The sequence below is a fragment of the Curtobacterium sp. MCBD17_019 genome, from assembly GCF_003234555.1.
In the GTDB taxonomy this organism is placed as follows: Bacteria; Actinomycetota; Actinomycetes; order Actinomycetales; family Microbacteriaceae; genus Curtobacterium.
Map to the genome: position 1 here is coordinate 1 of NZ_QKTT01000014.1, position 105,164 is coordinate 105,164.

Below are 105,164 nucleotides of genomic sequence, written 5' to 3' on the forward strand. Positions count from 1 at the left end.
GAGAGGGAAACGCCCGGTCACATTCCGAACCCGGAAGCTAAGCCTCTCAGCGCCGATGGTACTGCAAGGGGGACCTTGTGGGAGAGTAGGACACCGCCGGACTCAACGTCAGGGAAGCCCCTGATCACTCGCTCGAGGAGCGTGCTGATCAGGGGCTTTTCGTCGTCTCCGGTCGGTGTCGACGGGCGTGACGGTAGGATCGGGGCGTCATGACAGCGCCATTCACCACCGCCTCCGGCTCCGACGTCCGAGTTCGTTTCTGCCCGTCACCGACCGGGACGCCCCACGTCGGACTGATCCGGACGGCCCTGTTCAACTGGGCCTACGCACGGCACACCGGCGGGACCTTCGTGTTCCGGATCGAGGACACCGACGCGGCCCGCGACAGCGAAGAGAGCTACGAGCAGATCCTCGACGCGCTCCGCTGGCTGCGGTTGGACTGGGACGAGGGCATCGACGTCGGCGGTCCGCACGGCCCCTACCGGCAGTCCGAGCGGTCGGACATCTACGTGGACGTCATCGAGCGGCTCAAGGCCGAGGGGCTCGTCTACGAGTCGTTCGTGACCCCGGAGGAGATGGAAGCCCGGAACCTCGCGAACGGCCGTGATCCGAAGCAGGGGTACGACAACTTCGAGCGCGACCTCACCGAGGCCGAGCGTGCGGGGTACCGGGCCGAGGGTCGGCAGCCGGCGTTCCGTCTCCGGGTCCCGGACCGCGATCTCGGGTTCGCTGATCTCGTCCGGGGCGACATCACGTTCCCCGCCGGATCGTTCTCGGACTTCGTCGTAGTCCGGCCGAACGGCAAGCCGTTGTACACGTTCGTGAACCCGGTCGACGACGCGCTCATGGGGATCACGCACGTGCTCCGCGGCGAGGACCTGCTCTCGTCGACGCCACGGCAGATCGCGCTGTACGAGGCCCTGGTGCAGATCGGCGTGACCTCGTTCGTGCCGCGGTTCGGGCATCTGCCCTACGTGATGGGCGAGGGCAACAAGAAGCTGTCCAAGCGCGACCCGGAGTCGAACCTGTTCCACCACCGGGCGAACGGGTTCATCCCCGAGGGGCTGGTGAACTACCTCGCGCTGCTCGGCTGGTCGCTGCGGGCGGACCAGGACGTGTTCTCCCTCGACGAGATGGTGGCGGCGTTCGACGTCGTGGACGTCAACCCGAACCCGGCGCGGTTCGACCCCAAGAAGGCCGAGTCGATCAACGGCGATCACATCCGACTCCTCGCCGTCGACGACTTCACGGATCGTCTGGTGCCGTACCTCGACGGCGTGCTGAGCGACCCGGTGACGGTGGACGAGCGGTCCGTGCTGCAGCGCGCGGCGCCGCTCGTGCAGGAACGCATGAACGTCCTGAGTGATGCGCGGGGGATGCTCGGTTTCCTCTTCGTCGCGGACGACGACCTCGCGATGGAGGACGACGCGGTCGCCACCCTGAAGGAGGACGCGCGGACGGTGCTCGACGCCTCCATCGACGCCCTCGAAGCGATCGAGGACTTCCGAGCGGAGCCCATCGAGTCGGCGCTCCGCGCTGCGCTCATCGACGGGCTCGGCCTGAAGCCCCGGGTCGCCTTCGGTCCGCTGCGGGTCGCGGTCTCCGGGCGACGGGTGAGTCCGCCGCTGTTCGAGTCGATGGAGATCCTGGGAAAGCCGTCGACGCTCACCCGGCTCCGCCGGCTCCGCGACCGGTGACGGACCCATCCGGGGCGGGAGCGGTGCCTCGGGGCAGCGCCCCTGCGGCGCCGCACAGTCCCGACGTGCCCCCCGCGGACGACTACGACGTCGTCGTGATCGGGGCCGGCCCTGCCGGGCTCAGCGCCGCGCTCAACCTCGTGCGCGCGCGCAGGCGGGTGCTGCTCCTGGACGCCAACCGCCCGCGGAACGCGGCGACGCTGCGGTCGCACGGGTTCCTCACCCGTGACGGCGTCTCGCCCCTCGAGCTCCGGAAGCTCGGCCGCGAGGAGGTCGAGGCCTACCCCGAGGCGACGGTCACGCAGGCGGTGGTGGATGACGTCCACGCGGACGCTGGCGGCTGGGTGGTCTCGGGCGCCTGGCGGGGAACGCCCGTCGCGGCGCGCGGTGCGGCCGTCGTCGTGGCGACGGGACTCCGCGAGAGCTTCCCGAGCCTCCCGAGCCTCCGTGCGTTCTACGGGACGAGCGTGCACAGCTGCGTGGAGTGCGACGCGTACGAGAAGGCCGGGCAGCCGCTGGCGTTGATCGGGGAGACCGACGACCTGGCGGAGCGCGCGCTCGTGCTGGCGGCGTGGACGGATGACCTCGTCGTGTTCACGAACGGCGTGGGCCGTCTGTCGGAGGACGACCGCGCTCGCCTCCATGCCGCCGGGGTGGCTGTGGAGGACCGGGCGATCGCCGACCTCGAGGGCGGACGTGATGGACTGACGGGCGTCCGGCTCGTCGACGGCGTCGTGGTCCCGCGTGTCGCCGGCTTCGTGCGACCCCGGTGGCACGTCGATCTCGACTTCCTCGACACGCGGCTGGACCACGACGAGGACGGGTTCGTCGTGGTCGACCGGCACGGCCGGACGGGTGTCCCGGGACTGTACGCCGTGGGCGACGTCACCCCGCCCGGCCCCGAGCAGCTCATCGTCGCGGCTGGTGCCGGCGCCGTGACGGCCGCTGCCGTCCATCGTGACCTCGTCCGTGGTCTTCGGCCTGCTCGGGATGCTGTACAGTAGACACTCGGTTCCGAACACCACGGAACCATGGTCCGAGGCTGCCTCGTGACCATTGGGGTATGGTGTAATTGGCAACACGGCTGATTCTGGTTCAGTTGTTCTTGGTTCGAGTCCAGGTACCCCAGCAGCGAGCAGGCCCCCGAGCGATCGGGGGCCTGCTGCTTTTCCGGGGAACAGTCGCGAGCGCCCGGCGGGCGTGCCGGCCCGTCGACGGCACGATCTCCTGGGGCGAGCGCGAGGGACGGTGCCGCCACCGTCCCTCCCGCGCCGGGCGTCGCGCGCGGCCGTTCCGGTCAGCGGTACGTCGCACCCTGTCCGTAGAGGCTCTGCGTGAGTGCTGACACGTACGCGCTGTCGTCACCGTCGGGCAGGTCGTACGTCATGAACACGCCGTAGTGCTCCGCCTCGGTCCGTCGTGCGAGCGCCTGCGCGGTCGCGATCGGGGTGCTCTGGATGTCGACGGCGGCGGGGGAGAGCCGCGACTTCGGGAGGCCGGGTGTCGCCGGGGCGCTGTAGGTGCCGTAGTAGGGGTTCCAGGCGTAGTCGAGCTTCGAGCCGATGCGCGGGCTCGAAGCGTCGAGGCTGGTCGATGCCGGGCCGATGTCGTAGAACGAGAGCAGCTTGTGCGGCAGGTCTGCCCGGAGCGCCGAGATGAGCCAGCCGATCGACTGCCCGTTGGGCTGTGGCGTGCCGTTCACGCCGTAGTCCGAGTACTCGTCGTCGAGGTCGATGCCGTCGAGGCGGTACTTCGTGACGACGTCGCGGACCTGCCGTGCGAAGTCCGCGGCGGCGGCGGGTGTGGAGAAGTTCGCGATGCCGGCGCCCTGGTGGTTGCCGAGGATGGACAGCTCGACCTTGATCCCCTTCGCCTGGAGGGGCCGGATCTGCGTGGCGGCCTGGTCGAGCGTCGCCTGGACGTTGGCGTTGAGCGACAGCTGCGCCTTCGTGCCGTCGTCGTCGATGTTCGCGGCGAAGATGATCCCGATGTCGAACGCGTTCGCCCCGTCGGCGAGCGTGTAGCGGCCGACGTTCGCGAGCTGGTCGTTGTTGACCTCGACGTACGCGACGCTGGTCGGGCCGTGCTTGACGGCGTGGTGCTGCTGATGTCCGTGGTCCGGACGGCCTGCCGTCGCCGCGTTCGCAGCGGACGGTGCGAGCGGCACGGCCGCAAGCGTGATGGCGGCCGCGGCCCCGATGCACCATCGCCTGGTGCTCCTGGGGGTGACGGTCCCGCGGGTCCCGGTGGTGGTGGTGGTGGTCCTGCGCATGGCACTCCTCGTCGAGTGGGGTGGGTGGCGGTGTTCTTCGCCGTGGACCGAGCGTGGATGACTGAAGCGCTTCAGTCAACCCCGCACCAGCCTCGTCCTCGGAGTCGGGCCGGCGTCCAGCGGGTTGATAACGATGTGGTGTCGCGACGCCCCGAGCGGGTGCGCGCCTCCCCCTTCCGGGGGTACCGTCCCGAACCAGCGGGCAATGAGGCCTGCTCAGGCGTGTCGCCTGCGATCTCAACGAGGAGACGACAGTGGACAGGACACGAGGGAAGCTGCGCATCGTCTGTGCGGCCGGCGTCGCGGTGATCGGACTGACGTTGGCAGGGTGTTCGAGCGGCGGTTCCGGCTCGGGTTCGGGTGGCGGCGACGCGACCTCGGGCCAGACCAGCCGCGGGCCGATCACGTACGTGCAGGGCAAGGACAACTCGAACGTCGTCCGCCCGCTCATCGCCAAGTGGAATGCCGCGCACCCGGACGAGAAGGTGACGTTCAAGGAGCAGTCCGACCAGGCCGACCAGCAGCACGACGACCTGGTGCAGCACTTCCAGGCGAAGGACTCGGGGTACGACGTCGTCGACGTCGACGTCGTGTGGACGGCCGAGTTCGCGGCGAAGGGCTGGCTGACGCCGCTCACGGGGAAGATGCGGATCGACACCTCGAAGCTGCTCGCACCGACCGTGAAGACGGCGACGTACAACAACACGCTGTACGCCGCACCGCAGACGTCGGACGGCGCGCTCCTGTACTACCGCAAGGACCTCGTGACGACGCCGCCGACGACGTGGTCGGCCATGATGCAGGACTGCTCGATCGCCGAGCGGGCCGGGATCGGGTGCTACGCGGGTCAGTTCGCCAAGTACGAGGGCCTCACGGTGAACACCTCCGAGGCGATCAACGGTGCCGGTGGATCGGTGCTCGCGAAGGACGGTTCGACACCGACGCTCGACACCGCGAAGGCCCGGGCAGGCCTGCAGAACCTCGTCACCGCGTTCAAGGACGGCGACATCCCCGCGGAGGCGATCACGTACCAGGAGGAACAGGGACGCCAGGCGTTCGAGTCCGGCAAGCTGCTGTTCCTGCGCAACTGGCCGTACGTGTACAACCTCGCGAAGACCGATGGTTCGTCGACGGTCAAGGACACGTTCGGGATCGCGCCGATCCCGGGCGCCGACGGCATCGGATCGTCGACGCTCGGTGGTCACAACGCCGCGATCAGCGTGTACTCGAAGCACAAGGCGACCGCGCATGACTTCCTCGAGTTCCTCGAGTCGAACGAGACCCAGAAGTTCTTCGCGACGCAGGGGTCCCTCGCGCCCGTCGTCGGGAGCCTCTACACGGATCCGGCCCTGACGTCGAAGCTGCCGTACCTGCCCACGCTGCTCACCTCGATCAAGAGCGCCGAACCCCGTCCGGTGACGCCGTACTACCCCGCCGTCACGAAGGCGATCCAGGACAACGCGTACGCCGCGCTCAAGGGCTCGAAGTCGGTGCAGCAGGCACTCAAGGACATGCAGGCCGCGGTCAAGTCGGCGTCGAACTCGAACTGACCCTCCAGGTCCTCCCGACCGACGGACGGGAGGCGCGGTGACGGAGCCGCGTCGCCCCTCCCGTCCGTTCCGTCCGGAGACCGGTACGAAGCGACACCAGGCGAGGAGGCCACCGTGTCAGCAGCAACAGAGATCCCGGCCGCGATCCCGGCCCCGTCGGGCATGGAACCACGACGTCGGGGACGGAGCGGTCTCAACGCCGCGCACGGCCGGTGGGCCGTCTGGCTCATCGGCCCGACCCTGCTCCTGCTCGCGATCGTCATCGGGTACCCGGTGGTGAGCGCGATCGTGCAGTCGTTCCAGAACGACGCCGGCCTGGACAAGGCGACCGGGATGTTCGTCAGCGGCGGCTTCGCCGGTGTCGCCAACTACGTGCACTGGCTCGGACAGCGGTGCGGCACCGGTGGGAGCGCGGTCGCGTGTCCGCCCGGCAGCCTCGGCGCGACGTTCTGGACGTCGTTCGGCAACACGTTCTTCTTCACCGCGGTGACGGTCGTCTTCGAGACCGTGATCGGGGTGTGGATGGCGATCATCATGAACCGACCGTTCACCGGGCGGGCGCTGGTCCGGGCCGCGGTGCTCGTTCCGTGGGCGATCCCGACCGCCGTGACGGCCAAGCTCTGGTACTTCATCTTCGACGTCAACGGCGTTCTCAACCAGGTACTCGGGACCCACGTGCTCTGGACGAGTGGGGAGTGGTCGTCGCGGTTCGCGATCGTCATCGCCGACACGTGGAAGACGACCCCGTTCATGGCGCTGCTCATCCTCGCGGGCCTGCAGCTCATCCCCGAGGAGGTCTACGAGGCCGGCAAGGTGGACGGTGCCACGACGGTCCAGCGGTTCCTCCACATCACGCTGCCCCTCGTCCGCCCGGCCCTCATGGTGGCCGTGCTGTTCCGGGTGCTCGACGCGCTGCGCCTGTACGACCTCCCGGCGATCCTCACGGGCGGCGGCGGGGGATCGGGGAACGCCACCACGACGCTCTCGATCCTCGTCGTCGAGCAGATCCGACAGGGGTTCAACTCCGCGTCGGCCCTGTCGACGATCACGTTCCTCGTGATCTTCGCCGTGGCGTTCCTGTTCGTCCGGTTCCTCGGTGCGAACGTCGTGCAGACGCAGGCCGTGCAGCAGAAGGGTGAACTCCGATGACCATCGCAGCGCCTCGGGCCCGCGCCGCCGTCCGCGATCGCGACACGACCACCTCGACCATCCGGGTCGAGCGGCACCGAGGTCCTGCGATCCGGACGGGCATCAGCGCCGCCGTGATCGTCATCTGGTGCCTCCTGCCCTTCTACTGGATGGTCGTCACGTCGTTCCGCGACGTCGGCTTCACGTTCGACGCGACGCCGTGGCCCACCCACGTGACGCTGGAGAACTACCGGACGGCGTTCTCCACCGGACTCGGCAACCACCTGGGACGTGCCCTCGGCAACAGCCTCGTCATCGGTGGGACCGTGACGGTGATCGCGTTGCTCGTCGGGACGAGTGCCGGCTACGCGTTGGCCCGACTCGAGTTCCGCGGCAAGTCGGTGATCGCCGGCGCGATCCTGGCCGCGTCCATGTTCCCCGGCGTGGCGCTCATCTCGCCCCTGTTCCAGCTGTTCACGGACCTCGGTTGGATGGGCACCTACCAGGCCCTGATCCTGCCGAGCATCTCGTTCGTGCTGCCGCTGACGGTCTACACGCTCACCTCGTTCTTCCGCGAGATGCCGTGGGACCTCGAGGAGGCTGCGCGGATCGACGGCTGCACGCGGATCCAGGCGTTCCGACGGGTCATCCTGCCGCTCGCCGCTCCCGCGGTCTTCACGACGGCGATCCTGGCGTTCATCTCGTCGTGGAACGAGTACCTCATCTCGAGTCAGCTCTCGAGCGACCGGACACAGCCGGTGACGGTAGCGATCGCGAGCTTCGCCGGCAGCCAGCCCCACCAGGAGCCGTACACGGCGGTCATGGCCGCGGGCACGATCGTCACGATCCCGCTCGTGATCCTCGTGCTCGTCTTCCAGCGTCGGATCGTCGCCGGTCTGACGGCCGGTGGCGTCAAGGGCTGATCGTGGCGCGCATGCGGCCGCCGCGGCCCACGGACACGACCGACACGTTGATCGGGTTCAGTGGGTTCTTCGGCGCGGTCCTCCTCGTCGTGACGATCACGTGCGAGCTCACCGGGCGGTCCGCGCTCGGATGGGCGCTCGCGTTGCTCGTCGTCGTCGCGCTCGTCGCGGCTCTGCTGCATCGGCGCGCGGCGCTCGTCCGCCGGACCGGCGGGCACGACGGACGGGAGGCCTCCCATGACGTCGGCGGGAGCGGCTGACGGATCGCGACCGCGCGCGGTCAGGACCCGAGGGTGCCGCCGGGCCGGTGCGGTGCCTCCCGGCTGACCGCACCCCGCGCAGCGAGCGCCGCGTCGAGCGCCAACGCGTCCCAGGGTGCGTGGCGCTCGGCGTCGTTGTCGAAGTAGACGAACGTGTCCCGCCCGGCGAGGAGGTGTTCCTCGACCCGGTGCGCCCACTGCCCGGTCGCGTGCTCGTCGTAGCCGCTGTGGTAGACCTCTGGAGTGCCGTGCAGGCGCAGGTACGCGAAGTCGGTCGTCGGCTCGTCGAAGCGGGGCCAGGCCGTACCGGCGTCGCTGTCCACCAATGCCACCCGGTGCCGGCGGAGCACCGCGAGGTGGTCCGGCGTCACGGCGGCGGGGGTGCGGACCTCGAGCGCGTGACGGATGACCCGCTCGCCCGGCGTGCCGTCCCCGGATCGCCCGTCACCGTCGCCGTCGGAACCGGGCACGCTGTCCGACGCGCGCACCTTCGCGTCGTGGTCGTCGGCGAGCGCCCGTGCGGCGTCGAAGGTCGTGGGCAGCTGGTCGAGGAAGGCGTCGAGGACGTCGGGGGTGGGGGCGAAGGCCGCGGGGAGCTGCCAGAGGATGGGCCCGAGCCGGTCCTCGAGCTCGAGGACGCCCGACGCCATGAAGTTCGCGAGCGCCGTGTGCACGTTCCGCAGGTGCAGCATGTGGGTGAGGTAGCGCCCGCCCTTCACGGCGAAGACGAAACCGTCGGGGACGGCGTGCCGCCACGCCTGGTACCGCTCGGGGCGCTGCAGCGAGTAGAACGAGCCGTTGAGCTCCACGGTCGGGAACCGATCGCCGACGTACTCGAGCCAGCGGCGCTTGGCGAGGCGCTGCGGGTAGAAGTCGCCCCGCCAGCCGTCGTACTGCCACCCGGAGAGCCCGACGCGGGCGAGGGCGCCCGTCGGAGGGGCCCCGGCGGACCGGGCGAGCGCGCGACGGTCGGTGCCCCCGATGGACTCGGCGCGGTCGTCGGGGTCGGGGTCGGGCATCGCCCCACGGTATGCCCCGGCATCGGGCCGACACACCGACGGCCCCTCGTTTTGCGTCGTGACCCGGACCTGTGTCATACTCTTCTGGTTGCCGGAACGGCCCCATCGTATAGTGGCCTAGTACGCCGCCCTCTCACGGCGGTAACGCGGGTTCGAATCCCGCTGGGGTCACGCGCACAGTGACTGCAGGACCAGCACGGCAGCCGCATGGAATCCCTCGCCCGCGGGCGGGGGATTCCGTCGTTCCGGCTTGGTACGCTCCAGGGGTCTCCGACCCGGCAGTGGGGCCTGCCGGACCCGAACCTCGCCGACCGGCCGGTCGAGCGACGACGGTCCCTGTCTCCGATCGCGCGTCCTCGACGCGTCCAGCAGATGGGAGCACCATGACCAACCCGTCCGGCGGACCGAGCGCCGCCCCCGCGTCGAGCGGTGACGGCCTGCCGTCCGACCCTGACGTCGAGGTCGACGACACCGCGAGCGGTGCGCCGACCCGTCCGCCGCATCTCCGCTGGCCCTCCATCGGCCTCGTGGCGCTCGGCGGAGCGGTCGGGACGGCTGCGCGAACGCTGATCACCTCGGCCCTGCCGTCCGGTCCCGCCTCGTGGCCGGTCCTCGGCATCAACGTCCTCGGCGCGTTCTGCCTCGGGCTCCTGCTCGAGGCGTTGACGCGCCGCGGTTCCGACGAGGGGCGCCGCCGATCCCTACGGCTCCTGTTCGGGACGGGCGTGCTCGGGGGCTTCACGACCTACAGCACGCTCGCGGTCGACGCGGCCACGCTGCTCCGGACCGGCCACGCTGGCACCGCGGTGGGGTACGGCCTCCTCTCGGTCGTCGCGGGGCTCGTCGCGGTCGTCGTGGGTCTGGTGGTCGCGGCGGTGACGCGCCCCGACGCCGGGGGAGCGCGTCGGTGAGCACGGTCGAACTCGTGCTCGTCGCGGTCGGCGGTGGCGTCGGCGCCGTGCTCCGCTTCGTCCTCGACGGCGCCGTCAGAGCGCACTGGCCGCGCTCCCTTCCCCTCGGGACGATCGTCATCAACGTGAGCGGATCGCTCGTCCTCGGGTACGTCACCGGACTCGGAACGGCCGGGCTGCTCCCGAGCCTGGTCGTCGCGACGCTCGGGACGGGCATGATGGGCGGGTACACGACGTTCTCGACGGCGAGTGTCGAGACGGTCCAGCTCGTGCGTGCCGGTCATCCGTGGCTCGCGCTGCTGAACGGGATCGGCATGCTCGTCGTCTCGGTCGGCGCCGCAGCGCTCGGCCTCCTCCTCGGAAGGAACACATGACCTCGGAACGCCCCGGTGAACTCGTCCTCGTCCGCCACGGAGAGACCGCGTGGTCGAAGAGCGGCCAGCACACCGGTAGGACGGACATCCCCCTGACGGAGAACGGCATCGAACAGGCGAAGCGCGCGGGGCGGTTCCTCGCCGATCGCGACTTCGCCCTCGCGCTGTCGAGCCCGCTCGAGCGAGCGCGCGAGACCGCGCGGCTCGTCGGCGTCGACGCCGAGCCGGACGAGGACCTGTTCGAGTGGGACTACGGCGCGTACGAGGGACTGACCACGCCGCAGATCAAGGTGCAGCGGCACGGGCCCTGGGACCTCTGGACCGACGGCGTCCCCGCCGGCGACACCCCTGGTGAGAACGCCGCCGAGGTCCGGGTCCGGGCCGAACGGGTGCTCGACCGGGCGCGACCGGTGCTCGCCGAGGGGCAGGACGCGATCTTCGTCGCGCACGGGCACGTGCTCCGCGCGATCGGTGCGGCCTGGATCCGACTCGCGCCGCAGGACGGCGCAGTCCTCGCGCTCTCGACCGCCTCGGTCAGCGTGCTCGGCTACGAACACGGCCGCCCGGTGATCGACCACTGGAACGTCCAGCCGGGATAGGCCCGACGGCCGGGAGGGCCGGGGCGGCCCGTCCCTCCCGGCCGTCGAACCGTCGGCCCCGGTGCCGGGAGTTCCGCGCTGTCGTTCCCCGGCCCTCCCAGCCGTCGGACGGCTCCCGGCCGTCAGACGGTGCGGATCGCGCTCGTCGCACCGAGGGGCCGGCCACGGCGACGCTCGACGGCGCGCCCGGCCAGGAGCAGGAGGACGCTCACGGCCGCCCCGAGCGCGGTCTGCACGATCCGCTCGACCGCGAGACGCTCGGGTGCCTCGGGGAGGCTGAGCCACGAGACGGCGAGGGCGAGCGGCGTGAGGAACAGCAGGCAGACCGCGTAGTTCCGCGCGACGAAGATCTCGGCCCAGAACTGGCCGAGCACCGCGATGAGGACGATCCACCAGTCCGTCGGGTGCAGGAGCAGGACGCCGACGGCGACCACGGTGCCGCCGATGGTGCCGACCACGCGCTGCACAGCGCGCTGGATCGTGTGCCGCTGCCGGAGCGCGGGGAGCGTCGACACGACCGCCACCACGGCCCAGTACGGGTGTCCCAGCCCCGTCGCCTCGCCGACCGCGCCGGCGACGAGCGCGCCGACCAGGTTGAGGCCGACGGTCTCCCACAGGGCGGGACTCCGCAGCACGGCGAAGGACCGGCGTCGTGGCTCGACGAAGGGTCGGAACAGGTGGCGCATCGACTCGCCCCACACGGCCCGGGCGAGGAACCCGCCCATCGACACCACCCAGGCGAACGCCACGGCGCCGAGGACGATCCCGACCACGCCCGGCAGCTGGGCCGGGGTCACCGGTACGAGCGAGCAGACGACGAACGCGAACACGGGGAAGATGGGCTGCGCGGGGATCGCCTGGAGGACCGAGAGCGTGCCGACGGCCACCACGAGGACGACCGCGAGTCCGACCGCCTCGGCCCAGAGCGGCGCCCCGGTCATGCTCATCGCGACGCCGGCGAGCATGCACGCGGCCTGCAGCAGGCCCGCGGTGGTGACGGTGACGACGCGTCGTCCGTAGGGCTCCCGCGCGCCCGGGATCGCGGCGAACCCGGCGAAGAGCGCGAAGGCGGCGTAGCCCGACAGACCGGAACCGATGAGCACGGCGAGCGGGACCCCGCCGGCCACGGCGGCCCGTGCCGCTCCCTCGATGTTGATCGTGCGGGCGGAGTGGGGCGGTCGTTCGGTCGTCGTCATGTCCTGTCCATCATCCCACCGGGCGTGCTGGGGGAGGACGCCCGGACGACGCGCGAGACGGAGAAGAACGACAGGTGTCGTCCTGCTGGTATACCAATCCGCGCCAGCATGCGGATCGGACCGGGAATGGACGCTCGAGGCCCGTGGTTGCGGGCATCCACGGGCCTCGGAGGGCCCGGACGCGAGCGTAGACTCGCTGGACCCGGCGCCCGCCGGGCCCGCGACACGCGGGAGGCGCACCTCGCTCGGGGTGCGCGGACGAACCGGTCGCCGTCCGACAGGACAGGCGACCACACGCATGGGAGGCACGAGGTCATGGGCAGGACGCTCGCCGAGAAGGTGTGGGACGACCACGTCGTGGTCAAGGGCGAGGACGGCACCCCCGACCTCCTCTACATCGACCTCCACCTCGTGCACGAGGTCACGAGTCCACAGGCGTTCGACGGCCTCCGCCAGGCCGGGAGGCCCGTCCGCCGCCCCGACCTCACCATCGCCACCGAGGACCACAACACGCCGACGCTCGCGATCGACCGTCCGATCGCCGACCCGACGAGCCGGACGCAGATCGAGACCCTGCGGCGCAACTGCGCGGAGTTCGGCGTCCGGCTGCACCCGCTCGGGGACGCCGAGCAGGGGATCGTGCACGTCGTCGGACCGCAGCTCGGCCTCACCATGCCCGGCATCACCGTCGTGTGCGGCGACTCGCACACCTCGACCCACGGCGCGTTCGGGGCCATGGCGTTCGGGATCGGCACGAGCGAGGTCGAGCACGTGCTCGCCACGCAGACGCTGCCGCTCAAGCCCTTCAAGACCATGGCGATCACCGTCGAGGGGACGCTGCGCCCCGGTGTCACGGCGAAGGACGTCATCCTCGCCGTGATCGCGCAGATCGGCACCGGCGGTGGTCAGGGCTACGTCCTCGAGTACCGCGGCAGCGCGATCCGGGCGCTCTCGATGGAAGGCCGGATGACGATCTGCAACATGTCGATCGAAGCCGGTGCACGCGCCGGGATGGTCGCACCCGACCAGACGACCTACGACTACCTCCGCGGACGGGCGCACGCCCCGAGCGGGCAGGACTGGGACGACGCCGTCGCCTACTGGGACACGCTGGCGACGGACGACGACGCCGTGTTCGACGCCGAGGTGTTCATCGACGCCGACGAGCTCGAGCCGTTCGTGACGTGGGGGACGAACCCCGGTCAGGGCGTCTCGCTGTCGGCGACCGTGCCCTCGCCGGCCGACTTCGCCGACGCCAACGCCCGTGCGGGCGCCGAACGGGCGCTCGAGTACATGGACCTCACCCCCGGCACCCCGATGAAGGCGATCCCCGTCGACGCGGTGTTCATGGGCTCCTGCACGAACTCGCGCATCGAGGACCTCCGCGCGTTCGCCTCGATCGTCCGCGGTCGGACCAAGGCCGAGGGCGTCCGGGTCATGGTGGTGCCCGGGTCCGCGCGGGTCCGCCTCGAGGCCGAGGCCGAGGGGCTCGACCAGGTGTTCCTCGACTTCGGCGCGGAGTGGCGGTTCGCCGGCTGCTCGATGTGTCTCGGCATGAACCCCGACCAGCTCGCCCCCGGCGAGCGATGTGCGTCCACGTCGAACCGCAACTTCGAGGGGCGCCAGGGCAAGGGCGGCCGGACACACCTCGTGTCACCGCTCGTCGCCGCGGCCACCGCCGTCCGGGGCACGCTGTCGAGCCCGTGGGACCTCGAGGAGGACGACGCGCGGCGTGCCGTGGACGAGGTCACGCCGGTCGGTGTCGCCGCTGGCCGCACGACCGTCGCCGACGCCGATGCAGGCGTCGCGCAGCCCGAGGAGGAACACTGATGGACAAGCTCTCGGTCGTGACCGGCGTGGCGGCACCGCTGCGTCGGGCGAACGTCGACACCGACCAGATCATCCCGGCCGTCTACCTCAAGCGGGTGACGAAGACGGGCTTCGAGGACGCCCTGTTCGCCGCCTGGCGGCAGGATCCCGAGTTCGTCATCAACCGTCCCGAGTACCAGGGTGCGTCCGTGCTCGTCGCCGGTCCGGACTTCGGCACGGGGTCGAGCCGGGAGCACGCGGTGTGGGCGCTCCGGGACTTCGGGTTCCGGGTGGTCGTCTCGCCGCGGTTCGCGGACATCTTCCGCGGCAACGCCGGCAAACAGGGGCTGCTGACCGCCGTGGTCACCGAGTCCGACGTCGAGCGGATCTGGGCGGCGATCGATGCCGCGCCCGGAGTCGAGGCGACGGTCGACCTCGTCGCGCAGCGCGTGTCGGTGGGTGATGTGGACGTCCCGTTCGAGATCGACGCATACACTCGATGGCGGTTGATGGAAGGGCTCGACGACATCGGGCTCACCCTCCGCGACGAACCGTCGATCACGGAGTTCGAATCCCGCCGCGCCTCGTGGCGGCCCGAGACATTGCCGGTGAAGTAAGTGAACTCTCTCGTACAGGACGCAGCGGCTGCAGGCGCTCGCGTCGGTCTCAAGTCGGACGAGATCGTCATCCGCGGCGGCAAGCCGCTCGTGGGACGCATCGAGGTCCGCGGCGCGAAGAACCTCGCGACCAAGGCGATGGTGGCCGCGCTGCTGGGCGACACACCCTCGATCCTCCGCGACGTGCCGGACATCAGCGACGTCAAGGTCGTCCGGGGCCTGCTCGAGGTGCACGGCGTCCGGATCAGCGATCCTGCCCGTGGCGAGCTCATCCTCGACCCGTCGAACGTCGAGAGCGCGCACTTCGCCGAGATCGACGCCCACGCCGGGTCGAGCCGCATCCCGATCCTGTTCTGCGGTCCGCTGCTCCACAAGCTCGGCGAGGCGTTCATCCCCGACCTCGGCGGTTGCCGCATCGGCGACCGCCCGATCGACTTCCACCTCGACGCGCTCCGCGCGATGGGCGCCGTCGTGGACAAGCAGGTCGCCGGCATCCACCTCGAGGCGCCGAACGGTCTCAAGGGCGCGAACATCGAACTGCCGTACCCGAGCGTCGGCGCGACCGAGCAGGTGCTCCTCAGCGCCGTGCTGGCCGAGGGTGTCACCGAGCTGCGGAACGCCGCGATCGAGCCCGAGATCATGGACCTCATCGCGATCCTGCAGAAGATGGGCGCCGTCGTCTCCGTCGAGCCGAACCGGACGATCTTCATCGAGGGCGTCGAGAAGCTGCGCGGGTACACGCACCGGGCGATCAACGACCGCAACGAGGCCGCCAGCTGGGCCGCCGCCGCACTCGCCACGAACGGTGACATCTTCGTCGAGGGTGCCAAGCAGCAGGACCTCATGACCTTCCTCAACGTCTTCCGCAAGGTGGGCGGCGGGTTCGACATCCAGGAGGACGGCATCCGCTTCTACCGCGAGGTCGAGGTGCTCAAGCCCGTCGTCATCGAGACCGACGTCCACCCCGGCTTCATGACCGACTGGCAGCAGCCGCTCGTCGTGGCACTGACGCAGGCCGAGGGCCGCAGCGTGGTGCACGAGACCGTGTACGAGAACCGGTTCGGGTTCACGGACGCGCTCAACGAGATGGGTGCGGACATCGTCGTGCACAAAGAGGGACTGCCCGGCCACGACCGTCGAGTCGCTCGTCGTCCCTTCGAGCAGGCCGCGGTGATCACCGGACCCACGCCGCTGCACGGCGCGAACGTGCGCGTGCCCGACCTCCGGGGCGGGTTCAGCCACCTCATCGCCGCGCTCACCGCCAGCGGTGAGTCGCACATCACGAACGTCGGCATCATCAGCCGTGGGTACGAGCACTTCATCCCGAAGCTCCGCAAGCTCGGCGCGGACTTCGACTTTGCCGGGTGAGGGCGCGGTGCCGGACAACGGCACGGGGTCGACGAGCGGGCAGCAGGGCGGCGGGCGCGAGGTCGTCACCGCTGGCCTGCCCACCCCGGGACGGCGGTTCCACCGGGGCGACCTGAACGGTGCGTTCCGGGTCGTCGCGTCGATCGTCATCCCGATGATCCGGGTCGCTGCGCGGTTCCGGTGGCACGGGAGCACGCGGCTGCCGGCCGAGGGTCCGTTCATCGTCGCGCCGAACCACTACACGAACATCGACCCGCTCGTCGTCGGCACGGTCGTGTGGCTGCACCGTCGACTCCCGCAGTACCTCGCGAAGGCCTCGCTGTTCCGGGTCCCGGTGCTCGGGTACTTCATGCGCGGCATGGGCAACGTCCCCGTCGAGCGCTCCGGACGGACCCGCGGCAGCGACCCGCTCACCGGTGGTCGTGCCCTCGTGGCGGGCGGCGGCGGTCTCATCGTCTACCCCGAGGGCACGCTCACGCGCGACCCGGACCTCTGGCCCATGCGCGGGAAGACCGGCGCGGTCCGACTCGCGCTCGAGAACGACGTCCCGCTCATCCCCATGGCCCACTGGGGCACCCAGCGCATCATGCCGCGGTACGGGCGCACGCTCCGGCTCTTCCCGCCGTCGCGCGTGGACGTCGCGATCGGCGAGCCGCTCGACCTCTCCGCGTACCGGGGACGTCCGCTCGACCAGCACCTGTTGCAGCAGGCGACCGCCGAGCTCATGCAGGCGATCACCGCGCTCGTCGAGGAGCTGCGCGGCGAGCGTGCACCCGCCGAGCGGTGGGACCCGGCAGCGAACAACCAGAAGGAGACCGGCCGCTTTGCCTGACGCGCCCGACCATCCAGGCCGCGGCGCGGTCGACACCGCCGCCATCAACGTCGTCCTCCGTCGCGCCGAGTCGCGACGGGTCGCCGTGCTGGGCGCGGGGAGCTGGGGCACCACGTTCGCCAAGGTGCTCGCGGAGGGCGGGGCCGACGTCGTGCTCTGGGCGCGTCGACCCGAGGTCGCGCGCGAGATCACCGAGACGAAGCGGAACTCCGACTACCTGCCCGGCATCAACCTCCCGCGCACGCTGACCGCCTCGGACCACCTCGACCGCGTGCTCGACGGCGCCGAGCAGGTCTACGTGTCGGTGCCCAGTCAGAGCCTGCGCGCGAACCTCGAGGCGGTCCGGACACTGCTGCCCGTCGAGGCGCCCGTCGTGAGCCTCATGAAGGGCGTCGAGAAGGGCACGGGCCTCCGGATGAGCGAGGTCCTCCAGCAGGGCCTCGACGTCGATCCGGATCGGATCGCGGTGGCGTCCGGCCCGAACCTCGCACTCGAGATCGCACGACGACAGCCGACGGCGGCCGTCGTGTCGTCGACGAGCACCGACACCGCGACCGCCGTCGCGGCGACCGCCACGAACCCGTACTTCCGGTCGTTCATCAACACCGACGTCATCGGCACCGAGTTCGGCGGCGTGCTCAAGAACCTCATCGCGGTGGCCATCGGCATCGTCGACGGTGTCGGCTACGGCGAGAACACGAAGGCGTCGATCATCACCCGCGGCCTCGCGGAGATGACCGGGTTCGCGGTCGCCAACGGTGCGCGCCCCGAGACGCTCGCCGGTCTCGCCGGGCTCGGCGACCTCATCGCGACGTGCCAGTCACCCCTGTCGCGGAACAACACCGCGGGCCGACTGCTCGGCCAGGGCTACCGATACGACGAGGTCGTCCGGCAGATGAACCAGACCGCCGAGGGTCTGGCGTCGGTCGCTCCGATCCTGGCGCTCGCCGCCGACCACGGCGTCGACATGCCCATCGTCAGCCAGGTGGGCGAGGTGCTCGCCGGTAGGCTCGACCCGCGGAACATCGCGCCGCACCTGACCGAGACCGACGAACCCCAGGGCGAGTGATCCCATGACGCAGACGACCGCCATCGACGCCCGGCCGGCCGGAGCCGGGGCTCGGACCCGTGTCGTGGTCCTGTTCGGCGGCCGCTCGAGCGAGCACGCGATCAGCTGCGTGACCGCGGGCGGGATCATGGCCGCGATGGACCGCTCGCTGTTCGACGTCGTGCCGGTCGGCATCACCCGTGCGGGCGCGTTCACGTTGCAGTCGGACGACCCGGGCGCTTGGGCCCTGCGCGGCTCCGACCTCCCCTCGGTCCCGGACAACGGCACCCGCGTGCGCTGGCCGGACTCGGTCGACTCCCGCGCCCTCGCGGTGGTGCAGGCCGACGGATCCATCACCTCGCTCGGCGACGTCGACGTCGTGTTCCCGATCCTCCACGGCCCCTTCGGCGAGGACGGCACGGTCCAGGGCCTCCTCGAGTTGGTGGGGCTGCCCTACGTGGGCGACGGCGTCCTCGCGAGCGCGGTCGGCATGGACAAGCACCTGTCGAAGGTCGTGCTCGAGCACGCCGGTCTCCGGGTGGCGCCCTGGACGACGGTCCTCCGCCGTGAATGGGACGCCGACGAGGCCGACGTCCTCGAGCGAGCGGCCGCGCACGGGTGGCCGCTGTTCGTGAAGCCCGCGCGTGCCGGGTCGAGCATGGGGGTCTCGCGGGTCGACGAGCCGGGGCAGCTCCCGGCGGCGTTCGCGACCGCGTTCGAGCACGACAGCAAGGTCATCGTCGAGCCACGCATCGTCGGGCGCGAGATCGAGGTCGCGGTGCTCGAGGGTCGCGATGGCACCCCGCGCACGAGCCTCCCGGGCGAGATCGTCGTCGACGAAGCGGGGTTCTACGACTTCGAGGCGAAGTACCTCGGCGGCGACGAGCAGCTCCGGTGTCCCGCCCCGCTGTCCCAGGACGAGACCGACGAGGTCCGTTCCATCGCCGCCCGCGCCTTCGAGGCGATCGCCGGTTCGGGCCTCGCACGGGTCGACTGCTTCCTCACGGACGACGGGTTCGTCGTCAACGAGGTGAACACCATGCCCGGGTTCACCCCGTTCTCGATGTACCCCCGATGCTGGGCCGCGTCCGGGCTGCCCTACCCGGACCTCGTCCGCGAACTCGTCGAGCTCGGGGCGGTCGCCGTCCGCTGACCGGTCGTGGCGGTCAGCCCGCCGGGGTGGCGCTCGCCGACGGCGTGGCGGGCGCGGAGGGCGTTGCCACGTCCGAGGGGTCGAGGCACGCGTGGCCGTCCTTCGGCAGGGTCGACACGGCATCCCCGATGTCCTGCAGCACGTCGCTCGTCGCCGCCGTCGGATCGAGCGCGACCTGCACGGCGGGCGAGCGTCCGAACGTCGTGTAGACGATGGAGTCCTTCCGGGCGTCCCGGATCCAGTCGACCGATCCGAGGGTGAAGCACGGCAGGTCGGACACGGTCGGCACGGGCACGCCGCAGTGCAGGACCACGGCTGCCGGGGTGCCCCAGACGGCCGTGGACTGCGCGTTCGTGGCTCGGATCGCGAGCTTCGACTCGACGGTGGTCGGCAGGCGCACCTGGACCGCGGCGCAGGCCGCGGAGTTCGCCGCCGGCGCCGGTGTCAGCGTGACGGCGTCAGCACAGCCCTCGAGGGCCGCGACGAGGCCGACCGCCAGGGCGATCGCCCCGAGTGCCCGGGGGAGTCGGCGCGAGGAGTGCATCGCCATCAGGCTACCCGAGCGGGCGGTACGGTCGGAGAGTGCACGACAGCGACGACACGGTGGGCAGCGTCGGCGAGCTCAGCGTGCTCGCTCGGATCACCCGTCGGCTCCCGTCCGCCGCATCCGCCCTGCTCGGCCCGGGCGACGACTGCGCGGTCGTCGCCGCGCCGGACGGACGCTTCGTCGTGACGACCGACATGATGGTGCACGGCCCGGACTTCCGGTGGGCGTGGTCCTCGCCGACGGACGTCGGTTGGAAGGCGGCCGCGACGAACCTGTCCGACGTCGCCGCGATGGGGGCGCGCCCGACCGCGTTGCTCGTGGCGTTGGCCGTGCCGCCGCAGACCCCGGTGGGCGTGCTCGAGGCCATCGCCGACGGGTTCGCGGCGGCGTGTGCCACCCTCGCCCCGGGCTGCGGCGTGGTCGGCGGCGACCTGTCGACGTCGGCGACCGCGACGGTGACGGTCACGGCGTTCGGGGACCTGGAGGGCCGGGCGCCGGTGCTCCGGTCGGGCGCACGAGCGGGTGACCAGGTCGCGGTCGCGGGTGAACTCGGCGTCGCGGCCCGGGGACTCGCGCGGCTGTTCGCGGAGGGGGTCGACGACCGCGGCGAACCGGACGCCGAACGGACCGCGGCGTTCCTGGCGGCCTCGCCCGGGGGGACGGACCCGGGCGTCGAGCGGCAGCGTCGCCCCCGTCCGCCGGTCGCCGCGGGGGTCCTCGCCGCCCAGGCCGGGGCGACCGCGATGCTCGACCTGTCCGACGGGCTGGCGATCGACGCCGGTCGCGTGGCCCGGGCCAGCGGTGTCACGATCGACCTCGACCCGTCGGTGGTCCCGGAGGGGCCGGCCCTGCACGGCGGTGAGGACCACGGACTGTTCGCGACGTTCCCACGCGGGTCGGGCCTCCCGGCCGGGTTCCGGCGGATCGGGACGGTCGTGTCGGCGTCCGGTGCGCCGGGCGTGACGCGCGGGGGCGTCCCGGTGTCGACGCAGGGGTGGGACCCGTACGTGGGCTGGGACGGCGCCGTCGGCTGACGCCAGGACGAGCGCGGTGGGTGCCGGGGTCAGTCCGTGATGTCGGGCGCGGCCTCCCACGCGACGGTGTCGCCGTACGTGCGCTTGCTCCAGGCCTGGAGGCCGTCGGGCCAGGTCGGCTGTGGCGACCTGGTGCTGCGTTCCACGACCACGAGCGCCTCCGGCCCGAGCCGGGGGACGAGGGCCGCGAGCACGGCCTGGATCTCGTCCTCGTTCACCTCGTACGGCGGGTCGATGAACACCAGGTCGAAGCGGCGACCGGTGGATCGGAGGTACCCGAGCGCGGACTGTGCGTGGACGTCGATGTGGGTGGCGCCGCCGGTCCGCCGCTGGACCGACCGGGCGTTCTCGCGGCAGGCGGCTGCCGCGGGTGCTGCGCGGTCGACGAGCACGACCTCGACCGCGCCGCGCGACGCCGCCTCGAGGCCCAGAGCGCCCGTGCCGGCGTAGAGGTCGAGCACCGCCGCGCCGGCGACGAGTCCCCGCGCGTCGAGCGAGGAGAACAGGGCCTCGCGCACACGGTCGCTCGTGGGTCGCGTGCCGGCCCGCGGCACGCGCAGCGTCGTGGAGCCAGCGGCCCCCGCGATGATCCGGGTCACGCACGACACCGTATCGGCACCAGCGGACGTCGTGCACGGCCGGGAGGCCCGGTGCATGTCGGCGGGAGCGACTACCGTTGCGACGTGGTCACCGCCAGTCCCGCGTCCGCGTCGTCCCCGGCAGTCACCCCGGACCCGCTCGACGCACGGTTGAGTGGGGTGCTCGGTGGCCGCACCGCGACGGCCTTCGAGAAGGCGTTCGGCATCCGCACGGTGGGCGACCTGCTCGCGCACGCCCCGCGGCGGTACGCCGAGCGGGGCGCGCTGACGGCCCTCGACGAGCTCGCGGTGGGGGAGTCCGTGACCATCGTGGCCGAGGTCGTCGACGTCCGTGAACGGACGATGCGGCAGCGGCGCGGGTCCATCCTCGAGGCACGCATCGGCGACGGCAACGGCATCCTCACACTCACGTTCTTCAACCAGGGCTGGCGCGCGAAGGACCTCGTCGCGGGCGCACGCGGCATCTTCGCGGGCAAGGTGTCCGACTACCGGGGCGCACGGCAGCTCGCGCACCCCGACTACGAGCTGTTCGACGCCGACGATCCGCGGGCCACGGCCGACGCCGACGGCGAGCAGGCGATGCGCTGGTCGCGACAGCCGATCCCGATCTACCCGGCGACCTCGACGCTGTCGTCGTGGCAGATCGCCAAGGCCGTCGGGGTCGTGCTCGACACGTTGCCCGAGCTCGAGGACCCGGTGCCGTCGTCGGTGCGCGCCCGACTGGGCTTGCTCGGGCACCGGCGCGCGCTCGAGCTCCTGCACCGCCCCGAGCGGACCGCCGACTGGAAGGCCGCGCAGGACGCGCTCCGGTACCGCGAGGCCTTCGTGCTGCAGACCGCGCTCGTCCGACGGCGCCTGGCCGCACGGGCGACCGCGTCGACGCCGCGGGTCGCGGCGCCGGGTGGCGTGCTCGAGCGCTTCGACCGGCACCTCCCCTTCACGCTGACGGACGACCAGACGGCCGTCGGCGCGGAGATCGCCGCCGACCTGGCCGAGCACCACCCCATGCACCGGCTCGTACAGGGCGAGGTCGGATCCGGCAAGACCCTCGTGGCGATCCGCGCGATGCTCACGGTGGCGGAGTCCGGCGGCCAGTCGGCGCTCATCGCACCGACGGAGGTCCTGGCGGCGCAGCACCTCCGCTCGATCGTGCGGTTCCTCGGACCGGACCTCGCCGCCGAGCTCCGGCCGGTGATCGTCACCGGTTCCCAGTCCTCCCGGGAGCGGCAGCGGGCGCTCCTCGCGGCGGCGAGCGGCGGGTCACGGCTCGTCGTCGGCACGCACGCGCTCCTCGGCGATCGGGTCGACTTCGCCGAGCTCGGCCTGGTCGTCGTCGACGAGCAGCACCGGTTCGGCGTCGAACAGCGCGAGGCCCTGCGCACCAAGGGCAGGACCCCGCCGCACGTGCTCGTCCTCACCGCGACCCCGATCCCGCGCACCGTCGCCATGACCGTCTTCGGCGACCTCGACGTGTCGACGATCCAGGGGCTGCCCTCGGGTCGGGCCGGCGTCGAGACCCACACCGTCGCCCTCGCGGACCACCCGGGTTGGGAGCACCGGATCTGGACCCGGATGGCCGAGGAACTGGCGTCCGGGCGGCAGGCGTTCGTCGTGTGCCCGGCCATCGAGGACGGCTCGGTCGAGGAGGGCGAGGAAGCCGGTGACGACGCGGTCCAGGCCGACGCGGGCGCGACGGGTCCCACTCGTCGTCCCCCTGCCACCGTCGTCGGGACGGCGGAGCGGATCCGCGCGATGCCGGAGCTGCGGGACCGGCGGATCGCGGTCCTCCACGGTCGGATGCCCAACGAGGACAAGGACGCCACCATGACCGCGTTCGCCGCCGGGGACGTCGACGTGCTCGTCGCGACGACCGTGATCGAGGTCGGCGTCGACGTCCCGAACGCCTCGATGATGGCGGTCCTCGACGCCGACCGGTTCGGGGTGTCCCAGCTGCACCAGCTCCGTGGGCGCATCGGGCGTGGCGGTCACCCGGGCGTCTGTCTGCTCGTGACGAGCGCCGAGGACGGCACACCGGCGCGCGAGCGCGTGGACGCGGTGGCCGGCTCGGACGACGGGTTCGAGCTCGCACGCGTCGACCTCGAACTCCGACGTGAGGGCGACGTGCTCGGTGAGCGACAGTCGGGCGGCCGGTCGTCGCTCACGCTCCTGCGGGTCGTGCGGGACGCCGACGTCATCGTCGACGCCCGGGGTGAGGCGGAGCGGTTGTTGACGGCGGACCCGACGCTCGAGCACCACGCCGTGCTCCGGGCCGCGCTCGACCGGCGCCTCGACGAGACCGACGCGGCGTTCCTCGGCAAGAACTGACACGGCGGCGTCGGTAGGGTCGGTCCATGCCCCAGATCGCCGTCGTCCCCGGCTCGTTCGACCCCGTCACCGTCGGGCACCTCGACGTGATCCAGCGTGCCGCCACGATCTTCGACGAGGTCCACGTCCTCGTCGTGCACAACCCGGACAAGACGAGCAGCCTCTTCGACGCCGCGGAACGGGTCCGGCTCATCGACGCCGCGCTCGACGAGGCCGGGTTGCACGACGGCGTCCGGGTGGAGTCGTGGTCCTCCGGTCTGCTCGTGGACTACTGCCGAGAGGTCGGTGCGCGCGTGATCGTCAAGGGGGTGCGGTCGAGCGCGGACGTCGCGTACGAGACACCGATGGCGGCCGTGAACCGCGACCTCGCGGGTGTCGAGACCGTGTTCGTCGTCCCCGAGCCCGGTCGCTCGCACGTGTCGAGTTCGCTCGTCCGGCAGGTCGCGTCGCTCGGTGGGGACGTCTCGCCCTACGTGCCGCGGGTCGTGGTGGAGGCCCTGGCCCACTGACCCGGAGCGGTGACCGTCGGTGGCGGGCGCCGCCGTCCTGCCCGCACCGCACCGGGTGCGCGCCGCATGCTGGCGCTCGCTCTCGGGCGGGATGCGCGGTAGGATCGATCCTCGTGCCTGGCTTCGTGAACACCCCGTACACCCTGCCGGTGCGTGACATCATGCACCGCCCGGGCGAGATGCGCGAGCACGTCATCGACGTCGAACTCGCGGAACCGTTCGGTGCCGGACAGGTCGCCGTGCCGATCGGTGGGGTGCTCCACGTCGAGGTCCGACTCGAGGGGCTGCACGAGGGGATCCTGGTGTCCGGCCACGCCGACGCCGAGGCCGTCGGCGAGTGCAGCCGCTGTCTGATCGACATCACCGAGCCGGTCGAGGTCGATTTCACCGAGTTGTTCGCGTATGATGCCTCGGAGGATTCTGATCTCCAGGTTCACGATGATCACGTGGATTGTGAACCGGTGATCCGAGACGCGGTGGTGCTCGCACTGCCGTTCCGACCGGTCTGCCGACCGGACTGCCCAGGACTGGACCCGGTGACGGGTGAGCGCCTGGCGGACGTCGGCGAGCGTGTGACCCCAGAGGTCATCGACCCGCGCTGGTCCGCGCTCGCAGCACTCCGAATCGACACCACCGACCCCGACGGCGCTCGTCCTGACGCCGACAAGGAAGAGAGATAAGCCATGGCCGTTCCCAAGCGCAAGAAGTCCCGCGCCAACACGCACGCCCGCCGCTCGCAGTGGAAGGCGGCGCCCGTCGCGCTCGTGAAGACCGTCGAGAACGGCAAGGTCACCTACAGCCTCCCGCACCGCGCCAAGGTCGTCGAGGACAGCGCCGGCACCGCGCTCTACATGGAGTACAAGGGCCGCAAGGTCGCCGACGTCTGATCGAGGCGGATCAGTGCGTGCAGCGTCCGGTTCCCGTGGGTCGACCCCCGCGGAGTCGGACGCTGCACGTCTGCTGGCCGTCCTCGACGTCGACGTCGACCCGGATCTCGTCGACCTGGCGTTGACGCACCGCTCGTTCGCCTACGAGCACGGGGGCATCGCGCACAACGAGCGACTCGAGTTCCTCGGTGACTCGATCCTCGGCCAGGCCGTGACGGTCAAGCTCTACCGCGACTACCCGGATCTGGACGAGGGCGAGCTCGCCAAGCGACGCGCGAGTCTCGTGTCGACCGTCGCCCTCGCCGAGATCGCCCGCATCATCGGCCTCGGCGCCTTCCTCAAGCTCGGTCGCGGCGAGGAGCTCACGGGCGGCCGGGACAAGTCGTCGATCCTGGCCGACACGGTCGAGGCCGTCATCGGCGCGACCTACCTGTCCGCGGGGCCGGACGTCGCCACCGCGCTCGTGCTGCGCCTCGTGGAGCCCCTGCTCGTCGACCCCGACCGCTTCGGCGCCGCGATGGACCCGAAGACGAGCCTGCAGGAACTGGCGTCGGCACGGTCCCTCGGCAACCCCGCGTACCGGGTCACCGAAGAGGGCCCCGACCACGACAAGACCTTCCACGCCACCGTGGTGCTCATGGGCGAGGACATCGCGAGCGGTACCGGATCGAGCAAGAAGAACGCCGAGATGGCCGCGGCGCTCGGCGCGTGGACGCGACTGTCCGGCCGCGGCGAGGAATCGGTCGACCTCCTCGCGACGGACGGCCCCGACGCCGGCACGGGTGACGCCCGCTAGTGCCCGAACTCCCCGAGGTCGAGGTCGTCCGCGCGGGCCTCGAACCGGCCGTCACGGGCGCCCGCGTGCTCCACGTCCACGTCGTCGACGACCGCGCTCTGACGCGACACCGGGGCCCGGCCGAGGACTTCGTCGCCCGCCTGACCGGGCGCACCGTGCAGGCCGCCGTGCGGCGCGGCAAGTTCCTGTGGATGCCGCTCGACGACGTCGGCCCGGGTCCGGAGGCCCTCGTGGCGCACCTCGGCATGAGCGGTCAGATCCTGCTCGGTCGGGACCGCCCGGCCGCTCGGCACCGCAGGGTGGTCCTCGCGGTGCAGCCCGCGGGCCGGACCGCCGACGGCCCCGTCGAGCCGCCGGTCGAGCTCGAGTTCGTCGACCAACGGACCTTCGGTTCGATGGCGGTCGACGCGACCGTCCCGACCGTCGACAGCGCACCCGCGGGGCACGCCGGTGCCGCCGACCAGGCGGATCCCGACGGGGCGTGGCGACGGCGGATCCCGACGCAGGTGTCGCACATCGCACGGGACCCCCTCGACCCCGCGTTCGACGACGCGCGGTTCGTCGCGCTCGCGCACCGGCGGCACAGCGGCATCAAACGGGTGCTGCTCGACCAGGGTGTGGTCAGCGGGATCGGCAACATCTACGCGGACGAGAGCCTGTGGGCGGCCCGGCTGCACCACGACCGCCCCGCCGACGCACTGAGCCGGCGCGCGCTGACCGGCCTGCTCGACGAGGTGCGCGCGGTGCTCCGCCGGGCGCTCGAGGACGGCGGCACGAGCTTCGACGCCCAGTACGTCAACGTGAACGGGCAGTCCGGGTACTTCTCCCAGCGGCTCGCCGTGTACGGGCGACAAGGTCAGCCGTGCCCTCGCTGCGGGGCGACGATCGTGCGCGAGGCGTTCATGAACCGCTCGAGCCACCGCTGCCCCGTGTGCCAGCGTCGGCCGCGGTCGCGCCTGGGCTAGCCTGTGCCCACCGACCGCGCGAGCATGGAAGGCCGTCCGTGTACCTGAAGAGCCTGACCCTCAGGGGGTTCAAGTCCTTCGCGCAACCGACGACCTTCGCACTCGAGCCGGGCGTGACCTGCATCGTGGGTCCCAACGGCTCGGGCAAGTCGAACGTCGTGGACGCCCTCGCGTGGGTGATGGGGGAGCAGGGCGCCAAGACGCTCCGCGGCGGCAAGATGGAGGACGTCATCTTCGCCGGCACCTCGACGCGGGGACCGCTCGGCCGCGCGCAGGTCACCCTGACGATCGACAACAGCGACGGCGTGCTCCCGATCGAGTACGCGGAGGTCACGATCTCGCGGACCCTGTTCCGGAACGGCGGGAGCGAGTACGCCATCAACGGCGAGAACTGTCGCCTGCTCGACGTCCAAGAACTCCTGTCGGACACGGGGCTCGGCCGAGAGATGCACGTCATCGTCGGGCAGGGACAGCTCGACAAGGTACTCCACGCGACGCCGGAGGACCGACGCGGCTTCATCGAGGAGGCCGCCGGCATCCTCAAGCACCGTCGGCGCAAGGAGAAGACGCTCCGCAAGCTCGACGCGATGCAGGCGAACCTCACCCGGTTGTCCGACCTCGCCGGTGAGATCCGGCGTCAGCTGAAGCCGCTGGGACGGCAGGCCGAGGTCGCGCGCAAGGCGCAGTCCGTGGCGGCGGTCGCCCGGGACGCGCGGGCCAGGATCCTCGCGGACGACGTCGTCCGGCTGCGGCGGGAACTCGCCGAGCACCTCGCGGTCGAGGCCGGCCGGAAGAGCGAGCGCATCGTGCTCCAGGAGCGGCTCGACCAGGCGCGCATCCGACAGCAGCACGTCGAGCAGACGATGGTGGGTGACGACGTCGACCGGGCGCGGACGGTGCTCCACGGCCTCGAGAGCGTGCAGGAGCGACTGCGGGGGCTGTCGACCCTCGCGAACCAGCGCCTCCTGCTGCTCGCTCAACAGGCGGACGTGCCCGCCCAGGGCCCCACCGTCACCCCGTCGATGGTCGCGGACGCGCGGGACGAGGCCGAGCGTCTCGAGGCGAACGCCGAGGACCTCCAGGGCGCGCTGGCGTCGGCGGCCGAGCGCGTGGCCCGGGCGCGTGCGTCGCTCGACGCCCTCGACGAGGAGATCGCGGCGCAGAGCGCACTCGTGTCGCAGCACGACCTGGACGCCCAGCGCCTCGGCAACCGCGTCGACGTGGCACGGCAGCGGCTCGCCTCCGCCACGGCCGACCGTGCCCGTCGGGAGCGGGCGCTCGCCGAGGCCGAGGAGCGTGCCGGACGCGCCGAACAGGAGCTCGCCGGGATCGCACGCGACCCGGGACTGGACGCGGACGAGGACGACCTGGCGCAGCTGCTCACGGACGCCCGGGCGGCGCTCGAGGGCGCCCAGTCGCGACGGGACGAGGCGCGGGAGCGGCTGCATCGGCTCGAGCGCGAGCGTGACGCCCTCGCCGCACGCGTGACCGCGCTCGGGCTGTCGCTCGACGTCCGCGACGGCTCACAGGCGCTCATCGACGCCGGGCGCGCCGGGGTGCTCGGCCGACTCGCCGACCACATCCGGGTCGCCGCCGGGTACGAGGCCGCGGTCGCGGCCGCCCTCGGCGGACTCGCCGACGCGGTGCTCGCCGCCACCCGGTCCGCCGCGCTCGACGCCGTGACCGCCGCACGGACGAACGACATCGGTCGCATCGACGTCGTCGTCGCCGACGCCCCGGGCACGGGATCGCACCTGCCCCCGGCCCTCCCGTCCGGCGTCCGTCCGGCACTCGAGGTGGTCGACGGGCCTCCCGCGATCGTGGCGCTGCTCGCGGACACCGTCGTCGTCGAGCCGGGCGCGGACCCGGCCACGGCCGATCTGGAGGCCCTGCTCGCCGCCGTTCCGCAGGCGACGGTCGTCACCGCCGCGGGTGACGTCGTCCGCGCGGTCCTCGTCACGGGCGGCGGGGAACGCGCGACGTCGCGGCTCGAACTCGTGGCCGAGCGGGACACGGCGGCGAGCCGGCACGTCGAGGTCGTCGCGGCCGCCGACGCGGCGGGCACCGACCTCCGAGCTGCGCGTGACGCCGTGGATGCGGCACGCGCCGCGGCGGACGAGGCCGACCGCACCCTCCGCGCCCACGTGGCCGCGAAGGCGGCGTTCGACCGGGCATCGGCGACCGCGCGCACCCGCGCGGAGAACGCGCGAGGCGAGGCCGACCGGCTCCGCGCCGCGCTCGCCGAGACCGCGGGCGCCGTCGAACAGGCGGAGCAGGCGCTCGCCGCCGCAGACCAGGAGCACGCCGCCTTCCTCGCCGCACCACGGCCGATCCTCGACGCGTCCGCGCGTGACGACCTCCTCGACGACCTCGAGGCCGCGCGGAGCGACGAGATCGACCAGCGCATCCAGGTCGAGACCATCCGTGAGCGGGCGCGCGCCGAACGGGCGCGGGGCGCGGCGTTGGAGCGGCAGCTGGCCGCGGAGCGCGCGGCCGCCGAGGAACAAGCGCGCCTCGCGGTGATCCGTCGCCGGCAGATCGAGGCCGCCGAGGGGGTCATCGCCGACCTCCCCGCGGTCCTGGACGCCGTCGATCGCTCCGTGGCTGAGGCCCGCGTCCGGCTGACCGCCGCCGAGGCCGACCGTGCGCGGCGGAACACGGAGCTCCAGACCCTGCGGGCCGAGGAGCAGTCCCTCCGCGACCGGCTGCAGTCGGTCACCGACGGCCTCCACGGGCTCGAGATGGAGATCTACGAGAAGAAGCTGCACGTGTCATCGTTGCTCGAACGCGCCGGCAGCGAACTCGGCCTGGTCGAGCAGGTGCTCGTCGCCGAGTACGGCCCCGACGTCCCGGTCCCCGTGGACGTGCTCGTCGACCCCCGCGTGCGTGCGCGCCAGCACCGCGAGGCGATGCGCGCGGCGGGAGTCGACCGTGACGCGGATGTCGACGCCGACGCCGACGCCGACGCCGACGCCGACGCCGACGCCGACGCCGACCCCGCGACGCTCGATGCCGAGGTCTCCACACTGCCCGGCGGCGCCGCGCTCCCGGACCCGGACGCCGCGCCCCGCTCCGAGGCCGAGGTCCCGACCGTGCCGTACGTGCGCGCGGAGCAGGAACGCCGGCTCCGCGACGCCGAACGGGACCTCGGCCAGCTCGGCAAGGTGAACCCGCTCGCGCTCGAGGAGTTCCAGGCGCTCGAGCAGCGGCACCGGTTCCTCACCGAGCAGCTCGACGACCTGACGAGCACGCGGGGGGACCTCCTCACGATCATCGAGGAGCTCGACGGCAAGATGCAGGAGATCTTCCGCTCGGCGTTCGAGGACACCAAGCGGGCCTTCGACGAGGTGTTCCCGATCCTGTTCCCCGGCGGGACGGGCACGATCGAGCTCACCGATCCGGACGACATGCTCGCCACCGGCATCGACGTCGCCGTGCGCCCCGCGGGCAAGAAGATCGACCGGCTCACCCTGCTGTCCGGCGGCGAGCGCTCCCTCGCGGCGATCGCGCTGCTCGTCGCGATCTTCACGGCCCGGCCCAGCCCGTTCTACATCATGGACGAGGTCGAGGCCGCGCTCGACGACGCCAACCTCGGGCGACTCCTCACCGTGTTCGGACGCCTCCGGACCTCGTCGCAGCTCATCGTGATCACGCACCAGAAGCGGACGATGGAGATCGCCGATGCGCTGTACGGCGTCTCGATGCGGCAGGACGGCGTCAGCGCGGTCGTCGGGCAGCGCGTGCAGGACGCGGAGCGCGAGCGCGCCGCGAGCTGAGCGCCCCGATCAGCGGATCAGGCCTCGACGCGCTGGTCGTGATGGCCGTCGAGCGGTTCGCCGCGGCGGACCCGCCGCGCGGACACGACGAGGCTGACGATCGTCGCCACCGCGACGACGAGCACGATGAACGACAGCGAGAACCAGATCGGGATCTCCGGAGCCCACTCGATGTGGTGACCGCCGTTGACGAACGGGAGCTCGTTGACGTGCATGGCGTGGAACACGAGCTTCACGCCGATGAACCCGAGGATGACGGCGAGTCCCTGCCCGAGGTAGATGAGGCGCTCGAGGAGCCCGGAGATGAGGAAGTACAGCTGTCGTAGACCGAGCAACGAGAACGCGTTGGCGACGAAGACGATGTAGGCGTCCTGCGTCAGCCCGAAGATCGCGGGGATCGAGTCGAGGGCGAAGAGCACGTCCGTGAGGCCGAGCGCCACCATGACGAGCGCCATCGGCGTGAGGAGGCGACGGCCGTCGACCTTCGTGGTGACGCGGTCGCCGTCGTAGTCCTCCGAGGTCGGCAGGATGCGGCGCAGCACGCGGATCAGCCGCGACTCGCCGGCGCTCTCGTCCTCGTGCCCGCCGCGCGCCTGGCTCCAGGCGAGCCAGAACAGCAGCGCGCCGAACAGGTAGAAGACCCACGAGAAGTTGTCGATGATGACGACGCCGAGGGCGATGAACACCCCGCGTGCGATGAGCGCGATCGCGATGCCGACGAGGAGGACCTTCTGCTGGTAGGCGCGCGGGACCTTGAACGCGGTCATGATGATGAGGAACACGAAGAGGTTGTCGATGCTCAACGACTCCTCGGTGATCCACCCGGCGAAGAACTCGCCGCCCGCCTGGTGGCCGCCGAACGCCCAGACGCCGAGGCCGAAGAGGACCGCGATCCCGATGTACACGAGCGACCAGGTCGTCGACTCGCGGATGGTGGGCTCGTGCGCCTTGCGCACGTGCGAGAAGAAGTCGAAGACGAGGAGCGCGAGCACCAGCGCGATGGTGCCGAGCCAGACGGCGATGTGGACGTCCACGTGGATCCTCCAGTAGGGCCGTTCCCGGAATCGGGGACGACGACGACTGAAGGTCTCTTCCGCCGCCCGGACGAGCGGCCGATGGCACCGGGCCCGGATCGTCCCGGACCGTACTGACGGCACCACCGCGGGAGGAATACTCCCCTTCGTGGTGCCAGGCTACCGGTGATCGCGCGCGTTCGGCCCGCTCTAAGCTGGGAGCATGGCGAGTTCCTGGTCCCTCTCGAGTCGGCTCCGCGGGTTGTTCCAACGGCGCACGATCGACGAGACGACCTGGGAGGACCTCGAGGCGGCGCTCATCGGTGCCGACTTCGGGCCGGACATCACGGAAGAGGTCGTCGACGACCTCCGTGCGCAGGTCGACCGGTACCAGACGACCGATCCGGCGGACCTGAACCGGATGCTGCGCGAGGTGCTCGAGGAGCGCCTGTCGAAGCTCGACACCACGCTGAAGCTGTCGAACCGCCCCGCCGTCGTGCTCGTCGTCGGTGTGAACGGCGTCGGCAAGACGACGACGATCGGCAAGTTCGCCAAGTTCCTCCGTACCTACGACCGCAGCGTGCTCGTGGGCGCCGCGGACACGTTCCGTGCCGCGGCGGTGGAGCAGGTCGCGACGTGGGCCCAGCGCGCCGGGGTCGAGGTCGTGCGACCGCAGCAGCCCGGACAGGACCCCGCGTCGGTGGCCTACCAGACCGTCGACCGGGCGATGCGCGAGGGGATCGAGATCGTCGTCATCGACACCGCCGGCCGCCTGCACACCAAGGCGGGCCTCATGGACGAGCTCTCGAAGATCAAGCGCGTCGTCGAGAAGCAGACCGAGATCGCCGAGGTGCTACTCGTCCTCGACGCCACCACCGGGCAGAACGGCCTCGCGCAGGCGCAGGCGTTCATCGAGGGCGCGGGCGTCACCGGTCTCGTCATCACGAAGCTCGACGGCTCGGCGAAGGCCGGGTTCGTGCTCAGCGTGCAGGAGAAGACGGGGATCCCCATCAAGCTCATCGGCCAGGGCGAGGGCATCAACGACCTCACCGGGTTCACGCCCCACGTCTTCGTGCAGAACCTCGTCGGCTGACCGTTCGACGCCTGGACGGTGACCGTGCCCGGGTGTCCGAACGGGCGCCGCATCAGGCTCGGGCCGGCATCCGATCGACGAGGGCGTCCGGTCGGATCGGCAGGCGACGGACCCGCACGCCGGTCGCGTCCCAGACGGCGTTCGCCAGCCCCGCGGCAGCACCGACGATCCCGATCTCCCCGATCCCCTTGCCGCCGAGCGGCGTGAGGTCCTCGCCGGGTTCGTCGAGCCACTCGGCGTGGATCGACTCCACGTCCGCGTTCGTCGCGACGTGGTACGTGGCGAGGTCGTGGTTGCCGATGTCGCCCGCCACGGGGTCGATCTCGGCGTCCTCGTGCAGCGCCATGCCGATGCCCCACGTCATCCCACCGACGAGCTGCGCTCGGGCGGTGCGGGCGTTGTAGATGCGGCCCGCGGCGAACACGCCCGCCATGCGGTCGACCCGTACCTCGCCGGAGTCCGTGTCCACGCGGACCTCGACGAACTGCGCGCCGTACGCGTGCCGCGACCGCTCCGCGAGGTGCTGCACGTCGTCGTCGGTCCGCTCCGTCACGGAGAGACCGGAGGACGGCACGACCGCTCCGCGCTCGAGTCGCTCTCGCAACGAGCGGCAGGTCTTGTCGACCGCCCATCCCCACGAGGTCGTCCCGAACGACCCCGCACCGAGCGCGGCCTGCGGGAGCGTCGAGTCGGCGATGTGCATCCGGATGCGGTCCACCCCGACCTCGAGGGCATCGGCCGCGACCTGCAGGAGCACGGTGCGGGACCCGGTCCCGATGTCCGAGGCGGCGACGCCGACGGTGAACGTCCCGTCCGCCTCGGCGGTGACGGTCGCTCCGCTCGGGACGACGCGAGCGGGGTAGTAGGCGGCGGCGACACCCGCGCCCACCAGCCACCGTCCGTCGCGACGCATGCGCGGCTCGCGCCCACGGGCCTCCCACCCGAACAGCTCCGCCCCCCGGCGGAGGCACCCGACGAGGTTCCTGGTGCTGAACGCCGCCCCGTCGATCGGGTCGACGTCCGGCTCGTTCCGGAGGCGGAGCTCGACGGGATCGATGCCGAGTGCGGCGGCGAGCTCGTCCATCCCCGATTCGAGCGCGAAGCTCCCGGGTGCCTCTCCGGGAGCGCGCATGAAGCGGGGTGTCGGCACGTCGAGTGCGACGTACCGGTGCGAGGTGCGGCGGTTCGGTGCGGCGTACACGTGGCGGGTGCAGTCCGCCACCTGTTCGACGAACGTGCCGATCGTGGAGGTCTGGGTGCGGACGTCGTGACCGATCGCGGTGAGCGTGCCGTCCGGACGCGCTCCGAGGCGGATCCGGCTGGCGGTCGGCGTGCGGTAGCCACCGATCGAGAACACCATCTGCCGCGTGAACACGAGCTTCACACGACGGCCGGTGACGAGTGCGGCCATGGTGGCCAGGGGCAGATCGGGCTTCGGCGAGCCCTTCGAGCCGAACCCGCCGCCGACGTGCGCGGTGCGGAGCCGGACCGCGCTGTCGTCGATGCCGAACAGGTCGGCGACCACACCTGCGGCCAGGGACGGCCCCTGCGTCGCCTCGATGAGCTCGAGCCGGGCACCGGCAGCGGCGCGTGGTCGACCGTCCTCGTCCTGCTCGCGCGACGGGCCGACCCACCACGCGGTCGCGGCGTGCGGCTCGAGCGGGTTGTTGACCTGGGGTGGCGTGGTGTAGGTCGCGTCGAGGACGACGTCCGCGTCGGCGAGCGCGCGGTCGAGGTCGCCCTGGTCGGTGTCCGGCTCGAGGTCGCCGTTGATCGACTCCGGGGCGACGAACACCCCGGGGGCGTCGTCCGGACCGAAGGACGGTTCGTCGGGGAACACCGTGTCCGCCGGCTCGGCGTCGTAGGTCACCCGGAGCGCGGCCGCGGCCGCCCGCGCGGTCTCGAAGGTCTCCGCGACGACGAGCGCGACCGGTTCGCCCCGGTAGTGGACGCGGTCACTCTGCAGCACGAAGAGCTCGGTCGTCGGGACGGCGGTGAGCCGTGGTGCGTCGTCGGCCGCGATCACGGTGACGACCCCCGGCATGGCGAGCACCGCCTCCCGGTCGATCGCCACGACCCGGCCGCGTGCGATCGCGGCCTGCACGACCCACGCGTAGCAGGCGACGTCCTCGCCGCCGGTCTCGGCGGCGTACCGAGCCCGTCCGCGGACCTTGTCGGCGCCCTCGACCCTCGGGAGGGGCGCGCCGAGCACCGGTCCACGTCGCTGCTCGTCCACCGACTCCATGCGCACCGCCTCGTCCACGACCACCTGCGCGGCGATCTCGAACCCTTCTACTCCCGGACAGCTCGCGCCCGCGGGGCTAGCGTCGACGGTGGTCGGGCGGTCGCCCGGCCGTCGGCTCGACCCGGAGGCTCTCATGCGCTGGCTCCTCACCATCGCGACCATCGTCGGCATCGTCCTGCTGGTCGTCGGTCTGCTCGGCGCAGCCCTGCGCATCCTGCTCTGGATCGGGATCGTCGTGCTCGTGATCGCGGTGATCGGGTGGTTGGTGCGCCTCGTCACCGGTCGTCGCGCCTGACGACCGGCGCGCGCGCCCGCGGTGGGCGGGCCGGGAGGCACGGCACGGGTCCGGCGCGTAGAATCGCGGGACCATGGCGCAATTCGGCACACTCTCCGATCGGCTCACCGAGACCTTCCGCAACCTGCGGTCCAAGGGTCGACTCACCCCGTCCGACGTCGACGGCACCGTCCGCGAGATCCGGCGTGCCCTGCTCGACGCCGACGTGGCGCTCGAGGTCGTCAAGTCGTTCACGGCGTCGGTCCGCGAACGCGCCTTGTCGGACGAGGTCAACAAGGCGCTGAACCCGGCCCAGCAGGTCGTCCAGATCGTCAACGAGGAACTCGTCGGGATCCTCGGCGGCCAGCAGCGCCGCCTCGAGTTCGCGAAGCGCCCGCCGACGGTCATCATGCTCGCGGGCCTCCAGGGCGCGGGCAAGACGACGCTCGCCGGCAAGCTCGGCAAGTGGCTCAAGAAGGACGGCCACACCCCGATGCTCGTCGCCGCGGACCTGCAGCGGCCGAACGCGGTCACGCAGCTCCAGGTGGTCGGCGAGCAGGCCGGCGTCGAGGTCTACGCGCCCGAACCGGGCAACGGCGTCGGGGACCCGGTCAAGGTCGCCAAGAACGCGATGAAGGTCGCGGTGGACCGGCAGTTCGACACCGTCATCGTCGACACCGCCGGGCGGCTCGGCGTCGACGCCGAGCTCATGAAGCAGGCGGCGAACATCCGCAAGGCCGTCGACCCGGACGAGGTCCTGTTCGTCATCGACGCGATGATCGGTCAGGACGCCGTGGCGACCGCGCGCGCCTTCCAAGAGGGCGTCGACTTCACCGGTGTCGTGTTGTCCAAGCTCGACGGTGACGCCCGCGGTGGTGCCGCGCTGTCGGTGGCCAGCATCACGGGCCGACCGATCATGTTCGCGTCCACGGGCGAGAACCTCGACGACTTCGAGCCGTTCCACCCCGACCGCATGGCCAGCCGCATCCTCGACCTCGGTGACGTCCTGTCGCTGATCGAGCAGGCGCAGCAGGCCTTCGACGAGGACGAAGCCCGCAAGGTCGCCGAGAAGATCGCGACCGACTCGTTCACGCTCGACGACTTCCTCAAGCAGATGCAGCAACTCCGCAAGGCGGGGTCGATCAAGAGCATGCTCGGCATGCTGCCCGGCGCGAAGGGCATGCGCGAGGCCCTCGACTCCTTCGACGAGCGCGAGATCGTCCGGACCGAGGCGATCATCCAGTCGATGACGCCGCAGGAGCGTGCGCTGCCGAAGATCCTCAACGGGTCCCGTCGCCTGCGGATCGCGCGCGGTGCCGGGTCGACCGTCACCGAGGTCAACCAGCTCGTGAACCGGTTCGAGCAGGCCGCGAAGATGATGAAGACGGTCGCCAAGGGTGGCGTCCCCCAGGTGCCCGGCATGGGCCCGGTTCCCGGTGCGTCCTACGCGGGCAAGCGGCAGCAGCCGAAGAAGAAGGGGTCCAAGGCGGGCAACCCGGCCAAGCGCGCTGCGCAGAACGCGGCCATCGCGTCCGGGCCCCAGGCGCCGACGGCGCCGACCGGCGGTGGCTTCGGGCTCGGTGGTGCGAAGAACCCGAAGGCGCCCACCGAAGAGGAGATGGCCGCGCTCGGCAAGTTCCTGAACCGGTAGCGGCGGGACGGACGTGCGGTGCGCCTCCCGTCCGTCCCGTCGGTCGCCCGGTCACAGCACCGCGTCGATGCTCTCCCCGAGCTCGGTGACCAGGGACCGGACGACGGCCCGCATGTCGTCCTCGTGCTCTGCCGCGACGCGGAGCTGCCGCTGGTAGGACGCGCCCTCCTCGAGGACGCGGTCGAGCCCGTGGAGCTCCTCGAGGCACCCCAGGCGCTCGGCGACGGGCTCGAGTCGTACGACGAGGTCGCGGACGTCGTCGGACACGAGGCGCTCGTCACCGGCGCCGTCCACGATGATCTCCGCCTCCATCCCGTACCGAGCCGCACGCCACTTGTTCTCGCGCACGAACCAGGGCTGCATGGTGGGGAGGGTCTCCCCGGCGTCCAGCCGATCGGACGCCTCGGTCACCAGGCACTGCACGAGCGCGGCGACCGCGGCGAGTTCGTGCGCCGTGCTGATGCCGTCCGAGACGCGGTTCTCGAGCGTCCCCCACTTCGGCGACGGTCGGAGGTCCCAGCGCAACTCGGTGTGGTCGTCCACGACACCGGTGCGCACCATGTCGTCCACCATCTCCTCGTAGTCCGCCCACGCACCGAACTGCGGGGGGAGTCCCGCCGTCGGCAGCTGCTGGAACATGAGCGCACGGTTCGAGGCGTAGCCGGTGTCGACGCCGGCCCAGTAGGGACTGGACGCCGTCAGCGCCTGGAGGTGTGGCACGGACGCGAGCATCGCGTTGAGGATCGGCAGGGCCTTCTCGCGGTCGTCGATGCCGACGTGGACGTGCACGCCCCAGATGAGCATCTGGCGACCCCACCAGCGCGTGCGATCGATGAGGGTCGTGTACCGCTCACTGTCGGGCGTGACCTCCTGCTGGTCCCACTGCGCGAAGGGGTGCGTACCCGAGCACATCACGTCGGTGTCGAGCACGTCAGCGGCCGTGCGCACCGCGGTCACGATGCCGGCCAGGTCGCGGACCGCGTCGCGGACGGTGTCGTGGACGCCCGAGACGACCTCGACGGTGTTCGTCAGGAGCTCGTTCGTGACCCGGTCGTGTCCGAACCGCTCCCGCACCGCGAGGAGCACGTCGGGCGCCCGCGGCGTGAGGTCGCCCGTGGTGCGATCGACGAGCGGCAGCTCCCACTCGATCCCGATCGTGGACGGTCGTGACGACGTGAACGCGATGTCCATGCGCGGCCTTTCGGAGGCGGTCGGTGGGCCCGGGGACACGGCTCCGTCGCCGGCTCGGGACACGCGCCCGGGGTCGGGCGCCGGTTTGTCGGATCGGGTCCCATCCTGCCTCGTGCATTGTCGGACACGCACAACAACGGCTCCCGCGCGTCGTTCCCCCGGCGGTTTCGACCCGCGCTCGGCGAGGACTACGGTGGATCCGCTCCGCCACGGAATGAGGTACGCATGCAGCTGGTCGTCCGCGGGACATCCGCACCCCTCGTCGGGGAACTCGACATCCCGGTGTCCAAGTACCACGCGCATCGAGCGCTGGTCCTCGCATCACTGGCGGAGGGCACCAGCGTCGTGTCGGGCATCAGCACGACGCGGCAGGTCGAGTGGACGGTCGGGACGCTGCGGGCGCTCGGTGTCGACATCGTGCGACGGGGCAACGACTACCTCGTGACGGGGCTCGGCGGTCGCTACGTCGCCACCGACATCGTCGACCACGGCTCCCGCGGGGCGGACGGTCTGCTCAACATGGGCTCGTCCGGGACCACCCTCTACTTCATGACGGGCCTGGCCGCACTCGCCGACCGCCCGATGACGCTCACGGGCATGAAGTACTTCCAGCGGCGCCCGATCAAGGCGCTCCTGACCTCGCTCACGCAGATGGGCGTCGAACTCGAGGCGACGAACGACTGCCCGCCCATCACCGTGCAGCCCCGACGGCCGCGCGGTGGCGACGTCTCGATCGCCGGCACCCTGTCGCAGTGGGTCTCCGGACTGCTCCTGGTCGCCCCGTTCGCCGAGCAGGAGACCCGCATCCACATCACGGGCGGCCGCCTGAACGAGCAGCCCTACGTCGAGCTGACGGTCGCGATGATGCGCCAGTTCGGTCTGACCGTCGAGGTCTCGGACGACTGGCTCGAGTACCGCGTGCCGGCGAACCAGCGCGCGACGCCGCACGACTACGTCATCCCGCCGGACATCGGCTCGGCCGCGTTCGGGATCGCCGCCGCGGGCATCCGCGAATCGGACGTGCTCCTGCGTGGGATGACCTCGTTCCGGACCGCCGACACCGACCACCCCGAGAGCGAGTTCCTCGACCTCGCCACCGCGATGGGCGTCCCGATGCGCATCGACGAGGAGACCGGGTTCGTGCGCATCACGCACGACGGCTCGCCGCTCCGGCCACTCGACATCGACTGCCAACCGATCCCGGACCTCCTGCCCGTCCTGTCCACCATGGCGACCTTCGCCGAGGGCACGAGCCGCCTGTGGAACGTCGCGCACATCCGTCTCAAGGAGTCCGATCGCGTCGCCGCCATGCTGCAGCTGAACCGGATGGGCGGCCGCGCGGAGCAGGGCGCGGACGAGCTCCGCGTCACGGGGGTGCAGCAGCTCACCGGATCGCCGATGTCGTCGTTCAACGACCACCGCGTGCTCATGTCGCTCGCCGTCGCGGCGTCGAAGGCCGACGGCGTGTCCGCGCTCACCTACCCGAGGGCGTACCGCATCTCCTACCCGACGTTCCTCGAGGCGATGAACTCGGTCGGGCTCGACATGGAGGTCGGGGATGCCACCGCGGCGCTCGCCGCGGCCGACTCCGCCGAGGGCTTCGACCCCGAGGACGCCGCCGAGGACGTCCCCGCCGTCGCCGCCGAGGAGACCGCGGTCCCGGCGGGGATCGACGCCGAGCCGCTCGTGCTCAGCGAGCGCGTCCGGGCACTCGCCGAGTCGGACCCCGACGGAGCCGCGGTGATCGAGGTCGGCGGACCGGCCCCGGTCACGACCACGTGGAAGCAGCTCCAGGACGAGGCGGACCAGGTGTCCGCGCTCCTGCTCGAGCTCGGCGTGCGCAAGGGCGAGTCGGTCGCGATGCAGCTGCCGAACTGGCGGGAGTTCGTCGCCATCACGCTCGGCGCGGTGCAGATCGGCGCCGTCGCGACCCCGATCATGCCGGTGTTCGGACCGCGTGAGACCACCATGACGCTCGCGCGGTCGCGTGCCCGCGTCGTGTTCCTGCCGAACGTGTTCCGCAAGCGCCGGCCCGCGATCGAGCTGCTCGACGTGGTGGACGAGGCCGCTGCGCAGAACCGTCGGCTCGCGGTCGAGCACGTCGTGGTCCTGCGGTCGGAGGCCCGCGGGCACCAGGACACCCCGACGAACCTGCCGCCGATGCCCGCTGACGCCATGGACCGCGTCGACGCCTCCGAGTGGAACTGGCGGTACTACGACACCGCGCTCGAGTCGGTCCAACCGGACACCGCGCAGATCCGCTCGATGGCGCCCGGTCCGGACGACATCTGCCAGCTGCTGTTCACCTCCGGGACGACGGGGGAGCCGAAGGGCGTCCAGCACCCGCACCGGACGCTGGGCCTGGCCACCGCGATGCACGTCGCGCAGACCGGCCTCGGTGCCCAGGACCGCATCTACATCCCGTCGCCGTTGGCACACCAGACCGGGTTCCTCTACGGCATGCTCCTGGCGTTCCGCCTCGGCGTCGCGCAGGTGATCCAGCCCGTCTGGGACGGCCGCGTGGCGCTCGACCAGGCGTTCGGAGCGGCCGGGGCGACGTTCGTGCAGTGCGCGACGCCGTTCCTGACCGACCTCGTCGACCTCGTCGAGGCCGGGGCCGAGCAGCCCGCGTCGTTGCGGATCTTCGTGCCCACGGGCGCCGCGGTCCCACGCGCGCTCGCGCAGCGCGCCGCGACGGTGCTCGGGAGCGCGATCCTCGGCGCCTTCGGCACGAGTGAGACCTGCCTCGGCGCGCTCTCGAGCCCGAGCGACGACCCGGCGGACGCATACGGGCACGACGGGCGCGCGTTGCCGGGCATCCGCCTGCGCATCGTCGACGACGAGGGCACCGAGCTCCCGGTGGGCAGCGAGGGCAACTTCGAGCTGCACTCGCCGACGATGTTCGACGGGTACCTCGACCGCCCCGACCTCACCGACGACGTGTTCACCCCGGACGGGTGGTACCGCACCGGCGATCTCGCGCGGATCGACGACAAGGGGTTCCTCAGCATCACCGGCCGGGTGAAGGACGTCATCAACCGCGGCGGTGAGAAGATCCCCGTGGTCGAGATCGAGAACCTGTTGTACCAGCACCCCCTCGTGACGGACGTCGCGATCGTCGCGATGCCCGACGAGCGACTCGGGGAACGTGCCTGCGCGTTCGTGGTGTCGTCGCGTGACGACGAGACCCTCGACTTCGGTGCGATGCAGCAGTACCTCGAGCACGCCAACGTGTCGAAGTACTACTGGCCGGAGCGGCTCGAGTACATCGACGAACTGCCGCGGAACGCGGTGGGCAAGGTCCAGAAGAACGTCCTGCGCGAGCAGGCCGCGGCGCTCGTCGCCCAGAAGGAGAACTCATGACGCAGGTGACCGAGACCGTGGCCCCGTTCGACGAGGACGCGTTCCAGCAGCTCAAGGCCGAGGTGGACGCGTGGGTGCGCGGCCCCGGCGAGGACTACGCGAACGAGATCGAGCGCACCGGGCAGGTCCCCCCGCAGGTCCTCGTGGACCTGCGCGAGCGTGGCTGGCTGGGCCTGGCGGCGCCCGTCGAGCTCGGCGGTCGTGGGATCCCGTTCCCGCGCTACCTCGAGATCATGGAGATCATCTCGCGCTCCCACGGCTCGATCCGCATGCTCGTGCACGTCATCAACGGCACGTGGCGCGCCATGGCGCCGTACGCGACTCCGGAGCAGCTCGAAGAGGTCGTCAAGCCGTCGATCGCCGGTGACACGCTCGTGGCGTTCACGCTGACCGAGGCGACGGCGGGTACCGGTGCGGACATCCGCACGACCGTCCGGCGCGAGGGCGACACCTACGTCATGAACGGCGAGAAGCACCTCATCACGTTCGGCGTGAAGTGCGACTACTGGCTGCTGGCGGCGCGGCTCGAGGGGTCGACGGGCCAGGAGGGCACGGTCGCGTTCCTCATGCCGAACTCGGGTCTGCCGGGCGCCGAGGTGATCGACGACTCGGACACCATGGGCATCCGGGGCACCGACCACGCCATCCTCAAGTTCCACGACGTCCCGGTGCCGGTGTCCGCGCGCCTCGGCGAGGAGGGCCAGGGGCTCGAGGTCGCGCTCGGCGGGTTCCTCCTGCCGAGCCGCGTGTCGGTCGCGATGAGCGCCGTGGGTCTGGCCGAGCGTGCGAACGAACTGGCTGTCGAGTACGCGAACACCCGCGAGACCTTCGGCAAGAAGCTGAGCAGCCGACAGGCGATCCAGTTCTACCTCGCCGAGAACTACGCGGACATCGCGGCCGCGCGGGCCCTGGTGTACGAGGCCGCCCGCGCCTACGAGGAGGGCCGCCCCGACGCGGGAACGCTCTCGAGCGCGTCGAAGATGGTCGCCGTGGACATGCTCGCGCGGGTCACCGACAAGGCCCTGCAGGTGCACGGCGGATCCGGCTACTGGAAGCGCAACACGATCGAGCGCGTGTACCGCGACGCCCGTGCGCAGCGCTTCGAGGAGGGCACGAACGAGATCCAGAAGCTCGTGGTCGGCCGCGCGGTCGTCACCGGACAGGCGCGATTCTGACATGACCTCGGTCGGGAGGCGCGGGGCGGGCCCGTCCCGTGCCTCCCGACCGTCAGCACCAGCGTGACCGTCCCACCCGCGTGACGTCCGCCCCACCCCCGACCGGCGCGCACGCGCCGGCACCAGCGAGACAAGGAACCCCCGTGGCCGACACCACCAGTGCACCCGTCGCCGTCATCACCGGCGCATCCCGCGGCATCGGCCGCCTGCTCGCGAAGAAGCTCGGCGCGCGCGGCGTCACCGTCGTCGTGACCTACAAGGGCAACGCCGACCTGGCCGAGGAGTCGCTCGCCGACGTCAAGGCCGCCGGTGGTGACGGCATCACCGCCCAGGTCGACATCGAGCAGCCCGAGTCCATCGACGCGCTCTTCGACGTCGTCCGCGACACCTACGGACGGCTCGACTACTTCGTGGCGAACGCGGCAGCCAGCGCGTTCAAGGCCGTCAAGGAGCTGAAGCTCCACCACCTCGACCGCAGCTACGCGACCAACGCGCGGTCGTTCGTGCTCGGCGCCCAGCGCGCGGCGGAGCTCATGGACGACGGCGGTCGGATCGTCGTCGTCACGTCCTACGGCTCGCTGCGGGCGTTCCCCACGTACGCCGCGCTCGGCGCCGCGAAGGCGATGACCGAGTCCTACATGAAGTACATGGCGGTCGAGTTCGGTCCGCGGCAGATCACCGTCAACGCGGTCAACGGTGGACTCATCGACACCGACTCGCTCGACTACTTCTACTCGAACGTCCCCGGTCAGGCCCCGATGCACACCGTGCTCGAGAAGCTGCCGCTGCAGCGGCCCGGCACCCCGGACGACATGGCGGACGCGGTCGACTTCCTGCTCTCGGACAAGGCGTCCTACATCACCGGACAGGTGCTGTCGGTCGACGGTGGGCTCACCGTCATCGCGCCGCCCTTCTGGTCGGACACGACGTCGCCGCTGCGCGACGCCGTCCTGCCGGAGTAGGACCCTCGCGCCCATGTCCGACCCGTCGACACCGCTGACGACCGCCGCACCGCTCGCCGTCACCACGACCCCGTGGTCGCTCGGTCCGATCACGTTGCCGCATCGTGTCGTGATGGGCAGCATGCACACCGGACTCGAGGTGCACGACGACGGGGGCGCCGGCATGGCCGCGTTCTACCGGGAGCGAGCCGCCGGGGGAGCGGCGCTGCTCATCACCGGCGGCATCGCGGTCAACGACGAGGCGCGCGGCGGCCCGGACTTCGCGGTGTTCGGGGTGGGGGACACCGACGACCGCTTCCGCACCGCCGTCGACGCCGTGCACGCCGAGGGCGGCGCCATCCTCGCCCAGCTCTTCCACGCTGGTCGCTACGCCCTGGTCGCCGGGCTCACGGACCGGAACGGTGCGCCGCAGCGCGCCGTCGCGCCGTCGCCCCTGCCGTGGGCGGCCGCGCGCGGTGTCGTGCCCGAGGCGCTGACCCACGACGAGGTCCTCCGGACGATCGAGGACTTCGCCGACGCGGCCCGGGCCGCTCGGGACATCGGGTTCGACGGCGTCGAGATCATGGCGTCCGAGGGCTACCTCGTCAACCAGTTCTGCTCGCCGCTCACGAACCAGCGGGACGACGCATGGGGTGGCGATCCCGAGCGTCGGCGGCGGTTCGCCGTGGAGGTCGCGCGCGCCGTCCGCAGCGCGGTACCGGACCTCGCGGTGACGATCCGCCTGTCCGGGGTCGACCTCATGCCGGGGTCGTCGTCGCCGGAGGACGTCGACGCACTCGTCCGCGACCTGCTGCCGACCGGGATCGACGGCATCAGCGTCGGGGTCGGCTGGCACGAGTCCCGGGTACCGACCGTGCAGGCCGCCGTGCCGCACGGTGTCTGGCTGTCGTACGTCGAACGCATCGCGCGCGTCGTGCGCTCCTCCGACCGCCCGGACGTCCGGGTGCTGGCGTCGAACCGCATGACCGACCTCCGCGACGTCGAGGCGGTCCTCGAACGCGGGCTCGTCGATGCGGTGGCCCTCGCCCGCCCGTTCCTCGCCGATCCGTCCATCGTCGGCACGAGCCTCCGCGGCCGGTTCGACCTGGTCACGACGTGCATCGGCTGCAACCAGGCGTGCCTCGACCGGTCGATCGTCGGTCAGCCGGTGTCGTGCCTCGTGAACCCGCGGGCCGCTCGTGAGGTCGCGTTCCCGGTCCGTCCGACGGCCGAGCCGAAGCGGATCGACGTCGTCGGCGGGGGACCGGCGGGTCTCGCGGCGGCCGTCGACGCGGCGCGTCGCGGGCACCGGGTGCGACTCTGGGAGCGCGCGGACGAGCTCGGCGGGCAGTTCGGGCTCGCCTCCCGCATCCCCGGGAAAGAGGACTACGCCGGTCCGGTCCGGTCCGCGCACGCGGAACTCGTCGAGCGCGGCGCGGAGGTCCTGCTCGGCCGGACCGCCACCGCCGCCGACCTCGCCGACAGCGACGGCGTCGTGCTCGCCTCCGGCGTCGTGCCCCGCACGGTGACGATCCCCGGAGCGGACCTGCCGCACGTCGTCACGTACGAGCAGGCGCTCCGGCACGGCGTTCCCGCGGGCAGCGTGGCCGTGATCGGCGGCGGTGGGATCGGTGTCGACACGGCCGCGTTCCTCGTGGAGTCGCCCGACGAGTCGCGTCGGGCCGCGGAGTTCGACGAGCGCTGGGGGCTCGACGGCTTCGACGGGCTCGTCGGTGACCTGCCGCAGCGCGAACCCGCGGCTGACCGCACGCTCCGGCCGGGGCCCGACGTGACCGTGCTCCGCCGCTCCGGCAAGTTCGGACAGGGTGTGGGGATCACCTCGCGCTGGGTCGCGCTCGGCCGTCTCCGGGACGCGGGGGTCTGCTTCATCGGAGGCGTGCGCGAGTACGTGGGGATCGAGCCCGGGGTGCTCCGGATCCTCGACGAGGACGGCACACCGGTCGACGTGCCCGCGGACACGGTGGTGCTCTGCGCCGGGCAGGAGGCGTCGAGCGACCTGGCGTCGGAACTCGCGGCGACCGGGGTGCCGTTCGCGGTCGTCGGCGGTGCGCGGGACGCCCGTTCGGTGGACGCGGTCCGCGCGACCACGGAGGCGCTCGAAGCGGTCCGGCGGCTCGCTCCCTGACGCCCGACCGCGTGCCGGTTGGCGAGCCTCCCGGTCATCTGCAAGAATGAACGGTCGAGTCCTGCCCGCCCGACCCTCTATCAGGCGGTGCGCGACTTCCATCCGAGCTTTCGCCGCGTGTGCCCCCACGCCCACGGTCGGCAGTTCAACCACTCTGAACACGCAACAGGAGCAAACGTGGCTGTCAAGATCCGCCTCAAGCGCCTCGGGAAGATCCGAGCGCCGTACTACCGTGTCGTCGTCGCCGACTCGCGCACCAAGCGCGATGGTCGTGTCATCGAGGAGATCGGCAAGTACCACCCGACCGAGGAGCCCTCGGTCATCGACATCGACTCGGACCGCGCGCAGTACTGGCTCGGCGTCGGCGCGCAGCCGACCGAGCAGGTCGCCGCCCTCCTCAAGCTCACGGGTGACTGGGGCAAGTTCAAGGGCGACGCCTCGGCGACGAGCACCGTCAAGACCGCCGAGCCGAAGCAGGCCTTCGTCGCCGACGACAAGAAGAAGCCGGTCCTCAAGCCGAAGTCGGAGAAGCAGGCCCCGGCCGCTCCGGCCGCGGACGCCACCGACGAGACCGCCGCCGAGGCGTAGGTCTTGCTCGAATCCGCGCTGACGCACCTCGTCAAGGGGATCGTCGATCACCCTGACGACGTGCGCGTCGCCAGCTCCACCTCTCCGCGTGGCGAGGTCCTCGAGGTGCGCGTGCACCCCGAGGACCTCGGCCGCGTGATCGGACGCGCCGGACGGACCGCGAAGGCGCTCCGCACCCTCGTGTCGGCGCTCGCCGACGGTCAGCGGGTGCGGGTCGACGTGGTCGACACCGATTCCTAGTCGCACGACCCAGCTCCGGGTGGGTCGACTCAGCAAGGCGCACGGGCTCAAGGGCGGTCTCAAGCTCGAGCTCTACACCGACGACCCGGACCGTCGGTTCACCCCGGGAGCCGTCTTCTCGCTCCAGGTGCCGGACGATTCGCCGTGGTCCGGCAAGGACCTCGAGCTCCAGGAGCTCCGGTGGTACAACGCGCACCCCGTCGCGTTCTTCGTCGGTGTCCCCGACCGGACGGTCGCCGAGACGCTCGTCAAGGCGATCCTCTGGGTCGAGCAGGACGAGGACGAGCCGACGGGCGAGGACGACGCATGGTACGACCACCAGCTCGTCGGGCTCCGGGTCCTCCGCGAGGGCGTCGAGGTCGGGACGGTCGCGCGGGTCGACCACCTGCCGGCGCAGGACCTGCTGGCGATCGACACGCCGTCCCGTGGTGAGGTCCTCGTCCCGTTCGTGAGCGCGATCGTCCCGTCGGTGGACATCGCCGCGGGCACGCTCACCGTGACGCCCCCGACCGGGCTGTTCGAAGAGGTCATCGAAGCGCCGGAGGACGCCGCCGACGGCCCGGAGGACGCCGCCGGTGCGTCGGAGGCGGAGGCCGACGGGTCCGCCACCGACCACGACGAGGACTGACCCGTGCGGATCGACATCGTCACGATCTTCCCGGAGTTCTTCGGCGTGCTGGACGTCTCGCTCCTCGGTCGCGCGCGGCAGGGGGGTCTGCTCGACGTGCACGTGCACGACCTCCGCGACCACACCTCGGACCGCCACCGGACCGTCGACGACACCCCGTACGGCGGCGGTGCCGGCATGGTGATGAAGCCGGAGCCGTGGGGCCTCGCGCTCGAAGGGCTCCTGCGGCCCGACCGGTCCTCGACCCTCGTCGTGCCGACCCCTGCCGGGGTGCCGTTCCGACAGGAGACCGCGCGTGCCCTCGCCGAGCAGGAACACCTCGTGTTCGCGTGCGGCCGGTACGAGGGCATCGACGCGCGGGTCGTCGAGTGGGCGTCCTCTCGCGCGTCCGTGCGTGAGGTCTCGCTCGGGGACTACGTGCTCAACGGTGGCGAGGTCGCGGCGATGGCGATCGTCGAGGCCGTGGGGCGGCTCGTCCCGGGCGTCGTCGGCAACCCCGAGAGCCTCACCGAGGAGTCGCACGAGGACGGCCTGCTCGAGTACCCGAGCTACACGAAACCGGCGTCCTGGCGGGGTCTCGACGTCCCCGAGGTCCTGCTCAGCGGGCATCACGGGCGCGTCGCTGCGTGGCGCCACGAGCAGCAGCTCGAGCGGACGCGGCGGGTCCGGCCGGACCTCCTCGGCGACTAGACGTCAGGCGAGGAGGGCGGCCCGCTCGGCGCTGCGCAGCGTGAGGACCTCCGGGCCGTTATCCGTGACCGCCACGGTGTGCTCGACGTGCGCCGCCCGCGACCCGTCGCTGCTGCGCAGGGTCCAGCCGTCCTGGTCCTGGTAGAGCTCGTCCGTGCCGGCCATGAGCCACGGCTCGATCGCCATCACGAGACCGGGACGGAGGACCATCCCCCGGCCCGCGCGGCCGTCGTTCGGGACGTGGGGGTCGCCGTGCATGGAGCGGCCGACACCGTGGCCGCCGAACTGGAGGTTGACCGGGTAGCCCGCATCCCGGGCCACCGAGCCGATGGCCGACGAGACGTCGCCAAGACGGTTGCCGGGACGCGCCGCGGCGATCCCCGCGTCGAGCGCGCGCCGGACGGTCGCGACGAGGCGCTGGTCCTCGGCGCGCGGGGTCCCCACCTGGACCGTCACGGCCGAGTCCGCGACCCAGCCGTCCACGCTCGCGGCGAAGTCGAGGCTCACCAGATCGCCGTCGACGAGGCGCTGCGCGTGGGGCAGACCGTGCAGCGCGGCGTCGTTGACGGACGTGCAGAGGTACCGGCCGAACGGCATCGCGCCGAACGACGGGTGGTAGTCGACGTAGCAGCTCTCCGCGCCGTGCTCCGCGATCATCCGACCGGCCAGCGCGTCGAGGTCGAGCAGGTCGACGCCGACGTCGGTGGCGTCGACGAGCGCGTCCAGGACGTCCGCGACGAACCGTCCGGCGGTGCGGAGGCCGTCGAGCTCGGCGGGGGTGCGCAGTTCGATCATGCACACCATCCTGCACCGCACGGGCCGCGCTTCGGCACGCCGACCCCGCGCGGGACGTGGTCCCGGCTGACGGCCCGGGTGGCGCTGGCCATACAGCCTGTGGCAAGATGGACAGCCGTGCCCTGGCCTGGTTCTGCCACGGGGGAACCGCCGCTCGTGGGGCACGCACCACATCTTCCCATCGATCAGCGACCGACCCGTGCGCGGCCGCAGAGAGTGACACATCATGAGCCAGCTCCTCGACCAGGTGGACGCCGCCTCGCTCAAGAGCGACATCCCCGCCTTCCGCGCCGGTGACACCGTCAAGGTGCACGTCAACATCATCGAAGGCACGCGCTCGCGTGTCCAGGTGTTCCAGGGCGTCGTGATCGGCCGGCAGGGCCACGGGGTCCGCGAGACCTTCACGGTCCGCAAGGTCAGCTTCCAGGTCGGCGTCGAGCGGACCTTCCCGGTGCACTCCCCGGTGATCGACCACATCGAGCTCGTGACCCGCGGTGACGTGCGTCGCGCCAAGCTCTACTACCTCCGCGAGCTCCGCGGCAAGAAGGCGAAGATCAAGGAGAAGCGCGAAGCCTGATCCTCCTCGAAGGATCAGCCAGCGCGCCGAGCGTCGGCGAGGGCCTCCCGTCCATGTAGCGTGTTCGCTGGACGGGGGGCCTTCGCTGTTTCGTCCGTCACCGTTCAAGGACCAGCAGGACGTCAATGACCGAACCGATCACCGACGGGGAGACCCGTCGCCGGGGCGAGCCGCGCCGCCGCAATGGAGCGCTCACCTTCCTCCGCGACCTCGTCATCATCTTCCTCGCGGCGCTGCTCGTGTCGTTCCTCGTGAAGACGTTCCTGATCAGGTCGTTCTACATCCCCTCGGCGTCGATGGAGGAGACCCTCGTCCCGAACGACCGGGTCATCGTGAACGAACTCGTGCCGCACGTGGTCGGACTCAAGCGCGGTGACGTCGTCGTGTTCAAGGACCCGGGTGGATGGCTCGACGGCGAGCAGCTCCCCGACCTGACCCCGCACACCGCGCTCGGCAAGGCCGCCGAGTGGCTGCTCACGCAGGTCGGCCTCGGGACCGCGGACAGCGACGACCACCTGATCAAGCGCGTGATCGGGCTGCCGGGCGACAAGGTTGCCTGCTGCAACGACTTCGGACAGCTCTCGGTGAACGGCGTGCCCATCAAGGAGCCGTACATCACCCTGCCGGCGGGGGAGACCCGCGCATCCGGCACGGACTTCTCGATCACCGTGCCGGCCCACTCGCTGTGGGTGATGGGGGACAACCGGTACGACTCGAAGGACTCCCGGTACAACCGGCAGACGCCGAGCCATGGCTTCGTGCCGGAGTCCGACGTCGTGGGGCGCGCGTTCGTGATCTCGTGGCCGACGAGCCGGTGGTCGTGGCTCGGCGACTACCCGGACGTCTTCGCGGGCGTGGAGCAGCGGGACTCGTGACGGCGGCGGGCGCAGTGCGCGGCGCGAAGCGGCCTGCGCGGCCGACCCTGCGATGGGAACGCTCCTTGCTCGAGCAGGGTCGCGTGACCGTCATCGGGTGCGACGAGGTCGGTCGCGGAGCGATCGCCGGCCCCGTGGCCGTCGGGGTCGCGGCGGTCACGATCGCGGTCGGCCGGATGCCGAGCGGGCTCGCGGACTCGAAGCTGCTCTCGCCCGCCAAGCGTGAGGCGCTGGTGCCGCGGCTCGAGGCCTGGGCGACCACCGCGGTCGGGATGGCATCGGCGGACCTCGTGGACGAGCAGGGCATCGTCACGGCGCTCGGAGTGGCCGGGGCGCGCGGCATCGACCAGCTCGTCGCGGCCGGGATCGCGTTGGACGGTGCGGTCGTGGTCCTCGACGGCTCGTTCGACTGGCTGAGCCGAGCGCTCCGCGACCCGGTCGACGTGCTCGTGCGGGTCAAGGCCGACCGCGACTGCGCCTCGGTCGCCGCCGCGTCGGTCGTCGCGAAGGTGCGGCGCGACGCCCTCATGGTCGCCGCGCACGAGGAGGCCCCGCACTACGCCTGGGCGTCGAACAAGGGCTACGGCTCAACCGAGCACTACGACGGCATCCGTGCCGCCGGTCCGCACGCGCTCCACCGTCGGTCGTGGCTCCACCGATGCGATCCCGTCGTCGAGGTCGAGCCGCTGTTCGAGCTCGACGAGGACGTCCCGTCCGGCGACAACGCGGTCCCATCCGCCCACGACGCGGTCCCGTCGGTCGACGACGGGGTCCGCCTGCTCGTCGGAGCCGACCCCGAGCGCTCCTGAAGCTCGTCGCGCCGTAGGATGTGCGGCGATGGATGACGACGAATTCGACGACTACGACCGCGAGGTCGAGCTCGCGCTGTACCGTGAGTACCGCGACGTGGTGTCCCAGTTCCGCTACGTGGTCGAGACCGAGCGACGGTTCTACCTGGCGAACGAGGTCGAACTCGTCCGGCGGGACACCGAGCACGACTTCTACTTCGAACTGAGCATGAACGACGTCTGGGTGTGGGACGTCTACCGTTCCGATCGCTTCGTCAAATCAGTTCGAGTGCTCACGTTCAAGGACGTCAACGTCGAGGAACTGACGAGTCGGGAGCTCGAACTCCCCAAGGAACTCGCCCTCGACGAGTAGGTGCGCCGTGCACGGGGTGTTCACCCCGGCGGGTGAAATCACGGACCCGGCGCCGACGAATTCGACGGCATTCCGCAATTCCGGGAGCGAGTGCAATCCGGAATGGTTACGCTGTGTGCTGGCGTCAATTCGTGGACATGTCCGCATGCCCCACGTCATCGACGTCGTCAACGACCGGAGAACCACCGTCCCCACGGTGGGCAAGGAGTGTGCACATGGCCCAGAAGGTGACCGTTCAGCTGGTGGACGATCTCGACGACACCCCGATCGGCGCGGGCGACGGCCGGACCGTCGAGTTCGCGTTCGACGGAGCGACCTACGAGATCGACCTGTCCAACGACCACGTCGACGCGTTCCGCGAAGTCCTGTCGGACTACATCGCCGCAGCGCGGAAGGTGGGGGCCCGGCGTTCGGGTTCCGGATCGGGTTCGACCAAGACCCCGGCCAAGCGCGGGAACTCGGCCGATCTCGCGAAGATCCGGGAATGGGCGCAGGAGAACGGTCACAACGTCTCCAGCCGTGGCCGTATCTCGGCGGCGGTGCAGGAGGCCTACGCGGCCGCCCACTGACGACGCATTCCGACGATCGCTGAACGACCGTCGGGAAACGGCGGATCCGCGCACGCGGATCCGCCGTTCGTGTTCTCAGCAGGACATCCGTCCTGTCAATTCCTCCCGTCCTCCACAATCCAGCCGAATCGCATTCCTTCCACCGATCCGCGCCACGCGAAATGCGTGGATCCCGGATTCGGCAGGCTCGGTCCGGGAGGAACGATGCAGGTGACACAGGACGATGGCGGTCACAACCGCCGGACCGGGGCGGCGGGAGAGGACATCGCAGCGCGGTGGTTCGAGGAACGGGGGGCCCGCGTCCTCGACCGGAACTGGCGAGGCCCGAGCGGGGAGCTCGATCTCGTGGTGCGCCACGGGCAGACGGTGGCCGTGGTCGAGGTGAAGACGCGCACGGTGACGACTGCAGGACACCCGTTCGAGGCGATCACCCGCCGCAAACGCACCCGGCTCCGCCGGCTCGCCGCGGAGTGGTGCGCGACACATCCCCGCGTCGCTCGCGCCTCGGCCGTCCGCGTCGACGCAGTCGCGGTCCTCATGGTCGGCGACCACGTCGCGGTCGAGCACCTTGAGGACATCGCGTGAGCGGCATCGGGCGGACCACGGCCGTCGCGCTGCTCGGCATCACCGGCCGCATGGTCGAGGTCGAGGCGCACCTGTCGAGTCAGCTGCCCTCGTTCAGCATCATCGGCCTGCCGGACGCGGCCCTGGGTGAAGCCCGGGAGCGGGTCCGTGCCGCGGCGTCGAACACGGGCAGCGCGCTGCCCGCGCGGCGCATCACCGTCAACCTCATCCCGGCCTCCGTGCCGAAGCACGGCTCCGGGTTCGACCTCGCGATCGCCATGGCGGTGTTCGTCGCGGCGGGGGTCGTGCCCGCCGACCCGGCCGGGACGGTGCACATCGGCGAGCTCGGGCTCGACGGGCGAGTCCGTCCCGTCCCCGGCATCATCCCCATGCTCGCCGCCGCGCGCGAGGCGGGTGCCGAGCGTGCCGTGGTGCCGGCGGGCAACGCCGCCGAGGCGTCGTACGTCCCCGGCATCCGTATCGAGCCGGTCGTCACCCTCCGCGACGCCGCGATCCTGGCAGGAGCCGACCTGCTCGCCGAGCCGGCCGAACCCGTGACCGCCGCGGCGGTCACGGCGGCGGACCCCGAACCGAAGGAACTGGCGGACGTCGTCGGCAACCCGACCGCGGTCCGCGCCCTCGTCCTGGCGGCCGCCGGTGGTCACCACGTGCTGTTCCTCGGCCCACCCGGCGCGGGCAAGACGATGCTCGCCGAACGGTTGCCCGGCCTCCTGCCCGACCTCGATCCGGTCGCCGCGCTCGAGGTGGCGGCCATCCGGTCGCTCGCCGGCCACGGCGCGGAGTCGTGGACGGTCCGGCCGCCGTACGAGCACCCGCACCACTCGACGAGCCCGGTCGCGCTGATCGGCGGCGGCAGCCGTCTCATCCTGCCGGGCGCCGTGTCCCGTGCGACACACGGGGTGCTGTTCCTCGACGAGGCGACCGAGTTCCCCCGGAACGTGCTCGACACCCTGCGGCAGCCGCTCGAGTCCGGCACGGTGACCATCCACCGCGCGGTGGGACGCGCGCACTTCCCGGCACGCTTCCAACTCGTGCTCGCGGCGAACCCGTGCCCCTGCGGCCGGTACGGCGTCCCCGGACCGCCGTGCGAGTGCCCGCCGCTCGCGCGGCGTCGATACCTCGGACGGCTGTCCGGCCCGTTGCTCGACCGGATCGACGTGCGGCTCGCGGTGCCCCGGGTCACCCCTGCTCGCATCCGCTCCGACGTCGATGACCCGATGACCACCGCCGTGGCGCGAGAGCGCGTCGTCGCCGCCCGGGCCGCGATGTCCCGGCGCTGGCGAGGCACCCCGTGGCGGCTCAACGCCCACGTCCCCGGCACCCACCTCCGGAGCGCCGACATCGCGTTGCCGACCACGACGACACGGTCGCTCGATGTCGGACTCGAACGGGGGACGCTGACGATGCGCGGGTACGACCGGATCCTGCGCATGGCGTGGACGCTCGCCGACCTGGCGGGCGAGGAGCGGCCCGACACCGACCACGTGCGTCAGGCGATCGCGCTGCGGAGCGCCCTGTGAGCGCCACCGCGGCCGCTCGCCTGCGCGGCGTCGGCAGGACGGACGACGGCGATCCGGACACGGCCGTCGCCGCGGCGCTCTGGACCGTCGTCACGGAGCCGGGGGACGCGGTCGCCGGGCACCTCGTCGCCGCCCTGGGGGCGGTGGACGCGCTCCGCCTGGTGACGCGCGGCGACGACGCCCTCCGCATCGCCGACGCCTGCCGCGCACGGGTTCCGGTGGCCGACGAGGACCACCGCGAACTCGTGCAGGCGCTCGTCGCCGCGCTCGCCCGCTGGGCGCCGCGGCTGCGACATCTCGACCCCGATCGCGTGCTCGACGCGGCGGCGGCGGTCGGCGCACGACTCCTGGTTCCCGGGGACCGTGACTGGCCCGAGCGGCTGGCGGATCTCGGCCCGCACGCACCGCTCGCGCTCTGGGTGCGCAGCACCGCCCCGCCCGCGTCGTGGTGGGCGTCCGCGCCATCGCTCGCGGTGGTGGGGTCCCGCGCGGAGACCCCCTACGGAGCCGAGACAGCGGCCGACCTCGCCTCGGCCGCGGCCGATGCAGGCGTGCTGGTCGTGTCGGGCGGCGCACACGGGATCGACGCGGTGGCACACCGCGTGGCCCTCGCGGCGGGTACACCCACCGTGGCGGTGCTCGCGGGCGGTGTCGACCAGCTCTACCCGGCGGCGAACGTGGAACTCCTCCACCGCGTCATGCGGCGCGGGGCCGTCGTGGCCGAGGCGCCACCCGGGGTCCGGCCGACGCGGTGGCGGTTCCTCCAGCGCAACCGGTTGATCGCGGCCCTCGCCGACGCCGTCGTGGTCGTCGAGGCGGGCGTGCGGTCCGGGGCGCTCAACACGGCCCATCACGCCGCTCAGCTCGGTCGACCCGTGCTGGCGGTGCCGGGTCCGCTCACCTCACCGTCGTCGGTCGGGTGCCACCGACTGGTGTCCAGCGGTCGGGCGACGCTGCTCACCGCCCCCGCCGATGCGGTGCGGGCGGTGAGCGGTCCGGACGCCGACGGTGGGCCGCTCCGCATCCGATCGGCGCAGGACGACCCCGAGCTGCTCCGTGTGCTCGATGCGCTCAGCCGCCGCGCGGGACTGTCCGTGGACGAGGTCGCTCGACGGTCTGGGCTGGGAACCGCCGCGACGGAGGACGCGCTCGCCCTGGCCGAGCTCGAGGGCCGGGCGGAACGCCACCGGACGGGGTGGCGCCTGGTTCCGTGAGGGCGACCGGCGGCGACTACGGTTGGCCCATGACGCCCGCGGCCGAGGACCTGGAGTTGGTCCGCGCCACGCACGCGTTCCTCGACCACCTCGTCCACGGTCGTGGTCTGAGCGCCCAGACGGTCCGCGCCTACAGCGGTGACCTCGAGGACCTCGTGGCGTTCGCGGCGGAGCGTGGTGTCGGTCGGCCGGACGAGCTCACCCTCGAGGTGCTCCGGGACTGGTTGTGGCGTGCGACCGAGCGTGGACTCGCTCGGACGACGATCGCCCGCCGGGCCTCGTCGGTGCGCGCCTTCACCCGGTGGGCCGCCGAGACCGGTCGGATCGCCACCGACCCCGGCGTCCGGCTCCGTGCGCCGAAGGGCGGCGCCCACCTGCCGCGAGTGGTGCGTGCCGACCGTGTCGAGGGCATCCTGACGACCCTCGGTGACCGCGCCGCGGACGGCGATCCGGGAGCCCTCCGTGACCGCGCCGTCGTGGAGCTCCTGTACGCGTCGGCGCTGCGGGTCGGTGAGCTCGTGGGCATCGACCTCACAGACGTCGACCGGAACCGGCTGACGGTCCGTGTCCTGGGCAAGGGCGGACGCGAACGGGTCGTCCCCTTCGGCGTGCCCGCGGACGACGCCCTCGGTGCCTGGATGGAACAGGGCCGACCGGTGCTCGTCGGCCGTGCCCAGGCGCCGGACCCGTCGGCGTTGTTCCTGGGTGACCGGGGTGCCCGGCTCGGCGTCCGCGGGGTGTACCGGCTCATCGCGCGGATCCTGGCGTCTGAACCGGGGGACGGTCCCGCGGGCCCGCACACGTTCCGGCACAGCGCGGCGACGCACCTGCTCGATGGCGGGGCCGACCTCCGGGCCGTGCAGGAGATGCTCGGGCACGCGAGCCTCGGCACGACGCAGATCTACACCCACGTGTCGAGTGCGCGCCTGCGCGAGGCGTACCGGAGTGCTCACCCTCGGGCGTGATCACCGGGTGGCAGGAGCACGGGCCAGGCCGCCGGTGCGAGGTACGCGAGCGGGTCGACGTACCGCTCGTCGACCCGCACACCCAGGTGGACGCAGGGCGCGGCGGCCGGGCAGTGCCCGACCGCGACACGACCGACAGGGGTCCCGGCCACGACCGTCGTGCCGACCACGACGTCCGGCGTGACCGAGTCGAGCGAGCTCCGGACGCCACGGCCGTGGTCGATCGTCACGACGCCGCGTCCTGCCACGGGCCCGGCGAACACCACGGTCCCCGCCGCGGGGGCCAGCGCGAGCGTGCCGACGGATGCGCGGACGTCGATCCCGCGGTGTCCCGCGCCGTAGTCGTGTGCCGGGGGTTCGAACGGCCGGAGGACGACGCGCTCCGGGACGGGCCAGGTCCAGGCCGACGCCGTCATGCTCGCCGACGGGTTCGACGCCGGGCGCCGGGGTGCCCCTGCACACGGGGGCCCAGCGCACGAGGAACCAGCACGCGCGGGCCCAGCGCCCAGCGTGACGGTGCACAGCGCGACGACGCACAGCACGAGGACGCGCGGGACGGCCACCAGCGCCGCGCCGAGGCGCGTCCAGGATCTGCGCGGCGTCATCGTCCGCAGGGGAGAGGGCACCGCTCGCGACCGTCCTGTCGTGTTCATGGGCCGAGCCTGGTCCCCACCGCACGTCTCGAGGGGACGCTGCGCGAGCGTGCGGGGAGTGCTGCTTGATGGCGGGTCCTGGGGAGGGGGAGCGACTGCGGCGTGCGATGACGACCACGGACACGGCCCCAGGGGTACCGTGGCAGGCGCTCCGGTCCCGAGCAACGCCGCCCCGGACGGCGACCAGCCGACCTCCGGGGCAGCGCACGGCGACTCGGTCGTACGCCGGCGGGAACGAGGAGCACGTGAGCACATCGACGACGAGGTCCGGCACAGACCGGGCGTTCAAGGGCAAGGTGACTGCGTTCGCCATCGCCGCAGCGGTCGGCGGGTTCCTCTTCGGGTTCGACAGCTCGGTGATCAACGGCGCCGAGTCGGCGATCACCGACCAGTTCAAGCTGTCGGCCGGGGGGAGCGGCTTCGCGGTCGCGAGCGCCTTGATCGGCTGCGCCTTCGGCGCCTACTTCGCCGGGCGGGTCGCGGACCGTTGGGGCCGCACGCGCGTGATGTTCATCGCGGCGATCCTGTTCTTCGTCAGCTCGGTGGCGGTGGCGTTCTCGCCCGACACCACGTTCTTCGTGGTGTTCCGCCTCATCGGCGGTCTCGGCATCGGCACCGCGTCGGTGATCGCGCCCGCCTACATCTCCGAGGTCGCGCCGAAGGGCATCCGCGGTCGACTGGCGTCGTTCCAGCAGCTGGCGATCACGCTGGGCATCTTCGCCGCGCTGCTGTCCGACCAGGTCATCGCGATCGGCGGGGGCGGCACTGCGAGCGGACACTTCTGGGGCCTCGAGGCGTGGCGGTGGATGTTCCTGGTCGGGGTGATCCCGTCGGTCGTGTACGGCGTCTTGGCGCTCGTGCTGCCCGAGTCGCCGCGGTACCTCGCCGCGCAGGGGCGCAAGGACGATGCGCGGGAGGTGCTGACGAAGATCGTGCCGAGCGACACCGTGGACACGTCCCTCGACGAGATCGAGGACGGCATCCGCCAGGAGGAACAGCAGCAGAAGGGCACGATCCGCGGCGACCGCTTCGGCCTCAAGGGCATCGTCTGGGTCGGCATCATCCTCGCCGTGCTCCAGCAGTTCGTCGGCATCAACGTGATCTTCTACTACTCGACGACCCTGTGGCAGGCCGTCGGGTTCAAGGCGTCGGACTCCTTCACGATCTCGACCATCTCGTCGGTGATCAACGTCGTCGTCACGTTCGTGGCGATCTTCACGGTCGACCGCCTCGGTCGGAAGCCCCTGCTCGTCGCCGGATCGGCCGGCATGTTCGTGTCGCTGCTCATGGTCGCGATCTCGTTCTCGCAGGCGTCGCTGGACTCCAGCGGCAATCCGCACCTGCCGGGTCCGTGGGGCGTCATCGCGCTCGTCTTCGCCAACCTGTTCGTCGTGTCGTTCGGTGCGACGTGGGGCCCGCTCATGTGGGTGCTCCTGGGTGAGATGTTCCCGAACCGCATCCGCGCGACCGCGCTCGGCATCGGTTCGGCGGCCAACTGGGTCGCCAACTTCGTGGTCACGATCACGTTCCCCGCGCTGTCGGGCTTCAACCTGACGGTCACGTACGGCATCTATGCGTTGTTCGCGCTCGTGTCGTTCTTCTTCGTGCTCGCCAAGATCCCGGAGACCAAGGGCCGCTCGCTCGAGGAGATGGGTGTCAGCGCCGATGGCGGCAAGGTCGGCAGCAGGTCCTGACGGGCGCGGGACCATCGCGATCGGCGTTGCCGGTCGTCCAGGAGGCACGGGGCACGGGAGACGATCGAGTCACCGGCACCGTGCCTCCCGGCGTCCTGCGGCGCGACCGGCTGGTGCTATCCTGAGTGCAGCAGCGCGCTGAGCGCTGACTTCGCGTGCCCATCGGCCTCCACGCCCATCGGTCCGCCCGCTGGTCCTCTCCGGCGTCGCGGCGGTCGTGCGCCGGGCACCAGGGACCCGACCGCCGGTCGTGGTCGACAAACCGCAACATCAGCGCGCGGCCGTGCCGTGCGCCGGAAAAGGAGAACGGCCATGGCCGTCGTCACCATCCGCCAGCTGCTCGACAGCGGCGTGCACTTCGGGCACCAGACCCGCCGGTGGAACCCGAAGGTGAAGCGTTTCATCCTCGCCGAGCGCTCGGGCATCCACATCATCGACCTGCAGCAGTCGCTGTCCTACATCGACCGCGCCTACGACTTCGTCAAGGAGACCGTCGCCCACGGCGGCACGATCCTCTTCGTCGGCACCAAGAAGCAGGCGCAGAACTCCATCGCCGAGCAGGCGACGCGCGTCGGCCAGCCCTACGTCAACCAGCGTTGGCTCGGTGGTCTCCTCACGAACTTCCAGACGGTCTCCAAGCGGCTCGCCCGCATGAAGGAGCTCGAGGAGATCGACTTCGACGACACGACGAAGGGCTTCACCAAGAAGGAGCTCCTCATCAAGAAGCGCGAGCTCGACAAGCTGCACAAGACCCTCGGTGGCATCCGCAACCTCACGCGCACGCCGAGCGCCCTGTGGGTCGTCGACACCAAGAAGGAGCACCTCGCCATCGACGAGGCGCAGAAGCTCGGCATCCCGGTCATCGGCATCCTCGACACCAACTGCGATCCCGATGAGATCACCTACCCGATCCCGGGCAACGACGACGCGATCCGCTCGGTCGGTCTGCTGACGCGCATCGTCGCCGACGCCGCCGCCGAGGGTCTGACCGTCCGCCACCAGGGCGGGTCGGACGAGCCCGTCGAGCCGCTGGCCGAGTGGGAGCAGGAGCTCCTCGCGCAGGGCGGGTCGAACACCGCCGCAGGCCAGACCGAGGGCGAGGGCGCGACCGTCGAGGAGAACGACGCCGACGCGCAGGTCGCCGAGAAGCCGCTGGGCGAGCCGCTCGAGACGGTCAACGCGGAGCCGACGGCCGAGGCCGCCGCCGCCGCCGAGACCACCCCGGCCGAGTAACACCAGCCGCACAGGACACACCGGGGAGGCGCCGTCCGGCGCCTCCCCGTTCATCACCACACGCGAGTCCAGAAAGGACGTCCACCATGGCGAACTTCACCGCAGCTGACGTGAAGACCCTGCGTGACCGCCTCGGCGCGGGCATGCTCGACAGCAAGAACGCGCTCGTCGAGGCCGACGGCGACATCGAGAAGGCCATCGAGATCCTCCGGGTCAAGGGCCTCAAGGGTGTCGCGAAGCGCGAAGGCCGTGCGACCACCGCGGGCCTCGTCGCCGCCACCGAGACCACCGGTGCCGCCACGATCATCGAGCTCGCGAGCGAGACCGACTTCGTCGCGAAGAACGACCGCTTCATCGCGCTCGCGTCCGAGGTCCTCGGCGCGGTCGCCGAGGCCGGTGCCGACACGGTCGAGGCCGGCAACGCGGCGACGGTCAACGGCCAGACGGTCAGCGACTACATCAACGACAACGCGGCGCTCATGGGCGAGAAGGTCGAGCTCCGCACGGTCGCCCGTGTCGACGGCACGAACTTCGCGATCTACCTGCACAAGACCAGCCAGGACCTGCCCCCGCAGGTCGGCGTCGTCGTCGCCTACTCGGGTGACGACGCCGAGACGGCTCGGTCGATCGCGCAGCACATCGCGTTCGCCGACCCGAAGTACCTGACGCGCGAGGACGTCCCGACCGAGGCCGTCGAGAAGGAGCGCGGGATCGTCGAGGAGACCACGCGCGCCGAGGGCAAGCCGGAGGCCGCCCTCCCGAAGATCATCGAGGGCCGCCTGAACGGCTTCTTCAAGGAGATCGTGCTGCTCGAGCAGGGCTACGCGAAGGACTCGAAGGTCTCCGTGGCCAAGGTCGCGCAGGACGCCGGTCTGACCATCGAGGGCTTCGCCCGCGTCAAGGTCGGCGCGTAACCCACCACCGACGGGGTCCGGAACGACACGTTCCGGACCCCGTCGTCATGTCCGCTTCCGATAGATTCCCTCCAGCACGACGACGAAAGGGCGAACCGAACGATGACCGACGAGAAGACCGGCCGCAGGCGCGTCCTCCTGAAGCTCTCGGGAGAGGCGTTCGGCGCCGGATCCCTCGGTGTGAGCCCCGCGGTCGTGAGCCGCCTGGCGGGCGAGATCGCCGAAGCAGCACGCGACGTCGAGATCGCCGTGGTCGTCGGCGGCGGGAACTTCTTCCGCGGCGCCGAGCTCAGCCAGAGCGGCATGGACCGCGGCCGCGCCGACTACATGGGCATGCTCGGCACCGTCATGAACGCGCTGGCGCTCCAGGACTTCCTCGAGCAGGCGGGTGCCGCGACGCGGGTCCAGTCGGCGATCGCGATGACGCAGGTGGCCGAGCCCTACATCCCGCGCCGGGCGGAGCGGCACCTCGAGAAGGGCCGTGTCGTCATCTTCGGCGCCGGTGCGGGGCTGCCGTACTTCTCGACGGACACCGTGGCCGCGCAGCGTGCGCTCGAGATCGGCGCGAACGAGGTCCTCGTCGCGAAGAACGGCGTCGACGGGGTGTACTCGGCGGACCCGAAGAAGGACCCGTCGGCCGAGAAGCTCGAGCGGGTCACCTACCAGGACGCCCTCGTCCGCGGGCTCAAGGTCGTGGACGCCACCGCCTTCAGTCTCTGCATGGACAACGGCATGCCCATGCACGTGTTCGGGATGGAGGGCGAGGGCAACGTCGCCGCCGCCATCCGCGGCGCACGCATCGGGACCGTCGTCAGCAACTGAGCCCTGCGAGGTCGAGGCGCGCGGGGCCTCCCGGACGGTCGACGGACCCCGCGCGACTAGACTCGACGCGTACCGAAGGAGAACGACCGTGATCAGTGATGTCCTGACCGAGGCGACCGAGAAGATGACGCGCGCCGTCGAGGTGGCCAAGGACGACTTCTCGACCGTCCGCACCGGCCGCATCAACGCGGCGTTGTTCCAGAAGATCCCGGTCGACTACTACGGTTCGCCGACGCCGCTCGCGCAGCTCGCGTCGTTGCAGACGCCCGAGGCGCGCACCCTCATCGTCACGCCGTACGACAAGACCGCGCTCAAGGAGATCGAGCGCGCGATCGCGACGTTCCCGAACCTCGGCGCGAGCCCGTCGAACGACGGCGAGATCGTCCGGGTCACGATCCCGGAGCTGACGCAGGACCGCCGCAAGGAGTTCGTCAAGATCGTCCGGGGCAAGGGCGAGGACCACAAGGTGGTCATCCGGAACATCCGCCGTCGCGCGAAGGACGACCTCGACGCGCTGAAGGGCGAGATCTCGGACGACGAGATCTCGCGCGCCGACAAGGAGCTCGAGGCCCTCACGAAGCGCTACGTCGACCAGATCGACGACGCGCTCAAGAAGAAGGAAGCGGAACTCCTCGAGGTCTGATGGAGCAGTCGCAGGGGGACCCCCGCCCCGAGTCGGGCGAACACGATCGCGCGACCCGGCCCACTTCCACCGCGCGACGGCTCCGCGCCGACCTCGACGCGCGCGCACGGTCGGCGCGGACCGACTTCGAGACGCAGCTGCGGCAGCGTCGTGCCGAGATCGAGGCCCGGAACGAACAGCTGACCGCGCGCACCGGACGCAACCTACCCGCGGCGATCGGCATCGGAGTCGTGTTCGGCCTGGTGATGGTCGGCAGCCTCGTCATCTGGAAGGCGCTGTTCATCCTCGTCGGCGCGTTCCTGGTCGGTGTCGCGGTCTACGAGCTCGCGACGGCCATGCGCGCCGGTGGCCGTGACGTCCCCCGGATCCCGAGTGTCCTCGCCGGCGTCGCCATCGCCCCGATCGCCTTCTTCGGGGGGCCGCGCGCCGCGCTCCTCGAACTCATCGCCGGGATCGTGCTCATCACGGTGTGGCGCCTGGTCGAGCTCGCTGCCACCCGACCGCGCCTGGCGGCGAGCAGTGTGGTCCTCGACCTCATGGCGGGTCTGTTCGTCCAGGTGTACGTCGCACTGCTCGCCGGATGTGCGGTGCTCCTCACCGCGCTGCCACACGGCCAGTGGTGGACCATGGCGTTCCTCATCGTCGTGGTGTCCGTCGACACGGGCGCCTACGCGAGTGGTCTGTCGTTCGGCAAGCACCCGATGGCGCCGAGGATCAGTCCGAAGAAGACGTGGGAGGGCTTCGGCGGGTCGTTGCTGGCCAGCATGATCGCGGGCGTGATCGTGTCCGTGCTGCTCCTCGACGAGCCCTGGTGGTTCGGCGTCGTCCTCGGTGTCGCGATCACGGCCTCGGCGACCATCGGGGACCTCACCGAGTCGATGATCAAGCGCGACCTCGGCATCAAGGACATCTCGACGTTCCTGCCGGGGCACGGTGGCCTGCTCGACCGCATCGACAGCGTGCTCCCGTCGGCGGCGGTCGCGTACGTCCTGTACCTCGTGGTGCACTGAGGCGCGAGCCGAGCCGACGGCGCGGTGCTGCTCGCATGGGCGGTGATGGCATGATGTCGCCGTGGCTTCGACATTCCCGACCGTGGACCGTTCGACCCTCGGCTACGACGTCGACGAGGTCGACCGGTTCCTCGAGGACGCGCGGCGGGCCTACACGGACGACGGCGCCGACGGCCACGTCGCCTCGGACAAGATCCGCGCGACCGCCTTCAGCATGCGCAAGGGCGGGTACTCGACGCAGCACGTCGACGCGGCGCTCGAGCGGCTCGAGGACGCCTTCGCGGCTCGGGAGCGCGAGGCGGAGCTGAGCCGTCACGGACAGAAGGCGTGGTACGCCGAGGCCCGCGCCAAGGCGTCCGACGTGGTGGCGCGCCTCGACCGCCCGGACGGCCAGCGGTTCCAACGGGTCGGCTTCCTGACGGTCGGCTACCACCCGAAGGACGTGGACACCTTCGCCGCCCGACTGCGCGGGTACTTCCACGACGGCAAGCCCCTGAGCCTCACCGAGGTGCGATCGGTGGTGTTCCGGCCCAAGCACGGTGGGTACCGCGAGGGCCAGGTCGACGCGGTGCTCGACGCCGTGGTGGAGGTCATGCTCGCCGTTCGGTGAGTCAGTGCTTCGCATTCCGTGATCCATCCGTTACCCTGGACGGACTCATGGGCAGGCACACCGCAGAACCACGATCCGTCCGGACCCCCCGTCAGAACGAGTCCTTCCAGCAGGACACCGTCGACCAGGGCAGGTCCAGCTCCGTCATCGGCGAACGTCGGGCAGCCCTCGGGCGGCCTCGCGCCGAGCGGCCCGCGGCCCGTCGCGTGGCGGCCCGGGAGGCCACTCCCGCGCTGCCGACGCCGGTCTCGGTCGCCGACAACCGCGTCTCGGCACCCATCGCTCGGGGCGAGGCGGCGCTGCACGCGACGACCGCCGCCGAGTCGGCCCTGACCGCGCAGCGTGACGTCGCCGCCCGCGTCGTCCGGGTGCGGCGCGCTCCGGTGGCTCCGCCGAAGCGTCCGGAGCGTGCCGTCGGCGTGACCGCGTTCCTCCGTCGTCGCGCGACCATCCCCGCGCTGTCGTTCTTCGCGGTGTTCGGGTTCGTCGGCGGCTCACTGGTCAATCCACTGTCCGGCTCGTACGCGTCCGCGGCGGTCCTCGCGCCGACGCTGCCCTCGGCGCCCGCGCAGCAGTTCACGGCGCACGGCACGTACCAGAACGTCGTCGTCACGCGCGACGGTTACCAGGTGACGAAGCCCGTGGTCGTGACGCCGAAGGTGACCGCGCCGACGACGACCACGACGACGACCGCCGCAGCAGCGTCGACTTCGACCGCTTCGAGCGCCGCGGCGACCGCGAGCGACGCCGCACCTGCCGCGGGTACGCCGGACCCGGGCAGCGCCAAGGCGATCGCGCTGACGCAGGTCACCGCAAAGGGCTGGGGCACGGACCAGTACAACTGCCTCGTGTCGCTCTGGACCCGTGAGTCCAGCTGGAACGTCTACGCGTACAACCCCTCGGGTGCGTACGGCATCCCGCAGGCGCTGCCGGGCAGCAAGATGGCGAGCGTCGGGGCCGACTGGCAGACCAACCCGGCGACGCAGATCGCGTGGGGGCTCGGGTACATCCAGGGCTCGTACGGGACGCCGTGCGCGGCCTGGGCGCACAGCAACGCCTTCAACTGGTATTGATCGGCGCCCGGCGTGCCGCGGAGCAACCGGCCCCGGCGACGCGGGCGCGCGGATCCCGATGAGGAGTCCGGTCTCGACCGCCTCCTGACCGGTTGGGCGCGCACCGAGTCACGGCGCGGCAGGACGTTCACGGTGCAACCGATCAGTGCGTCCTCCGCACAGAAGGCATACGTGTGTCCGGGGTGCGGGGGGACGATCGAGCCCGGTGTCGCACACCTCGTGGTGTGGCGGCAGGACGGTGTCCTCGGTGACGCCGCCGACCTCGCCAGTCGTCGGCACTGGCACGTCCACTGCTGGAGGATCGCGTGAGTACGGCCCCGGACGACCGCGTCACCGAGATCCGGAGCGACGTCGTGCTGCCCGCGCTGCGCACGGAGGTCGATCTCGTCACCGACGACCACCTCGTGCTCGTCGGCGAACTGGCCGAGCCGGAGGGACGGCCCGCCGCCGGGACGATCGTGACGCTGCACCCCCTGCCGACGGCGGGCGGGTTCATGGACTCCCACGTGTTCCGGAAAGCCGCCGCGCGCCTCCCGGCCCTCGCCGCCATCGCGGTGCTCCGCTTCAACTTCCGCTCGGTGTCGTCGCCGCGGGGGACGTCCGAGGGTGCCTTCGGGGACGGCGTCACCGAGGGGTTCGACCTCCGTGCGGCCGTGGCCGAGGTCCGTGACCGCGGGCTCCCGGCGCCGTGGCTCGTCGGGTGGTCCTTCGGGACCGAGGTCGTCCTGCAGCATGGCATCGAACACGTCCGGTCCGGTGCGGTCGCGGGCGTGGTGTTGTTGTCGCCGCCCCTCCACCGCACGACCGACGACGTCCTGGCGCGCTGGCGAGACCTCGAGGTCCCCGTCGTCGCGTTCGTGCCGGAACACGACGACTTCTTGCGCCCCGACGAGGCCGCCCGTCGCTTCGCGATCGCGCCGGCCGTCCGCGTCGTCCCCGTCGCCGGAGCGAAGCACCTCTGGGTGGGGGAGCGGGCCGTCCGGGTCGTGCTCGACGCCATCGCCGACCTGGTCGTGCCGGGATCCGCGCCGCTGCCGACCACCTGGCCGGTCGCGGACTGAGGCGGACGCCCCGCCGGCGGAGGGAGCCGGCGCGGCGCTGCCGTGGCTCGTGCTCAGTCCCGCTGGACCTCGACCGCGTGCGTCAGCGCTCCCCGGAGGTTCTCGAGGTACCCGGCCACCGCCTCGCGCTCCATGCGGATGGCGGCGAGGCGGTCCTCCGCGTCGGCGACCAGGCGAGCGGTCCGCTCCTCGGCCTCGGCGACGAGCGTGCGGGCGCGCTCCTGGGCGTCGCGGAGGGTCTCGTCCGCACGCTCGGCCGCGCGGTCCTCGCGCGCGCGAGCGGCGTCCTGCGACTCGCGGTCGAGCCGGTCGGCCTCCGCTCGGGCGTCGTGGGCGCGTCGGACGGCCTCGGCGAGCTGCAGGTTCGCCTCGTCGAGGTACTTCTGGGTCTCCGCGACGGTGTCCTGGTGCTTCTGCAGGTAGTCCTGCTCGGCTTCGTCGCGGCGACCGGCGAGCTCGGACTCGAGGGCGGCGCGGGCGTCCTCGCGCTCGCGGGCGAGGGCGGCGCGCATCTCGTCGACCTCACGGTCCAGGTCGGCTCGGGCGACGTCGATCTGCTCGCGGAGGGCGACCCGCTCGGCGAGCAGTGCACCGATCTCGGCGGTGCGTCGCTCGGCGATCTCGGTGTCGAGCGCGGCGTGCTCCCGTGCCGAGCGCTCGGCGAGTTCGTGCTCGTGTGCCGCAGCGGCCCGCTCCGCCGCGTCCTCCGCAGCGGCCCGCTCCCGCGCGATCCGGGCCTGGTGGTCGGCGGTCTCGCGCGCGATCCGCTCGGCGGTCTCCTCCACCAGGCGCTCGTTCTCGAGGCGCGTCTGCTCGGTGTCGACCGCGATCGCGGCACGCGCCGACTCGATCTCGTGGTCGAGGTCGCTGCGCGCCGCGGCCAGTTCCTGGTCCGACCGGGCACGGGCCGCGCTGAGCTCCTGCTCGAGGTCCGTCCGAGCGCGGACGGCCTCGTGCTCCCACGCCGCACGCTCGGCGGCCAGCCCGGCCTCGGTGTCGTCACGGCGCCTGGCGAGTTCCGCGTCGACGGCCTCGAGCCGACTGGCGACCTCGTCCTCGAGCTGCGCGCGTCCGGTCTCGAGCTCGAGCGCCAGGGCGTCGCGACCTGCCTGGAGCTCCCTGGCCCAGGACTCGCGGCCGCTCCGCAGTTCGTGGTCGAGTGTCTCGTGGCCCTCGCGCATCGCGCGGTCGAGCTCGGCGGTGCGTCGCTCGTGCTCGGCCTCGAACACACCACGGCGGTGTTCGGTCTCGCGGTCGAGCGCCGCCGCGGCCTCGCGCGCCGCTGCGGCCTCGCGCTGGGCGACCTCGCGCAGTTCGGCGACCTCGCGCTCGACCTGCGCACGGAGCGCAGCGGTCTCGCGGACGGCGACGGAGCGGGTCTCGGCGGCTTCGGTGACCGCGGCGCCGCGCGTGGCCGAGGCCTCGTTCCGGGCGTCCTGGAGCAGCAATCCGGCCTCGGACCGGGCGCGTTCGATCGTGTCCGCGGCCTCGGCGCGCGCTCGGGCCACGTCGCTCGTCGCGCGTGCCCGGGCGTCCTCGAGGGTGTCGGTCGCCTCGCGCTGGGCGTCCGCGACGAGGCGGGCGGCTTCCGTCCTGCTCGTCGCACGGAGCCGTTCGGCGTCGATGTCGGCCTGGCTGATGAGGCGGGTCGCCTGTTCCTCGGCGACGCGCAGGGTGTTCTCGAGCCGGGTGCCGAGCCCGCTGTACGTCGGCGTGCCGGCCTCGTCGAGCTCGGACTGCAGGTCGTCGACCCGGGCCTGCAGCAGGCGGATCTCCTTGGCGGCCTCGGCACGGTCGTTGTTCGACTTGATGAGCTCACGGCGCAGCTCACCGAGTGCGCGATCGACGTCGTCCCGCCGGTAGCCCCGGAGCTCCGAACCGAACTCTGCTTCGTCGTACGCCACGTGTCGCTCCTGATGTCACTCGTCGAGGCGGCTCCGCCCGGGGTCGATTGTAGTGGTGGGTCCGGCGAGCACGGCGGGAGCGCAGGACGGTCATGCCGGCATCGTCCGCCGGTCCACACCGGCCGCCGGGAAGATGCGCCTCCCAGGCTCGTTGGCTATCCTGGACCGTCGTTCCGCGCGCCCGTGCGGCGTGCTCCGGCGCGGCCGCCGGGAGCGTGGCGCCCGCCATCCGAAGCGGGACCCCGCGTCCGACGTCGTGGGGGCGTCGCGCCGCAACCCACCCCGGCGCGGAGGGAGAGTACACGTGCGTTTCGTCCTGGCGATCATCAGCTTCGTCATCGGCGTCGTGCTCGTCGGCCTCGGGGTCGGGCAGCGGACGGTGTTCGCGCCGCCCTCCTCGACCGTGGCGTCGACGACCACGACGGGCGACGCTCCGGTGACGGTGATCCCGGGTCGGACGCTCGTCGCGAACGCCGGCCACCAGCACGTCCGCGTCTCCGGGGCCTCGGGCACCGCGTTCGCGGCCTACGGGCGCACCGCCGACGTGATGGCCTGGGTCGGGAAGGCCCGGCACAACACCATCCGCTACGACGCCGAGACCACATCGCTCCGGGACCGTGTCTCAGGCACGCAGCGACACGTCCCGTCGCCGAAGGGCAGTGACCTCTGGTACGGCGAGTACGAGGGGCACACCCTCGACTTCACCGTCGACCTGCCGGCGGACACCGCGCTCGTCATCGTGTCGAACGGGTCGGACCCGGCCCCCGCGCACCTCTCGGTCACCTGGCCGCGGGACACCGCGACGCCGCTCGTCGGCCCTCTGATGACGGCGGGCGGGTTCTTCGTCGCGCTCGGCATCGCGCTCTACATCTGGGCCATCATCCACCAGCGGCGGCTGCGCGGACCCCGCCGGCGCAGCGGTGGCACCCGGCCGCCGCGCGCACGGGTCTCGCGCCGTCGCGCGGTCGCCGCGGGCGCGCAGGTCCCGCCGCGTCCACGCCGCGGCCGCCGCATGGTCGCGGTCGCGCCGGTCGTCGCGCTGACGACACTCGCCCTCGCGGGGTGTTCGTCGGAGTACTGGCCGCAGGGGACCTCCGCTACGCCGACGCCGACGCCGACCGTCACCGCGACGGCGGGCCCGGCCGCGGCCGCCGAGCCCACGGCGGCGACGCTCCCGCAGATCCGCCGCATCGTCGCGCGCGTCGCCGCGGTCGCGGCGCAGGCGGACAGCTCGCGGAACGCCACCACGGCCGCGGAGCGCTTCACCGGGCCCGCGCTCGACCTGCGCAAGGCGAACTACACGATCCGGGGGAGCGACACCGAGGTCGACGCCCCGCCGACGATCCCGTCGTCGGGCATCTCGGTCGCCCTGCCGCAGCAGACCGACACCTGGCCGCGTTCGGTGTTCGTCGTGCTGACGGGATCGCAGCAGCAGAAGGACGTCGCTCCGCAGGCCCTGACGCTGGTGCAGGCGTCGCCGCGGGCGCAGTACAAGGTCGAGTACGACGTCTCGCTCGAGGCGGACGCGAAGCTCCCGTCGGTCGCGCCCGTCACCACCGGTGCCGCGCAGCTCTCGCCGGACGTCAAGCTGCTGACCGTGCCGCCCGGGCAGGTGGCCTCCGCCTACGCGGACATCCTCGCGAACGACACGGCGAGTGAGTACGCCGACGTCTTCTCGTCCGAGGGCGACGAGCTCCGCCAGAAGATCGGCAAGTCCTACAAGGACCAGAAGGCGAAGAGCCTGTCCTCGACCGCGAAGATCGCGTACTCGTCCGAGGTCCCGTCGGCCGACTCGAGCATCGCGCTCGCGACGAACGGCGCCGGCGCGCTCGTCTCCACGAGCCTCGACGAGATCGAGAAGGTGACCCCGACCCAGTCGGGCGCGACGCTGAACACGGAGGGAGCGGTGAAGGCGCTCTCGAAGGTCGGGTCGAGCACGAAGGGGATCAGCGCGACCTACGGCGTGCAGGTGCTGTTCTCGGTGCCGCCGGTCGGATCCAAGGCCAAGATAGAACTGCTCGGGTTCACGCAGGGCCTGATCGCAGCGAGTGAGGTGCAATGAGCAACATCCCCCCGACCCCCGCCGGTCTCCGTGGCGCGGTCGACCTGTCGTCCCTCGTGAACCGCGGCACTGCATCGCCGCAGGCTCCGGCGTCCGCGGCTGCTGCGGCCCCCGGCGGACCCGGAGGCGCCACCGCCGGGGCCTCGGACGCCCTCGTGGTGCCCTCGCTGGTCGTCGACGTGACGGACCAGACGTTCCAGGACGTCATCGAGCTGTCCATGCAGGTCCCCGTGATCGTCGACCTCTGGGCCGAGTGGTGCGGGCCGTGCAAGCAGCTGTCGCCGGTGCTCGAGCGCCTCGCGCAGGAGTACGACGGGCGCATCGTCCTCGCCAAGGTCGACGTCGACGCGAACCCCCAGCTCACGCAGGCGTTCCAGGCACAGTCGATCCCGACGGTCGCCGCCGTGATCGGTGGTCGTCCGCTCGGGCTGTTCGTCGGCGCCCTGCCCGAGGCCGAGGTCCGCGACGTCATCGAGCAGGTGCTCCAGGCCGCCGCGCAGAACGGGATCGCCGGACGCGTGCAGGTGGCCGACGGCGCCCCCGACGCCGCCGCCGAGCCCGAACCGGAGCCGCTGCCGCCGCACCACCAGGCCGCGTACGACGCGATCGAGCAGGGCGACTACACGACGGCGATCGCCGAGTACCGCACCGCGATCGCGCAGGACCCGCACGACCGCATGGCCGTGGCGGGGCTGGCGCAGGTGTCGCTCCTCGACCGGCTGCAGGGCGCGACCGCCGACGAGCTCCGCGCCGCGGCGGCCGCAGCACCGACGGATCCGGCTGCCCAGCTCGGCGTCGCCGACCTCGACATCAGCGGCGGGCACGTCGAGGACGCCTTCGGGCGCCTCCTCGACGTGTTCCCGACCGTGCACGGTGCGGAGCGCGAGGCCGTCCGCGCGCGGCTCGTGGAGTACTTCGAGCTCGTCGGTGCCGACGACCCACGGGTCGTGGCGGCACGCCGTCGGCTCGCGACCCTGCTCTACTGAGCCCGGCGCGCCCGGCTGGCACCGCCGGCTCGTGGCGCGCCCCCAGCGGACGCAGGACGAACGGAACGGCCGGGAGGCACGCCTCCCGGCCGTTCCGTTCGTCACCGCGCGCGTGCGGCGCGGTGATCGCTCACCGTTCCAGTCGGAGCCAGACCGACCCGAGCGGCGGGACCACGAGGTCAGCGGACGCCGGACGACCGGCCCAGGGCTGGTCCTCGGCGGTGACGGCGCCCATGTTGCCCACCCCGGAGCCGCCGAACGCGGTGGCGTCGGTGTTGAGGACCTCGCGCCAGACGCCCGCTTCGGGCAGCCCGAACCGACGCTCGACCGGGACGCCCGAGAAGTTCGTGAACACGGCGATCCGCTCGTCTCCGGCCTTCCGGATGAAACCGATGGTCGAGTGTTCGGCATCGCCACCCTCGAGCCACTCGAACCCCTCCGGGGAGTCGTCGTGGGTCCACAGTGCCGGGCTCGCGACGTACACGCGGTTCAGCTCGGCCACGAGGTCCTGCACGCCGCGGTGTCCCGGGTCGTCGAGGAGCCACCAGTCGAGTCCGCCGGCCTCGTTCCACTCGCTCGGCTGCGCGAACTCCTGCCCCATGAACAGCAGCTGCTTGCCGGGGTGGGCCCACATGAACGACAGGTACGCGCGGACGTTCGCCAGGCGCTGCCACTGGTCGCCGGGCATCTTGCCGTACAGCGAGCCCTTGCCGTACACGACCTCGTCGTGGCTGATCGGCAGCGTGAACTGCTCGCTGAACGCGTAGACGAACGAGAACGTGATCTCGTCGTGGTGGTACGAGCGGTACACGGGCTCGCGGTGGATGTACTCGAGCGAGTCGTGCATCCAGCCCATGTTCCACTTCTGCCCGAACCCGAGGCCGCCCTCGCTCGTGGGACGGGTGACCCCGGGCCACGAGGTGGACTCCTCGGCGATCATGACGATGCCCGGGTAACGCTTGTAGGCCGTCGCGTTCGTCTCCTGCAGGAACGAGATCGCCTCGAGGTACTCGCGTCCGCCGTACTTGTTCGGCAGCCACTCCGTCCGCGAGTAGTCGAGGTAGAGGATCGAGGCGACGGCGTCGACGCGGAGACCGTCGATGTGGAACTCCTCGAGCCAGTACAGGGCGTTCGCGACGAGGAAGTTCCGGACCTGCGGCTGACCGAAGTCGAACACGTACGTGCCCCAGTCGAGCTGCTCGCCGCGCCGGGGGTCCGGGTGCTCGAACAGCGCGTAGCCGTCGAACTTGGCGAGCGCCCACTCGTCCTTCGGGAAGTGTCCCGGCACCCAGTCCATGATGACGCCGATGCCGGCTTCGTGCAGACGGTCGATGAGGTAGCGGAGGTCGTCGGGGCTGCCGAACCGAGCGGTCGGCGCGTAGTAGCCGGTGACCTGGTAGCCCCACGAACCGCCGAAGGGGTGCTCCGCGAGCGGCAGGAACTCGACGTGCGTGAACCCGAGGTGCTGCACGTGCCCGATGAGGTCGTCCGCGACCTCGCGGTACGACAGGCCGGGGCGCCAGGACCCGAGGTGGACCTCGTAGACGCTCATCGGGTGGTCGTGCGTGCTCGTCCGAGCCCGCCGTTCCATCCAGGCGCGATCGCCGTCGCTCCACTCGTGGGTGGCGCGGGTGATGACGCTCGCGGTGAGCGGCGGGACCTCGGTCCGGCGCGCGAACGGGTCGGCTCGCTCCACCCAGCCGCCGTCGGTCAGGATCTGGAACTTGTACCGCTGGCCGTCCTTCGCGCCGGGGACGAACAGCTCCCACACGCCCAGACCGCCGAGCTTGCGCATCGAGGTGGTCCGACCGGACCAGCCCTCGAAGTCACCGATCACCCGCACCGCCGTGGCACGAGGCGCCCACACCGCGAACGAGACGCCCTCGACGCCGTCGATCGACCGGAGGTGCGCACCCATGAGGTGCCAGAGCTGCTCGTGGCGGCCCTCGGCGAACAGGTGCAGGTCGACGTCACCGAGGGTCGGGGCGAAGCGGTAGGCGTCGTCGCTCGTCCACGTCTCGTCGTCGTACTCGGCCTCGACGCGGTAGCTCGTCACGGTGCCGGGCAGGGCACCGGCCCAGACCCCGAACCCCTCGTGGTGCAGGGGTGCGGCCGTGCCGTCGGGGAGCACGAGCGTGACGGCGTTCGCGAGGTGACGCACGACGCGCACACTCGTGCCGCCGTCGACCGGGTGCGGGCCGAGGACGTCGTGGGGCTGCGACCATCGGCCCTCGGCGACCTGCTGCAGGAGCCACTCCTCGACGGGGCCGGGGACCGGCTCCGCGGCCGGTGCGACATCGGTCCTCGGTGCGGCGGCGTCGGTGTCGACATCGGTGTCGGTCGGCCGGGAGGCCGTGCTCGCGCCCGTCGGCTCGACCCCGGTGTCCGTCCTGGTCGCACCCGGCGTCGTCGCGCCCGCGGGGACGGGTGCGTCGGTCGCCGTGGCCGCGGGGTCCGTGTCGTCGGTCGCGGCCGGGGCACTCGCCCCGCGACCGGCGAGCGTGTCGGCCTCTGCGACGGAGCGGTCCGGGGCCTCGGCGGCCGTCGCGGGCGCGCCGGGCAGGTCCTCGCCGGGCGCGGACGTGTTCGGTTCGTCACGGGGCGCCGACGCCGTCGGGACGAAGGTCGAACGCCGTGCGGGGCGGCCCTCGTCGGGCTCGCGCGTGGGTTCGGTGGTCTCGGTCATCGGTGTGGTCCCTCCACGACGAGCAGGTGCACGGGTTCCTGGAAGGCGTCCAGGCGCACGTAGTTGGCGGCGCCCCAGGTCCAGCGGGCACCGGTGACGACGTCGCGCACGTCGAACAGCCCGTCGGTCGGGAGCCCGAGCGCGGCGAGGTCGAGGAACACGGTCGCCTCGCGGGCCGAGTGCGGGTCGACGTTCGCGACGACGATGACGGTGTCCGAGCGGCCCGACCGGGTGTACGTGCCGGGCAGGTGCTTCGAGTAGGCGACGATCGCGTCGTTGTCGGTGTGGTGCACGTGCAGGTTGCGGAGCTGACGCAGCGCGGGGTGGGCGGACCGGAAGCGGTTGAGCATCGTCACGTACGGCGCGAGCGATGCTCCGGCGGCCTCGGCGGCACCGAAGTCCCGGGGCTTGTACTCGTACTTCTCGTTGTCGATGTTCTCCTCGCTGCCCGGCCGGGCGACGTCCTCGAACAGCTCGTAGCCGGCGTACATGCCCCAGGTGGCGGCACCCGTCGCCGCGAGCGCGGCCCGCACCTTGTAGCCCGCGCGCCCGCCGAACTGCAGGTACTCCGAGAGGATGTCCGGGGTGTTCACGAACAGGTTCGGCCGGAGGTAGGCGCTCGTCTCGTGCGCGAGCTCGTCCAGGTAGGACTCGATCTCCTCCTTGGTGTTCCGCCACGTGAAGTACGTGTAGGACTGCGTGAACCCGGCCTCGGCGAGCGCGCGCATCATCGGCGGACGCGTGAACGCCTCGGCGAGGAACACGATCTCCGGGTTCTCCGTGCGGATCTCGCGGATCACGCGCTCCCAGAACCACAGCGGCTTCGTGTGCGGGTTGTCGACACGGAAGATGCCGACGCCGAACGAGATCCAGTGTCGGAGGACACGGAGGACCTCGGTGACGATGCCCTCGGGGTCGGTGTCGAACTGGATCGGGTAGATGTCCTGGTAGCGCTTCGGCGGGTTCTCCGCGGTCGCGATCGAGCCGTCGGCGCGCTGCGTGAACCAGTCGGGGTGCTCGGTGACCCACGGGTGGTCCGGCGAGCACTGGAGCGCGAAGTCGAGCGCGACCTCCATGCCCGTGTTCTTCGCCGTCTCCACGAAGGAGCGGAAGTCCTCCTCGTTGCCGAGGTCGGGGTGGATCGCGTCGTGTCCGCCGTCGGCGCTGCCGATCGCCCAGGGGCTGCCGGGGTCCGCCGGACCGGCGTGGAGCGTGTTGTTCGGCCCCTTGCGCGCGGTGACGCCGATCGGGTGGATCGGGGGGAGGTAGATCACGTCGAACCCCATGCGCGCCACACCCGGGAGGCGGCGCGCGGCAGTGCGGAACGTCCCGCTCCGCCATGTGCCGTCGGCCTGTCGGCGCGCGCCCTCGCTGCGCGGGAAGAACTCGTACCAGGCCCCGACGCCGGCACGGGTGCGCTCGACGTCGAGCTCCTGCGTCGCGGAGGTCGTGCGGAGCGAGGTGAGCGGTGCGTCCACGAGCGCGGCGGTCACGCGCGGGTCGTCGGCGGCGGCCAGGCGTGCGGCGGGGGAGCGCTCCGTGTCGCGCATCGCGGCGGCCGCGTCGGCGGCCGCGGTCGACTCGGCCTCGTCGGCGAGTCGGTCGAGCAGCACCGCGCCGTCCAGCAGGGTCGCCTCGGTGTCGACGCCCGCGGCGATCTTCAGCCGTGCCGCGTGGATCCACGTCGCCCAGTCGTCGGCGTAGGACTCGACGTGCCAGGTCCAGAGACCGACCGAGTCAACCTGCACGGTCGCGGCGTAGCGGTCGGTGCCCTCGCCGACGAGTGCCATCGGCACCGCCCGGACGGCGCCGTCGGGGCGCTCGAGCACGAGGTCCGCTCCGATGACGCCGTGGCCCTCTCGGAACACGGTCGCGGCGAAGGTGACGACCTCGGAGTCGAACGCCTTGCTCGGGAAGCCGTTCGGCGTCGAGGGTTCGATCGCGGTGATGGGGATGCGCCCGATGACGGGTCGGTCTGCAGTGGCCACGGTTCGACCGTACTCGGAGGACCGCGGGCGGGTCCGCCGCGGGCCCTGGCGCGGGCGACGCTCAGACGATCTCGAACACGTGGATGCCCGGTCCGTAGGCGGTGAACACCGTGCCGACGGACCGGTGCCGCTCGTGGTCGCGGTGCTTCTCGCTCGACCAGACCAGGCGGTAGGCCTCGACGTCGCCGTGCGCCGGGAGGGTCATGTCGCGGGTGCGTCCACTGCCGTGGACGATCACGAGCACGCGGTCGTCGGGTTCGTCCTCGGGCGTCGACTCGGCGAAGTACTGCAGCGCCCGGTGCGTCGGCTCGTCCCATCGGTCGTTCGTCATCGGGGTGCCGTCGGTCGCGTACCAGGTCATCCTGGTCGCCGAGGGAGTGTCGGCGCCGCCGGTGCCGAAGCGCGACGGCCGGAGGGCCGGGTGCGCCGCCCGGAGACGCACGAGGGCGGCGGTCTGCTCGACCATCCACTCGACGTCCGGGTCCGGGCTCCAGTCGACCCACATCGACGCGTCCGTGATGGCGTACGGGTTGTTGTTGCCGTGCTGGGTCCGACCTCGTTCGTCGCCGGCGGTGATCATCGGCACGCCCGCGGACAGCAGCAGCGTGCCCATGAGGTTCCGGAGGGACCGTTGCCGCGCGGCACGGACCCCGCGGTCGTCGGTCGGCCCCTCCACGCCGTGGTTGAACGAGCGGTTGTCGTCCGTGCCGTCGCGGTTGTCCTCGCCGTTCGCCTCGTTGTGCTTGTGGTCGTACGACACGAGGTCACGCATCGTGAAGCCGTCGTGCGCCGTGACGAAGTTCACCGCCGCCGTGGGGCCACGGTCGGCGCCGAAGACGTGACGGGACCCGGCGAGCACACCCGCGAGGGCACCGATGCCCGTCATCGGGCTGCCGTCGCGGCGCTCCCGGGCGATGTCGGTGAGCCAGAACTGCCGGACCGTGTCGCGGAAGCCGTCGTTCCACTCGGCGATGCGCGGGCCGAAGGCACCCGTCCGCCAACCGTCCGGCCCCACGTCCCAGGGCTCGGCGATGAGCTTGACGTCCTGCAGGAGCGGGTCGTCGCGCAGGCGTTGCAGGAGCGGGTGTGCTGGGTCGAACCGGTGGTGGGCGTCCCGTGCCAGGGCCGCCATGAGGTCGAACCGGAACCCGTCGACCTGGACCTCGCGTGCCCAGTACCGCAGGCTGTCGACGACGAGGTCCGCGATCGCCGGCTGGGAGGTGTCCAGGGTGTTGCCGCATCCGGAGGTGTCGAAGTACCGCTCCGCGCCCGCCGCTGGTTCCTCCGCCCAGCGGTACGCCGTCGCCCCGTCGAGCCCGCGCAGTCCGGACGTCGGGCCGCCGAGGCCCTCTTCCGCCGTGTGGTTGTAGACGACGTCGAGCACGACCTCGATGCCGGCTTCGTGCAGGAGCCGGACCATGCCCTTGAACTCGCGCAGCACCGCGGTCGCCCCGGCCGCCCGGGCGCTCGCCGAGGCGTAGGGCGCGTGCGGGGCGTGGAACCCGAGCGTGTTGTACCCCCAGGCGTTCTCGCGCCCGGCTCGCCGGAGCCACTCCTCGGAGCGGAAGGCGTGCACGGGCAGGAGCTCGACCGCGGTCACCCCGAGCCGCCGGAGGTGGGCGATCGTGCTCTCGTGCGCCAGTCCCGCGTAGGTGCCGCGCAGGTGCTCGGGCACCGCCGGGTTACCGGCGGTCAGGGTGCGGACGTGTGCCTCGTACAGGACGGTCCGGTCGATGGACGTGCCCGGCTTCGGCACGCCGCCCCAGTCGAAGCCCTCGTCCACCACGACCGAGGTCCAGCCGTCGCCGGCCGGCTCGATCCCGCGCGCGTACGGGTCGAGCAGCGGACGGAGGGGGTCGAAGTCGTCACGGGCACCCCGTGGTCCGTCCGCGAGCAGGTGGTAGGTGTCGCCCACACGGGCGCCGTCGGCGCGGCCGGTCCAGACGTCGCCGTCGCGCTGCAGGGGGACGTGGATCGGACCGTGGGTCGCGGAGGCGTCGACCACGAGGGTCACCGCGATCGCGGTGGCGGAACGGACGGCGAACGACGCGCCGTCAGCGTCGGGACGGAGCCCCGGCTCGGGCACGATGTCGACGGTCTGCACCCGATCAAGGCTAGCGAGCGACCGGCGTACCCTGTGGAGGCGCCCACGGCCGGGGGCGCGAGGACGCACCACCCGGGAGGCACCGTGCCGGTCTACCTCGACCACGCTGCGACGACGCCGATGCTGCCCGCCGCGCTCGCCGAGTACACGCGTGCGCTGTCGGTGGTCGGCAATCCCGCGTCCATCCACAGCGCGGGTCAGGGGGCGCGCACGACGCTCGAGACCGGCCGCGAACGGGTCGCCCGCTCGCTCGGCGCCGATCCGGTCGAGGTCGTCTTCACCTCCGGTGGCACGGAGAGCGTCAACCTCGGCGTCAAGGGCCTGTACTGGGCCCGGCAGCGCGACGCCCGTCGACCACGCGTCGTGGTACCCGCCGGGGAGCACCACGCGACCGTCGACACCGTCGAGTGGCTCGCCCGGCACGAGGGCGCGGTCGTCGACGTGGTCCCGCTCGACGAGCGGGGTCGCCTCGACCTCGTCGCCCTGGAGGCGGCGCTCGCCGATCCCGCGGACGTCGCCCTGGTCACGTTCCTGTGGGCCAACAACGAGGTCGGCACGATCCAGCCCGTGGCCGACGTCGTCCGCCTGGCGCACGCGGCGGGCGTGCCCGTCCACTGTGACGCGGTCTCGGCGTTCGGCCAGGTGCCCGTCGACTTCCACAGCAGCGGTGTCGACGCCATGAGCGTCTCGGCGCACAAGATCGGCGGCCCCGTCGGGATCGGTGCGCTCGTCCTGTCGCGGACCGCCGTGGTCGAGCCGCTCCTCCACGGTGGTGGGCAGCAGCGACAGGTCCGGTCCGGGACGCAGGACGCGGCGGCGGCCGCGGCGTTCGGCGTCGCCGCGTCGGCGCCCCACCCGGACCTCACGCCGCTCCGGCAGGCGCTCGTCGCCGGGGTCGCGGAGCGCGTGCCGACCGCGGTGCTGCGCGGCGACCCGGTGGACCGCTTGCCGGGGAACGCGCACTTCACGTTCCCGGGGTGCGAGGGGGACTCCCTGCTGTTCCTGCTCGACGCGGCAGGCGTGGCGGTCTCGACGGGGTCGGCGTGCCAGGCCGGGGTGCCCGAGCCCTCGCACGTCCTGCTCGCCATGGGCCTGTCCGAGGAGACCGCGCGCGGCGCGCTGCGGATCACCCTCGGGCACACGAGCACGGCGGACGACGTGGCCGCGTTCCTCGATGCACTGCCCGACGCGGTCCGACGAGCCACCCGCGCGGGCATGGCCGGACACGCGCCCGCCATCGGCGCCCGCTGAGGCCGCCAGCCGGGACGACGGTGGCGCGGACGGCGCCGCCGCGCATGCTCCACTGCCGACCCCGGCCGCGGGGACGGTGGCGGCTGGGCCGGTAGGCTTGTCGATCATGGTCGAACTGGACATCAGCGAGCAGATCTCCGCCCTCCGCGAGACGTTCGGGAACATCCGCTCGGTGGTCGACGTGGACCGCCTCGAGCGTGAGATCGCCGAGCTGAGCGAGCAGGCGGGCGCGCCTGATCTGTGGGACGACACCGCGCACGCGCAGCAGGTGACGAGCGCGTTGAGCCACCGGCAGGCCGAGCTCAAGAAGATCACCGAGACCGAGCAGCGCCTCGACGACCTCGAGGTCCTCGTCGACATGGCGAACGAGGCCGAGGACGAGGAGAGCGCGCAGGAGGCCCGCGACGAGCTGACCGCCCTCTCGCGGACGATGGGCGAGCTCGAGGTGCAGACGCTCCTCGACGGCGAGTACGACGCACGCCCGGCCGTCATCACGATCCGCGCCGGCGCGGGCGGTGTCGATGCCGCGGACTTCGCCGAGATGCTCCTGCGCATGTACCTCCGGTACGCCGAGCAGCACGGGTTCCCGGTCCAGGTGATGGACACCAGCTACGCGGAAGAGGCCGGGATCAAGTCCGCGACGTTCGAGGTCGACGCCCCGTACGCGTTCGGCAACCTGTCGGTCGAGGCCGGCACGCACCGTCTCGTCCGGATGTCGCCGTTCGGCGCCGCCGGCAAGCGCCAGACGTCCTTCGCCGCGGTCGAGGTCATCCCGCTCATGGAGGAGACCGAGGCCATCGACATCCCCGAGAACGACATCCGGGTCGACGTGTTCCGGTCCTCCGGCCCGGGTGGACAGTCGGTGAACACGACGGACTCCGCCGTCCGCCTGACGCACATCCCGACCGGCACCGTCGTCTCGATGCAGAACGAGAAGTCCCAGATCCAGAACCGCGCCGCGGCGATGCGCGTGCTGCAGTCGCGCCTCCTGCTCCTCAAGAAGGAAGAGGAGAACGCGAAGAAGAAGGAGCTCGCCGGGAACATCACGGCGAGCTGGGGGGACCAGATCCGCTCGTACGTGCTCGCGCCGTACCAGATGGTCAAGGACCTCCGGAGCGAGTACGAGGTCAACAACCCGAGCGCCGTGTTCGACGGTGACCTCGACGGCTTCCTCAACGCCGGGATCAGGTGGCGCAAGCGCGGCGACGCCTGACAGGCACCGCGCCAGCGTTGCGCGTCGCCGCCTGAGGAGCCCGCGACGGACGCGCCGGGACCGGCCCCGTCCCTCCCGGCCGCGAACCGCGCGCCTGACTTGCGTTCCGAGGAACGGCACCTACCCTGATCGGGTCATGATCAGATTCGACCAGGTCACCAAGGTGTATTCGGGCAACCCGAATCCGGCGCTCAACGACCTCACCCTCGAGATCCTCAAGGGCGAGTTCGTGTTCCTCGTCGGGGCCTCCGGCTCCGGCAAGTCCAGCTTCTTGCGGCTCGTCCTCAAGGAGGAGCGCCCCACCAAGGGTCAGATCCACGTCCTCGGGCAGCGGCTCGGCTCCCTGTCATCGCGCAAGGTCCCCTACTTCCGCCGCAACCTCGGGGTGGTGTTCCAGGACTTCCGGCTCCTGCCCAACAAGAACGTCTTCGACAACGTCGCGTTCACGCTGCAGGTGATCGGCAAGAGCAAGGGGTTCATCGGCGAGGCGGTGCCGGACGTGCTCAAGATGGTCGGACTGTCGGGCAAGGCGAACCGCCTGCCGCACGAGCTCTCCGGTGGTGAGCAGCAGCGCGTCGCGATCGCCCGTGCGGTCGTGAACAAGCCCGCGATCCTGCTCGCGGACGAGCCGACGGGCAACCTCGACCCGACGACCTCGGCGGGCATCATGGCCCTGCTCGAGCGCATCAACCAGGGCGGGACCACCGTGCTCATGGCGACGCACGACGCCGGCATCGTGAACCAGATGCAGCGTCGCGTGATCGAGCTGTCGGCGGGCAACGTGCTCCGCGACGAGCAGTCCGGTGGCTACCAGACGCAGGCGGTGCCGATCGTGCGGCAGCAGCCGGTGTCGACCACCACGGGCATCCAGACGCTGCCGGGGATCGTCCGATGAGGCTCGGGCTCGTCATGTCGGAGGTCGGCTCCGGCCTCCGCCGCAACGCGTCCATGGTCGTGTCGGTCGTGCTCGTGACGTTCATCTCGCTGACGTTCGTCGGCACCGCGATCCTGCTGCAGATGCAGATCACCCAGATGAAGGGGTACTGGTACGACCGGGCGCAGGTCGCCGTCTACCTGTGCACCGACACGGACACCACGGGGAACTGCACCGGGGCGAAGGCGACGGCGGACCAGCGTCAGCAGGTCGAGGAGCAGCTCCGCTCGTCGACACTCAAGCCGTTCATCCAGAAGACCTACTTCGAGACGCAGGACCAGGCGTACACACGCTTCAAGTCGCAGTTCAAGGACTCCCCGGCGACCGAGTTCGTCAAGCCGCAGTACCTCAACGAGACCTTCTGGGTGAACCTCAAGGACCCGTCACAGTCCGACGTGCTCATCGAGAGCCTGTCGAAGCTCGCGGGGGTGCAGAGCGTCGTCGACCAGCGGGGGTACCTGCAGCCGATCTTCTCGGTGCTCAACGCGTCGTCGTACACGGCGGTCGGCATCGCGGCCCTCATGCTCGTGGCGGCGGTGCTCCTCATCGCGACGACCATCCGGTTGTCGGCGTTCTCGCGACGTCGAGAGCTCGGCATCATGCGGCTGGTCGGTGCGTCGAACCGGTTCATCCAGACACCGTTCATCCTCGAGGGGGTGATCGCCTCGCTCATCGGGGCGGTCCTCGCCGGGGGAGCGATCGTCGCCGTCGTCTGGTTCTTCGTGCGCGGCTACCTGGCGACGCGGTTCACGGGCACACCGTTCATCGGCATGAGCGAGACGGTGCTGGTGGTGCCGGCGGTGGTGGTCATCGGCGGCATCCTGGCGGCGCTGTCCGCGAGCGTCGCGATCCGGCGGTACCTCAAGGTCTGACCTTCCCGCGCGCTGCTGCGGCTGTCGTTCGGGAAGCGTGGGTGGTCGACACCGGTTGGGTAGACTGGGCGGCCGCCACACACCGGTGGCCGGCGGAGAGGACTCGACATGCCGAAGGAACGCGGGGAGAAGGTCGTCGCGACGAACCGGCGCGCGCGGCACGACTACCTCATCGAGGACACGTACGAGGCCGGCATCGTGCTCTCGGGCACCGAGGTGAAGTCGTTGCGACAGGGCCGGGCCTCGCTCGTCGACGGGTACGCCTTCATCGACGGCGGTGAGGCCTGGCTCGACGCCGTGCACATCCCCGAGTACACCGAGGGCACCTGGAACAACCACGCGCCCCGCCGCAAGCGCAAGCTGCTCCTCCACAAGCAGCAGATCGTCAAGATCAGCCACAAGACGAAGGAGGGCGGCTACACGCTCGTCCCCCTGCAGATCTACTTCTCGGACGGCCGGGCCAAGGTCGAGATCGCCGTGGCGAAGGGCAAGCGCGAGTACGACAAGCGGCAGGCGCTGCGTGAGCGCCAGGACCGCCGTGAGGCCGAGCGCGCGATCTCGACGCGCGGGCACCTCGGGGAGTGACGGGGCGGGCCTCGCGAGCCGTTCGCTCCGGCGCCGTTCGCCCCGCGCGGACCCGGGAGGACCGTGCTGGCCTGGCAGGGTCCGGTGTGAGCGCGCTAGACTGGGCAACCGCCTCCACCACGAGGCGTGTGGTGCCGCTCACGCGGCGCTGACAACTCCACAGTGTGACAGTGGCCCTCCGTCATGGGGATGATCGGTTTCGACATCGCCTGCGTGCCGACGGGAAGCGGGCCGAGGATCCACGGTCATCTCGTCAACGATCCGTGGAAAACAACAAGTGCCAATTCCAAGCGCACTGACTTCGCTCTCGCTGCGTAAGCAGTAGAGCCACATGAAGTCCGTCGGCCGGGTGATCGTTCCCTATCCCGTGTCCGGCGTCATCCAGGGGACTCGCTGCGTGATTCCGTCCGGAGGTCACGCGGGACTTGCATCCGGGCTGGGCTCGTCGTCCTAGAAGCCAGTAGCAAAGGGCGGAGTCGAGCAGAACGCCTCATCTGGCTACGCCCGTAGAAGACGTCGAATCACAGCGATGGACGGGGGTTCAATTCCCCCCATCTCCACCACTGCGGATCGATCCGCGGGGTCACTGTCACACACGTGGTCGTCCGAGGCCGCACCGGTTCCGCTCCGCGGGCGCCGGTGCGGCCTCGGGCGTCTCAGCCCCCATCTCCAGCGCCCAGCAGTTCTCCAGCGCCCGGCGGTTCTCCGGGGCCCGGCGGTTCTCCGGGGCTCATCGGTGCTCGGAGACCCAGGTACTCCCGGCCTGGGTACCTGCGAGGCCGGGTTCCTGTGGGCTGCCTGCGTAGCACGATCGATCGAGCGCCTCCCGTCGGTAGCGTCGGCGTCGGGTCGGCGGACGCCGGTCCGCTCGCTCACACGAGGGTCCCGCGGTGCGGGTGGCCCGTCGACGGGAGGACGCACGTGCAGGAGATCGCGATCCGGGTCCGGCTCGCCGCTCGGGAGCGGCTCGGGCTGTCCGACTACGAGCGGACCGTGCAGGCCGTCGCCACGCTCGCCGCGGTCGTCCGCTGGCTGCCCACGCCGGAGGCGCGTCTCGTCCTGCGCGGTCGTGGCAGCGACCCGGTGCGGGTCGAGACCGTGAGCACCGCGAACGGCTTCGAGATGGTGCTCGTGCTCGATGACCGGTCCTCGGCCGTCGAGCGGGCGGCGGTGGTCGTCGCGTCGGCGATCGCGACCGCCGCAGGGGAGCGGGTCGACGGTGCCGCGGGAGTCGTCGGCGAGCTCGATCGCCTCGATCGCAGTGCGCCGCGCGGTCGGAGTGTTGCCGAGCGGGCGCTTCGCCGGTTCCTCGAGGACGCCCGCACCGACGTGGTTGCCGGGCGTCTGACCGCACGCGTCCGGGCCGCGAGCGCGCTCGTCCGGTTGGCGGAGGACGGTGCGATGGTGGTCGTCGAGCGCGTGGTCGACCCCGCTGCCCCGGCGGTCGAGGCGCACGTGGTCGACGACGTGCCCGAACCGGGGGACGCGGTGGTCGTCGCCGAGACACCGGACGAGGCGGCGCTCATGGCGGACGCGCCCGTCGTCGTGGGAGTCGTGCCGCAGGTCGCGGTGACCGAGGCCCCGCCGCTCCCCACGCCGCCTTCGGGCGAGCCGAGCATCGCTCGCGCGCAGCAGCCCGACCGGTTGAAGAGGGACGCCTCGAAGAAGAGGGAAGAGTCGAAGAAGAAGGAAGAGTCGAAGAAGAAGGAAGAGTCGAAGAAGAAGGAAGAGTCGAAGCAGAAGGACCGGTCGAAGCGGAAGGACAAGTCGAAGCAGAAGGACACGTCGAAGCAGAAGGACAAGTCGAAGCGGAAGGACCCGTCGGCGAAAAAGGACCGGTCGAAGAAGGGCGGGTCGAAGAAAGGCCAGTGAACCTGTGGGATCGTACAGGCGCTGTGTTTCCATCCGGTTACGGCTGTGTTCCGATCGCGTTGCCTGAACGTTCACCGGGTGCGGATGGTGGAAGAGTCGCATAGTCCTCAGCAATCCGACACAGGAGCGACTTTGGCTACGACCACCACCACGACGACGCCGCCGGACACCGGACTCAAGCGCAACGTCGGCTTCATCGGGCTCATCTGGGCCTCGACCGGATCGATCATCGGTTCCGGGTGGCTCTTCGGTTCCCAGCATGCCCTCGAGGCAGCTGGTCCCTCGGCGATCATCTCGTGGGCGATCGGCGGTGTCGCGATCCTCGTGCTCGCACTCGTCCACGCCGAGCTCGGCGGCATGTTCCCGATCGCCGGAGGCACGGCTCGCTTCCCGCACATCGCGTTCGGTGGCGTCGCCGGCGCGTCGTTCGGTTGGTTCTCGTGGCTGCAGGCCGCGACGGTCGCCCCGATCGAGGTCGAGGCGATGATCAACTACGCGCAGCACTGGAAGTGGGCGCAGACCTTCGTCACGCCGTCGACGGGCGTCCTCACGGGCTCGGGCATCGCCGTCGCGATCTTCCTCATGCTGATCCTCACCGTGATCAACCTGTTCAGCGTCAAGATCCTCGCGAACACGAACTCCGCGGCGACCTGGTGGAAGGTGGGCATCCCCGTCCTCGTCATCATCGTGCTCGGGTTCTCCGGGTTCCACGGCAGCAACTTCACGGCCGCCGACGGATTCGCGCCCGAGGGTGCGAAGGGCATCCTCGCCGCGGTCTCGACCTCGGGCATCATCTTCTCGTTGCTCGGGTTCGAGCAGGCCGACCAGCTCGCGGGTGAGTCGAGCAACCCGAAGCGTGACATCCCGCGCGCGGTCATCGGCTCGGTCGTCATCGGCCTCGTGATCTACCTGCTGCTCCAGATCTTCTTCCTCGGTGCGCTCAACCCGTCCGAGATCGGCCACACCTGGCTGTCCGGTGCCTACACGAAGTTCACCGGCCCGTTCGCGGACATCGCCATGGGCGCCGGGATCACCTGGCTCGCGGTCATCATCTACATCGACGCGGTCATCTCGCCCGGTGGCACCGGCCTCATCTACGTCACGGCGTCGTCGCGCGTCTCGTACGGCCTCAGCAAGAACGGGTACTTCCCGCGGGCGTTCGAGTGGATCACGAAGGGCGCGGTGCCGTGGTTCGGCCTCATCTTCGCCTTCGTCATCGGCGTCGTGTGCTTCCTGCCGTTCCCGTCCTGGCAGTCGCTCGTCGGCCTCATCACGAGCGCCTCGGTCCTCATGTACGGCGGTGCCCCGCTCGCCCTCGGTGCGTTCCGCAAGCGGATCCCGGACGCCGAGCGCCCCTACCGGCTGCCGGCCGCCAGCGTCCTCGCACCCCTGTCGTTCATCGTCGCGAACCTCATCATCCTGTGGACGGGCTGGTCCACGGACTGGAAGCTCGGGATCGCGGTGGCGCTCGGCTTCGTCATCATCATCCTGAACCGGGTGCTCGGTGGGAACCGTGCGGTCCAGCCGCGCTGGGACTGGCGGGCCGCGCAGTGGCTGTTCCCGTACCTCATCGGCATGGGTCTCATCGTGTTCCTCAGCGACTTCGGTCCGCTGAAGCACCCGTGGTTCCCGCTCTGGTGGGACATCGCGGTCACCGCGGTGTTCTCGATCGTGATCTACTACTGGGCCGTGAACAGCGCCTCGAGCCGTGAGGAGATCCTCCGTACCGCCGAGGACGTCCGCGAGACCGAGGAGACCAGCGTCGTCGACGCCGTGCCGACCCACTGATCGCGGTCTCCGCTCACTTCGAACGGGAGGCGGTGCGCACGACGTGCGCACCGCCTCCCGTTCGTCGCTCCCGGACCCGTGATCGTGGCGCGGTCGAGCGTCAGAAGTCGGCGAGGTTGGCCCGGAGGCCGCCGTCACCGAACTCGCGACGGAGCAGACCGCGGCGACGGAGGACCGGGACGAGGTCCGCGAGCATCCGCGTGACCGCGACGGGGTGGAGGTCTCCGGAGAGGATGAAGCCGTCGTTGTCCGCGTCGTCGCCGAGCTCCTCGGCGAAGTCGGCGAACTCCTCCGCCGTGCCGACGAAGCCGGTGCGGTCCGCGAGCCGGCCCTTCCGTGCCTTGCGGGTCAGGAGCGCGCGGAGCGGGGCGTCCGGGGTGTCGCCGACGAGACCGCGGATCGTGCCCGCGGAGACGTGGTCGCCGAACAGTCCCGCGGGCAGGGGTGCGTCGAGGTCGAGCGTCGTGAGGTCCGTCTCGAGGTCGCTCGACTGGCCCATCGCCACGACGAGCAGGTCCTCGTCGGTCGGGTGCCGCGACGCGTCGACGAGCCGGTCGGCCTCGGTCGCCGAGGACACGATCTCCGGCTTCACGACGAACATCGTTCGTACGGCACCCGGCGCCCGGCCTGCAGCGACGGACGCCTCGGCGATGCGGGACCGGTACCCACGCACGGTTGCGGCGTCGAGCGGGGCGAGGGCGAGCTGCACGTCGGAGTGCGTGCCCGCGAACGCGAGCCCACGCCCCGAGCCGCCCGGCGAGACGATGACGGGGTCGTCCGCGAGCGGGAGCGCGTTGAGCGGACCGGTGACGTCGAAGTACGTGCCCTGGTGGCGTGAGCCGTCGGTGCGCTCGCCGTCGGCGAAGTGCCACGTGTCGGTGTCGGCCACGAGGGCGTCCTCGCCCCAGCTGTGCCACAGGTGCCGGATGACGCCGAGCCACTCCTCGGCGCGGTCGTACGCGGCGTCATGGGGCAGCGGCGAGGCGCCGACGTGCCGCGCGCTCCCGACGTCGGTGACGACGTTGAGCCCGAACCGGCCGCCCGACAGGTGCGCCAGGGTCGACGCCTGTCGGGCCGCCAGGTACGGCGGGGTGATGCCCGCGTTGACGGTCGGCACGACGCCGATGTGCTGCGTCGCTGCGAAGAGGTACGGCGCGAGCAGGAGCGGATCGTGCTTCGGGCCGCCGTACGCCTGCCGGATGCGCAGGTCGAGGGTCGACGGGTTGCCGAGCGAGATCGCGTCCTCGGCGATGACGAGGTCGAGGCCGGCCTGTTCGAGTGTCCGGACGGACTGCTGGTACAGGTCCGGACGGGTCCAGTCGTACCCCCAGTCCCAGTCGGGCCGACCCCACCCCTGGGGGCCGAACCCGCGGGCGAAGAACCACCCGAAGTGCTGCATCCGTGGCATCAGATCTCCTCGAGCACGATGTGGGGAGCGCCGAACTCGCCGGACCGGACGTCTTCGTCCACGGTGGCGGTCTCCGCGACCGGTGTCGGGCCTGCCGGACCGTCGGCGGGCAGACCGACCCCCGGCCCCTCGGCGGACCGGACCGCCGCCAAGCCGCGCTCGAGGTCGCGGATCAGGTCCTCGACGTCCTCGATGCCGACCGAGACGCGCAGCAGGCCCTCGTCGATGCCGGTTGCGGCGCGTTCCTCGGGCGTCCGCTGGGCATGCGTCGTCGACGCCGGATGCAGGATGAGTGACCGGACGTCGCCGAGGTGCGTCATGCGACTGAACAGGCCGAGTGCGTCGACGAACCGCTGGGCGGCGTCCCGTCCGCCCGCGAGCGAGAAGGCGAACACCGAACCGGCCCCACGCGGCAGGTAGCGCGTCGCGAGGTCGTGGTAGGGGTTGGACTCGAGCCCCGCGTGGTCCACGTTCGCGACCTCGGGCTGCGCGTCGAGCCACCGGGCGATCGTCAGCGCGTTCGCGCCGTGTCGCTCCATGCGCAGCGAGAGCGTCTCGACGCCCTGCTGGATGAGGAACGCGTTGAAGGGCGAGGGGGTGGGGCCGAGCCGTGCGGCGACGACGTCGCGTGCGTACACGACGAACGCCCGGTCGCCGTGGCGGTCGACGTGGCTCCGGCCGCCGAGCGCGCGGTCCGGTTCGGTCAGATGGGGGAACCGGCCGCCCGTGGCAGCCCAGTCGAAGCGACCGCCGTCGACGACGACCCCACCGATGGCGGAGCCGTGTCCCGCCAGGAACTTCGACGCGGAGTGCACCACGATGTCCGCGCCGTGCTCGAGCGGCCGGACGAGGTACGGCGTGGCGAGTGTGTTGTCGACGACCAGCGGTACGCCGTGCTCGTGCGCCACCGCGGCGACCATCGCGATGTCGAGGACGTCGTTCTTCGGGTTCGGGATCGACTCGCCGAACAGGAGCCGCGTCTCGGGGCGGATCAGCGCCCGCCAGGCGTCCGGGTCACGGGCGTCGTCGACGAAGTCCACGCTGATCCCGAGTCGTCCGAGGTTCTGCAGCAGGAGGCCGCGGGTGCCCTCGTAGATGCTCGACGCCGACACGACGTGGTCGCCGGCCTGCAGCAGACCGAGGAGCGCCACGGTCACCGCGGCCTGTCCGCTGCCGACGAGGATCGCCTCGACCCCGCGCTCGAGGACGGCGACGCGGCGCTCGAGCGACGCGTTCGTCGGGTTGCCGAGCCGCGTGTACGTGTACCCGGCGTCGTCGCCGGCGAACCGGTCGCGCGCCTGCCCGAAGTCGTCGAACAGGAAGCCGGACGACATGTGGATCGGGGTGATCCGCGCGCCGTGCGCCGAGTCGGGCACGACCCCGCCGTGCACCTGCTCGGTGCTGAACCCGAACCCCGCCGTCGCCGTGTCGCTCTCGGGCACGTCCCACCTCTCTCTGCCTCTGCCGGCGCACCTGCGCCCATCGGGCGATCCTCCCACTGCTGGAGCCGGGAGGCACGACCGGCGTCGTCCGGTTACGGCACCACCCCCACGACGAGCGTCCGCAGACCGACCGCGACCGTGTCGACGACCGCGCCGAGCGGGGCATGCGCCAGCCAGACGACGCCGAGTTCCACGAGCACGAACAGGACGTACCAGACCGCTGCGGGGAGCCGGTACTCGCTCGCGACGATGTGGAAGTCCGTTCGGACCGGAGCGCCGGTGGCGATCCAGCCGGCCACCCGCACGACCGACCGCACACCGTCGACGACGAACAGCGCGCCGATCGCAGCGACGACGAGCACGGTCCACTCCGAGGGACGCACCGCGACCCAGACGGCGACGGCCGCGAACCCGACGACGACCAGGACGCCGAAGGCGTTCCGGACGAACAGGACGGCGACCACGGCGGCGACGCCGAGGACGGCCGTCGTGAGCACGTGGTCGGCGTGGACGGACCCGATCACGAGCAGGGCCCCGGCCCAGAGCGGTGCCGAGTACCCGGCGTAGAGGTTGCCGAGCCGGACCGCCCACCGCACGGCGCGGGGGACGCGACCGAGGTCGACCCATGCCTCTCCCGAGCCGTCCGCGTGCAGGTCGATCCGGCGGATGCGGCCGCCGAACGGCACGACGACGACGCAGTGGCCGACCTCGTGCACGATGGTCGTGGCGATCCGGGCGACGCGTCCGACGGCGGGCACGAAGGGCAGCGCCGCCCCGACGAGCAGGGCGACCAGGAGCGCGGAGGACGGCACCCGGGGATCTTCGCGCACCCGGCCGATGTCGAGCCTGGGAACGCGGGGGCGACCCCCGGCCGCCGCCGTTCGGCGCTCCTGGTGGAGCCGCGGTGGCAGACGCGCGCCGGCATGGGGGACGTCCGCTCGGCGACCACGGCGTCGACGCGGAGTAGACGAGACGGGTGACGACGACCTCCCGATCCGACGCCGGCGACCAGGACACCGAGCGCGACCGGCAGCGGTGGCACGCGTTCGCGGTGTGCATCGCGGTCGCCGGGATCACGATCATCGACCTGTCGACGGTGAACGTCGCGCTGCCGTCGATCCAGCGGTCGCTCGGCGCGTCGAACTCGGAGCTGCAGCTCATCGTCGCCGGCTACGCACTGGCGTTCGGCCTGGCGCTCGTCCCGGCCGGGCGCCTCGGTGACCTCCGGAGCCGCCGGCTCATGTTCGTGGTCGGCCTGATCGCCTTCACGACCGCCAGCCTGTTGTGCGCGATCGCCCCGTCCATCCAGGTGCTCGTCGTCACGCGGATCCTGCAGGGCTTCGCCGCGGGGACGCAGATGCCCCAGGTGATCGGCCTGGTGCAGCAGCTGTTCCGTGGGGAGGAGCGCGGGCGCGCGTTCGGCATCTTCGGCGCGATGGTGGGCATCTCCACCGCGCTCGGTCCGACGATCGGCGGCGCGCTCATCGCCCTCGGCGGCGAACAGACCGGATGGCGCTACATCTTCTGGCTCAACGTCCCGTACGGCCTCGCGGCCCTGTACTTCGCGGTCCGCCTGCTGCCCCGGAAGCGCCAGGACCCGTCACGCGACCGCGAGCTCGACCTCGTCGGGATCGTCCTGCTCGGGGTCGCGGTCGTCACGCTCATGCTGCCGTTCGTGCTCACCTCGGGCACGGGCGACTCGCCCCTGCGGTGGCTCGCACTCGTCGGCACCGCGGTGTCCGGGGCCCTGTTCGTCTGGTGGGAGCGGCACTACGCGCACACGGGACGGTCCCCGGTCGTGCACTTCGACCTGTTCCGGCTGTCGTCCTACCGGAACGGCCTGCTCATCGCCGCGGTGTACTTCGCGGCGCTGCCGGCGACGTTCCTCATGGTGACCCTCTACCTGCAGGAGGGCCTGCACCTCGAGCCGCTGTTCGCCGGCATGGTGAGCATCCCGTTCGCCGCCACGGCCGCCGCCGGCGCCTGGTTCGGCGGTCGTCTCGTCAACCGCATCGGCAGGGCGCTCGTCGTCTGGGGGCTCTGCGCGGTGGTCGTCGGGTTCGTGGCGCTGCTCGTCGCCGCGACCACGACCCCCGCGTCGATCACTCCATGGGCGATGGCGGGTGCGTTCCTCATCGGTGGCGCGGGCGGTGGCCTCGTCGTGTCGCCGAACCAGACCCTGACGCTCGCGCAGGTCCCCGTCGAGCACTCCGGTGTCGCGGGGTCGATGCAGCAGCTCGGCCAGCGCGTGGGCACGGCGATCGGCACGGCCGTCGCCACGAGCGTCTTCTACGGGATCGTGCGGAGCGAGGACCGGAAGGCGGGGGACCTCACGGCGTACCACGACGCGTTCCGCGCGGGCACGGCGTTCACCGTGGGACTCGTCGTGCTCGTGCTCGCGCTCGCGATCGTCGACCTCGTGTCGCGGAAGAAGCGCGGCGAGGAGACGCCCGTGCCGCAGGAGGCCTGAGACGTCGCCGGGTCGTCGCGCCTACCCGCGGATGGTGCGCACGACCGCGTCGTGCAGGAGCCCGTTCGTCGCGAGGGCGGTGCCGTGCCACGGGCCGGGCTCGCCGTCGAGCGACGTGAACCGCCCGCCCGCCTCCTCGACCACGGGGACGATCGCAGCCATGTCCCACGGCTTCAGGTCGCCCTCGCCCGCGACGTCGAGGGTGCCCTCGGCGACCATCATGTAGGCCCAGGCCTCGCCGTAGGCACGGGTCCGCCAGACGGACCGGGACAACCGCAGGAGGCCGTCGAGCCGCCCGGCCTCGTCCCAGTCCTGGAGGCTCTGGTAGCTCACCGAGGCGTCCGCCAGCTCCGCCACTCCCGACACGCGCAGGGGACCCTCCAACGAGGAAGCCCCGAGTCCCGTCGCCCCCCACCATCGCTTGCCCATCGCGGGGGCGGACACGACGCCGACCCGGGGGACGCCGTCGACGGCCAGGGCGATGAGCGTCGCCCACACGGGCACGCCGCGCAGGTAGTTCGCCGTGCCGTCGATCGGGTCGATCACCCACTGCCGGTGTCCGGAACTCCTCGCGGTGGTCCCTGCGGCGGCGGTCGACTCCTCGCCGAGGAACGTGTCGTCGGGACGCTCGGCCGCGATCCGCTCGCGGAGGGCCGCCTCGACCGCCTGGTCGGCGTCGGTCACGTGCGTGCGGTCGGCCTTGACGTCGACGTGCAGGTCGGCCGCCCGGAAGCGGGCGAGGCTGATCGCGTCGGCCGTGTCGGCCAGGGAACGGGCGAACGCGAGGTCGGCGGCGAGGTCCACGCGCCGAGCCTACCGAGCGCCGACGGTACGGCTGGCCCGGCCGTCCTTCCCCGCGAGATCGCGCCCGGTGCCGCTCGCGGACCGGTCGGAGCGGCAACGACTGCGATGGCGGCGGAAGGAGGGGCGGGGGGCCGGGGCAGGTCAGTCCGCGCCCGGGTCCAGCTCGCCCATGCCCGTGAGCAGCGCGCGGAACGAGTCGAGCCGCTCGATGCCCGTGGGGCCGAGCTCGCCGTCCTGGACCCGGTCGACGATCTCCCAGTCGTGCGCCTGGTCGAGCGGTATGCCGTCGGCGGGCTCGCGGACCGGCACCGCGTGCGCGGCGAACGCGCGGAACACGTTCTCGGGCTGCACGTGCCCGAGGCCGAACGACCGCACGCCGGGGGTGTCGATGATCCAGCCGCCGCCGTGCACCGGCAGCGCGATCGAGGACGACGACGTGTGGCGCCCGCGTCCGGTGACCGCGTTCACGACGCCGGTCGCCCGGGAGGCCCCGGTCAGGGCGTTCACGAGCGTGGACTTGCCGACGCCCGAGTGTCCGACCGTCACCGTCACCTGGTCACGGAGCACGGCCGCGAACGCGTCGAACGGCACGTCACCCGCGGCGCTCGTGACGACGCGCAGGTCGAGGCACGCGAAGTGCGCGAGGAACGGCTCCGGGTCGGCGAGGTCGGTCTTCGTGATGCAGAGCACCGGGTCGAGCCCGGCGTCGAAGGCGGCGACGAGGTACCGGTCGACGAGCCGGGGCCGGGGCTCGGGGTCGGCCGCGGCGATGACGATGAGCATCTGGTCCGCGTTCGCGACGATGACGCGTTCGACGTCGTCCGTGTCGTCCGCGCTGCGGCGGAGGAACGTCGAGCGGTCCGCGACCTTGACGATGCGGGCGAGGGAGCCCTCGTCGCCGCTCACGTCGCCGACGAGCGACACGTGGTCACCGGTCACGACGGCCTTCTTGCCGAGCTCGCGCGCCTTCGTGGCGGTGATCACCCGGGCCTGGCCGGACTCGGCGTCGAGGGGACCTCCCCCGACGAGCACGCCGAACCGTCCGCGGTCGACGTTCGTCACCCAGCCGGGCGTGGCGTCCTCGTGGTTGGGGCGCTGCTTGGTGCGCGGACGACTGCCCTTCGGGTTCGGCCGCACCCGCACCGCGGACTCGTCGTACTGCCCGTACGGTTCGTCGAGGTCGTCGTCGTCCCCGCCGTCGAACCAGCTCATGCGCCCGACGTTGCCACGAGCGTGTCCCACAGCTCCGGGAACTGCGGCAGGGTCTTCGCGGTGGACCCGATGTCGTCGACCGCGACGCCGTCGACGACCAGACCGATGATCGCGCCCGCGGTCGCCATCCGGTGGTCCTCGTACGCGCCCCACGCCCCCCCGTGCAGCGGACGGGGCTCGATCCGGAGGCCGTCGTCGAGTTCCGTCACCGCGCCTCCGAGACCGACGACGTCGGCGGCGAGTGCGGCGAGCCGATCGGTCTCGTGTCCGCGCAGGTGCCCGATGCCGGTGATCGTCGACGGGCCCTCGGCGAGGGCCGCGAGCGCGACGAGCGCGGGCGCGAGCTCGCCGCCGCGCGACAGGTCGAGGTCGACGCCGGGCAGCGACGCCCCGCCACGGACACCGACGCCGCCGTCGACGACGAGGTCCGCGCCGTCGCGCGTGACGGTCGCGCCCCAGTGCGGCAGGAGGGTCTCGAGGTCCGCGCCCACCTGGGTGGTGGCGGTCGGCCAGGTCCGGATGCGGACGGTCCCTCCGGCGACGAGCGCGGCCACCGCGAACGGTGCCGCGTTCGACAGGTCCGGCTCGATCGTGACGTCGCGGGCGGCGATCGGACCCGGGTGCACGTGCCAGACGCCCGTGTCGGGTTCGTCGACGACGACCCCACGGTCGCGGAGCGCCGCGACGGTCATCGCGATGTGCGGCATGCTCGGCAGCCGTTCCCCGCGGTGCCGGAGCAGCAGGCCCTCGTCGAAGCGGGGCGCCGACAGCAGGAGGCCCGACACGAACTGGCTCGAACGGCTCGCGTCGATCGTCAGCTCGCCACCGCGCACACGGCCCGTCCCGGTGAACGCGAACGGCAGGCTGCCCCCGCCGTCGTCGGTGACGTCCACACCGAGCGCGACGAGCGACGCGATGGTGGTGTCCATGGGGCGCCGGCGCGCGGACTCGTCACCGTCGAACACCACTGGACCGTCGGCGAGCGCGGCCAGGGGCGGGAGGAACCGCATCACGGTGCCGGCGAGGCCGCACTCGACCCGGACGTCGCCGTGCAGCGGCGCCGGGGTCACGCGGAGGTCCGGGCCGTACGGGCCGGCCCCACCCGCCGGGTCGATCCGGACACCGAGCGCGCGGAGGGCGTCGACCATGAGCGCCGAGTCCCGCGAGTGCAGGGGGAGCCGGATCGTGGACGGACCGTCGGCGAGGGCCGCGAGCACGAGCTCGCGGTTCGTCAGGGACTTCGACCCGGGCAGGGCGACGTCGCCGTGGAGGGGACCGCGCGCCACGGGCGCCGGCCAGTCGTCACCGGCGGGGACAGAGCGGGAATCAACGGGAGCCTGCATCGGTTCCCCAGGATAGCGATGCGCGTGCCCCGCCTGCCTGGCGAGGTGCGTGCCGGACAGGAGGACCATGGCCACCGCGCTGACAACGGAGCGTCCACGGGTGCGGACGTTCCCGTCCGCGTCGACGTCGCTGATCGGGGACCTCGACGACGACCGCCGACTACGATGGCGGGCGATGACGAGCCAGGACGACGCGACGAACCCCGACGGTCCGCTCGGACGACCCCCGGTCGACGAGACGGAGGAGCAGCTCGACGCCGTCGAGGAGGAGTCCCTCGCGCTCGCCGAGACGGACAGTGCGGACGCGGTCACGACCCCCGACGCGCAGGAGCTCCGCCGGCTGTTCGAGGAGCAGGCGTTGCCGTTCATGGACCAGCTGTACGGCGCGGCGATGCGGATGACACGGAACCCGGCCGACGCGTCGGACCTCGTGCAGGAGACCTTCGTCAAGGCGTTCGCGGCGTTCCGGTCGTTCCGGCAGGGCACGAACCTCAAGGCCTGGCTGTACCGGATCCTGACGAACACGTTCATCAACAGCTACCGGAAGAACCAGCGGAACCCCTACCAGGGCACCATCGACGAGCTCGAGGACTGGCAGCTCGGCGGGGCGGAGAGCGTCACGCAGAGCATCTCGTCGCGCTCGGCCGAGGCCGACGCGATCGACCACCTGCCGTCGTCCGCGGTCAAGGACGCCCTGCAGGCGATCCCCGAGGACTTCCGGATGGCGGTCTACTTCGCCGACGTCGAAGGGTTCTCGTACCAGGAGATCGCCGACATCATGAAGACCCCGGTGGGCACGGTCATGAGCCGGCTCCACCGCGGCCGGCGCCTGCTCCGCGGGCTCCTGGCCGACCACGCACGAGAGACCGGTGTGGTGCCCGACGCAGCGTCGACGGAGACGATGCGCCCGCGGACCCGCACCACGAAGACGCCCGCCACGACGGGCCGGAGCACGGGGAGGAACGGACGATGAGCGGCTGCGACTGCTCGAAGGCCAAGGCGGAGCTCGAGGAGTTCCTGCACGACGAGCTCGAGCGCGACGACCTCGCGGACATCCGCGAGCACATGGCCGGCTGCGAGGACTGCTCGAGCGAGCACCGCGTCGGCGTGGTGCTCATGACGGCCGTGCAGCGCGCCTGCAAGGAGACCGCCCCGGAGGACCTGCGGACCCAGGTCATCGCCGCGCTGCGCGAGGCGCAGGCGACCCACTGACTCGACCGGGAGGCCCGCCCGCCGTCCGCCTCGTCGGCGGCGGTGCGGGGGGCCTCCCGGCCGGTCGGGGTCGGCGCCCGATCAGATGGTGAGCGCGCGGTCGATGACCTCGGCCGCCTCGCTCGCGGAGCGCTTCGACGACCCCGTCGCCGGAGCCGCGCTGGCGGGACGTGAGGACACCGAGAGCGGACGGCCGTCGAGGTGGCGCGACAGCGCCATGCAGACGAACGGCCAGGCGCCCTGGTTCTCCGGCTCCTCCTGCGCCCAGACGAGGTCCGCCTGCGGGTAGGAGCGGAGGGTCGCGAGGATCTGGTCGAGCGGGAGCGGCGCGAGCTGCTCGAGGCGGACGAGTGCGACGTCCTCGACCCCGCGCTTGGCGACCTCGGCAGCGAGGTCGTGGTGGATCTTGCCCGAGTGGAGCACGACCCGCCGTACGGCCTGGCGGTCGGCGATCCGCTGGTCGTCGATCACCTCGCGGAAGCCGCCGGTCGTGAACTCCTCGACCGCGCTCGTCGCCTGCCGCATGCGGAGCATCGCCTTCGGCGTGAACACCACGAGCGGCTTCTGCGGACGCGCGTGGGCCTGCCGACGGAGCAGGTGGAAGTACGACGCCGGGCTCGACGGCCGCGCCACGACCATGTTGTCCTCGGCGCAGAGCTGCAGGTAGCGCTCGATCCGAGCCGAGGAGTGGTCCGGCCCCTGGCCCTCGTAGCCGTGGGGGAGGAGCAGCACGAGCCCGGACCGCTGGCCCCACTTCTGCTCGGCCGACGAGATGAACTCGTCGATCACCGTCTGCGCCCCGTTGGCGAAGTCGCCGAACTGGGCCTCCCACATGACGAGGGCCTCGGGCCGCTCCACGGAGTAGCCGTACTCGAACGCCATGGCCGCGTACTCACTGAGCGGCGAGTCGTAGATGTACAGCCGGCCCTGGTCCTCGGTGAGGTTCGCGAGGGGGAGCCACTCCTGGCCGTTGACGCGGTCGTGGAACACCGCCTGGCGCTGCACGAAGGTGCCACGCCGGGTGTCCTGGCCGGTGAGCCGGACCGGCTTGCCCTCGACGAGGAGGGACCCGATCGCGGCGAGCTCCGCGAACGCCCAGTCGATGCCGCCGCTGCGCGACATCTCGACCCGCTTGGTGAGCAGCTGCTGGAGCTTCGGGTGGACCGTGAACCCCGCCGGGGGGTTGTCGTGCGCGTCGCCGACGAGTCGGAGGACGTCCGCGCTCACCGCCGTCTCGTGCACCTCGTGCTCCGAGTCGTCGCGCTGCGCGGAGGGCCGTTCGAGGCCCTGCACCGCGCCGCCGTCCGCGGGGACGACCGGGATCGACCCCGTCTGTGCCTCGTGGGTCTCGGCGAACGCACGCTCGAGGCGGTCCTGGAAGTCCCGGTGCGCTTGGTCGTACTCGTCCTGCGTGATGTCGCCGCGACCGACGAGGGCGTCGGTGTACAGCGTGCGGACCGAGCGCTTCGCCTCGATGAGGTTGTACATGAGCGGCTGCGTCATCGACGGGTCGTCGCCCTCGTTGTGGCCGCGGCGGCGGTACGAGACGAGGTCGATGACGACGTCGCGGTGGAACTGCTGCCGGTACGCGAACGCGATCTCGGCGACGCGTGCCACGGCCTCCGGGTCGTCCCCGTTCACGTGGAAGACCGGCGCCTGGATCGTCTTGGCGACGTCGGTCGAGTACACCGACGACCGCGACGCGCTCGGCGACGTCGTGAACCCGACCTGGTTGTTCACCACGACGTGGACGGTGCCACCCGTGCGGTAGCCCCGCAACTGCGACAGCTGCAGGGTCTCGACGACCACGCCCTGTCCGGCCATCGCCGCGTCGCCGTGGACGAGCACCGGCAGGACACCGAAGGTGCCGATCGGGGTCCGGTCCTGCTTGCCGCGGACGATGCCCTCGAGCACGCCGTCGACGGCCTCGAGGTGCGACGGGTTCGCGGCGATGGTCACCGGGATCGCGGTGCCCTCGGCCGAGCGGAACACGCCCTCCGTCCCGACGTGGTACTTGACGTCGCCGGAGCCCTGGCCCGCGACGGCGCCGGGCAGCTGTGTCCCCTCGAACTCGCGGAAGATCTGCCCGTAGGTCTTGCCCGCGATGTTCGTGAGCACGTTGAGCCGACCACGGTGCGCCATGCCGATCGCGACCTCGTCGAGACCCTCGCGCGCGGACTCCTGGATGAGCGTGTCGAGGAACGCGATCATCGACTCGCTGCCCTCGAGGCTGAACCGCTTCTGGCCGACGTACTTCGTCTGCAGGAACGTCTCGAACGCCTCGGCCTCGTTGAGCTTGCCGAGGATCCGCAGCTGCTCGTCCTTGCCCGGCTTGGCGTACGGCACCTCGACGTGGTCCTGCATCCACCGGCGCTGGGCCGGGTCCTGGATGTGCATGTACTCCACGCCGATCGTGCGGCAGTACGAGTCGCGGAGGATCCCGAGGATGTCCCGGAGCGGCGCGCTCGTGGTGCCGGCGAGGCCACCCGTGACGAACTCGCGGTCGAGGTCCCAGAACGTCAGCCCGTGGTTCTCGATCTCGAGGTCCGGGTGGGTCCGCTGCTGGTACTCGAGCGGGTCGATGTCCGCCATGAGGTGTCCGCGCACCCGGAAGCTGTTGATGAGCTCCTGCACGCGGGCGGTCTTGTTGACCCGCGACGACAGGTCGACGTTGATGTCGTTCGCCCAGCGGATCGGCTTGTACGGGATCCGGAGCGCCGCGAAGATGCCCTCGTAGAAGCCGCGCTCGCCGATGAGCAGCTCGTGGACCGTCTTGAGGAACTCCCCGGACCCGGCGCCCTGGATGACGCGGTGGTCGTAGGTGCTCGTCAGCGTGATCGTCTTGCCGACCCCGAGCTCGACCAGGGTCTTCGGCGCGGACCCCTGGAACTGCGCCGGGTACTCGAGGGCACCGGCGCCGATGATCGACCCCTGCCCCTTCATGAGCCGCGGCACGGAGTGCACCGTGCCGATGCCGCCCGGGTTCGTCAGCGAGATCGTCGTGCCGGCGAAGTCCTCGGCCGTGAGCTTGTTCGCCCGCGCGCGCTTGACGAGGTCCTCGTACGCCGCGATGAACTGCGAGAACGTCAGGGTCTCGGCGCGCTTGATGCTCGGGACGAGCAGCGCACGGGTGCCGTCGGACTTCGGGACGTCGATGGCGATGCCGAGGCCGACGTGTGCCGGGGTCACGACGACGGGCTTCCCGTCCTGCTCGTCGTGGTAGACGTTCTGGCTCGGGAACTCCTGGATCGCCTTGACGAGCGCCCAGCCGATGAGGTGCGTGAAGGACACCTTGCCGCCGCGCGTCCGCCGCAGGTGGTTGTTGATGACGATGCGGTTGTCGATCATGAGCTTCGCGGGGATCGTCCGCACGCTCGTCGCGGTCGGCACCCGGAGCGAGGCCTCCATGTTCGCGGCGAGGGTCTTCGCCATGCCCCGCAGCGGCGTCCGGACGTCCTCGTGGGTCTCCTCGTGGTCGTCCCGCTCGTCGCTCGGATCGGCCGGGATCGGGGCCGGGGTCGGCTGCTTCGACGTCGTCCGTGCCGGCATCTGCGTCGACGAGGTACGCGGGGCGCCGCCGTCCGCGGCGCGCGCGGGCTGCGCGACCGGCGCGGCCGGCTCGACGGGACCCGCCGGGTCGGGAGCTGACCCGGCAGCCGGGGACGGGCCTCCCGGGCGGTCGTCGGACGCGCCCGCGTCGCTCACCTGCGTCCGGTGGTAGCTCTCGAGGACCGGCCACCAGGACCGGTCCACGGCGTCCCTGTCGACCAGGAACTGCTCGTAGAGCTCGTCCACCAGCCACTCGTTCGCGCCGAATTCGCCTGCGGTCTCGTCCGATGTCCCCGTCAGATGGCTCGACACAGCCGATCGCCCACTCTCCGTCGATTGATGCTGGTGCCGGTCGCACACACACGACCCGTGCACCGTGCGGGCAGCATCGCCCGCGCCCGTCAAGCCTAACCCGCCTGCGGGCCGCCTCGGCGGGAGCGCCCAGGGTGTCTGGACGGACCCGTCCGCGCCGGTGGCCGTCACCCCGCTGCGACACGGTCGCCCCCGAGGAGGGCCGTATTACGGTGAGCGCATGAGGTTCTACGAGACGCGACCGACCCACGACCTGACGTACTCGGACGTGTTCCTCGTGCCGAGCCGCTCCGGCGTGTCGAGCCGGTTCGACGTCGACCTCACGCCGCCCGACGGCACCGGCGCGACCATCCCGGTCGTCAGCGCCAACATGAACTCGGTCACGGGTCCGCGGCTCGCGGCCACGTTGGCGCGGCGCGGCGGCCTCGGGGTCCTGCCGCAGGACATGCACCCGCAGGACCTGGACGCCGCCATCCGCTGGGTCAAGGCCCAGCCGGTCGATCACGACACCCCGGTCACGATGACGCCCGACACGACCGTCGCCGAGGCGCTGACGCAGCTCGCGCCGGTCCCCGGGCACGGCGTCGTCGTGCAGGACGCCGGCGGGGAGTACCTCGGCTGCGTCCCCGCGGTCCGGCTCGCGACCGCAGGCGAGGACGCGACCGTCGGGGATCTCCTGCACGGCGCGGTGACCGCGATCGACGCCGACGACGTCGACTCGCCGCGGGCCGTGTTCGACCTGCTCGCCGCCGCCGAGGTCGACTTCGCGCCCGTCCTCCGGCACGGTCGCGTCGTCGGCACCACGAGTCCCACGAGTGCGATCCGTTCCGGCATCTACCGGCCCGCGGTCGACGCGGACGGGAGGCTCCGGGTCGCCGCCGCGGTCGGCATCAACGGCGACGTGGCACGCAAGGCGTCCGCGCTCGTCGCCGCGGGCGTCGACGTGCTCGTCCTCGACACCGCCCACGGGCACCAGGAGGGCATGCTCCGTGCGCTGCGCACCGTGGCCGACCTCGGACTCGGCGTCCCGCTCGTCGCGGGCAACGTCGTGACCGCCGACGCGGTGACGCACCTCGTCGACGCGGGCGCCTCGATCATCAAGGTCGGTGTCGGCCCTGGGGCCATGTGCACGACCCGCATGATGACCGCGGTCGGGCGGCCGCAGTTCTCGGCGGTGCTCGAGACCGCGGCGGCGGCACGGGCGCTCGGTGCCCACGTCTGGGCGGACGGCGGTGTCCGGTACCCACGCGACGTCGCCCTCGCCCTGGCGGCCGGCGCCGCGAGCGTCATGATCGGGTCGTGGTTCGCCGGCACGGTCGAGGCGCCGGGCGTCCTCAAGGTCGACGCGCAGGGGCGACGGTACAAGGAGAGCTGGGGGATGGCGTCCGCGAAGGCCGTTCGCGAGCGGTTCGAGCGGCTCGACCCGTACGAGCGCGCGCGCAAGGCCCTGTTCGCCGAGGGGATCTCGTCCTCGACCATCTACCTCGACCCGGAGCGTCCGAGCGTCGAGGACCTGCTCGACATGATCACGGCCGGGGTGCGGAGCTCGGCGACGTACGCCGGCGCACGTGACCTCCCCGCGTTCGCGGACCGTGCTCTCGTCGGCATCCAGTCCGCCGCGGGGTACGAGGAGGGCAAGCCGGTCCCGGTGTCCTGGTGAACCGGACCGTGTCCCGCTGAGCGGCACCGCGCCGACCGCATCGGTTCCGCGCTGGGGGGATTCCCGGCCAGGGCGGGCCCCCGGGCGCTACTGTTGACCACACTGTGGACGACCCTCCTGATCGCACGTCGCCGGGCCGACAGCCGAACGCGGCCCGACATGCCCGGCCGCGCCGCCAGCTCCTCCTGCTCAGGAGGCCCTCGGTATGACCGTCGTCGACCTCCTCATGCTCGTGGGCGGCGTCCTCCTCACCCTCGGGACGGGCGTGTTCGTCGCGAGCGAGTTCGCGCTCGTCAACCTCGACCGCGCCGACCTCGAGGCCCGGCGTGAGCGCGGCGCAGCGGGGCTGACACCCGTCATCCAGGCGCTCAAGGTGACGGCGACCCACCTGTCGAGCGCCCAGCTCGGCATCACGCTCACCACGCTCCTCAGCGGGTACCTCCTCGAACCCTCCATCGCGCACCTCATCGAGGGCCCGTCCACGGCGCTCGGTCTGCCGGACGAGGTCGTCGAGCCCGTCGGGTCCGTCGTGGCGCTCGTCATCGCGACCCTGCTGTCGATGGTGCTCGGAGAGCTCGTGCCGAAGAACTTCGCGCTCGCCCTGCCGCTCGGTACCGCCCGACTCGTCGTGCCCGTGCAGATCGTGTTCACGACGGTGTTCCGACCCGCGGTCGCGTTGCTCAACGGCACCGCGAACGCCGTGCTCCGCACGATCGGGATCGAGCCGCAAGAGGAACTGTCCGGTGCCCGGAGCGCCGAGGAGCTCACGAGCCTGCTCCGCCGATCCGCGATGGAGGGCAGCCTCGAGCAGGACACCGCCACGCTGCTCACCCGCACGATCGCGTTCTCGGAGCACACCGCGAGCGACGTCATGACGCCGCGCCCGCGGGTGTCGACGATCGGGGTGGCCGAGTCCGCCGCCGACGTCATCGCCCTCGCCCGCCGCACCGGGTTCAGCCGGTTCCCGGTGATCGACGAGGACGCGGACGACGTCGTCGGCATCGTGCACGTCAAGGCAGCCGTCGCCGTACCGCGCGACAAACGGGCGGAGGTGCCGGTCGGTGCTCTGCGGACCGAGGCCGAGCGCGTCCCCGAGACGATGCACCTCGACTCCCTGCTCACCGCCGTCCGCGGTCGCGGGTACCAGATGGTGATCGTCGTCGACGAGTACGGCGGCACCGCCGGGGTCGTCACGCTCGAGGACCTCGTCGAGGAGCTCGTCGGTGAGGTCTCCGACGAGCACGACCGGACGCGGGTCGACGTGGTGCGGTCACGGGGCTGGCTGACGTTCCCGGGCCTGCTGCGCCCGGACGAGCTGCAGGACCGTGCGGGCGTCCGTGTCCCCGACGACGGCCCGTACGAGACCATCGGTGGCTTCGTGATGAGCCGACTCGGACGCCTCCCGGTGGTGGGCGACACGGTCCCCGTCGACGGCGGGATGCTCCGTGTGGAGCGCCTCGACGGCCGCCGGATCGACCGCATCCGGTTCACGCCCACGCCCACGCCGACGGCGGTCGACGAGGGTGAACCCGCGGTGCCCGGATCGTCGAGCATCGCGCCCGAGGTGCCCGACGAGGTCGGGGTCCGACTGGGGGTCCCGCGATGAGCGACTGGCTCGGCATCCTCTGGCTCGTCGTGCTGCTGCTCGGCAACGCGTTCTTCGTGGCCGCGGAGTTCGCCGTCATCTCGGCGCGACGATCCCAGATCGAACCGCGCGCGGAGCAGGGCTCGCGGGCCGCGCAGCGCACGCTCTGGGCGATGGAGCACGCCACCCGCATGCTCGCGACGACGCAGCTCGGCATCACCGTGTGCTCGCTGCTCATCCTCAACGTCTCGGAACCCTCGATCCACCACCTGCTCGAGGGGCCGCTGCACCTCACGGGGTGGGACGTCGAGGTGACCGGCACCATCGCGTTCGTCATCACGCTCGTGATCGTGTCGTTCCTGCACGTCGTGTTCGGCGAGATGGTGCCGAAGAACATCTCATTCTCGATGCCGGACCGGGCCGCGCTCGTGCTCGTGCCGACGCTCTGGTACCTCGGGCACGGCGTCCGAGGGATCACCGTGGTCCTGAACGCACTGGCGAACGGGTTCCTCCGCGTGTTCCGGGTCGAGCCGAAGGACGAGGCCGTCAGCGCGTTCACGGTCGACGAGGTCCAGACGATGGTGGAGCAGTCCCGCCGCGAGGGCACGCTCGTCGACGCCGCCGGCACGCTCGCCGCCGCGTTCGAGTTCACGGCGAAGAAGGTGCGGGACGTCGCGGTGCCGATGCCCGACCTCGTCACGCTCCCGGACGACGCCACGCCGGGCGACGTCGAACGGGCGGTCGCGACCCGTGGATTCTCCCGGTACGTGCTCGTCGGCGACGACGGCGACCCGACGGGCTACGTGCACGTCAAGGACGTCATCGACCTGCGCGAGGACGAGTTCGACGACCCGGTGCCGCCGAAGCGCATCCGCCAGCTCATCTCGCTGTACCGCGACATGGACCTCGAGGACGCACTCGCGACGATGCGGGCGGCGGGTGTCCACCTGGCGCGCGCGTTCGACGCCGACGGTCGGACGACGGGCGTGCTGTTCCTCGAGGACATCCTCGAGGAACTCGTCGGCGAGGTCGAGGACGCGACCCGACGTCGCTGAGCCGGGTCGCGCCTCCCGGAGGGCGGCGCGCGCGGTCGGCTCGTGCCGGCACGCGGGAACTCAGCGCGGGACGCCCTCGAACTTCGCGATCGCGACGGGGCTGACCGGCGTGAAGCAGTTCACGAGCGTGCCGTCGGGATCCCGGAGGAGCAGCGACCGGTTGCCCCACGGCATCGTCGTCGGCGGTGCGACCACCTCGACCGTGCCGTCGTCGAGCTCGGCCGCGAGCGCGTCGACGTCGGCGACGAGGAACTCGACGATCGGCGTCCGGCCCGTGCTCGGGTCCGACCGGTCGCCGAGCACGGCGGCCATCGTGCGGGTGCTGCCGATCGCGAGGGTCCCGCCGGCGGTCCGGAGTTCGGCGAAGTCCGGTGCGGGGCGGACGGCGGTGACACCGGTCACACGCTCGTGGAAGGCGACGAGGCGGTCGACGTCGTCGGTGATGAGGCGGACGGAGACGAGGTTCACGGTGGGGCTCCCGGTTCGGTGGCGCCGCTGGTGCGGCGCGGTGACGGCCGCGGAGTGCGGCGACGACCAGGATCGCGGGCGCGAGCGACAGCCCTGTGTCGGTGTTTCCGGTGCCGATGTCCGATCCGCGTCAGACGAGTGTCAGCGTTCGGAGGTCCCCGTCCGGCACCGCGATCTCCTCGGGGCGCACGGTCCGGCGCGGCGCGGTCTCGGCCGTCACCGTGAGGCCGTCGATCCGGTCGACGCGGAACGCGCGGAGGTCGTCGCGGAGGCGGCACCACCCGAGGAGGTACCACCCGCCGGCGGCGCCGATCCACCCCACGGGCTCGACGTCCCGGAGTGTCGCGCGCCCCGCACGGTCCGTGTAGCGGAGCCGGAGGACGCGCCGCGCCGAGACCGCGTGCCCGAGCGCGGGCGGGGCGGCGGCGTCGAGCGGGACCGCGCCGAGGAAGTGCACGCGGTCGGCCAGGTCCCGCGCGGCGTCCGCGTCGTCGGACCGCATGGCCGCGAGGACCTTGCGCAGTGCCACGGCTCCTGCGTCGCGGAACGGGCTGCCGGCGAGGGCCTGCAGGGCGACCGCGACCGCGACCGCCTCGTCCGGACCGAAGTTGACGGGCGGGAGCGTCCGCGCGCGGTCGATGCAGTAGCCACCCGTCCGACCGGGCTCGGCCCACACCGCGGCACCCGACTGTTGCAGCGCGCTGACATCGCGTTCGATCGTGCGTCGGCTGACGGAGAACCGGTCGGCGAGCCACGCAGCGCTCCGCGGGCGCGGTGCGACGGCACGCAGTTCCTCGACGATCGCGTACAGGCGGTCGGTCCGGTTCACGGGCTCACGATAGTCCGGAGCGGGCCCGGAGCGGCCCGCTCCGGTGGACTAGATGTACTGCCCAGGGACGTTGGTTGTGTTGCGACGACTCGCTGTAGTCGTTGGGATGTGAGAAGGACCTCCTGCAGTGGAGTGGAGCTGTCTAGTTCACACACTCTCCGCAG

Annotated in this window: 91 protein-coding genes, 2 tRNA genes, 1 rRNA gene and 1 other RNA gene; 72 read left to right on the forward strand and 23 right to left on the reverse strand. The window is 71.7% G+C overall.

What is annotated here, in order from left to right; genetic code table 11:
* The 4 genes from rrf to DEI82_RS12730 form a co-directional block, all read left to right on the forward strand.
* Positions 1-102: ribosomal RNA gene (rrf, locus tag DEI82_RS12715) — 5S ribosomal RNA — on the forward strand; the annotation flags it as partial.
* A gap of 107 nt (positions 103-209) precedes the next feature.
* Entirely contained in the window at positions 210-1,697 is a 1,488-nt protein-coding gene (gene gltX / locus DEI82_RS12720) for a glutamate--tRNA ligase (protein WP_111037163.1), read from the forward strand.
* Between the two features lie 65 nt (positions 1,698-1,762).
* Positions 1,763-2,701: an NAD(P)/FAD-dependent oxidoreductase gene (locus DEI82_RS12725; RefSeq protein ID WP_111037165.1), complete on the forward strand. Its 939-nt coding sequence runs from the start codon at positions 1,763-1,765 to the stop codon at positions 2,699-2,701.
* Positions 2,702-2,754: 53 nt separating this feature from the next.
* Positions 2,755-2,826, forward strand: a tRNA-Gln gene (locus tag DEI82_RS12730).
* Positions 2,827-2,994: 168 nt separating this feature from the next.
* On the opposite strand, the gene DEI82_RS12735 is transcribed toward DEI82_RS12730, so the two are convergent.
* Positions 2,995-3,969: an endo-beta-N-acetylglucosaminidase H gene (locus DEI82_RS12735; protein ID WP_111037167.1), complete on the reverse strand. Its 975-nt coding sequence runs from the start codon at positions 3,967-3,969 to the stop codon at positions 2,995-2,997.
* A gap of 254 nt (positions 3,970-4,223) precedes the next feature.
* Here DEI82_RS12735 and DEI82_RS12740 point away from each other — a divergent pair, with 254 nt between their 5' ends.
* From DEI82_RS12740 to DEI82_RS12755, 4 genes are all read left to right on the forward strand, one after another.
* Positions 4,224-5,519, forward strand: a complete 1,296-nt coding sequence (locus DEI82_RS12740) for an ABC transporter substrate-binding protein (RefSeq protein ID WP_258370190.1) — start codon at positions 4,224-4,226, stop codon at positions 5,517-5,519.
* Positions 5,520-5,681: 162 nt separating this feature from the next.
* On the forward strand, positions 5,682-6,668 hold the full coding sequence (locus tag DEI82_RS12745; protein WP_111037169.1) for a carbohydrate ABC transporter permease: 987 nt from the start codon (positions 5,682-5,684) through the stop codon (positions 6,666-6,668).
* The gene (locus DEI82_RS12750) at positions 6,665-7,570 is read left to right on the forward strand and encodes a carbohydrate ABC transporter permease (RefSeq protein WP_111009319.1); all 906 of its coding nucleotides are present in this window, start codon (positions 6,665-6,667) and stop codon (positions 7,568-7,570) included. The genes DEI82_RS12745 and DEI82_RS12750 overlap by 4 nt, the downstream gene beginning before the upstream one ends.
* A gap of 11 nt (positions 7,571-7,581) precedes the next feature.
* A complete protein-coding gene (locus DEI82_RS12755) occupies positions 7,582-7,830 on the forward strand; it encodes a hypothetical protein (RefSeq protein ID WP_111009318.1) in 249 nt (82 codons plus the stop codon).
* A 20-nt stretch (positions 7,831-7,850) separates the two neighbouring features.
* On the opposite strand, the gene DEI82_RS12760 is transcribed toward DEI82_RS12755, so the two are convergent.
* Positions 7,851-8,849 carry a DUF72 domain-containing protein gene (locus DEI82_RS12760; RefSeq protein WP_111037171.1) on the reverse strand — a complete coding sequence of 333 codons (999 nt, stop codon included), beginning with the start codon at positions 8,847-8,849 and terminating at the stop codon, positions 7,851-7,853.
* Between the two features lie 98 nt (positions 8,850-8,947).
* Here DEI82_RS12760 and DEI82_RS12765 point away from each other — a divergent pair.
* The 4 genes from DEI82_RS12765 (at position 8,948) to DEI82_RS12780 (ending at position 10,733) form a co-directional block, all read left to right on the forward strand.
* Positions 8,948-9,020: transfer RNA gene (locus tag DEI82_RS12765), tRNA-Glu, on the forward strand.
* Between the two features lie 212 nt (positions 9,021-9,232).
* Positions 9,233-9,760 carry a CrcB family protein gene (locus DEI82_RS12770; RefSeq protein WP_111037173.1) on the forward strand — a complete coding sequence of 176 codons (528 nt, stop codon included), beginning with the start codon at positions 9,233-9,235 and terminating at the stop codon, positions 9,758-9,760.
* The gene (locus DEI82_RS12775; protein ID WP_111027136.1) at positions 9,757-10,134 is read left to right on the forward strand and encodes a CrcB family protein; all 378 of its coding nucleotides are present in this window, start codon (positions 9,757-9,759) and stop codon (positions 10,132-10,134) included. Before DEI82_RS12770 ends, DEI82_RS12775 begins: the two co-directional genes overlap by 4 nt.
* Entirely contained in the window at positions 10,131-10,733 is a 603-nt protein-coding gene (locus tag DEI82_RS12780) for a histidine phosphatase family protein (RefSeq protein WP_111009314.1), read from the forward strand. The genes DEI82_RS12775 and DEI82_RS12780 overlap by 4 nt, the downstream gene beginning before the upstream one ends.
* 122 nt (positions 10,734-10,855) lie before the next feature.
* Here DEI82_RS12780 and DEI82_RS12785 read toward each other — a convergent pair whose 3' ends face one another.
* Positions 10,856-11,929 (reverse strand): FUSC family protein, encoded by a 1,074-nt coding sequence (locus DEI82_RS12785; protein WP_181435208.1) that lies wholly within the window; start codon positions 11,927-11,929, stop codon positions 10,856-10,858.
* 315 nt (positions 11,930-12,244) lie between these two features.
* On the opposite strand from DEI82_RS12785, the gene leuC reads away from it, so the two are divergent.
* Genes leuC through DEI82_RS12815 form a run of 6 tightly spaced genes read left to right on the forward strand, consistent with a single transcriptional unit; the run spans position 12,245 to position 18,756 of the window.
* Positions 12,245-13,759: a 3-isopropylmalate dehydratase large subunit gene (gene leuC, locus DEI82_RS12790; RefSeq protein ID WP_111037177.1), complete on the forward strand. Its 1,515-nt coding sequence runs from the start codon at positions 12,245-12,247 to the stop codon at positions 13,757-13,759.
* On the forward strand, positions 13,759-14,355 hold the full coding sequence (gene leuD / locus DEI82_RS12795) for a 3-isopropylmalate dehydratase small subunit (RefSeq protein ID WP_111027139.1): 597 nt from the start codon (positions 13,759-13,761) through the stop codon (positions 14,353-14,355). The genes leuC and leuD overlap by 1 nt, the downstream gene beginning before the upstream one ends.
* Entirely contained in the window at positions 14,356-15,723 is a 1,368-nt protein-coding gene (gene murA, locus DEI82_RS12800) for a UDP-N-acetylglucosamine 1-carboxyvinyltransferase (RefSeq protein ID WP_111009310.1), read from the forward strand.
* A gap of 7 nt (positions 15,724-15,730) precedes the next feature.
* Positions 15,731-16,555, forward strand: coding sequence for a 1-acyl-sn-glycerol-3-phosphate acyltransferase (locus DEI82_RS12805; RefSeq protein ID WP_258368495.1), 825 nt, complete (start codon positions 15,731-15,733; stop codon positions 16,553-16,555).
* 43 nt (positions 16,556-16,598) lie between these two features.
* Positions 16,599-17,624: an NAD(P)H-dependent glycerol-3-phosphate dehydrogenase gene (locus DEI82_RS12810; RefSeq protein WP_111037232.1), complete on the forward strand. Its 1,026-nt coding sequence runs from the start codon at positions 16,599-16,601 to the stop codon at positions 17,622-17,624.
* 4 nt (positions 17,625-17,628) lie between these two features.
* Entirely contained in the window at positions 17,629-18,756 is a 1,128-nt protein-coding gene (locus DEI82_RS12815; RefSeq protein ID WP_111027140.1) for a D-alanine--D-alanine ligase family protein, read from the forward strand.
* Between the two features lie 13 nt (positions 18,757-18,769).
* Here DEI82_RS12815 and DEI82_RS12820 read toward each other — a convergent pair whose 3' ends face one another.
* Complete coding sequence (locus DEI82_RS12820) at positions 18,770-19,300, reverse strand: DUF3515 family protein (RefSeq protein WP_181435209.1); 531 nt, start codon at positions 19,298-19,300, stop codon at positions 18,770-18,772.
* A gap of 38 nt (positions 19,301-19,338) precedes the next feature.
* On the opposite strand from DEI82_RS12820, the gene thiL reads away from it, so the two are divergent.
* Positions 19,339-20,337, forward strand: coding sequence for a thiamine-phosphate kinase (thiL, locus tag DEI82_RS12825; protein WP_111037181.1), 999 nt, complete (start codon positions 19,339-19,341; stop codon positions 20,335-20,337).
* A 29-nt stretch (positions 20,338-20,366) separates the two neighbouring features.
* Here the strand turns inward: thiL and rsmD are convergent, their stop codons facing one another.
* The gene (gene rsmD / locus DEI82_RS12830; RefSeq protein WP_111037183.1) at positions 20,367-20,936 is read right to left on the reverse strand and encodes a 16S rRNA (guanine(966)-N(2))-methyltransferase RsmD; all 570 of its coding nucleotides are present in this window, start codon (positions 20,934-20,936) and stop codon (positions 20,367-20,369) included.
* An 84-nt stretch (positions 20,937-21,020) separates the two neighbouring features.
* On the opposite strand from rsmD, the gene DEI82_RS12835 reads away from it, so the two are divergent.
* The 7 genes from DEI82_RS12835 to DEI82_RS12865 all read left to right on the forward strand — a co-directional run bounded on the left by DEI82_RS12835 (position 21,021) and on the right by DEI82_RS12865 (position 30,194).
* Positions 21,021-23,261, forward strand: a complete 2,241-nt coding sequence (locus tag DEI82_RS12835; RefSeq protein WP_111037185.1) for an ATP-dependent DNA helicase RecG — start codon at positions 21,021-21,023, stop codon at positions 23,259-23,261.
* A 26-nt stretch (positions 23,262-23,287) separates the two neighbouring features.
* Positions 23,288-23,770 carry a pantetheine-phosphate adenylyltransferase gene (coaD, locus tag DEI82_RS12840; protein WP_111037187.1) on the forward strand — a complete coding sequence of 161 codons (483 nt, stop codon included), beginning with the start codon at positions 23,288-23,290 and terminating at the stop codon, positions 23,768-23,770.
* Between the two features lie 125 nt (positions 23,771-23,895).
* Entirely contained in the window at positions 23,896-24,450 is a 555-nt protein-coding gene (locus DEI82_RS12845) for a DUF177 domain-containing protein (RefSeq protein WP_111037234.1), read from the forward strand.
* A gap of 3 nt (positions 24,451-24,453) precedes the next feature.
* Positions 24,454-24,657, forward strand: coding sequence for a 50S ribosomal protein L32 (rpmF, locus tag DEI82_RS12850; protein WP_111009303.1), 204 nt, complete (start codon positions 24,454-24,456; stop codon positions 24,655-24,657).
* Positions 24,658-24,727: 70 nt separating this feature from the next.
* Positions 24,728-25,453, forward strand: a complete 726-nt coding sequence (gene rnc / locus DEI82_RS12855; RefSeq protein WP_258372066.1) for a ribonuclease III — start codon at positions 24,728-24,730, stop codon at positions 25,451-25,453.
* A complete protein-coding gene (gene mutM, locus DEI82_RS12860) occupies positions 25,453-26,418 on the forward strand; it encodes a bifunctional DNA-formamidopyrimidine glycosylase/DNA-(apurinic or apyrimidinic site) lyase (RefSeq protein ID WP_111037190.1) in 966 nt (321 codons plus the stop codon). The genes rnc and mutM overlap by 1 nt, the downstream gene beginning before the upstream one ends.
* 38 nt (positions 26,419-26,456) lie before the next feature.
* The gene (locus DEI82_RS12865; protein ID WP_111037192.1) at positions 26,457-30,194 is read left to right on the forward strand and encodes a chromosome segregation SMC family protein; all 3,738 of its coding nucleotides are present in this window, start codon (positions 26,457-26,459) and stop codon (positions 30,192-30,194) included.
* Positions 30,195-30,211: 17 nt separating this feature from the next.
* Here DEI82_RS12865 and DEI82_RS12870 read toward each other — a convergent pair whose 3' ends face one another.
* Positions 30,212-31,228 (reverse strand): TerC family protein, encoded by a 1,017-nt coding sequence (locus tag DEI82_RS12870; protein WP_111009299.1) that lies wholly within the window; start codon positions 31,226-31,228, stop codon positions 30,212-30,214.
* Between the two features lie 202 nt (positions 31,229-31,430).
* On the opposite strand from DEI82_RS12870, the gene ftsY reads away from it, so the two are divergent.
* Entirely contained in the window at positions 31,431-32,300 is an 870-nt protein-coding gene (gene ftsY, locus DEI82_RS12875) for a signal recognition particle-docking protein FtsY (protein WP_111009298.1), read from the forward strand.
* A 52-nt stretch (positions 32,301-32,352) separates the two neighbouring features.
* On the opposite strand, the gene DEI82_RS12880 is transcribed toward ftsY, so the two are convergent.
* On the reverse strand, positions 32,353-34,680 hold the full coding sequence (locus tag DEI82_RS12880; RefSeq protein WP_258372062.1) for a xanthine dehydrogenase family protein molybdopterin-binding subunit: 2,328 nt from the start codon (positions 34,678-34,680) through the stop codon (positions 32,353-32,355).
* Here DEI82_RS12880 and DEI82_RS16265 point away from each other — a divergent pair.
* Complete coding sequence (locus DEI82_RS16265) at positions 34,679-34,840, forward strand: hypothetical protein (protein ID WP_181435210.1); 162 nt, start codon at positions 34,679-34,681, stop codon at positions 34,838-34,840. The two genes, DEI82_RS12880 and DEI82_RS16265, sit on opposite strands and share 2 nt — an antisense overlap.
* A gap of 73 nt (positions 34,841-34,913) precedes the next feature.
* Positions 34,914-36,470, forward strand: coding sequence for a signal recognition particle protein (gene ffh / locus DEI82_RS12890; protein WP_111009296.1), 1,557 nt, complete (start codon positions 34,914-34,916; stop codon positions 36,468-36,470).
* Between the two features lie 51 nt (positions 36,471-36,521).
* Here the strand turns inward: ffh and DEI82_RS12895 are convergent, their stop codons facing one another.
* Positions 36,522-37,661 carry a glutamate--cysteine ligase gene (locus tag DEI82_RS12895; RefSeq protein WP_111037196.1) on the reverse strand — a complete coding sequence of 380 codons (1,140 nt, stop codon included), beginning with the start codon at positions 37,659-37,661 and terminating at the stop codon, positions 36,522-36,524.
* Between the two features lie 225 nt (positions 37,662-37,886).
* On the opposite strand from DEI82_RS12895, the gene aroA (DEI82_RS12900) reads away from it, so the two are divergent.
* The 8 genes from aroA (DEI82_RS12900) (at position 37,887) to trmD (ending at position 47,432) form a co-directional block, all read left to right on the forward strand.
* Positions 37,887-41,024, forward strand: a complete 3,138-nt coding sequence (gene aroA, locus DEI82_RS12900; RefSeq protein WP_111037198.1) for a 3-phosphoshikimate 1-carboxyvinyltransferase — start codon at positions 37,887-37,889, stop codon at positions 41,022-41,024.
* Positions 41,021-42,199: an acyl-CoA dehydrogenase family protein gene (locus DEI82_RS12905; protein WP_111009293.1), complete on the forward strand. Its 1,179-nt coding sequence runs from the start codon at positions 41,021-41,023 to the stop codon at positions 42,197-42,199. Before aroA (DEI82_RS12900) ends, DEI82_RS12905 begins: the two co-directional genes overlap by 4 nt.
* Before the next feature lie 143 nt (positions 42,200-42,342).
* The gene (locus DEI82_RS12910) at positions 42,343-43,161 is read left to right on the forward strand and encodes an SDR family oxidoreductase (protein ID WP_111009292.1); all 819 of its coding nucleotides are present in this window, start codon (positions 42,343-42,345) and stop codon (positions 43,159-43,161) included.
* 13 nt (positions 43,162-43,174) lie between these two features.
* Positions 43,175-45,286: an FAD-dependent oxidoreductase gene (locus DEI82_RS12915; RefSeq protein WP_111037200.1), complete on the forward strand. Its 2,112-nt coding sequence runs from the start codon at positions 43,175-43,177 to the stop codon at positions 45,284-45,286.
* A gap of 177 nt (positions 45,287-45,463) precedes the next feature.
* Entirely contained in the window at positions 45,464-45,874 is a 411-nt protein-coding gene (rpsP, locus tag DEI82_RS12920) for a 30S ribosomal protein S16 (RefSeq protein ID WP_111009290.1), read from the forward strand.
* A 3-nt stretch (positions 45,875-45,877) separates the two neighbouring features.
* The gene (locus DEI82_RS12925; protein WP_111009289.1) at positions 45,878-46,114 is read left to right on the forward strand and encodes an RNA-binding protein; all 237 of its coding nucleotides are present in this window, start codon (positions 45,878-45,880) and stop codon (positions 46,112-46,114) included.
* 19 nt (positions 46,115-46,133) lie between these two features.
* Positions 46,134-46,742, forward strand: a complete 609-nt coding sequence (rimM, locus tag DEI82_RS12930) for a ribosome maturation factor RimM (RefSeq protein WP_111037202.1) — start codon at positions 46,134-46,136, stop codon at positions 46,740-46,742.
* Between the two features lie 3 nt (positions 46,743-46,745).
* Positions 46,746-47,432 (forward strand): tRNA (guanosine(37)-N1)-methyltransferase TrmD, encoded by a 687-nt coding sequence (gene trmD, locus DEI82_RS12935; RefSeq protein WP_111037204.1) that lies wholly within the window; start codon positions 46,746-46,748, stop codon positions 47,430-47,432.
* Positions 47,433-47,435: 3 nt separating this feature from the next.
* Here trmD and map read toward each other — a convergent pair whose 3' ends face one another.
* The gene (map, locus tag DEI82_RS12940; protein WP_111009286.1) at positions 47,436-48,227 is read right to left on the reverse strand and encodes a type I methionyl aminopeptidase; all 792 of its coding nucleotides are present in this window, start codon (positions 48,225-48,227) and stop codon (positions 47,436-47,438) included.
* Between the two features lie 226 nt (positions 48,228-48,453).
* Between map and rplS the strand changes: the two genes are divergently transcribed.
* The 9 genes from rplS (at position 48,454) to DEI82_RS12985 (ending at position 55,693) form a co-directional block, all read left to right on the forward strand.
* Entirely contained in the window at positions 48,454-48,804 is a 351-nt protein-coding gene (gene rplS / locus DEI82_RS12945; RefSeq protein WP_111009285.1) for a 50S ribosomal protein L19, read from the forward strand.
* Positions 48,805-48,929: 125 nt separating this feature from the next.
* Entirely contained in the window at positions 48,930-49,679 is a 750-nt protein-coding gene (lepB, locus tag DEI82_RS12950) for a signal peptidase I (protein ID WP_111037206.1), read from the forward strand.
* Positions 49,680-49,762: 83 nt separating this feature from the next.
* Positions 49,763-50,488 carry a ribonuclease HII gene (locus tag DEI82_RS12955; protein WP_258372063.1) on the forward strand — a complete coding sequence of 242 codons (726 nt, stop codon included), beginning with the start codon at positions 49,763-49,765 and terminating at the stop codon, positions 50,486-50,488.
* 28 nt (positions 50,489-50,516) lie between these two features.
* Entirely contained in the window at positions 50,517-50,840 is a 324-nt protein-coding gene (locus DEI82_RS12960) for a DUF2469 family protein (RefSeq protein ID WP_111009283.1), read from the forward strand.
* Between the two features lie 215 nt (positions 50,841-51,055).
* Positions 51,056-51,409, forward strand: coding sequence for an Lsr2 family protein (locus tag DEI82_RS12965; protein WP_111009282.1), 354 nt, complete (start codon positions 51,056-51,058; stop codon positions 51,407-51,409).
* Between the two features lie 210 nt (positions 51,410-51,619).
* Positions 51,620-51,994 (forward strand): YraN family protein, encoded by a 375-nt coding sequence (locus DEI82_RS12970; protein ID WP_258370192.1) that lies wholly within the window; start codon positions 51,620-51,622, stop codon positions 51,992-51,994.
* Positions 51,991-53,514 (forward strand): YifB family Mg chelatase-like AAA ATPase, encoded by a 1,524-nt coding sequence (locus DEI82_RS12975; RefSeq protein ID WP_111037208.1) that lies wholly within the window; start codon positions 51,991-51,993, stop codon positions 53,512-53,514. Before DEI82_RS12970 ends, DEI82_RS12975 begins: the two co-directional genes overlap by 4 nt.
* Positions 53,511-54,728 carry a DNA-processing protein DprA gene (gene dprA, locus DEI82_RS12980; RefSeq protein WP_111037210.1) on the forward strand — a complete coding sequence of 406 codons (1,218 nt, stop codon included), beginning with the start codon at positions 53,511-53,513 and terminating at the stop codon, positions 54,726-54,728. The genes DEI82_RS12975 and dprA overlap by 4 nt, the downstream gene beginning before the upstream one ends.
* Before the next feature lie 29 nt (positions 54,729-54,757).
* Positions 54,758-55,693, forward strand: a complete 936-nt coding sequence (locus DEI82_RS12985) for a tyrosine recombinase XerC (RefSeq protein WP_146242915.1) — start codon at positions 54,758-54,760, stop codon at positions 55,691-55,693.
* Here DEI82_RS12985 and DEI82_RS16270 read toward each other — a convergent pair.
* Positions 55,678-56,109 (reverse strand): M23 family metallopeptidase, encoded by a 432-nt coding sequence (locus DEI82_RS16270; RefSeq protein WP_181435211.1) that lies wholly within the window; start codon positions 56,107-56,109, stop codon positions 55,678-55,680. The two genes, DEI82_RS12985 and DEI82_RS16270, sit on opposite strands and share 16 nt — an antisense overlap.
* Before the next feature lie 482 nt (positions 56,110-56,591).
* Here DEI82_RS16270 and DEI82_RS12995 point away from each other — a divergent pair, with 482 nt between their 5' ends.
* The 10 genes from DEI82_RS12995 (at position 56,592) to DEI82_RS13040 (ending at position 65,406) form a co-directional block, all read left to right on the forward strand.
* Positions 56,592-58,040, forward strand: a complete 1,449-nt coding sequence (locus DEI82_RS12995; protein WP_258370193.1) for a sugar porter family MFS transporter — start codon at positions 56,592-56,594, stop codon at positions 58,038-58,040.
* A 312-nt stretch (positions 58,041-58,352) separates the two neighbouring features.
* Positions 58,353-59,273: a 30S ribosomal protein S2 gene (rpsB, locus tag DEI82_RS13000; protein ID WP_111009277.1), complete on the forward strand. Its 921-nt coding sequence runs from the start codon at positions 58,353-58,355 to the stop codon at positions 59,271-59,273.
* A gap of 86 nt (positions 59,274-59,359) precedes the next feature.
* A complete protein-coding gene (gene tsf / locus DEI82_RS13005) occupies positions 59,360-60,187 on the forward strand; it encodes a translation elongation factor Ts (protein ID WP_111009276.1) in 828 nt (275 codons plus the stop codon).
* A gap of 102 nt (positions 60,188-60,289) precedes the next feature.
* A complete protein-coding gene (gene pyrH, locus DEI82_RS13010) occupies positions 60,290-61,009 on the forward strand; it encodes a UMP kinase (RefSeq protein WP_111009275.1) in 720 nt (239 codons plus the stop codon).
* Between the two features lie 88 nt (positions 61,010-61,097).
* Positions 61,098-61,652: a ribosome recycling factor gene (gene frr, locus DEI82_RS13015; RefSeq protein WP_111009274.1), complete on the forward strand. Its 555-nt coding sequence runs from the start codon at positions 61,098-61,100 to the stop codon at positions 61,650-61,652.
* Entirely contained in the window at positions 61,652-62,662 is a 1,011-nt protein-coding gene (locus DEI82_RS13020; RefSeq protein ID WP_111013727.1) for a phosphatidate cytidylyltransferase, read from the forward strand. The genes frr and DEI82_RS13020 overlap by 1 nt, the downstream gene beginning before the upstream one ends.
* Positions 62,663-62,723: 61 nt before the next feature.
* Entirely contained in the window at positions 62,724-63,272 is a 549-nt protein-coding gene (locus DEI82_RS13025; RefSeq protein ID WP_111009272.1) for a DivIVA domain-containing protein, read from the forward strand.
* Positions 63,273-63,319: 47 nt separating this feature from the next.
* On the forward strand, positions 63,320-64,345 hold the full coding sequence (locus DEI82_RS16565) for a lytic transglycosylase domain-containing protein (protein WP_258372064.1): 1,026 nt from the start codon (positions 63,320-63,322) through the stop codon (positions 64,343-64,345).
* Positions 64,346-64,357: 12 nt separating this feature from the next.
* Complete coding sequence (locus DEI82_RS13035) at positions 64,358-64,654, forward strand: hypothetical protein (protein WP_181434894.1); 297 nt, start codon at positions 64,358-64,360, stop codon at positions 64,652-64,654.
* A complete protein-coding gene (locus DEI82_RS13040; RefSeq protein ID WP_111009271.1) occupies positions 64,651-65,406 on the forward strand; it encodes an alpha/beta hydrolase in 756 nt (251 codons plus the stop codon). Before DEI82_RS13035 ends, DEI82_RS13040 begins: the two co-directional genes overlap by 4 nt.
* A 53-nt stretch (positions 65,407-65,459) precedes the next feature.
* Here DEI82_RS13040 and DEI82_RS13045 read toward each other — a convergent pair whose 3' ends face one another.
* Positions 65,460-67,310, reverse strand: coding sequence for a DivIVA domain-containing protein (locus tag DEI82_RS13045; protein WP_111037212.1), 1,851 nt, complete (start codon positions 67,308-67,310; stop codon positions 65,460-65,462).
* Positions 67,311-67,614: 304 nt separating this feature from the next.
* On the opposite strand from DEI82_RS13045, the gene DEI82_RS13050 reads away from it, so the two are divergent.
* Entirely contained in the window at positions 67,615-69,372 is a 1,758-nt protein-coding gene (locus tag DEI82_RS13050; protein WP_111037214.1) for a hypothetical protein, read from the forward strand.
* On the forward strand, positions 69,369-70,358 hold the full coding sequence (locus tag DEI82_RS13055) for a tetratricopeptide repeat protein (protein WP_111037216.1): 990 nt from the start codon (positions 69,369-69,371) through the stop codon (positions 70,356-70,358). The genes DEI82_RS13050 and DEI82_RS13055 overlap by 4 nt, the downstream gene beginning before the upstream one ends.
* 130 nt (positions 70,359-70,488) lie before the next feature.
* Here the strand turns inward: DEI82_RS13055 and glgB are convergent, their stop codons facing one another.
* The 3 genes from glgB to DEI82_RS13070 form a co-directional block, all read right to left on the reverse strand.
* Complete coding sequence (gene glgB, locus DEI82_RS13060; RefSeq protein WP_111013731.1) at positions 70,489-73,044, reverse strand: 1,4-alpha-glucan branching protein GlgB; 2,556 nt, start codon at positions 73,042-73,044, stop codon at positions 70,489-70,491.
* Positions 73,041-75,032, reverse strand: coding sequence for a maltotransferase domain-containing protein (locus DEI82_RS13065; RefSeq protein WP_111037218.1), 1,992 nt, complete (start codon positions 75,030-75,032; stop codon positions 73,041-73,043). The genes glgB and DEI82_RS13065 overlap by 4 nt, the downstream gene beginning before the upstream one ends.
* Positions 75,033-75,093: 61 nt before the next feature.
* Positions 75,094-77,136, reverse strand: coding sequence for a glycogen-debranching protein (locus DEI82_RS13070; protein WP_111037220.1), 2,043 nt, complete (start codon positions 77,134-77,136; stop codon positions 75,094-75,096).
* An 84-nt stretch (positions 77,137-77,220) separates the two neighbouring features.
* Between DEI82_RS13070 and DEI82_RS13075 the strand changes: the two genes are divergently transcribed.
* From DEI82_RS13075 to DEI82_RS13110, 8 genes are all read left to right on the forward strand, one after another.
* Positions 77,221-78,387 carry a cysteine desulfurase family protein gene (locus DEI82_RS13075; RefSeq protein WP_111009264.1) on the forward strand — a complete coding sequence of 389 codons (1,167 nt, stop codon included), beginning with the start codon at positions 77,221-77,223 and terminating at the stop codon, positions 78,385-78,387.
* A 106-nt stretch (positions 78,388-78,493) separates the two neighbouring features.
* A complete protein-coding gene (gene prfB / locus DEI82_RS13080; RefSeq protein WP_111009263.1) occupies positions 78,494-79,600 on the forward strand; it encodes a peptide chain release factor 2 in 1,107 nt (368 codons plus the stop codon).
* A gap of 136 nt (positions 79,601-79,736) precedes the next feature.
* The gene (gene ftsE / locus DEI82_RS13085; RefSeq protein WP_111009262.1) at positions 79,737-80,495 is read left to right on the forward strand and encodes a cell division ATP-binding protein FtsE; all 759 of its coding nucleotides are present in this window, start codon (positions 79,737-79,739) and stop codon (positions 80,493-80,495) included.
* Positions 80,492-81,406: a permease-like cell division protein FtsX gene (gene ftsX / locus DEI82_RS13090; protein ID WP_111009261.1), complete on the forward strand. Its 915-nt coding sequence runs from the start codon at positions 80,492-80,494 to the stop codon at positions 81,404-81,406. Before ftsE ends, ftsX begins: the two co-directional genes overlap by 4 nt.
* A 108-nt stretch (positions 81,407-81,514) precedes the next feature.
* Positions 81,515-81,991, forward strand: a complete 477-nt coding sequence (gene smpB / locus DEI82_RS13095; RefSeq protein WP_111013736.1) for an SsrA-binding protein SmpB — start codon at positions 81,515-81,517, stop codon at positions 81,989-81,991.
* A gap of 185 nt (positions 81,992-82,176) precedes the next feature.
* Positions 82,177-82,554: a transfer-messenger RNA gene (gene ssrA / locus DEI82_RS13100) on the forward strand.
* Positions 82,555-82,912: 358 nt separating this feature from the next.
* Positions 82,913-83,863, forward strand: a complete 951-nt coding sequence (locus DEI82_RS13105; protein WP_111037222.1) for a hypothetical protein — start codon at positions 82,913-82,915, stop codon at positions 83,861-83,863.
* 132 nt (positions 83,864-83,995) lie between these two features.
* Positions 83,996-85,651 carry an APC family permease gene (locus DEI82_RS13110; protein WP_220035624.1) on the forward strand — a complete coding sequence of 552 codons (1,656 nt, stop codon included), beginning with the start codon at positions 83,996-83,998 and terminating at the stop codon, positions 85,649-85,651.
* A 100-nt stretch (positions 85,652-85,751) separates the two neighbouring features.
* Here the strand turns inward: DEI82_RS13110 and DEI82_RS13115 are convergent, their stop codons facing one another.
* The 3 genes from DEI82_RS13115 to DEI82_RS13125 all read right to left on the reverse strand — a co-directional run bounded on the left by DEI82_RS13115 (position 85,752) and on the right by DEI82_RS13125 (position 89,313).
* Positions 85,752-87,059 carry an LLM class flavin-dependent oxidoreductase gene (locus DEI82_RS13115; protein WP_111037224.1) on the reverse strand — a complete coding sequence of 436 codons (1,308 nt, stop codon included), beginning with the start codon at positions 87,057-87,059 and terminating at the stop codon, positions 85,752-85,754.
* Positions 87,059-88,501, reverse strand: coding sequence for an O-acetylhomoserine aminocarboxypropyltransferase/cysteine synthase family protein (locus DEI82_RS13120; RefSeq protein ID WP_258372065.1), 1,443 nt, complete (start codon positions 88,499-88,501; stop codon positions 87,059-87,061). Before DEI82_RS13120 ends, DEI82_RS13115 begins: the two co-directional genes overlap by 1 nt.
* Before the next feature lie 92 nt (positions 88,502-88,593).
* Positions 88,594-89,313 (reverse strand): M50 family metallopeptidase, encoded by a 720-nt coding sequence (locus DEI82_RS13125; protein ID WP_181435212.1) that lies wholly within the window; start codon positions 89,311-89,313, stop codon positions 88,594-88,596.
* Positions 89,314-89,477: 164 nt separating this feature from the next.
* Between DEI82_RS13125 and DEI82_RS13130 the strand changes: the two genes are divergently transcribed.
* Complete coding sequence (locus DEI82_RS13130; RefSeq protein WP_111009256.1) at positions 89,478-90,971, forward strand: MFS transporter; 1,494 nt, start codon at positions 89,478-89,480, stop codon at positions 90,969-90,971.
* A gap of 21 nt (positions 90,972-90,992) precedes the next feature.
* Here the strand turns inward: DEI82_RS13130 and DEI82_RS13135 are convergent, their stop codons facing one another.
* The 3 genes from DEI82_RS13135 to aroA (DEI82_RS13145) all read right to left on the reverse strand — a co-directional run bounded on the left by DEI82_RS13135 (position 90,993) and on the right by aroA (DEI82_RS13145) (position 94,330).
* Positions 90,993-91,775 carry an inositol monophosphatase family protein gene (locus DEI82_RS13135; protein WP_111009255.1) on the reverse strand — a complete coding sequence of 261 codons (783 nt, stop codon included), beginning with the start codon at positions 91,773-91,775 and terminating at the stop codon, positions 90,993-90,995.
* A 141-nt stretch (positions 91,776-91,916) separates the two neighbouring features.
* On the reverse strand, positions 91,917-92,987 hold the full coding sequence (gene rsgA, locus DEI82_RS13140; protein ID WP_111037228.1) for a ribosome small subunit-dependent GTPase A: 1,071 nt from the start codon (positions 92,985-92,987) through the stop codon (positions 91,917-91,919).
* The gene (gene aroA / locus DEI82_RS13145; RefSeq protein ID WP_111037246.1) at positions 92,984-94,330 is read right to left on the reverse strand and encodes a 3-phosphoshikimate 1-carboxyvinyltransferase; all 1,347 of its coding nucleotides are present in this window, start codon (positions 94,328-94,330) and stop codon (positions 92,984-92,986) included. The genes rsgA and aroA (DEI82_RS13145) overlap by 4 nt, the downstream gene beginning before the upstream one ends.
* A 67-nt stretch (positions 94,331-94,397) precedes the next feature.
* Between aroA (DEI82_RS13145) and DEI82_RS13150 the strand changes: the two genes are divergently transcribed.
* Both DEI82_RS13150 and DEI82_RS13155 read left to right on the forward strand, forming a co-directional pair.
* Positions 94,398-95,303 carry a sigma-70 family RNA polymerase sigma factor gene (locus tag DEI82_RS13150; RefSeq protein WP_375334631.1) on the forward strand — a complete coding sequence of 302 codons (906 nt, stop codon included), beginning with the start codon at positions 94,398-94,400 and terminating at the stop codon, positions 95,301-95,303.
* A complete protein-coding gene (locus DEI82_RS13155; protein ID WP_111009253.1) occupies positions 95,300-95,542 on the forward strand; it encodes a zf-HC2 domain-containing protein in 243 nt (80 codons plus the stop codon). Before DEI82_RS13150 ends, DEI82_RS13155 begins: the two co-directional genes overlap by 4 nt.
* An 81-nt stretch (positions 95,543-95,623) precedes the next feature.
* On the opposite strand, the gene DEI82_RS13160 is transcribed toward DEI82_RS13155, so the two are convergent.
* Positions 95,624-99,403, reverse strand: coding sequence for a multifunctional oxoglutarate decarboxylase/oxoglutarate dehydrogenase thiamine pyrophosphate-binding subunit/dihydrolipoyllysine-residue succinyltransferase subunit (locus tag DEI82_RS13160; protein WP_111037230.1), 3,780 nt, complete (start codon positions 99,401-99,403; stop codon positions 95,624-95,626).
* 220 nt (positions 99,404-99,623) lie between these two features.
* On the opposite strand from DEI82_RS13160, the gene DEI82_RS13165 reads away from it, so the two are divergent.
* The 3 genes from DEI82_RS13165 to DEI82_RS13175 all read left to right on the forward strand — a co-directional run bounded on the left by DEI82_RS13165 (position 99,624) and on the right by DEI82_RS13175 (position 103,703).
* Positions 99,624-101,063 carry a GuaB1 family IMP dehydrogenase-related protein gene (locus tag DEI82_RS13165; protein ID WP_111009251.1) on the forward strand — a complete coding sequence of 480 codons (1,440 nt, stop codon included), beginning with the start codon at positions 99,624-99,626 and terminating at the stop codon, positions 101,061-101,063.
* Between the two features lie 205 nt (positions 101,064-101,268).
* Positions 101,269-102,669, forward strand: coding sequence for a hemolysin family protein (locus DEI82_RS13170; RefSeq protein ID WP_111013742.1), 1,401 nt, complete (start codon positions 101,269-101,271; stop codon positions 102,667-102,669).
* A complete protein-coding gene (locus DEI82_RS13175; RefSeq protein WP_111009249.1) occupies positions 102,666-103,703 on the forward strand; it encodes a hemolysin family protein in 1,038 nt (345 codons plus the stop codon). Before DEI82_RS13170 ends, DEI82_RS13175 begins: the two co-directional genes overlap by 4 nt.
* Before the next feature lie 60 nt (positions 103,704-103,763).
* On the opposite strand, the gene DEI82_RS13180 is transcribed toward DEI82_RS13175, so the two are convergent.
* Together DEI82_RS13180 and DEI82_RS13185 are read right to left on the reverse strand one after the other, a co-directional pair.
* Positions 103,764-104,171 carry a VOC family protein gene (locus tag DEI82_RS13180; protein WP_111013743.1) on the reverse strand — a complete coding sequence of 136 codons (408 nt, stop codon included), beginning with the start codon at positions 104,169-104,171 and terminating at the stop codon, positions 103,764-103,766.
* A 130-nt stretch (positions 104,172-104,301) separates the two neighbouring features.
* The gene (locus DEI82_RS13185) at positions 104,302-105,000 is read right to left on the reverse strand and encodes a YafY family protein (protein WP_111013744.1); all 699 of its coding nucleotides are present in this window, start codon (positions 104,998-105,000) and stop codon (positions 104,302-104,304) included.
* Positions 105,001-105,164: the final 164 nt, after the last annotated feature.

What these genes read in the sequence shown, in the direction of transcription:
- DEI82_RS12960 (WP_111009283.1), top strand. Translation starts at nt 50,517, where the DNA reads ATGGATGACGACGAATTCGACGACTACGACCGCGAGGTCGAGCTCGCG.
- DEI82_RS13115 (WP_111037224.1), bottom strand. Translation starts at nt 87,059, where the DNA reads ATGCCACGGATGCAGCACTTCGGGTGGTTCTTCGCCCGCGGGTTCGGC.
- aroA (WP_111037198.1), top strand. Translation starts at nt 37,887, where the DNA reads ATGCAGCTGGTCGTCCGCGGGACATCCGCACCCCTCGTCGGGGAACTC.
- DEI82_RS12785 (WP_181435208.1), bottom strand. Translation starts at nt 11,929, where the DNA reads ATGACGACGACCGAACGACCGCCCCACTCCGCCCGCACGATCAACATC.
- smpB (WP_111013736.1), top strand. Translation starts at nt 81,515, where the DNA reads ATGCCGAAGGAACGCGGGGAGAAGGTCGTCGCGACGAACCGGCGCGCG.
- DEI82_RS13150 (WP_375334631.1), top strand. Translation starts at nt 94,398, where the DNA reads ATGGCCACCGCGCTGACAACGGAGCGTCCACGGGTGCGGACGTTCCCG.
- DEI82_RS12820 (WP_181435209.1), bottom strand. Translation starts at nt 19,300, where the DNA reads ATGCACTCCTCGCGCCGACTCCCCCGGGCACTCGGGGCGATCGCCCTG.
- DEI82_RS12905 (WP_111009293.1), top strand. Translation starts at nt 41,021, where the DNA reads ATGACGCAGGTGACCGAGACCGTGGCCCCGTTCGACGAGGACGCGTTC.
- aroA (WP_111037246.1), bottom strand. Translation starts at nt 94,330, where the DNA reads ATGCAGGCTCCCGTTGATTCCCGCTCTGTCCCCGCCGGTGACGACTGG.
- gltX (WP_111037163.1), top strand. Translation starts at nt 210, where the DNA reads ATGACAGCGCCATTCACCACCGCCTCCGGCTCCGACGTCCGAGTTCGT.
- map (WP_111009286.1), bottom strand. Translation starts at nt 48,227, where the DNA reads ATGATCGAACTGCGCACCCCCGCCGAGCTCGACGGCCTCCGCACCGCC.
- DEI82_RS13055 (WP_111037216.1), top strand. Translation starts at nt 69,369, where the DNA reads ATGAGCAACATCCCCCCGACCCCCGCCGGTCTCCGTGGCGCGGTCGAC.
- DEI82_RS12770 (WP_111037173.1), top strand. Translation starts at nt 9,233, where the DNA reads ATGACCAACCCGTCCGGCGGACCGAGCGCCGCCCCCGCGTCGAGCGGT.
- DEI82_RS12750 (WP_111009319.1), top strand. Translation starts at nt 6,665, where the DNA reads ATGACCATCGCAGCGCCTCGGGCCCGCGCCGCCGTCCGCGATCGCGAC.
- coaD (WP_111037187.1), top strand. Translation starts at nt 23,288, where the DNA reads ATGCCCCAGATCGCCGTCGTCCCCGGCTCGTTCGACCCCGTCACCGTC.
- DEI82_RS13175 (WP_111009249.1), top strand. Translation starts at nt 102,666, where the DNA reads ATGAGCGACTGGCTCGGCATCCTCTGGCTCGTCGTGCTGCTGCTCGGC.
- DEI82_RS12735 (WP_111037167.1), bottom strand. Translation starts at nt 3,969, where the DNA reads ATGCGCAGGACCACCACCACCACCACCGGGACCCGCGGGACCGTCACC.
- rplS (WP_111009285.1), top strand. Translation starts at nt 48,454, where the DNA reads ATGAGCCAGCTCCTCGACCAGGTGGACGCCGCCTCGCTCAAGAGCGAC.
- ftsX (WP_111009261.1), top strand. Translation starts at nt 80,492, where the DNA reads ATGAGGCTCGGGCTCGTCATGTCGGAGGTCGGCTCCGGCCTCCGCCGC.
- DEI82_RS13155 (WP_111009253.1), top strand. Translation starts at nt 95,300, where the DNA reads ATGAGCGGCTGCGACTGCTCGAAGGCCAAGGCGGAGCTCGAGGAGTTC.
- DEI82_RS16265 (WP_181435210.1), top strand. Translation starts at nt 34,679, where the DNA reads ATGCGCTGGCTCCTCACCATCGCGACCATCGTCGGCATCGTCCTGCTG.
- DEI82_RS12880 (WP_258372062.1), bottom strand. Translation starts at nt 34,680, where the DNA reads ATGAGAGCCTCCGGGTCGAGCCGACGGCCGGGCGACCGCCCGACCACC.
- rpmF (WP_111009303.1), top strand. Translation starts at nt 24,454, where the DNA reads ATGGCCGTTCCCAAGCGCAAGAAGTCCCGCGCCAACACGCACGCCCGC.
- DEI82_RS12895 (WP_111037196.1), bottom strand. Translation starts at nt 37,661, where the DNA reads ATGGACATCGCGTTCACGTCGTCACGACCGTCCACGATCGGGATCGAG.
- DEI82_RS12755 (WP_111009318.1), top strand. Translation starts at nt 7,582, where the DNA reads ATGCGGCCGCCGCGGCCCACGGACACGACCGACACGTTGATCGGGTTC.
- DEI82_RS12915 (WP_111037200.1), top strand. Translation starts at nt 43,175, where the DNA reads ATGTCCGACCCGTCGACACCGCTGACGACCGCCGCACCGCTCGCCGTC.
- ftsY (WP_111009298.1), top strand. Translation starts at nt 31,431, where the DNA reads ATGGCGAGTTCCTGGTCCCTCTCGAGTCGGCTCCGCGGGTTGTTCCAA.
- DEI82_RS13170 (WP_111013742.1), top strand. Translation starts at nt 101,269, where the DNA reads ATGACCGTCGTCGACCTCCTCATGCTCGTGGGCGGCGTCCTCCTCACC.
- ftsE (WP_111009262.1), top strand. Translation starts at nt 79,737, where the DNA reads ATGATCAGATTCGACCAGGTCACCAAGGTGTATTCGGGCAACCCGAAT.
- DEI82_RS12985 (WP_146242915.1), top strand. Translation starts at nt 54,758, where the DNA reads ATGACGCCCGCGGCCGAGGACCTGGAGTTGGTCCGCGCCACGCACGCG.
- DEI82_RS13020 (WP_111013727.1), top strand. Translation starts at nt 61,652, where the DNA reads ATGGAGCAGTCGCAGGGGGACCCCCGCCCCGAGTCGGGCGAACACGAT.
- prfB (WP_111009263.1), top strand. Translation starts at nt 78,494, where the DNA reads ATGGTCGAACTGGACATCAGCGAGCAGATCTCCGCCCTCCGCGAGACG.
- rsgA (WP_111037228.1), bottom strand. Translation starts at nt 92,987, where the DNA reads ATGAGCTGGTTCGACGGCGGGGACGACGACGACCTCGACGAACCGTAC.
- DEI82_RS13165 (WP_111009251.1), top strand. Translation starts at nt 99,624, where the DNA reads ATGAGGTTCTACGAGACGCGACCGACCCACGACCTGACGTACTCGGAC.
- lepB (WP_111037206.1), top strand. Translation starts at nt 48,930, where the DNA reads ATGACCGAACCGATCACCGACGGGGAGACCCGTCGCCGGGGCGAGCCG.
- DEI82_RS12760 (WP_111037171.1), bottom strand. Translation starts at nt 8,849, where the DNA reads ATGCCCGACCCCGACCCCGACGACCGCGCCGAGTCCATCGGGGGCACC.
- glgB (WP_111013731.1), bottom strand. Translation starts at nt 73,044, where the DNA reads ATGACCGAGACCACCGAACCCACGCGCGAGCCCGACGAGGGCCGCCCC.
- leuD (WP_111027139.1), top strand. Translation starts at nt 13,759, where the DNA reads ATGGACAAGCTCTCGGTCGTGACCGGCGTGGCGGCACCGCTGCGTCGG.
- ffh (WP_111009296.1), top strand. Translation starts at nt 34,914, where the DNA reads ATGGCGCAATTCGGCACACTCTCCGATCGGCTCACCGAGACCTTCCGC.
- DEI82_RS12745 (WP_111037169.1), top strand. Translation starts at nt 5,682, where the DNA reads ATGGAACCACGACGTCGGGGACGGAGCGGTCTCAACGCCGCGCACGGC.
- tsf (WP_111009276.1), top strand. Translation starts at nt 59,360, where the DNA reads ATGGCGAACTTCACCGCAGCTGACGTGAAGACCCTGCGTGACCGCCTC.
- DEI82_RS16270 (WP_181435211.1), bottom strand. Translation starts at nt 56,109, where the DNA reads ATGACGGCGTCGGCCTGGACCTGGCCCGTCCCGGAGCGCGTCGTCCTC.
- leuC (WP_111037177.1), top strand. Translation starts at nt 12,245, where the DNA reads ATGGGCAGGACGCTCGCCGAGAAGGTGTGGGACGACCACGTCGTGGTC.
- DEI82_RS12965 (WP_111009282.1), top strand. Translation starts at nt 51,056, where the DNA reads ATGGCCCAGAAGGTGACCGTTCAGCTGGTGGACGATCTCGACGACACC.
- DEI82_RS16565 (WP_258372064.1), top strand. Translation starts at nt 63,320, where the DNA reads ATGGGCAGGCACACCGCAGAACCACGATCCGTCCGGACCCCCCGTCAG.
- DEI82_RS12780 (WP_111009314.1), top strand. Translation starts at nt 10,131, where the DNA reads ATGACCTCGGAACGCCCCGGTGAACTCGTCCTCGTCCGCCACGGAGAG.
- rpsB (WP_111009277.1), top strand. Translation starts at nt 58,353, where the DNA reads ATGGCCGTCGTCACCATCCGCCAGCTGCTCGACAGCGGCGTGCACTTC.
- DEI82_RS12815 (WP_111027140.1), top strand. Translation starts at nt 17,629, where the DNA reads ATGACGCAGACGACCGCCATCGACGCCCGGCCGGCCGGAGCCGGGGCT.
- pyrH (WP_111009275.1), top strand. Translation starts at nt 60,290, where the DNA reads ATGACCGACGAGAAGACCGGCCGCAGGCGCGTCCTCCTGAAGCTCTCG.